107 protein-coding genes (2 of these 107 cut by a window edge) are annotated in these 115,343 nt (G+C 64.4%); 60 read left to right on the plus strand and 47 right to left on the minus strand.

Annotated elements, in window-relative coordinates; translation table 11 throughout:
- The 7 genes in view from ACWW36_RS23425 to ACWW36_RS23455 are tightly spaced (at most 26 nt apart) and all read left to right on the plus strand, a layout consistent with a single transcriptional unit that may run on beyond the window.
- A protein-coding gene (locus ACWW36_RS23425; RefSeq protein WP_456138342.1) for a mycofactocin-coupled SDR family oxidoreductase crosses the window boundary here: on the plus strand, window positions 1–505 show its 3' portion. Its footprint begins 362 nt before the window's first position; only the last 505 of its 867 coding nucleotides appear in the window; its start codon lies off the left edge, out of view; it ends in the stop codon at window positions 503–505.
- A gap of 2 nt (window positions 506–507) precedes the next feature.
- Complete coding sequence (locus ACWW36_RS23430) at window positions 508–828, plus strand: hypothetical protein (RefSeq protein ID WP_456138343.1); 321 nt, start codon at window positions 508–510, stop codon at window positions 826–828.
- Window positions 829–854: 26 nt separating this feature from the next.
- On the plus strand, window positions 855–1,805 hold the full coding sequence (locus ACWW36_RS23435; protein WP_456142596.1) for a thiamine pyrophosphate-dependent dehydrogenase E1 component subunit alpha: 951 nt from the start codon (window positions 855–857) through the stop codon (window positions 1,803–1,805).
- 11 nt (window positions 1,806–1,816) lie between these two features.
- Complete coding sequence (locus ACWW36_RS23440; protein WP_456138344.1) at window positions 1,817–2,815, plus strand: alpha-ketoacid dehydrogenase subunit beta; 999 nt, start codon at window positions 1,817–1,819, stop codon at window positions 2,813–2,815.
- Complete coding sequence (locus tag ACWW36_RS23445) at window positions 2,808–3,044, plus strand: biotin/lipoyl-containing protein (RefSeq protein WP_456138345.1); 237 nt, start codon at window positions 2,808–2,810, stop codon at window positions 3,042–3,044. The genes ACWW36_RS23440 and ACWW36_RS23445 overlap by 8 nt, the downstream gene beginning before the upstream one ends.
- Before the next feature lie 8 nt (window positions 3,045–3,052).
- On the plus strand, window positions 3,053–3,919 hold the full coding sequence (locus tag ACWW36_RS23450) for an enoyl-CoA hydratase-related protein (RefSeq protein ID WP_456138346.1): 867 nt from the start codon (window positions 3,053–3,055) through the stop codon (window positions 3,917–3,919).
- 7 nt (window positions 3,920–3,926) lie between these two features.
- On the plus strand, window positions 3,927–5,441 hold the full coding sequence (locus ACWW36_RS23455) for an acyl-CoA synthetase (RefSeq protein ID WP_456138347.1): 1,515 nt from the start codon (window positions 3,927–3,929) through the stop codon (window positions 5,439–5,441).
- Between the two features lie 68 nt (window positions 5,442–5,509).
- On the opposite strand, the gene fadD1 is transcribed toward ACWW36_RS23455, so the two are convergent.
- Window positions 5,510–7,090: a fatty-acid--CoA ligase FadD1 gene (fadD1, locus tag ACWW36_RS23460; RefSeq protein WP_456138348.1), complete on the minus strand. Its 1,581-nt coding sequence runs from the start codon at window positions 7,088–7,090 to the stop codon at window positions 5,510–5,512.
- A 36-nt stretch (window positions 7,091–7,126) separates the two neighbouring features.
- Here fadD1 and ACWW36_RS23465 point away from each other — a divergent pair, with 36 nt between their 5' ends.
- Window positions 7,127–8,191: an amidohydrolase family protein gene (locus tag ACWW36_RS23465; protein ID WP_456138349.1), complete on the plus strand. Its 1,065-nt coding sequence runs from the start codon at window positions 7,127–7,129 to the stop codon at window positions 8,189–8,191.
- Here the strand turns inward: ACWW36_RS23465 and ACWW36_RS23470 are convergent.
- Both ACWW36_RS23470 and ACWW36_RS23475 read right to left on the minus strand, forming a co-directional pair.
- A complete protein-coding gene (locus ACWW36_RS23470; protein ID WP_456138350.1) occupies window positions 8,184–9,341 on the minus strand; it encodes a Zn-dependent alcohol dehydrogenase in 1,158 nt (385 codons plus the stop codon). The genes ACWW36_RS23465 and ACWW36_RS23470 overlap by 8 nt on opposite strands.
- On the minus strand, window positions 9,338–10,546 hold the full coding sequence (locus tag ACWW36_RS23475; protein ID WP_456138351.1) for a cytochrome P450: 1,209 nt from the start codon (window positions 10,544–10,546) through the stop codon (window positions 9,338–9,340). Before ACWW36_RS23475 ends, ACWW36_RS23470 begins: the two co-directional genes overlap by 4 nt.
- A gap of 88 nt (window positions 10,547–10,634) precedes the next feature.
- Here ACWW36_RS23475 and ACWW36_RS23480 point away from each other — a divergent pair, with 88 nt between their 5' ends.
- Genes ACWW36_RS23480 through ACWW36_RS23500 form a run of 5 tightly spaced genes read left to right on the plus strand, consistent with a single transcriptional unit; the run spans window position 10,635 to window position 14,031 of the window.
- Window positions 10,635–10,994: a Rieske (2Fe-2S) protein gene (locus ACWW36_RS23480; RefSeq protein ID WP_456138352.1), complete on the plus strand. Its 360-nt coding sequence runs from the start codon at window positions 10,635–10,637 to the stop codon at window positions 10,992–10,994.
- A complete protein-coding gene (locus tag ACWW36_RS23485; protein ID WP_456138353.1) occupies window positions 10,991–12,043 on the plus strand; it encodes an amidohydrolase family protein in 1,053 nt (350 codons plus the stop codon). The genes ACWW36_RS23480 and ACWW36_RS23485 overlap by 4 nt, the downstream gene beginning before the upstream one ends.
- Window positions 12,040–13,197: an amidohydrolase family protein gene (locus ACWW36_RS23490; protein WP_456138354.1), complete on the plus strand. Its 1,158-nt coding sequence runs from the start codon at window positions 12,040–12,042 to the stop codon at window positions 13,195–13,197. Before ACWW36_RS23485 ends, ACWW36_RS23490 begins: the two co-directional genes overlap by 4 nt.
- Window positions 13,175–13,600, plus strand: coding sequence for a nuclear transport factor 2 family protein (locus ACWW36_RS23495; RefSeq protein ID WP_456138355.1), 426 nt, complete (start codon window positions 13,175–13,177; stop codon window positions 13,598–13,600). The genes ACWW36_RS23490 and ACWW36_RS23495 overlap by 23 nt, the downstream gene beginning before the upstream one ends.
- On the plus strand, window positions 13,600–14,031 hold the full coding sequence (locus tag ACWW36_RS23500; RefSeq protein ID WP_456138356.1) for a Zn-ribbon domain-containing OB-fold protein: 432 nt from the start codon (window positions 13,600–13,602) through the stop codon (window positions 14,029–14,031). The genes ACWW36_RS23495 and ACWW36_RS23500 overlap by 1 nt, the downstream gene beginning before the upstream one ends.
- On the opposite strand, the gene ACWW36_RS23505 is transcribed toward ACWW36_RS23500, so the two are convergent.
- Window positions 14,028–14,750, minus strand: coding sequence for an SDR family oxidoreductase (locus ACWW36_RS23505; RefSeq protein WP_456138357.1), 723 nt, complete (start codon window positions 14,748–14,750; stop codon window positions 14,028–14,030). The two genes, ACWW36_RS23500 and ACWW36_RS23505, sit on opposite strands and share 4 nt — an antisense overlap.
- A gap of 10 nt (window positions 14,751–14,760) precedes the next feature.
- The gene (locus ACWW36_RS23510) at window positions 14,761–15,570 is read right to left on the minus strand and encodes a FadR/GntR family transcriptional regulator (RefSeq protein ID WP_456138358.1); all 810 of its coding nucleotides are present in this window, start codon (window positions 15,568–15,570) and stop codon (window positions 14,761–14,763) included.
- An 82-nt stretch (window positions 15,571–15,652) separates the two neighbouring features.
- Here ACWW36_RS23510 and ACWW36_RS23515 point away from each other — a divergent pair, with 82 nt between their 5' ends.
- Entirely contained in the window at window positions 15,653–17,935 is a 2,283-nt protein-coding gene (locus ACWW36_RS23515) for a CoA transferase (protein ID WP_456138359.1), read from the plus strand.
- A 35-nt stretch (window positions 17,936–17,970) separates the two neighbouring features.
- On the opposite strand, the gene ACWW36_RS23520 is transcribed toward ACWW36_RS23515, so the two are convergent.
- The gene (locus tag ACWW36_RS23520; protein ID WP_456138360.1) at window positions 17,971–19,209 is read right to left on the minus strand and encodes a cytochrome P450; all 1,239 of its coding nucleotides are present in this window, start codon (window positions 19,207–19,209) and stop codon (window positions 17,971–17,973) included.
- A 105-nt stretch (window positions 19,210–19,314) separates the two neighbouring features.
- On the opposite strand from ACWW36_RS23520, the gene ACWW36_RS23525 reads away from it, so the two are divergent.
- Genes ACWW36_RS23525 through ACWW36_RS23545 form a run of 5 tightly spaced genes read left to right on the plus strand, consistent with a single transcriptional unit; the run spans window position 19,315 to window position 23,353 of the window.
- Entirely contained in the window at window positions 19,315–20,430 is a 1,116-nt protein-coding gene (locus ACWW36_RS23525) for an aromatic ring-hydroxylating oxygenase subunit alpha (RefSeq protein ID WP_456138361.1), read from the plus strand.
- Window positions 20,430–21,992 (plus strand): AMP-binding protein, encoded by a 1,563-nt coding sequence (locus tag ACWW36_RS23530; RefSeq protein ID WP_456138362.1) that lies wholly within the window; start codon window positions 20,430–20,432, stop codon window positions 21,990–21,992. The genes ACWW36_RS23525 and ACWW36_RS23530 overlap by 1 nt, the downstream gene beginning before the upstream one ends.
- Before the next feature lie 13 nt (window positions 21,993–22,005).
- Window positions 22,006–22,419, plus strand: a complete 414-nt coding sequence (locus tag ACWW36_RS23535; RefSeq protein ID WP_456138363.1) for a nuclear transport factor 2 family protein — start codon at window positions 22,006–22,008, stop codon at window positions 22,417–22,419.
- 47 nt (window positions 22,420–22,466) lie between these two features.
- Window positions 22,467–22,940 (plus strand): MaoC family dehydratase, encoded by a 474-nt coding sequence (locus ACWW36_RS23540; RefSeq protein ID WP_456142597.1) that lies wholly within the window; start codon window positions 22,467–22,469, stop codon window positions 22,938–22,940.
- On the plus strand, window positions 22,937–23,353 hold the full coding sequence (locus ACWW36_RS23545) for a MaoC/PaaZ C-terminal domain-containing protein (RefSeq protein ID WP_456138364.1): 417 nt from the start codon (window positions 22,937–22,939) through the stop codon (window positions 23,351–23,353). Before ACWW36_RS23540 ends, ACWW36_RS23545 begins: the two co-directional genes overlap by 4 nt.
- Window positions 23,354–23,486: 133 nt before the next feature.
- Here ACWW36_RS23545 and ACWW36_RS23550 read toward each other — a convergent pair whose 3' ends face one another.
- Both ACWW36_RS23550 and ACWW36_RS23555 read right to left on the minus strand, forming a co-directional pair.
- A complete protein-coding gene (locus tag ACWW36_RS23550) occupies window positions 23,487–24,944 on the minus strand; it encodes an aldehyde dehydrogenase (protein WP_456138365.1) in 1,458 nt (485 codons plus the stop codon).
- Window positions 24,941–25,903: a Rieske 2Fe-2S domain-containing protein gene (locus ACWW36_RS23555; RefSeq protein WP_456138366.1), complete on the minus strand. Its 963-nt coding sequence runs from the start codon at window positions 25,901–25,903 to the stop codon at window positions 24,941–24,943. Before ACWW36_RS23555 ends, ACWW36_RS23550 begins: the two co-directional genes overlap by 4 nt.
- A 72-nt stretch (window positions 25,904–25,975) precedes the next feature.
- Between ACWW36_RS23555 and ACWW36_RS23560 the strand changes: the two genes are divergently transcribed.
- Window positions 25,976–27,151 (plus strand): lipocalin-like domain-containing protein, encoded by a 1,176-nt coding sequence (locus tag ACWW36_RS23560; RefSeq protein ID WP_456138367.1) that lies wholly within the window; start codon window positions 25,976–25,978, stop codon window positions 27,149–27,151.
- Here the strand turns inward: ACWW36_RS23560 and ACWW36_RS23565 are convergent.
- A complete protein-coding gene (locus tag ACWW36_RS23565; RefSeq protein WP_456138368.1) occupies window positions 27,092–28,267 on the minus strand; it encodes an aromatic ring-hydroxylating oxygenase subunit alpha in 1,176 nt (391 codons plus the stop codon). The genes ACWW36_RS23560 and ACWW36_RS23565 overlap by 60 nt on opposite strands.
- Window positions 28,268–28,396: 129 nt before the next feature.
- Between ACWW36_RS23565 and ACWW36_RS23570 the strand changes: the two genes are divergently transcribed.
- Both ACWW36_RS23570 and ACWW36_RS23575 read left to right on the plus strand, forming a co-directional pair.
- Entirely contained in the window at window positions 28,397–29,392 is a 996-nt protein-coding gene (locus ACWW36_RS23570; RefSeq protein WP_456138369.1) for an esterase family protein, read from the plus strand.
- Entirely contained in the window at window positions 29,389–29,844 is a 456-nt protein-coding gene (locus ACWW36_RS23575; RefSeq protein ID WP_456138370.1) for an SRPBCC family protein, read from the plus strand. The genes ACWW36_RS23570 and ACWW36_RS23575 overlap by 4 nt, the downstream gene beginning before the upstream one ends.
- Before the next feature lie 5 nt (window positions 29,845–29,849).
- Here the strand turns inward: ACWW36_RS23575 and ACWW36_RS23580 are convergent, their stop codons facing one another.
- On the minus strand, window positions 29,850–30,230 hold the full coding sequence (locus ACWW36_RS23580) for a hypothetical protein (RefSeq protein WP_456138371.1): 381 nt from the start codon (window positions 30,228–30,230) through the stop codon (window positions 29,850–29,852).
- A 106-nt stretch (window positions 30,231–30,336) separates the two neighbouring features.
- On the opposite strand from ACWW36_RS23580, the gene ACWW36_RS23585 reads away from it, so the two are divergent.
- The 5 genes from ACWW36_RS23585 (at window position 30,337) to ACWW36_RS23605 (ending at window position 32,861) form a co-directional block, all read left to right on the plus strand.
- Window positions 30,337–31,137, plus strand: a complete 801-nt coding sequence (locus ACWW36_RS23585; RefSeq protein WP_456138372.1) for a nuclear transport factor 2 family protein — start codon at window positions 30,337–30,339, stop codon at window positions 31,135–31,137.
- Between the two features lie 52 nt (window positions 31,138–31,189).
- Window positions 31,190–31,621, plus strand: a complete 432-nt coding sequence (locus ACWW36_RS23590; protein WP_456138373.1) for a hypothetical protein — start codon at window positions 31,190–31,192, stop codon at window positions 31,619–31,621.
- Window positions 31,622–31,630: 9 nt separating this feature from the next.
- Window positions 31,631–31,813: a hypothetical protein gene (locus ACWW36_RS23595; RefSeq protein WP_456138374.1), complete on the plus strand. Its 183-nt coding sequence runs from the start codon at window positions 31,631–31,633 to the stop codon at window positions 31,811–31,813.
- Window positions 31,814–31,882: 69 nt separating this feature from the next.
- The gene (locus ACWW36_RS23600) at window positions 31,883–32,449 is read left to right on the plus strand and encodes a hypothetical protein (protein WP_456138375.1); all 567 of its coding nucleotides are present in this window, start codon (window positions 31,883–31,885) and stop codon (window positions 32,447–32,449) included.
- A 46-nt stretch (window positions 32,450–32,495) separates the two neighbouring features.
- Window positions 32,496–32,861, plus strand: coding sequence for a DUF732 domain-containing protein (locus ACWW36_RS23605; RefSeq protein ID WP_456138376.1), 366 nt, complete (start codon window positions 32,496–32,498; stop codon window positions 32,859–32,861).
- Here ACWW36_RS23605 and ACWW36_RS23610 read toward each other — a convergent pair.
- On the minus strand, window positions 32,829–33,629 hold the full coding sequence (locus ACWW36_RS23610) for an SGNH/GDSL hydrolase family protein (protein ID WP_456138377.1): 801 nt from the start codon (window positions 33,627–33,629) through the stop codon (window positions 32,829–32,831). The two genes, ACWW36_RS23605 and ACWW36_RS23610, sit on opposite strands and share 33 nt — an antisense overlap.
- A gap of 98 nt (window positions 33,630–33,727) precedes the next feature.
- Here ACWW36_RS23610 and ACWW36_RS23615 point away from each other — a divergent pair, with 98 nt between their 5' ends.
- Genes ACWW36_RS23615 through ACWW36_RS23630 form a run of 4 tightly spaced genes read left to right on the plus strand, consistent with a single transcriptional unit; the run spans window position 33,728 to window position 38,347 of the window.
- Window positions 33,728–34,192, plus strand: a complete 465-nt coding sequence (locus ACWW36_RS23615; protein ID WP_456138378.1) for an FxsA family protein — start codon at window positions 33,728–33,730, stop codon at window positions 34,190–34,192.
- Window positions 34,193–35,791: an amidohydrolase gene (locus ACWW36_RS23620; protein WP_456138379.1), complete on the plus strand. Its 1,599-nt coding sequence runs from the start codon at window positions 34,193–34,195 to the stop codon at window positions 35,789–35,791.
- The gene (gene lnt, locus ACWW36_RS23625; protein ID WP_456138380.1) at window positions 35,784–37,556 is read left to right on the plus strand and encodes an apolipoprotein N-acyltransferase; all 1,773 of its coding nucleotides are present in this window, start codon (window positions 35,784–35,786) and stop codon (window positions 37,554–37,556) included. Before ACWW36_RS23620 ends, lnt begins: the two co-directional genes overlap by 8 nt.
- Window positions 37,553–38,347 (plus strand): polyprenol monophosphomannose synthase, encoded by a 795-nt coding sequence (locus ACWW36_RS23630; protein ID WP_456138381.1) that lies wholly within the window; start codon window positions 37,553–37,555, stop codon window positions 38,345–38,347. Before lnt ends, ACWW36_RS23630 begins: the two co-directional genes overlap by 4 nt.
- A 14-nt stretch (window positions 38,348–38,361) precedes the next feature.
- Here ACWW36_RS23630 and ACWW36_RS23635 read toward each other — a convergent pair whose 3' ends face one another.
- A complete protein-coding gene (locus ACWW36_RS23635) occupies window positions 38,362–38,700 on the minus strand; it encodes an RNA polymerase-binding protein RbpA (RefSeq protein WP_325333140.1) in 339 nt (112 codons plus the stop codon).
- Between the two features lie 123 nt (window positions 38,701–38,823).
- On the opposite strand from ACWW36_RS23635, the gene ACWW36_RS23640 reads away from it, so the two are divergent.
- From ACWW36_RS23640 to ACWW36_RS23670, 7 genes are all read left to right on the plus strand, one after another.
- A complete protein-coding gene (locus ACWW36_RS23640) occupies window positions 38,824–39,153 on the plus strand; it encodes a hypothetical protein (protein WP_456138382.1) in 330 nt (109 codons plus the stop codon).
- Between the two features lie 83 nt (window positions 39,154–39,236).
- Complete coding sequence (locus tag ACWW36_RS23645) at window positions 39,237–40,478, plus strand: alpha/beta fold hydrolase (RefSeq protein ID WP_456138383.1); 1,242 nt, start codon at window positions 39,237–39,239, stop codon at window positions 40,476–40,478.
- Window positions 40,479–40,571: 93 nt separating this feature from the next.
- Window positions 40,572–41,282 carry a hypothetical protein gene (locus ACWW36_RS23650; protein WP_456138384.1) on the plus strand — a complete coding sequence of 237 codons (711 nt, stop codon included), beginning with the start codon at window positions 40,572–40,574 and terminating at the stop codon, window positions 41,280–41,282.
- 121 nt (window positions 41,283–41,403) lie between these two features.
- Window positions 41,404–42,495, plus strand: coding sequence for an LLM class flavin-dependent oxidoreductase (locus ACWW36_RS23655; protein ID WP_456138385.1), 1,092 nt, complete (start codon window positions 41,404–41,406; stop codon window positions 42,493–42,495).
- An 88-nt stretch (window positions 42,496–42,583) separates the two neighbouring features.
- Window positions 42,584–43,156, plus strand: coding sequence for a hypothetical protein (locus ACWW36_RS23660; RefSeq protein WP_456138386.1), 573 nt, complete (start codon window positions 42,584–42,586; stop codon window positions 43,154–43,156).
- A gap of 19 nt (window positions 43,157–43,175) precedes the next feature.
- Window positions 43,176–43,562: an ArsR/SmtB family transcription factor gene (locus ACWW36_RS23665; protein WP_456138387.1), complete on the plus strand. Its 387-nt coding sequence runs from the start codon at window positions 43,176–43,178 to the stop codon at window positions 43,560–43,562.
- A complete protein-coding gene (locus tag ACWW36_RS23670; protein WP_456138388.1) occupies window positions 43,562–44,515 on the plus strand; it encodes a cation diffusion facilitator family transporter in 954 nt (317 codons plus the stop codon). The genes ACWW36_RS23665 and ACWW36_RS23670 overlap by 1 nt, the downstream gene beginning before the upstream one ends.
- Here the strand turns inward: ACWW36_RS23670 and ACWW36_RS23675 are convergent.
- On the minus strand, window positions 44,505–45,185 hold the full coding sequence (locus ACWW36_RS23675; RefSeq protein WP_456138389.1) for a hypothetical protein: 681 nt from the start codon (window positions 45,183–45,185) through the stop codon (window positions 44,505–44,507). The two genes, ACWW36_RS23670 and ACWW36_RS23675, sit on opposite strands and share 11 nt — an antisense overlap.
- A 76-nt stretch (window positions 45,186–45,261) precedes the next feature.
- Between ACWW36_RS23675 and ACWW36_RS23680 the strand changes: the two genes are divergently transcribed.
- The 3 genes from ACWW36_RS23680 (at window position 45,262) to ACWW36_RS23690 (ending at window position 49,615) form a co-directional block, all read left to right on the plus strand.
- Complete coding sequence (locus tag ACWW36_RS23680; protein ID WP_456138390.1) at window positions 45,262–46,770, plus strand: carboxylesterase/lipase family protein; 1,509 nt, start codon at window positions 45,262–45,264, stop codon at window positions 46,768–46,770.
- Window positions 46,767–48,737, plus strand: a complete 1,971-nt coding sequence (locus ACWW36_RS23685) for a DUF7064 domain-containing protein (protein ID WP_456138391.1) — start codon at window positions 46,767–46,769, stop codon at window positions 48,735–48,737. The genes ACWW36_RS23680 and ACWW36_RS23685 overlap by 4 nt, the downstream gene beginning before the upstream one ends.
- Before the next feature lie 74 nt (window positions 48,738–48,811).
- Complete coding sequence (locus tag ACWW36_RS23690; RefSeq protein ID WP_456138392.1) at window positions 48,812–49,615, plus strand: SDR family NAD(P)-dependent oxidoreductase; 804 nt, start codon at window positions 48,812–48,814, stop codon at window positions 49,613–49,615.
- Window positions 49,616–49,618: 3 nt separating this feature from the next.
- Here ACWW36_RS23690 and ACWW36_RS23695 read toward each other — a convergent pair whose 3' ends face one another.
- Complete coding sequence (locus tag ACWW36_RS23695) at window positions 49,619–50,503, minus strand: SCO6745 family protein (protein WP_456138393.1); 885 nt, start codon at window positions 50,501–50,503, stop codon at window positions 49,619–49,621.
- Between the two features lie 15 nt (window positions 50,504–50,518).
- Window positions 50,519–51,235, minus strand: coding sequence for a FadR/GntR family transcriptional regulator (locus ACWW36_RS23700; protein ID WP_456138394.1), 717 nt, complete (start codon window positions 51,233–51,235; stop codon window positions 50,519–50,521).
- 123 nt (window positions 51,236–51,358) lie between these two features.
- Here ACWW36_RS23700 and ACWW36_RS23705 point away from each other — a divergent pair, with 123 nt between their 5' ends.
- On the plus strand, window positions 51,359–51,874 hold the full coding sequence (locus tag ACWW36_RS23705) for a gluconokinase (RefSeq protein WP_456138395.1): 516 nt from the start codon (window positions 51,359–51,361) through the stop codon (window positions 51,872–51,874).
- Window positions 51,871–53,340, plus strand: coding sequence for a GntP family permease (locus ACWW36_RS23710; protein WP_456138396.1), 1,470 nt, complete (start codon window positions 51,871–51,873; stop codon window positions 53,338–53,340). Before ACWW36_RS23705 ends, ACWW36_RS23710 begins: the two co-directional genes overlap by 4 nt.
- 10 nt (window positions 53,341–53,350) lie before the next feature.
- Here ACWW36_RS23710 and ACWW36_RS23715 read toward each other — a convergent pair whose 3' ends face one another.
- From ACWW36_RS23715 to ACWW36_RS23730, 4 genes are all read right to left on the minus strand, one after another.
- Window positions 53,351–53,842, minus strand: a complete 492-nt coding sequence (locus tag ACWW36_RS23715) for an RDD family protein (protein ID WP_456138397.1) — start codon at window positions 53,840–53,842, stop codon at window positions 53,351–53,353.
- A gap of 86 nt (window positions 53,843–53,928) precedes the next feature.
- Window positions 53,929–54,783, minus strand: coding sequence for a DoxX family protein (locus tag ACWW36_RS23720; RefSeq protein WP_456138398.1), 855 nt, complete (start codon window positions 54,781–54,783; stop codon window positions 53,929–53,931).
- Window positions 54,784–54,819: 36 nt separating this feature from the next.
- The gene (locus ACWW36_RS23725; RefSeq protein WP_456138399.1) at window positions 54,820–55,329 is read right to left on the minus strand and encodes a DUF6328 family protein; all 510 of its coding nucleotides are present in this window, start codon (window positions 55,327–55,329) and stop codon (window positions 54,820–54,822) included.
- A 49-nt stretch (window positions 55,330–55,378) separates the two neighbouring features.
- The gene (locus ACWW36_RS23730) at window positions 55,379–55,927 is read right to left on the minus strand and encodes a dihydrofolate reductase family protein (protein ID WP_456138400.1); all 549 of its coding nucleotides are present in this window, start codon (window positions 55,925–55,927) and stop codon (window positions 55,379–55,381) included.
- A 53-nt stretch (window positions 55,928–55,980) separates the two neighbouring features.
- Between ACWW36_RS23730 and xylB the strand changes: the two genes are divergently transcribed.
- The 3 genes from xylB (at window position 55,981) to ACWW36_RS23745 (ending at window position 58,365) form a co-directional block, all read left to right on the plus strand.
- The gene (gene xylB / locus ACWW36_RS23735) at window positions 55,981–57,378 is read left to right on the plus strand and encodes a xylulokinase (protein ID WP_456138401.1); all 1,398 of its coding nucleotides are present in this window, start codon (window positions 55,981–55,983) and stop codon (window positions 57,376–57,378) included.
- Window positions 57,375–58,067, plus strand: coding sequence for an MBL fold metallo-hydrolase (locus tag ACWW36_RS23740; protein ID WP_456138402.1), 693 nt, complete (start codon window positions 57,375–57,377; stop codon window positions 58,065–58,067). The genes xylB and ACWW36_RS23740 overlap by 4 nt, the downstream gene beginning before the upstream one ends.
- A 67-nt stretch (window positions 58,068–58,134) precedes the next feature.
- On the plus strand, window positions 58,135–58,365 hold the full coding sequence (locus ACWW36_RS23745; protein WP_456138403.1) for a DUF6400 family protein: 231 nt from the start codon (window positions 58,135–58,137) through the stop codon (window positions 58,363–58,365).
- 201 nt (window positions 58,366–58,566) lie between these two features.
- Here the strand turns inward: ACWW36_RS23745 and ACWW36_RS23750 are convergent, their stop codons facing one another.
- The 6 genes from ACWW36_RS23750 to ACWW36_RS23775 all read right to left on the minus strand — a co-directional run bounded on the left by ACWW36_RS23750 (window position 58,567) and on the right by ACWW36_RS23775 (window position 62,023).
- Window positions 58,567–58,953: a hypothetical protein gene (locus ACWW36_RS23750; protein WP_456138404.1), complete on the minus strand. Its 387-nt coding sequence runs from the start codon at window positions 58,951–58,953 to the stop codon at window positions 58,567–58,569.
- Window positions 58,950–59,882: a metallophosphoesterase family protein gene (locus ACWW36_RS23755; protein WP_456138405.1), complete on the minus strand. Its 933-nt coding sequence runs from the start codon at window positions 59,880–59,882 to the stop codon at window positions 58,950–58,952. The genes ACWW36_RS23750 and ACWW36_RS23755 overlap by 4 nt, the downstream gene beginning before the upstream one ends.
- A complete protein-coding gene (locus ACWW36_RS23760; protein WP_456138406.1) occupies window positions 59,879–60,337 on the minus strand; it encodes a cupredoxin domain-containing protein in 459 nt (152 codons plus the stop codon). The genes ACWW36_RS23755 and ACWW36_RS23760 overlap by 4 nt, the downstream gene beginning before the upstream one ends.
- 22 nt (window positions 60,338–60,359) lie before the next feature.
- Window positions 60,360–60,878, minus strand: a complete 519-nt coding sequence (locus ACWW36_RS23765) for an RNA polymerase sigma factor (protein ID WP_456138407.1) — start codon at window positions 60,876–60,878, stop codon at window positions 60,360–60,362.
- Between the two features lie 78 nt (window positions 60,879–60,956).
- Entirely contained in the window at window positions 60,957–61,268 is a 312-nt protein-coding gene (locus tag ACWW36_RS23770) for a hypothetical protein (RefSeq protein WP_456138408.1), read from the minus strand.
- A gap of 158 nt (window positions 61,269–61,426) precedes the next feature.
- Entirely contained in the window at window positions 61,427–62,023 is a 597-nt protein-coding gene (locus ACWW36_RS23775; RefSeq protein ID WP_456138409.1) for a TetR/AcrR family transcriptional regulator, read from the minus strand.
- A 126-nt stretch (window positions 62,024–62,149) separates the two neighbouring features.
- Between ACWW36_RS23775 and ACWW36_RS23780 the strand changes: the two genes are divergently transcribed.
- From ACWW36_RS23780 to ACWW36_RS23795, 4 genes are all read left to right on the plus strand, one after another.
- The gene (locus ACWW36_RS23780; RefSeq protein WP_456138410.1) at window positions 62,150–62,884 is read left to right on the plus strand and encodes an SDR family NAD(P)-dependent oxidoreductase; all 735 of its coding nucleotides are present in this window, start codon (window positions 62,150–62,152) and stop codon (window positions 62,882–62,884) included.
- A 211-nt stretch (window positions 62,885–63,095) separates the two neighbouring features.
- Complete coding sequence (locus ACWW36_RS23785; RefSeq protein ID WP_456138411.1) at window positions 63,096–63,518, plus strand: nuclear transport factor 2 family protein; 423 nt, start codon at window positions 63,096–63,098, stop codon at window positions 63,516–63,518.
- A gap of 187 nt (window positions 63,519–63,705) precedes the next feature.
- On the plus strand, window positions 63,706–64,332 hold the full coding sequence (locus ACWW36_RS23790) for an NADPH-dependent F420 reductase (protein ID WP_456138412.1): 627 nt from the start codon (window positions 63,706–63,708) through the stop codon (window positions 64,330–64,332).
- A 1,178-nt stretch (window positions 64,333–65,510) separates the two neighbouring features.
- Window positions 65,511–66,026 carry an XRE family transcriptional regulator gene (locus ACWW36_RS23795; protein ID WP_456138413.1) on the plus strand — a complete coding sequence of 172 codons (516 nt, stop codon included), beginning with the start codon at window positions 65,511–65,513 and terminating at the stop codon, window positions 66,024–66,026.
- A gap of 129 nt (window positions 66,027–66,155) precedes the next feature.
- Here ACWW36_RS23795 and ACWW36_RS23800 read toward each other — a convergent pair whose 3' ends face one another.
- From ACWW36_RS23800 to ACWW36_RS23815, 4 genes are all read right to left on the minus strand, one after another.
- Complete coding sequence (locus ACWW36_RS23800) at window positions 66,156–68,147, minus strand: ArnT family glycosyltransferase (protein WP_456138414.1); 1,992 nt, start codon at window positions 68,145–68,147, stop codon at window positions 66,156–66,158.
- A 47-nt stretch (window positions 68,148–68,194) separates the two neighbouring features.
- A complete protein-coding gene (locus ACWW36_RS23805; protein WP_456138415.1) occupies window positions 68,195–69,454 on the minus strand; it encodes a glycosyltransferase in 1,260 nt (419 codons plus the stop codon).
- A 240-nt stretch (window positions 69,455–69,694) separates the two neighbouring features.
- Window positions 69,695–69,898, minus strand: coding sequence for a hypothetical protein (locus ACWW36_RS23810; RefSeq protein ID WP_456138416.1), 204 nt, complete (start codon window positions 69,896–69,898; stop codon window positions 69,695–69,697).
- 551 nt (window positions 69,899–70,449) lie between these two features.
- Window positions 70,450–70,674 (minus strand): hypothetical protein, encoded by a 225-nt coding sequence (locus ACWW36_RS23815; protein ID WP_456138417.1) that lies wholly within the window; start codon window positions 70,672–70,674, stop codon window positions 70,450–70,452.
- Between the two features lie 301 nt (window positions 70,675–70,975).
- On the opposite strand from ACWW36_RS23815, the gene ACWW36_RS23820 reads away from it, so the two are divergent.
- Window positions 70,976–71,365 carry an SDR family NAD(P)-dependent oxidoreductase gene (locus tag ACWW36_RS23820; RefSeq protein WP_456138418.1) on the plus strand — a complete coding sequence of 130 codons (390 nt, stop codon included), beginning with the start codon at window positions 70,976–70,978 and terminating at the stop codon, window positions 71,363–71,365.
- Between the two features lie 414 nt (window positions 71,366–71,779).
- On the opposite strand, the gene ACWW36_RS23825 is transcribed toward ACWW36_RS23820, so the two are convergent.
- Window positions 71,780–73,387, minus strand: coding sequence for a sensor histidine kinase (locus tag ACWW36_RS23825; protein ID WP_456138419.1), 1,608 nt, complete (start codon window positions 73,385–73,387; stop codon window positions 71,780–71,782).
- Window positions 73,388–73,640: 253 nt separating this feature from the next.
- Between ACWW36_RS23825 and ACWW36_RS23830 the strand changes: the two genes are divergently transcribed.
- Window positions 73,641–74,342 (plus strand): response regulator transcription factor, encoded by a 702-nt coding sequence (locus ACWW36_RS23830; RefSeq protein WP_456142598.1) that lies wholly within the window; start codon window positions 73,641–73,643, stop codon window positions 74,340–74,342.
- Window positions 74,343–74,430: 88 nt separating this feature from the next.
- On the opposite strand, the gene ACWW36_RS23835 is transcribed toward ACWW36_RS23830, so the two are convergent.
- Together ACWW36_RS23835 and ACWW36_RS23840 are read right to left on the minus strand one after the other, a co-directional pair.
- Window positions 74,431–75,138 (minus strand): response regulator transcription factor, encoded by a 708-nt coding sequence (locus ACWW36_RS23835; RefSeq protein ID WP_456142599.1) that lies wholly within the window; start codon window positions 75,136–75,138, stop codon window positions 74,431–74,433.
- A gap of 282 nt (window positions 75,139–75,420) precedes the next feature.
- Window positions 75,421–76,080 (minus strand): DedA family protein, encoded by a 660-nt coding sequence (locus ACWW36_RS23840; RefSeq protein ID WP_456142600.1) that lies wholly within the window; start codon window positions 76,078–76,080, stop codon window positions 75,421–75,423.
- A gap of 249 nt (window positions 76,081–76,329) precedes the next feature.
- Here ACWW36_RS23840 and ACWW36_RS23845 point away from each other — a divergent pair, with 249 nt between their 5' ends.
- Entirely contained in the window at window positions 76,330–77,817 is a 1,488-nt protein-coding gene (locus tag ACWW36_RS23845) for a glycoside hydrolase family 27 protein (protein ID WP_456138420.1), read from the plus strand.
- Window positions 77,818–78,136: 319 nt separating this feature from the next.
- Here ACWW36_RS23845 and ACWW36_RS23850 read toward each other — a convergent pair whose 3' ends face one another.
- Both ACWW36_RS23850 and ACWW36_RS23855 read right to left on the minus strand, forming a co-directional pair.
- Window positions 78,137–78,787 carry an MspA family porin gene (locus ACWW36_RS23850; RefSeq protein ID WP_456142601.1) on the minus strand — a complete coding sequence of 217 codons (651 nt, stop codon included), beginning with the start codon at window positions 78,785–78,787 and terminating at the stop codon, window positions 78,137–78,139.
- A 2,250-nt stretch (window positions 78,788–81,037) separates the two neighbouring features.
- Window positions 81,038–81,865 carry a hypothetical protein gene (locus tag ACWW36_RS23855; RefSeq protein WP_456138421.1) on the minus strand — a complete coding sequence of 276 codons (828 nt, stop codon included), beginning with the start codon at window positions 81,863–81,865 and terminating at the stop codon, window positions 81,038–81,040.
- Window positions 81,866–82,885: 1,020 nt separating this feature from the next.
- Here ACWW36_RS23855 and ACWW36_RS23860 point away from each other — a divergent pair.
- Complete coding sequence (locus ACWW36_RS23860; RefSeq protein WP_456142602.1) at window positions 82,886–83,170, plus strand: septum formation family protein; 285 nt, start codon at window positions 82,886–82,888, stop codon at window positions 83,168–83,170.
- A 194-nt stretch (window positions 83,171–83,364) separates the two neighbouring features.
- Here the strand turns inward: ACWW36_RS23860 and pe are convergent, their stop codons facing one another.
- The 4 genes from pe to ACWW36_RS23880 all read right to left on the minus strand — a co-directional run bounded on the left by pe (window position 83,365) and on the right by ACWW36_RS23880 (window position 90,966).
- On the minus strand, window positions 83,365–84,504 hold the full coding sequence (gene pe, locus ACWW36_RS23865) for an acyltransferase PE (protein ID WP_456138422.1): 1,140 nt from the start codon (window positions 84,502–84,504) through the stop codon (window positions 83,365–83,367).
- Window positions 84,505–84,570: 66 nt separating this feature from the next.
- Window positions 84,571–86,307: an AMP-binding protein gene (locus tag ACWW36_RS23870; protein WP_456138423.1), complete on the minus strand. Its 1,737-nt coding sequence runs from the start codon at window positions 86,305–86,307 to the stop codon at window positions 84,571–84,573.
- Between the two features lie 162 nt (window positions 86,308–86,469).
- Entirely contained in the window at window positions 86,470–89,466 is a 2,997-nt protein-coding gene (locus tag ACWW36_RS23875; protein WP_456138424.1) for an MMPL/RND family transporter, read from the minus strand.
- Between the two features lie 78 nt (window positions 89,467–89,544).
- Window positions 89,545–90,966, minus strand: a complete 1,422-nt coding sequence (locus tag ACWW36_RS23880) for a condensation domain-containing protein (protein WP_456142603.1) — start codon at window positions 90,964–90,966, stop codon at window positions 89,545–89,547.
- A gap of 225 nt (window positions 90,967–91,191) precedes the next feature.
- Here ACWW36_RS23880 and ACWW36_RS23885 point away from each other — a divergent pair, with 225 nt between their 5' ends.
- Window positions 91,192–102,222 carry a type I polyketide synthase gene (locus ACWW36_RS23885; protein WP_456138425.1) on the plus strand — a complete coding sequence of 3,677 codons (11,031 nt, stop codon included), beginning with the start codon at window positions 91,192–91,194 and terminating at the stop codon, window positions 102,220–102,222.
- Here the strand turns inward: ACWW36_RS23885 and ACWW36_RS23890 are convergent.
- A complete protein-coding gene (locus ACWW36_RS23890) occupies window positions 102,193–102,846 on the minus strand; it encodes a GAP family protein (protein ID WP_456138426.1) in 654 nt (217 codons plus the stop codon). The genes ACWW36_RS23885 and ACWW36_RS23890 overlap by 30 nt on opposite strands.
- A 133-nt stretch (window positions 102,847–102,979) precedes the next feature.
- On the opposite strand from ACWW36_RS23890, the gene ACWW36_RS23895 reads away from it, so the two are divergent.
- Entirely contained in the window at window positions 102,980–104,296 is a 1,317-nt protein-coding gene (locus ACWW36_RS23895; RefSeq protein WP_456138427.1) for an MFS transporter, read from the plus strand.
- Window positions 104,297–104,301: 5 nt separating this feature from the next.
- Here ACWW36_RS23895 and ACWW36_RS23900 read toward each other — a convergent pair whose 3' ends face one another.
- Entirely contained in the window at window positions 104,302–104,478 is a 177-nt protein-coding gene (locus ACWW36_RS23900) for a hypothetical protein (RefSeq protein ID WP_456138428.1), read from the minus strand.
- Window positions 104,479–104,783: 305 nt separating this feature from the next.
- Window positions 104,784–105,698: a LysR family transcriptional regulator gene (locus ACWW36_RS23905; RefSeq protein ID WP_456138429.1), complete on the minus strand. Its 915-nt coding sequence runs from the start codon at window positions 105,696–105,698 to the stop codon at window positions 104,784–104,786.
- Between the two features lie 87 nt (window positions 105,699–105,785).
- Here ACWW36_RS23905 and ACWW36_RS23910 point away from each other — a divergent pair, with 87 nt between their 5' ends.
- Complete coding sequence (locus ACWW36_RS23910; protein WP_456142604.1) at window positions 105,786–106,646, plus strand: EamA family transporter; 861 nt, start codon at window positions 105,786–105,788, stop codon at window positions 106,644–106,646.
- Between the two features lie 15 nt (window positions 106,647–106,661).
- The gene (locus ACWW36_RS23915; protein ID WP_456138430.1) at window positions 106,662–107,015 is read left to right on the plus strand and encodes a hypothetical protein; all 354 of its coding nucleotides are present in this window, start codon (window positions 106,662–106,664) and stop codon (window positions 107,013–107,015) included.
- A gap of 4 nt (window positions 107,016–107,019) precedes the next feature.
- On the opposite strand, the gene ACWW36_RS23920 is transcribed toward ACWW36_RS23915, so the two are convergent.
- The 4 genes from ACWW36_RS23920 to ACWW36_RS23935 are packed head-to-tail and all read right to left on the minus strand — an operon-like array spanning window position 107,020 to window position 111,168.
- Window positions 107,020–107,877, minus strand: a complete 858-nt coding sequence (locus tag ACWW36_RS23920; RefSeq protein ID WP_456138431.1) for an ABC transporter permease — start codon at window positions 107,875–107,877, stop codon at window positions 107,020–107,022.
- Entirely contained in the window at window positions 107,874–108,749 is an 876-nt protein-coding gene (locus tag ACWW36_RS23925) for an ABC transporter permease (RefSeq protein WP_456138432.1), read from the minus strand. Before ACWW36_RS23925 ends, ACWW36_RS23920 begins: the two co-directional genes overlap by 4 nt.
- A 4-nt stretch (window positions 108,750–108,753) precedes the next feature.
- Window positions 108,754–109,941 (minus strand): polyamine ABC transporter substrate-binding protein, encoded by a 1,188-nt coding sequence (locus ACWW36_RS23930; protein WP_456138433.1) that lies wholly within the window; start codon window positions 109,939–109,941, stop codon window positions 108,754–108,756.
- Between the two features lie 54 nt (window positions 109,942–109,995).
- Window positions 109,996–111,168 (minus strand): ABC transporter ATP-binding protein, encoded by a 1,173-nt coding sequence (locus tag ACWW36_RS23935; RefSeq protein ID WP_456138434.1) that lies wholly within the window; start codon window positions 111,166–111,168, stop codon window positions 109,996–109,998.
- Window positions 111,169–111,482: 314 nt separating this feature from the next.
- On the opposite strand from ACWW36_RS23935, the gene ACWW36_RS23940 reads away from it, so the two are divergent.
- Window positions 111,483–111,911, plus strand: coding sequence for a type II toxin-antitoxin system Rv0910 family toxin (locus ACWW36_RS23940; protein WP_456138435.1), 429 nt, complete (start codon window positions 111,483–111,485; stop codon window positions 111,909–111,911).
- On the opposite strand, the gene ACWW36_RS23945 is transcribed toward ACWW36_RS23940, so the two are convergent.
- Together ACWW36_RS23945 and ACWW36_RS23950 are read right to left on the minus strand one after the other, a co-directional pair.
- Window positions 111,908–113,341 carry an MFS transporter gene (locus ACWW36_RS23945; protein WP_456142605.1) on the minus strand — a complete coding sequence of 478 codons (1,434 nt, stop codon included), beginning with the start codon at window positions 113,339–113,341 and terminating at the stop codon, window positions 111,908–111,910. The genes ACWW36_RS23940 and ACWW36_RS23945 overlap by 4 nt on opposite strands.
- 69 nt (window positions 113,342–113,410) lie before the next feature.
- Window positions 113,411–114,541, minus strand: coding sequence for a DmpA family aminopeptidase (locus ACWW36_RS23950; protein WP_456142606.1), 1,131 nt, complete (start codon window positions 114,539–114,541; stop codon window positions 113,411–113,413).
- A 43-nt stretch (window positions 114,542–114,584) separates the two neighbouring features.
- Here ACWW36_RS23950 and ACWW36_RS23955 point away from each other — a divergent pair, with 43 nt between their 5' ends.
- A protein-coding gene (locus ACWW36_RS23955; RefSeq protein WP_456138436.1) for a purine-cytosine permease family protein crosses the window boundary here: on the plus strand, window positions 114,585–115,343 show its 5' portion. 618 nt of this gene lie beyond the right edge of the window; the window shows 759 of its 1,377 coding nt (coding positions 1–759); its start codon is at window positions 114,585–114,587; its stop codon lies beyond the right edge, outside the window.

Genomic DNA, 115,343 nt, shown 5'->3' on the forward strand with positions numbered 1-115,343 from the left:
CGACGTCGACCTGGTGGGCGTGATGAACCTGATCCACGCGAGCATGAAGCACCTGCACGCCGGCGCGTCGATCATCGCTACGGGGTCGGTGGCCGCGTTCATGGCGACGGCGGTCAACACCAGCGGAATGGACGGCGGCCCGGGCGGTGCGGGCTACGCCTTCGCCAAACAGGTTGTCGCACACTATGTCAACGATCTGGCGCGCACCCTGGCTCCCGAGCAGATCCGGGTGAATGCGGTCCACCCGACGAATGTCAACACCGACATGCTGCACAGTCCGCCGATGTATCGCGCATTTCGGCCGGACCTGCAGAACCCGACGCGCGAGGACGCCGAAGCTGTCTTCCCGGTGATTCAGGGGATGCCGATTCCGTACGTCGAACCCGAGGACATCAGCGAAGCCGTGCTGTTCCTCGCAAGCGACGCCGCACGCTACGTCACCGGCCAACAGCTGCGTGTCGACGCCGGTGGCTTCCTGAAGATCAAGCCGTGGGCGGGGGTGTAAGGATGCCCAAAGGGATCATGTACGTCGAGACGATGCCCGTGTCGCCGGACAAGGAAGCCGAGTACCACAAGTGGTACAACGACACGCATTTGGCACAGATCGTTTCGGTGGACGGGATCGTGTCCGCCCGCCGCTTCGAGCCGGTCGACGGCAACGGTCCGTTCATCGCGATCTACGAGCTTGACTGCGACGACCTCGACGCGGCCGTGCAGCAGCTGGGGGAGCTCGGCGCGAGCGGCAAGATGACGGGGCTGGAAAACCTTGCCATGGAACCGAAGCCGATTCCGCGCGTCTATCGCGAGATCGGTTCGTACGAATCGTGACACCGTCAGCCGAGACCCAGCGGCACATGTATGCGCTGATGGTATTGATGAAGGCGGCCGACGATCGGTTGTCCAAGGGCATCAGCACCGGCGAGTTCATGTGCGTGTACTGGCCGTCGCGCGGCCAGGAGGCGATCGCCGCGGCCATGGGGGTCTCGCTGCGCGATGATGACCAGCTGGTGACGACGTACCGCGGTCTACACGATTTGATCGGCAAAGGCGTTCCGCTAGAAGAGATCTACGGCGAGATGATGGGCCGCACGGTGGGGGCGAGCCGCGGCAAGGGCGGCACCATGCACATCGCCAAACCCGACAAAGGCGTGATGCTCTCGACGGGCATCGTCGGCGCCGGACCACCGGTAGCCGTCGGGCTCGCGATGGCGGCCAAACGCAAGGGCCTCGACCGCGTCACGGTTGTCAGCTTCGGCGACGGCGCGACGAACACCGGCTCGTTCCACGAGGCGGCGAACATGGCTGCGCTGTGGGATCTACCCGTTGTCTTCATGTGCCAGAACAACATGTACGCCGAGATGACACCAACGACGGACACGATGAAGCTCGAGCACGTCGCTGGCCGTGCTGCCGGTTACGGCATGCCTGGCGTGCGCGTCGACGGCAACGATCCACTGGCCGTCGCGGCGGCGCTGGACGAGGCGTTGACCCGGGCACGCCGTGGCGACGGTCCGACCTTCATCGAATGCGTGACGTTCCGCTTCCGCGGTCATTACTTCGGTGACCGCATGCCCTACATCCCGAAAGAGCAACTGGCAGACGCGATGGCCGCTGACCCCGTGCCTCGCTTCCGACGGCAGCTCATCGACACCGGCATGTGCACCGACGATGAGCTGAACAGGATCGACGAAGGTGCGCTCATCTCGGTTCAGGATTCACTGAACGCGGTCCTCAGTGCCGAGCCGCCGTCGATCGACGAGCTCGACCGAGACGTTTACGCGACCCCGATCTCCTACCCGGTCTGAGAGCGACGCACATGAACGAGAAAGAGATGTCGATGCGCGAGGCCCTGAACCTCGCGCTCGACCAGGCGATGGAGGCCGACGACCGCGTCTTCTTACTCGGTGAGGACATCGCCGCCCCGGGCGCCTCCGGCCCAACCGCAGGCCTGTCGACGAAATACGGTCACGACCGCGTGCTGGACACCCCGATCTCCGAGGCGGCCATCGTCGGCGCGGCCATCGGTGCAGCCATCGACGGTCTGCTGCCCGTCGCCGAGATCATGATCATGGACTTCATCGGGATCGCGGCCGACCAGCTGATCAACAACGCGGCCAAGCTGCGGTTCATGACCGCGGGGCGAACGACGGCACCGATCACCGTGCGCACCCAGGTGTACGGCGGGCTCGCCACCGGCGCAACGCATTCCCAGACTCTCGAGGCGTGGTTCATGCACATCCCCGGGATGAAGGTGATCGTCCCGTCGACCCCGCGCGACGGCAAGGGCTTGCTGACGTCGGCGATCTTCGATCCGGATCCCTGCCTGTTCGTCGAAACGATCCGGCTGCAGGGCCAAAAGGGTTTGGTTCCAATCGATCCCGGCTTTGCGATCCCGCTCGGTCAGGCCGACGTCAAACGGCCGGGCACCGACGTCACGCTGATCAGTTACGGGCGCAGTGTGATCGACGCGCTAACCGCCGCGGCGATCCTGGACGAGCAGGGGGTGAGCGCCGAGGTCGTCGACCTACGCACACTCGTGCCACTCGACGTCGACACCATGGTCGAGTCCGTCCGGCGTACCCGACGGGCAGTGGTGGTGCATGACGCCGTCCAATTCGCCGGTCCCGGAGCCGAAATCGTCGCCACCCTGCAAACGGAACTGTTCAGTGAACTGGCAGCACCTATCGAGCGCGTTGGGGCGCGGTTCGTCCCGACGCCCGCCGCACCCGCACTCGAGGCGCAGGTCTACCCGTCGCCGCCACGCATCGTCGCGGCCGCCCAACGGACGCTCGAAAAGGCGGGCGCCCGTGGGTGACTTCCTCATTCGCATCCCGCGGGTCTCGGTGGCCGTATCCGAAGCCGAACTCGTCGAGTTGCTCGTGGCCGACGGCCAGCACGTCGAGGAGGGCACTCCGATCTACGTCATCGCAACGGAGAAGGTGGAACAGGAGATCGAGGCCGGTGCGTCGGGCACCGTCCAATGGACCGGCGAAGTCGGCACCACATACGACATCGGCGTCGAAATCGGCGTCATCAAGTCATAGGAGAGGGAATGGATCTCAACGAGACCCGCGAACGGATCATCTACGAAAAGAACGGTCCCATCGCCAAGATCACGCTCAACTGGCCCGAGAAGGCGAACGCCCAGGACCAGAAACTCGCCGAGGAGGTCGACGCGGCGCTTCTCGATGCAGACCGCGACTACGACATCAAGGTGCTGGTGTTGAAGGCCAACGGCAAGGGTTTCTGCTCGGGTCATGCCATCGGCAACAACGCCACCGACTATCCGGCATTCGTGGAGAACGCCATGGTCACGGGTCACCCGTGGAAGGCGCAGTCCGATCTGTTCGTCAAACCGACACTGAACCTGTGGGAATTCTCCAAGCCCACCATCGCGCAGGTCCACGGCTACTGCGTGGGCGGCGGCACGCACATGGGCCTGACCACCGACATCGTCATCGCCGCCGAGGACGCCTACTTCTCCTACCCGCCGCTGCAGGGGTTCGGTATGCCGTCGGGTGAATGTTCCATCGAGCCTTGGGTGTTCATGAACTGGCGCCGTGCCGCCTACTACCTGTTCACCGCCGAGGTCATCGACGCCAAGAGGGCGCTGGAAGTCGGGTTGGTCAACGAGGTGGTCAAGCGCGAGGAACTCGACGCGCGCGTCGACGCGATCGCACGCCATATCGCCCAGGCCCCGTTGACGACGCTGATGCTTACAAAGGCCAATCTCAAGCGGGCGTGGGAGCTGATGGGCATGCGGGTGCACTGGCAGAGCTCCAACGACCTCGTCGCGCTCGCGTCGATCAGTAAGGATGTGCAAGAGCTGATTCAGCGGGTGTTCAAGGACAAGCTCCTGCCGTCCCAGATGGCGCAACGGCAAGCGGCGGCGTCGACGGACGGCGCCGCAGCCACCTAGGTCAGCCGTGAATATAGCCGACCACGCGGTCAGGGCCGCGCGATCCCCGGCATTGATCGTGCCCGACGGCGACACAATCTCGTACGGCGAGATGTACGCCAGGAGCCAACGGGTAGCCGCCCTGCTGCATGAGGCCGGTCTCCGCCGCGGCGACGGTGTTGCACTGGTGCTGCCGAACCGCCCCGAATTCTTGGAAATCACTTGGGGCTGCCAGCTTTCCGGGCTCTACTACAGCGCGATCAACACCCACTTCACGCCGGACGAGGTGGCTTACGTCATCGACGACTCTGAAGCCAAGGCGGTGTTCCTCGACGCGTCGATGAACACCGCGCAGGCAGGCGCGGACGTCTGCATCACTGTGGGAGGCAGCCGACCGGGGTGGCTGTCGTATCACGAGGCGGTGGCCCGCGCCGGCGAGGCGCCGCCGATTTCGGACGGGACCGAGATGCTCTATTCGTCCGGCACCACAGGCAAACCGAAGGCGGTGCGCAGGCCACTGCCGGAGGACGGCAACGGATCGTGGGGGCAAAAGGTGTTGGAGTACACCCTGACTCACCGCTACGGAATGACCCCATCGAGTGTGTACCTGTCGCCCGCACCGCTGTATCACGCGGCCGGGGTCAACTACACCATGGCGGTTCACCGCGTTGGTGCGGCGGCCATCCTGATGCGCAAGTTCGACGCCGAAGCAGTGCTGCGTCTGATTCAGACGTATCGCGTCACACATGCGCAGTTCGTGCCGACGATGTTCGTGCGGATGCTGAAGTTGCCGGAATCGGTTCGTCGTTCGTATGACGTTTCAAGTCTTCAGTGCGTGATCCACGCCGCTGCTCCGTGCCCGGTCGACGTCAAGCATCGGATGATGGATTGGTTCGGCCCGATAATCCACGAGTATTACGGCGGCACAGAAGGTTTCGCGGGCACAACCATCGACCCGCAGGAATGGCTGGCTCATCCTGGTTCGGTCGGCAAGCCATTCACTGCCGTGCACGTGGTCGGCGAGGACGGATCGGAGCTTGGAGTCGGCGAGTCGGGGAAGTTGTACTTCGAAGGCGGACCCGAATTCGAGTACTTCAAAGATCCCGCCAAAACCGCGTCGGTGTCCAATGAACAGGGTTGGCGATCGCTGGGAGACATGGGATACGTCGACGCCGACGGCTATCTGTACCTGACCGACAGGTCGACGTTCACGATCGTCTCCGGTGGCGTGAACATCTACCCGCAGGAGGCGGAAAACCTCCTGATCATGCATCCCAAACTTGTCGACGCCGCGGTGTTCGGGGTCCCGAACGACGAGTTCGGCGAAGAAGTCAAGGGCGTCGTGCAGCCCGCGCCCGGCGTGGAGCCCGGCGCCGACCTGGCGGCGGAGCTCATCGAGTACTGCCGATCGCACTTGGCCACCTATAAGTGCCCGCGCTCAATCGATTTCGATGCCCAGTTGCCGCGAGATCCGAACGGCAAGCTCTACAAGCGGCGCATCCGCGAACGCTACTGGCAAGGACGGGCATCACGCATCGTGTAACTGCCGCGCGAACGTTCCGTACCGCTCGACTTTTCGGCGGATTTTCGACCGGTAAGGAACGTTCGCCGCTAAGCCGCGCGGTCGTAGCGGGTGCCCCTCGGCTCCCGCACCCACAACTCGCCGTCGCCGGCGGTCGGACCCTGCGCCGCCAGTTCGCGTTTGAGGACCTTGTGCGTCGCGGTGGTCGGCAGGTCCGTGGTGATGCGGACGTAGCGAGGCCACGCCTTCGGCGACAGATCGGACTGCGCGGCGAGGAACGATTCGAAGCCCTCGGGATCCAGCTTCGATCCTTCGTTCAGCACCACAGCGGCCATGATCTGGTCGCCGACGTTCTCGTCGGGCACCGCATAGACGGCGACTCGGTTGATGTCGGGCAGGCGGACGAGGATCCGTTCGATCGGGGCCGCCGCGAGGTTCTCGCCGTCGACACGCATCCAGTCGGCGGTGCGGCCGGCCAGGTAGATCCAGCCGTCGGCGTCGCGATAGGCCAGGTCGCCAGACCAGTACATGCCGTGGCGCATGCGTTCGGCGGTCGCCTCTTCGCCCTTGTAATAACCGGTGAAGAAACCGGTTCCCGAAGTGTTGACCAGCTCGCCGACGGCCTCATCGGCGTTGATCAAAGCGCCCTCAGCGTCGAAGCGGGCCACCGGACACTCAGTGATGGTGTCCGGGTTGTAGATCGCGACGCCCGGAAAACCTTTGCCCAGAGAGCCTTTCGGAGTTCCAGGCTCGCGGGTGATGATGACGGCGTTCTCGCTGGAGCCGAAACCATCCCACACCAGCGTGTCGAACCGGCGCTCGAATTCCTCGATGTCGCGGTCGCTTGCCTCGTTTCCGAACGCGACGCGCAGCGGGTTGTCGGCGTCGTCTGGCCTTTCGGGTGTCGCCAGGATGTACGCCAGGGGCTTGCCGACGTAGTTCATGTAGGTGGCGCCGTAGCGGCGGATGTCGTCCAGGAACCGCGACGCCGAGAACTTGGCGGGGGCCATCGCCGCACCCGTCGCGGTCGCCACCCCCCAGCCCGCCACCAGCGCATTCGAATGGAACAGCGGCATCGACAGGTAGCAGGTGTCGTCGGCGGTGACATCGAACTTCTGCACGAGATTGGCGCCCGACATCAACACCATGAAGTGCGACACCTTGACCGCTTTCGGATCACCGCTGGTGCCGGAGGTGAAGATCAGCATGTAGGGATCCAGCGGCTCGACCTCACGGTAGGGCACCAACTCGCCCGCGGATTCCACGAGGCGCGCCCACTCTTCGGTGGAGGTGTCGAGTATCCGAACGCCTGGCAGGTCGAGGCCGTCCAGCAGCGGCCGGTGCTCCTCATCGGTCACCACGATCTGGCAGTCGGCCCTGCGCACATCGGCGGCCAGCGCCGCGCCCCGCCGCGTGGTGTTGAGCCCGCAGAGCACATAGCCGCCGAGACCGGCCGCCGCCATCTGATTGAGGAACTCAGGTGTATTGCCCAGCAGGACGCCGACATGGATGGGCCGGTCCCGGTCCACGAGCGCCAGCAGTCCAGCAGCGCGGGCCGACGCGTCGCGAAGGTGCTCACGCCACGTCCATTGCCGGTCGCCGTACTTCACCGCAACGGCGTCGGACGTTGCGTGTTCGCGAAGCAATTGCTGGATCGTGTCGCTCGGCATCCTGCTATTTTTAGCAAACAGTCAGTGAGGTGATGTATGCGGATCATCGATGCCGACGGACACGTCGCCGAGGGAGCGTCGCTCGCCGTCGAAGCGATGCAGCGCTGGCCCGAACACATCACGCCGCGCGCCGACGGGCGGGCCTTGGTTATCGAGGGCCGTAACTATCCCGAAGCCGACGGTCCAGGCGCCGGCTGCCCTCGCGAGCACGGCCTGTCCACCGCGAAGGACATCCACTATGCGTCCGCCGAGGGCGTGCTCGGTGATGCCGACCGCGATCACATCGACACCATGGTGCTGTATCCGAGCCTCGGTCTGTGCGCGCCGACGCTTGAAGATCCGGAATTCGCCGCGGGTTTTGCGCGGCTGTACAACCAGTGGATCGCGGACTACTGCGCGGACTCGAACGGCCGGTTGCGCGGTATTGCGGTGGTCCCGATCGAGCACGGTGACGTCGCGATCGACGTCATGCGCGAGGCCAAGGGCCTCGGGCTGGTGGCCACCCATATCCCGCCGGCGTTGAAGTCGCGCAACCTCGACCACCCCGATCTCGACGCGTTCTACGCCGCCGCCGTCGAACTCGACATGCCGCTCGGCATTCACGGCGCACCCGGCATGCATCTTCCGAAGGTGGGCGTCGACCGCTTCACCAATTACATTCAGGTGCACTGCATCAGCTTCCCGTTCGACCAGATGACCGCGATGACGGCGATGATCTCCGGTGGTGTGTTCGACCGGCATCCCGGTTTACGCGTCGCATTCCTTGAGGCGGGCGTGGGCTGGGTGCCGTTTTTCATCGACCGGCTGCACGAGCACTTCGAGAAGCGCGGCGACTGGATCGAGAACGGCTGGAAACGCGATCCGCAAGAATATCTTGCAGCCGGAAACATCTGGACAACCTGTGAGCCGGAGGAGCCCATCCTTCCAGGTGTCATCGACGTCCTCGGCGACGACTTCATCATGTTCGCCAGCGACTACCCGCACTGGGACGGCGAATGGCCCGAGAGCACAAGACATCTGCGTACCCGCCCGGATATCAGCGAAGGAACACGCGAGAAGATCGCCGCCCGCAACGCGCAGCGTTTCTACGCGCTCAACTGAGCGCGAAGTCGATGACGCCGCGGATGAGCTTTCCGTCGATCAGGTCGTCGTAAGCGGCGTTGATGTCGTCGAGCCGGTAGCGCTTCGTGATCATCTCGTCGAGCTGCAGCTGCCCTGACTGGTATAGCCGCGCCAGCCGTGCGATGTCCGCCCCCGGATTACACGACCCGAACACGGTCCCGACGAGGTTCTTGTTCCACAGGATGAAATCCTGCAGCGCGATCTTGACGGATCGCGTTGTCTGCGGGGTCATTCCGGTGAGCACGCAGGTGCCGCCCTTGCGGGTCATCTTCAGATACGAGTTGACGTCATCGCCCTCGATCAGCGACGGGGCGACGATGACGCTGTCGGCCATTACACCGTAGGTGAGGTCACGGACGAGGTCGGTGGCGTCGGAGATGGTGGCGACGCTGTGGGTCGCGCCGAACGTCAGCGCCGCCTTCTGCTTGAACTCGACTGGATCGACCGCGATGATCTGTGCCGCGCCGTTGATCCGTGCGCCCTGAATCGCGGCTGTGCCGATCCCGCCCGCACCGACCACCACGACCGTGTCGCCACCACGGACGTTGGCCCGGTTCACCGCTGACCCGTAACCGGTCGGGATGGCGCACGACAGCAAGGCGCTCGGCAGAAGCGGTAGGTGCGGCTCGATCTTCACGATTGAGTGTTGCGACACCACAGTGTGTTTCGCGAATGCACCCACTTTGGAGAGGTGCCCCAACGGCGTGCCGTCGGCAGTGTGATGGCGGAACGTCTGATCGGTCGGCATACCCGGCGCCATCGTCGCAGCGCCCTCGTCGCAGAGGTATTCCATGCCGGACGCGCACCAGCGGCAGTGCCCGCACACCGCGACGAACGACATCACGACGTGGTCGCCGACCGCGAAATCGGTGACCCCATCGCCGATCTCGGCAACGGTGCCTGAGCCTTCGTGACCGCCGATCATTGGAAACATCGGTATCAGGCCGTACTGCCGGGCGATCTCGTTGGAGACCGACATGTCGCCCTTGAGGACGTGGTCGTCCGAGTGGCACAGGCCCGCTGCGGCCATCTCGACGAGAACCTCGCCCGCGCGTGGCGGGTCGAGCTCGAAGTCTTCGACCGACCACGGCCCGCCGACATCGTGCAGGATCGCGGCGCGGCTTCTCATGCGACGGGACGGAAGGTCACGGGAAGGTGCTTCGGCGAACGGAACGGCATGCCAGTGATCTTGGTGTCGTCATCGGCCACCAACTGCAGGTCGGTGACGCGATCGAAAAGACTGGTCAGCATCGCCCGCGTTTCCACCCTGGCGAGGTGCATGCCGAGGCAGCTGTGAATGCCGCCCGCGAACGAGATGTGTGCGCGGCGCGGTCGGTGGATGTCGAACACCTCGGGGTCGGTCCAACGCGATTCGTCGCGATTGGCCGCACCCATACACAGGTTGACCTGAGCGCCCGCGGGGATCGTGATGCCGTGCATCTCGACATCGCGGGTGGTGTTGCGAGCCACCAACACCAGCGGCGTCTCGTATCGAATCCCTTCCTCGATCGCGGCCGGAATGAGGTCGCGGTCGCGCTGAACCGCCTCGAGTTGGCCGGGATGCGTGAGGAGAAGCGCCAGCAGGTTTCCCGAGGAGCGATATGTGGTCTCGAGCCCGGCGGGCAGTAACAGCCGCAGGAAAGAGATGATCGCCTCGTCGGTGAGTTTCTCGCCGTCGATCTCGGCCGAGACGAGGTCGCCGATGACGTCATCGGTCATCTTGCTGCGGCGCTGGTCCACCTGTTCCTGAAAGTAGGTGCCCAGTTCCACCGATGCCGTCAGTCCGGCCTCGATGTCCTCGGTGATCGAGATCAGCTGCAGCGACAGCCGTCGGAACATTTCCAGGTCTTCCTGCGGCAGGCCGAGCAGAGCGGCGGTGACGCGGGTGGGGAATTCGAACGTCACCGCCTTGACCAGGTCGGCCTCGCCGTCATCTTTGAACTCGTCGACCAGTTGGTCGCAGATCGGGTCGATCACCTCGGGTTCCCACTGGGTGAGCGCGCTCTGCCGGAAGGCTTTCGCCACCAGGCTGCGGTGGTCGTGATGCTGTTTGCCGTGCATGCCGAGGATCGTCGGCCCGAAGACCAGGCCAATCGTGTTGTTGTACATCTCCGAGCCGAATACCTCGTCCTCACGGAAGGCCGCGAAGACGCTCTCGAAGTCGAACAACGTCCAGTTTTCGGAGTTCTTGAGCTCCGGTGGCATCAGGTCGCTCTCCATGAGCGTGCCGCGCCACACCGGCGCGGTCTTGCGCATGTACGCGAAGTAGGGGTACGGATCGCTGGTCAAATCGGGCGCGTTCGATTGGTCGTGCGCATCGGTGCTGATCGTCACCTGTGCCTCCCGGGCAGCCAGCGTCTGGCGACTCTATCGCCCTATCTTTACTATTTTAGGTATTCTAGGTCAAGGAAACCGAAGGGACATGATGCAGCGTCGACCGGTGTGTGCAATCGAGGATCTGCCTCCCGGAAGCATGAAGCTGGTAGAGGCGGGCAAGTTCGGCGTGGGCGTCTACAACGTCGACGGCTCGCTGTATGCGATCGCGAACTACTGCTCGCACGAGGGTGCTCCACTGTGCGCCGGGTACGTCGTCGGCACCAATGAATTCGCTCCCGACATGCCGGATCAGCTGCGCCGTGTCCGCGAAGGTCGGATCGCGCGCTGCCCGTGGCACAACTGGGAATTCGATATCACAACCGGGGTGAACCTCGCCGATCCGCGAAAGCGGGTGCGCACCTACGAGGTTGACGTTCTAGACGGGCAGGTGTACCTGACCGCATGACCGTCATCGACGCGAACGTCCAGCCGTATTTCCGCTACAACGCCGAAATTCGGAAATACCTGTCTGCGGCGCACAAGCTGCGGTCGATCCCCGATGTCGAGCAGCAGTGGTACCAGGCCCCAGGCGGGGATTACCGTCAGGATCTCTACGGCGACGGCTACCCGGGCTCCGACCCGGACACCGTGGCAGAGCATCTGTTCACCGACGGTGGAGTCGACTACGCGGTGCTCAACCCACTGACCCGCGGCAATATCGCCGACTACCTGCTCAACAGCCGGATCTGCGCGGCGGTGAACGACTGGCTGTTGGACCGCTGGCTCGAGCCCGATTCGACGGGCCGGTTCCTTGGCACGATCCGCGTCAACCCCGAAGATGTGAAGGGCGCGGTCGCAGAGATCGAGCGGCTCGCGGACCATCCGAAGATGGTGCAGGTCGGCGTCCCGCTGCAGTCGCGTGAGCCGTACGGGAAGCCGGTGTTCGAGCCGATATGGGAGGCGGCGGCGGCCCACGGTCTGCCGGTCGCGGTGCACATCAACGGCGGCAACGGTGTAGATCACGCGCCGACGTTCGCGGGTCACGCCTATACATATCCGGGATATGCGGCGTTCATGCCGCTGAACTCGTTCGTGCACCTGGCCACGCTGATCATCGAGGGCACCTTCGGGCGGCTTCCCGCCTTGCGGTTCGTGTTCGCCGACGGTGGCTACGACATCCTCACGCCGTTGATATGGCGGCTGGACACCTTCTGGATGTCGATGCGCGACCAAACCCCTTGGGTAGACCGCTATCCCAGTGAATACCTGCGCGACCACGTACGGTTCTGCTCGTCGGCGTTCGACGGGCCGACCGACCCGGGCCAGGCCGAACGGTGGCTGGATTTCACCGACAAGGCCGATCTGCTGATGTACGGGTCGAGTTATCCACACTGGTCGACGTCCTCGCCCGACGATGTGGCCGCAGGCCTGAATGACGTACAGCGAGAAAAAGTCTTGTGGGGCAACGCAAGTGAGCTCTACGGCGTAACGGCAACCGAAGGAAGCCTCGCATGACCACTGTAGAAGAACGCACCACCGGCTCCCTGGCGCAGGACATCGCAGTGACGATCGTCGACACCGACGTCCACCCGCTGCCGGTATCGGCCGAGGTGCTGAAGTCATATGCACCGGCGGAATGGAAGGACAAGCTCTGGCCCACGGGGAATGCCGTCTCGCCGGTGCCGCACTTCTACGACACCCCAGACTCCTATAAGACGATGTCTCTTCGGGTCGACGCCGCGCCGCCCAGCGGGGGAGTGGCAGGCAGCGATCCGGACTTCGCGGCCAAGCAGCTGCTGGTCGACGCCGGGGTGAGCATCGCCATGCTGGAACCGATGTGCGACGCACAACTACCGCACGCCGAACACGTGCTCAAGGCCACGCACAACGACTGGCTGGCCGACGTGTGGCTTGGCGATAACAACTGGCATGGACGCTGGCGCGGCGCGATCAGTATCACAGCGCAGGATCCCCACGCCGCGGCCAGGGAGGTCGAGCGTTGGGCGTCACACCCGTACATGGCCGAAGTGTTGATGACACCGCAGACCCGCGGAATCCCGTTTGGCAGCCCGCATTTCGATCCGATTTACCAAGCAGCTGCGCGCAACGGCCTTCCGGTCGCCACGCACTTGATGGGCCAGACGCCTTTCGAGCTGATCCCGATCTACCCGGTGGGCAACCCCGCGCATTGGCACGACTTCTTCGCGTCGTGGCCGCTGCTGTACGTGTCGCATTTGATGAGCCTGGTGTTCGACGGCGCATTCGATCGGCATCCGGACCTGCGAGTCGTGTTCGTCGAGGGCGGTTTCACGTGGGCGATGCCGGTGATGTGGCGGATGGACCGGATCTGGGAGCAGCGCAAGGGCGATCTGCCCCATGTGCGTCGCAAGCCGTCGGAGTATGTCCGCGAACACGTGCGGTTCACCACGCAGCCACTCGAGGACGTCAACGTCGGGATGTACCGGGAATACCTGGAGATGATGGATCTCGGTGACTGCCTGATGTTCTCGACGGATTACCCGCACTGGAGTTACGACTCGCCCGAATGGGCGATCAGGCGGTTCCCGGCTGATCAGCGCGAGCGGATCATGCGGGGTAACGCCACCGCCTTGTACGGCCTGCCGTCGACGGTCAAGGCGCTGCCCGGTGAACAACCAGCCACCGCCTGACGTGTCGGACTTGGTCCGGGATTACGACAAGTGTTGGTCGAGCCTGGATTTCGTCGGGTTGGCCGACCTTTGGGAGCGCGACGGTCCGCAGCCGATTTATCTCGGCGACGAATACGCGGCGCCATTGATCGGCAACGACGAACTCGATCGGCATTGGGCCCGGATTGCGAGCCGAGTAAAGACGGCGACGATGTCGTCGACGCTGCACACGCTCGACGCAATCGACGATACGGTCGTGCGCGCGGTGCTGTTGAGTCGGTGGCGCCTCAGCGGCCGCGAGTCGGACTTCGAGCACACCGGGACGAGTTGGATCACATGGCTGCTGATTCGCCGTGGCGAGGGGTACCGGATCGTCCACCACATGGAGTCACAGGTCTACCTGACCGATAACGAAGGGCAGTAATGGATCTCAACGTGCGTCCCGTGCCGATTCCCGACCCGACCACCCAATTCTTCTGGGACTACGCCAAACAAGGCAAGCTCGCGGTCCAGGGCTTCGAGGGCAGCGACATCCGGCAACATCCGCCGAGCCCGGTGCCGGAGGTGCCGGGTGGTCCAGGCGACGAAGTCGGCGACCCCATCGCCGTGGAGGTCAGCGGCCGCGGGACGTTGTACGCGTTCACGGTCTTACACCAGCCGTTTCATCCTGGTTTCGTCGATGCCGTGCCGATGATCATCGGCCTCACCGAGCTCGACGATGCGCCAGGTGTGAAGATCTTGACGAACATCGTCGAAGCGGATCCGGACGAATTGCGTTGCGGGCTTCCGATGGAGGTGGTGTTCGAACAACGAGAAGAGTTCGCGCTGCCGCAGTTTCGGCCCCGCAAGGGCTAGTGAGTACGCTTCGGTACCCGGCGCTCCGCCTCGAGCGGCACGACCGGTTGACGCGCCGCGGGTCCACGGGTTATCGCATGCAGCCTGATCTCCGGCACGTCTACCGACGGGTCGACCGTGTCCAACCATGCAACGGCCTCAGCGACATCGGCGGCGCGGATCGCATACATCTCGAATGGCACGTCCTGCAGCATGTCGGTCTCGACGGGGCCCGGCGTGACTATGTGCACGTTGATGCCGTCGCGGTCGACTTCTTGAGCCAACGAACCCGCGAACGCATTCATGCCGGCCTTCGACGCGGAGTAGGCCGTCCTGGCCATCATCGGCTCGTGGGCGGCAGATGACGAGATGAAGATGAAGCGCGAACCCACCGTCATTTTCGGCAGCGCTGCCGACGTGACGACGAAACACGAGTCCAGGTTCGCCGACATCGTCGCCCGCCACTGCTCGAAAGTCTGCTTGCGCGCATAGGTTCCGCCGAGCGTGCCCGCCGCGTGCACGACCAGATCGATCGTCTGCGCCGCCTCCACCGCCGGTGCGAACTTCTCCGGTTCGCTCGCGTCGGCGACGACATAACGAGCGCCCATCTCCTGGGCGGCCGCACGCAAAGGTTCTTCCCGGCGTGCGGTGAGGATGACGTCGTATCCCAGTTCGACCAGCTTGCGCCCGCAGGCTTTTCCGATGCCGCCGCTACCGCCGGTGATCAAGGCCGTTCGCACGCCGTACCTTTCAGCGTTGGCGTCGCGCCAGGGCTTGCGGCGAGAGCGCCACGATGCGTCGTTCGGGATCCTCGGCAAGGAAGAAGCTTTGGGTGTCGGCGAGATGACGTGCCGACAGCTTGCGCGCGCGCTCGGCATCGCCGGCTTCGATCGCGTCGGCGATCTTCGTGTGGACAGCTAGTGCGATGCGGCGCTTGCTTATCGACGGATACTCGCCCTTGGCGGCGGTCTCGTCGGCCCACCATTGCAGGTGACTGCTCCACAGCGTCTCCAGGCTGCCGACCACCGCGATCATGGTGTGGTTACCGCATCCGCGCACGATTTCATCGTGGAACTGACCACCGATTTCGGTGAAACGCGCGCCGTCCTCGATGTGTTCGGCCATGGCCTCATTGAGCTCTTTGAGCTTGGGGACCAACGTATCGCCGCGGGCGGGGTGCTTGGCGGCCAGGGCCGCGCACATCGGGTCGAGTTCCTGCAGCGCGGTGCCGAGATCGGCGAGGGGCACGTAATCGCTTTGCAGCAACAGCCCGAGCATGTAGGCGGCGCTGGCCTTCGCAGGCGCATGCACAACGGCACCACCGCGGTTCCCGCGGCGCACCGACACCAAGCCTTCGGTCTCGAGAATTCGCAACGCTTCCCGCAACGACACCAGGCTGACGTTGAATTGGTCGACGAGCACCTCTTGGCGCGGCAGCAGATCGCCGTCGGACAGCTCACCGTCGATGATCTGCCGCCGAAGCTCGTCGGCCACAATCTCGGCCGTGCGCCGCGCGGACAGCCGACGGCGGGCCTCAGGACCAATTCCCAGTGTTGTCATGTCTTAGCAATATTAACAGCGATAGCGCTCCCAGCAGTGGGCTAACGGCCGCTATCCATCAAAAGTAACTAAGATGATAAAGATGGCCCCGACTCCGCTGGTGGATCTGCGCGTCGTCGAGATCAGCGATCGGATCGCCGGCGCATACTGCGGCAAGCTATTCGTCGACGCCGGTGCCGACGTGGTGATGGTGGAGCCAGTAACCGGAGACCCGTTACGCCGCTTCACCGTGACCGGCGCGGAGCCGGCAGACGGCGCCGACGCGCCGTTGTTCAGCTATCTCAATGCCGGAAAGCGCAGCCGGACAACCTTTTCCGAAGATCTGCTGACCCGTGCCGACGTGGTGATCGTGACGGGCACGCGGGCATCGACCAACGCACGCGGCATCGACCCTCAGCGGCTGCTCGACATCGCTCCGCAGTGCGTGGTGCTCACGCTCTCCGACTTCGGTTGGACCGGTCCGTGGTCAGAACGCCCAGCAACGGAGTTCACCTTGCAGGCGTGGTCGGGATTGACGGGCTTTCGCGGCGACCCTGCCGGACCGCCGATCTCGATCGGCGGCGAACTGGGGGAGTACATGGGCGGCGCATTCGCGGCCTACGGGGCGCTGGCCCTGCGTCGCCGCGTGCGTCATGGCGGTCAAGGCGGACATCTCGACATGTCGATGCTCGAGGCGATCACTCTGATGCAAAGCAGCGAATGGCTGCACTCTCAGCTGCTTCAGGTGCCTCCGGTCAAGCGCTCTGTCGAGGTGCCGTCCATCGAGCCGGCGAAGGACGGCTACGTGGGCATCAGCATGGTGACCGGACAACAGTGGCTGGACTTCGCCGCGATGGTGGACTGCCCGGAATTCACCGAGATTCCCGACTTGCGCTTCCAGATCGGCCGATGGGACTACCGCGACTGGATACGGGAGCGGATCGACCCCTGGATGCGTGAACGCACCGTCGACGAGATCGTCGAACTCGGCCAGCTGTTCCGGTTGCCGATCGCCCCCCTTGGCAACGGTTCGACCATCCCGCACATGGATCACATGCTGGAGCGCGGCGTGTACGTCGACAACCCAGCCGGGTTCCGCCAGCCCCGCCCTCCTTGGCTGATGTCCGCCGCCGCCCCTGCACCCGTTCGACGGGCGCCTACTCTGGGCAGTGCCGACCAGTTTAACTGGGCGCCAAGGGATCACACGGAGCCCAGGCCGACGCGCGAACTGCCTTTGGCCGGCGTGCGGATCATCGACCTGACCGCGTTCTGGGCCGGGCCGGCGGCGACGCATTCGCTGGCGGCTTTCGGGGCCGACGTGATCAAGATCGAATCCATCCAGCGCCCCGACGGCATCCGCTACTCCGGCGGCATGCGCAGCGACGTCGACGACTGGTGGGAGTACGGCTGGGTCTTCCACGCGATGAACACCAACAAGCGTTCGGTGACATTGGATCTGGCATCCGAGGACGGCATCCGGCTGTTCAAGAACCTGGTACGTCAGGCGGACGCGGTGATCGAGAACTTCTCGCCGCGGGTGATGGATCAATTCGGGCTGAGCGGCGACGTGCTGCTCGAGCTCAATCCCGAGCTCGTGGCGGTGCGGATGCCGGCGTTCGGATTGACGGGGCCCTGGCGCGACCGCGTCGGCTTCGCACCGACGATGGAGCAGATAGCTGGCCTGGCCTGGGTGACCGGCCTCCCCGACGGGCTTCCGATCGCGCCACGCGGTGCCTGCGATCCGCTGGCAGGCGTGCACGCGGCGTTCGCGCTCTTGGCCGCGTTGGAATTCTCCGAACGCACGGGTCACGGTCAACTCGTCGAAGTGCCGATGATCGAGACGGTGCTGAATGTCACCGCCATCCAGACAATCGAATTCGAGGTGTTCGGAGAGATCATCTCGCGGCGGGGCAACCGCGGCCACAGCTCGGCGATGCAGGACCTCTATCAGTGCGCGGGCGACGACGACTGGATCGCAGTGAGCGTCGGCACCGACGAGCAGCGGCGCGCCGTGGCGGACTTGATCGGCCAAGCCCGGCTCGACGAATGGCTGCGCGCGCAGAATGTCGACACGGCAGTGGAAAAGCTTGCCCGCGGCGGTATTCCGGCCGCCGCTGTCGTGTCGCCGTCGCTGGTGACCGAGAATCCACAGCTGGACCGTCGCGGGTTCTTCGAACGCCTAGAGCATCCGCGCACCGGACCGGGCCTGTACCCCACGCCGCCCTTCGCCCGGCTCGGCGGCACCGATAAATGGTTGTTCCGCACCCCGCCCACCCTGGGGGAGCACAACGCCGAGGTTCTCATCGGGCTGTGCGGGCTGACAGACGCCGATCTCGAGCGACTCGCCGAACAGGGCGTCATCGGCACCCGTCCGAAGGGTTTGTGAGGGATTCAGCGCGGAGCCGCATCGGCGGCGACATTTCACCGAGGCGTCAGCGAAATCGCCATCTCGTCGAAGATCGACATATTGTTCGTCAGGTTCGGATAAGTGACCTTCGGCGCGCCCAGGCTGATGTCATCGGCACGGCAAAGCAATTCGTCGAGCACCGCACGAATCTCGGCGCGCGCCAGCATCGCTCCAAGGCAATGATGCGGCCCGCCGCCGCCGAACGTTACGTGCGGGTTCTCGGTTCGGCCGATGTCGAACACAAAGGGGTCGTCGAAAACGTCCTCGTCGCGATTGGCCGAGCGCAACATCGACACGACGCGCTCACCTTTCGGGATGATCACGTCGTCCATCTCGACGTCGACCTTGGTGGTGCGCGTCCAAAACGCAACGGGCGTCGACCAGCGCAACACCTCTTCGACCGCACTCGGCCGGATCGCCTCGTCGGCGCGGTATCGCTCGATCTGCTGTGGGTTGGCAACGAAGGCCTGAAGCCCGGCGGCCAGAGCGTTCTTGGTGGTGTCGCTGCCGGCGAAGGTCAACACATAGAAGAAGATCTCGAGCTCATTGGCGGGCAGCGACAGCTGCTCCCCGTTCTCGTCGGTCACGACGGCGGTGGCCAGCGTGCTCCAGATGTCGTCGACGGGGTTGCGCCGTTTCTCGGCGGTGAGTTCGAACGCATAGGAGAAGACCTTGCCGAACATCTCGAGCTGGTCCTGTTCGGTCAGCTGTGACTCCGGCGAATTGGCGCTCAAGATGCGGTCAAGCGTGTCGAAGACCTCGGGCCGGTCCTCGTCGGGTATGCCGATGATGTCGCCAATGACGCTCATCGGCAGTACGTCGGCGACGTCGCCGATCCAGTCGCCGCCGCCCGCCTCGAGCAGCCGGTCGATCATGGCCGTGGCGCGGGCGCGAATACTGTCCTCGAGCTTGCCGATCGCGCGCGGGGTGAACGCGTGGGACATCACCCTGCGCCGCTTGATCAGATCCGGCGGATCCATGTGGATGATGGTCGGGAAGGACGTCATCACGTCGATCTGCTGGATGAGCGGACCGTCGACGGCGGTGAACGAATCCGTGTCTCGGTGAATGCGTTGGGCATGCCGATGCTTGGTCGTCATCCAGAAGTCGCGCTTGACGGTCTTGGCGACACCATCGGTCAGCTCGTGATGAAAGATCGGCCGGTCTCGGCGCAGCTCGGTGAACAGGTCGTCGGGAAAACCGTTCCGCCACAACGTGAAATCGGACAAATCGACCGGTGTTGTGGTGGGCATGCCCCGTCCTCACTTAGCTGACCTTGACCTAGAATGCCTAAAATAGTAAAAATAGGCAACAGGCAGGTTCCGCGAACCGCCTATTTCCGTGCGGATGGAGAAGCTATGACGGACTCGGATTCTGGTTCGGCCCTCGATCCGTCGGAGCGCGAGTTCGGGCCCAGCGGCATCAGCCTGTCCAAATATCGATTCCCGACGGGCTGGTTCATCGTCGGCTTCGCCTCGGACCTGGCTGCCGGCCAGGTGAAGCGCGCCCACTACTTCGGCGAAGAACTGGTGATGTTCCGTACCGCGTCCGGGCAGATCCACGTCCTCGATGCGTACTGCCAGCACCTCGGGGCCAACATGGGGGTCGGCGGCACCGTCGAGGGCGAACACATCGTCTGCCCGTGGCACGGCTGGCACTGGAACGGTGACGGCACCAATGCGCTGATCCCGTACAGCAAGATCGGTTGTAAGCAGAACGTTCGTGTCCGCACCTATCCCACCGCGGAGTGGTACGGCTTCATCCTGGTGTGGCATGAGCGCCACGGCCGCGCACCCTATTGGGAGCCGCCTGTGCTGCCCGAGCTCGAAACCGATGAGTACTACCCGCTGCACCCGCACACCCGGATGGTGAACCGGGTCAAGGTGCATGCGCAGATGATCATCGAGAACGCCGCCGACCCGTACCACGTGCAGTACGTACACAAGGCCGCCAACCCCGCGAACACCGCCTCGTTCGACGTCAGCGGATACCACCTTCACGCGACCGTCAACGCGAATTTCGGTGGGGGACGGGCGAAGACATGGCTGACGCCCAACGGTCCCGTCGATGCCAAGATCATCTACGACAACTACTCACTTGGGCTGGGTATTGTGCGCTTCCCGTCCGACCTGGTGGCCACCGTCCAGGTCACCGGTCAGACGCCGGTGGACGAGGACTACACCGACTACTTCTACACGCAGGCCTCGATCCGCGAGCCCGGTGACGCCGGCGACAAGCCGACCGGTCGTGCGGCGAAGTTCCTGCAGTTGCAGCAGGAAGTGATCAAGCAGGACTTTTTCACCTGGGAGAACATGAAATACCTGGAGAAGCCGAATCTTGCGCCGGAGGAGGCGCACGACTACGCCGCACTGCGCAGATGGGCGCACCGCTTCTACCCAGGTGCCGAGCCGTCACCAGACGATTTCGGGTACACCGTCGACGGTGCGCCCGACCCCGCGGCAGCGAGAGTGTGATGCCAGCCGGCGGTCTGACCGTTTCGGCGGTACTCGATCGCCGCGCCGACGAGTTCGGCGACCGCGTGATGATGTCGATCGCCGGTACTCCGGTGACGTTCGCACAGATGCGCGACCGGTCTTGCGCTGCGGCCAACGTGCTTGCCGGGCTTGGAGTCCAGCAGGGCGATACGGTCGCGCTCTTCACTGGGACGTGTCCAGAATGGGTGTACTTCTGGCTCGGCGCAGCACGCATCGGTGCTGTCACGGCGGCGGTGAACGCCGCGAGCAAGGGTGAATTCTTGTCGCATGCGCTGCGGCTGTCCCGCGCCAAGGTGGTCATTACCGACCGCGAACGCCATCCTCGACTGGATGAGGTGTCCGACAGCGTCATGACGCTGAGGTCAACTCTGGTTCAGGGTGATTCGCTCGCGCAGCGGCTACAGAATGCGTCCAGTGAGCCACCTCAAGGCCAACCGAGCGGGCCTGACGACGTCGGCGCGTTGTTCTTCACATCGGGAACGACGGGACCGTCCAAAGCGGTCGCCACCACATGGCCGTACCTGTTCAACGCGGCGAGAACCGTCGCGGCAGCATGGGAATTCGGTGAGGGCGATGTGCTGTGGACTGCGATGCCGCTGTTTCATCTCAGCGCGGCGCCGACGGTGCTGGTGCCGCTGTTGACCGGTGGCACCAGTGTGCTGGCGTCAGGCTTTCACCCGGCACAGGTGTGGGACGAGATACGCGATTGCGGTGCAGTCGGTTTCGCGGGTGCGGGCGCCATGGTGTCGATGCTCATGAATCTGCCCGCCGATCCACGTGATGCCGACGTGCCATTGCGGTTTCTGTCGGCGGCGCCGATCGCGGCAGACGTCTACCGCGACATCGAACGGCGGTATCGCTGCCGCGTCGTGACGATGTACGGGATGACCGAAGCGTTCCCCATCGCGTACAAGGCACTCTCCGATGAGGGCGTGCCGGGCACATCGGGACGGGTCAACCCGGCGTTCGACGTGCGCATCCTCGATGCTGCCGGAAATCCGTTGGGGACAGGGGAGATTGGTGAGATCGCCTGTCGGTCGCGGGCCACACATGTGATGAGCGACGGGTATGTGTCGTCCGTATCCGACGGGCCGGGGCTGCGCGTCGATCCGCATCCGGAATGGTTCCGCACCGGCGACCTCGGCGTGCTGGACGAGGACCAGAACCTGACCTTCGTGGATCGGGTCAAAGATTCGCTGCGCAGGCGCGGTGAGAACGTGTCGTCGGTCGAGGTCGAGGCGACGGTGATGCGGCATCCCGCTGTACTGGAGGCCGCCGCGGTCGGCATTCCCAGCGAGCTGGGCGAGGATGACATCCTCGTGGTTGTCACGCTGCGGCCGGGTGCCACGGTCGACTACGTCGAATTGTTGGACATCTGTTCGGAGCGGATGCCGTACTTCTGCGTGCCTCGGTATCTGGAGGTGCTCGACGAAATCCCCAAGAACGTCGTCGGCCGCATACGAAAAGACTTGCTGCGCAGCAGGGGACTGGGGGCGGGCGCATGGGACCGGGAAGCACACGGCTACGTGGTGAGTCGGTAGAGGGAGAGCACAGATGAGCATGACCTACCAACAGCAATACGTGCTGGACGGATTGGCGGGCCGCGCAGCCATTCTCAACCTGGATGCGCGATTCAACAGGCTGTACTCCTCTGGCGATCTCGCCGGCTGGATCGCCACCTTCCGCCACGCGGGAGCGAGGTTCGTGCGGGCAGGGGAGACGTATTCCGATTTGGCCGCGGCCTTCGATGGCGGCAACGGTCAGCGGCTCGTGACGGTCGACCATGAGATCACTGTCGACGGCGTCGACGCGACCCAACAATGTGTGGCATTGCTGTTCCGCAACAACGTTCTACAAGCCACCGGCACCTACCAGGATCGCCTCATCTATGAACGCGGTGGTTGGTATTTCACGTCGCGTGAACTCGAATGGGATCTCGTCACGCGTGAGAGTGCGCTGCCGGTGTGAGTATCGGCTACGAATACGTCTTCGGCACATACGAGGACGCGCTTCGCATGGTCGGAGCGCGAACGGAACCCAGGTTCGCAGGCACGGCAGTAAGTGGTTCCCGCATCCAGCATTTCGCCGCGATGGTGCGAGACCCGAACCCGGCGTACTGGGATCCGGACTTCGCACAGCAGATGTGGGGTGGCCTCGTTGCGCCACCGGCACTGCTGACCGGCCTGCTGATGCCGCCGCCGTGGGTGCCCACCGGTGAGCGGCCAACCGCGTCGATCGCGATACGCGTTCCACTGCCAGGAACCGCGATCATCAACGCGTCCAACGACGCCGAGTTTCTGACACCGATCCTGGAGGGAGACCGCCTCAGCATCGTCGAGGAAGTGGCGTCGGTGTCGCCGTCGAAGACGACACGGCTGGGCGTCGGCCATTTCATCGAGACACTCGAGACCTACTACCGCGGCGACGGCACAGCCGTGGCCACCATTCGAAACTCGTTGTTCCGCTACACCCCGGCCGGCGACTCATGACATGGGACGAGATCATCGTGCCCGCCGACCTACCCGAGGTGGTCGACGAAATCAGTTATCAACGGGTAGTGATGAACTCGGCCACTACGTGGGATTACGTTCCGTGGCACTATGACCCGGTCTACGCGACGACGCACGGGCATCCGACGATCTTCGTTAACACCATGCATGTGGCCGGATTCGTCGACCGGATCGCCACCGGCTGGGCCGGCCCGCAGAGCAGGGTGGTGCGCCGCAAGGTAACGCTGGCCGGCTCGATTTATGCGGGGGATTCGATGGTCGGCCGGGGACGTGTGGTGGCCAAGCGATGTGAAGGCACGCGCCACTTCGTCGACCTCGAAATCACGGTGTCGAATCAGCGCGACGAATTATGCTGTCCCGCAGAGGTCACGCTCGAATTGCCGGCAGGCTAGCGCCGCGCGGACCCGTCTCGAAGCCGCAGTTCTCGCGGAAAAGCGCGAGTAGCCAACGCAATAACTGCAGTCTCGGCGCTCGTTTCGTGCACCTGCACCGCATTCACTGCAGCAGAACTTCCGCTTCAGGTCACTAGCCCAGCTCCGGCAGCTTGCCGGCACTGACCGTCGACTGCAGCTCGACGTATTCCGACAACCCCTCGGTCCCGAATTCGCGCCCGATGCCGGATTGCTTGAACCCCCCGAACGGGCAGCTGGTGTCGAGCGTGTACATGTTGATGCCGTAGGTGCCCGCGCGTATTTCGGATGCGATCTGCAAACCATGGGCGACGTCTGCCGTCCACACCGAGCCCGCCAGCCCGTACTCGCTGTCATTGGCGATGCGCACGGCTTCGCGTTCATCGGAGTACTTGATCACGGTCAGCACCGGACCGAAGATCTCCTCACGTGCGATCTTCATCTGGTTCGTCGCGTCGGTGAACAGCGTCGGCGTAACGTACCAGCCGCGGTCATACGGTTTATCGGTGCCGCCCAGCACAATTCGTGCGCCCTCGTCGACGCCGGCCTGGATGTAGCCCTGGACGCGGTGCTGCTGCCGTTGTGCGACAAGCGGTCCGACGTCGGTCTTCTCGTCGGCAGGGTCACCGACCTGCAATCCCGACATCATGTCGGCGAGCGCGTCGACGACCTCGTCGTGCCTGCGCTCGCTGACCAGGATTCGGGTCTGTGCCACACACGCCTGACCGTTGTTCATCAGGCTCGACATCTTCAGATTCTTGACGGTGTGGTCGATGTCCGCGTCGTCGAGAATGATCGCGGCCGACTTCCCGCCAAGCTCCAGGCTCACCCGCTTCAGCTGCTCACCGCACAGCGCGGCGATGTGGCGGCCGGTCGCCGACGATCCGGTGAACGAGATCTTGTCGACGCCGGGATGCCGAACCAGAGCCTCGCCGGTCTCGCGTCCGCCGGGAATGATCGACACCACGCCTTCGGGTAGGTCGATTTCAGCGAGCATCTCGGCCAACCACATAGCGTCCAAAGGTGTTTCGGGAGCCGGTTTGACCACGACCGTGCAGCCGGCGATCAGTGCCGGGATCAGCTTCGGCATGATCAGAAACTGCGGGACGTTCCACGGGACGATCGCACCGACGACGCCGACGGGGGCGCGACGGACGTGGACCTCGCCGAACAGGCCCGGTCGTCGCTCCGCCCACGGGAATTCTCGCGCCGTCGCCATGATCAAATGCATCTGGGCCACCGCGCCCGTGGCCTGGCCCAGCCTGCTGAAGCTTTTCGGTGAACCCATTTCGGCCGTGATGAGGTCGGCCATCTCGTCGGTCTGGCTGGTGTAGACCGCGGCGAGCTTCTCGATCTTTTCGATCCGCTCCGCCACGCTCAGCCGTGGCCACGGCCCTTCGTCGAACGCCAACCTGGCGGCTTCGACCGCCTTGTCGACGTCGTCGGGCGTTGCCTCAGGCGTTTCCCCGATGGGCTCTTCGGTGTGCGGCGAGATGACCGACAGCCGCCGGTCGCTCGCGGGCGCCTGCCAGCGGCCGCCGATGTAAAGCTCGTCGTAGGCAAGGGATCTCATGTCAACGCCTCCTCGTAGGACTGCCGTGCCCAAGCTCGAAATTCACTGATCGCACCCTCGCCGCGGGCCAGTTGCGGCCGCTCGCGATAGATCTTGTTCTCCCAGATCGGAATGTCCTGTTCGATCTGCTTGCAGAAATCACGCGCGAAGCCCAAACCCATCCGCGACATCTCACCGCTTTCCGCATCGATCTGGACGAAGAATGTGTAACGCGCGTCGACGGATTCGCCGTCGATCGGCGTCACGGTCAGAAGCGTGCATGAGCGGCCCAGCCCCCGGTGACGCACAACGTCGAGGCCCATGCCGTACAGCTCCGAGTCGACTGCGCCCGACACCGGTCCGCGCGGAGTCTGAAAGCTGACTTCCGCGACCGCTTTCAGGCGGTAGCCGTCGACATCGAGGTCCAGGTCGCCGAATCCCGAGACGCCGTGCACGGTCGCGAAATGCGCTATATCTACTGTGTTTTCGAACACCTCCTGCGGGTGCGAACGAAATGTCCACCGCGCATGTTCGGGGGCATAGAACTCGAACGCTGCGTCGTCGCTCTCCGGGATCTTCGGCAGCTCCCACTCCGGTTCAGCTGTCTGTTCCGAATACCAGACGAAGATGACACCGGCGCGCTCGACCGTCGGCCACGCCCGAAGCCGCGCGGTGCGGTTGACGGTCTTGGCGTAGGGGATCTCCACATTGGTGCCCGCGCCGTCGAACCGCCAGCCGTGAAAGGGACACACGATGCAGTCGTCCGTGACCGTCCCGCCGACGGCGATATCGGCCCCCAGGTGGGGGCAGTATGCGTCGAGCACATACGGCGTGCCGGAGCTGCCGCGGTAGCAGATCAACCGCCTGCCGAAGTAGTGCAGGCCGACAACCTGACCGGCGTCGACATCGCGGCTGTAGGCGACCTGGAACCAACCCTTGGGGTACGGCGCGAACGGAAATCGCTTACCGATGTCATCCATCACGGCGTCACCGCCCGTCCATACCGCTAAAGTTGCTATTGCTGTAAACATAGCAAAAAAGGCAGGTGCCCCGTGCGCGACCCGCAATCCGCCGACTGGCGTGCGTATCCCTTCAATCTGGTGCCCGGCGACCCACATTTCCGCTTTCCGGCCGCCGAGGGAAACCACCCCGACTGCGAGTCCGACACGTGGTTCATCGCGGGGGAGCTGACCGCTGACAGCGGCCGGCGCTTCGCCTTTTTGACGATCTTCAACAAGAACCGTCCTGGACAATCCATCGTCGCCGACTTCTACACCTTCGCGCTGTTCGACCTCGACAGCGGCGAGTACGCGACCTACACGGATTACGACATGCCTCCGGCGAACATGAAGCCTGGTGCTCGCCCGAAGTTGTCCACCGCCGACGGCCACCTCGACCTGTCCTATGACAGCAGTGCCGGGAGCGCGTCGTGGCGGGCCTGCCGCGACCAGCACGGCGAGTTGGTGCCCTACACGTACGACGTCAGCCTCGCTGGTACCGACCAAGCCGGCGACGCAATGCGACTGGATCTGCGTGTAGGGCCATCGCGCCCACCTGTTCCATTGGGTGCGGCGAAATTCAACGGGAAGATCGCCTGCTTCGGACAGGACGACACGTACTCCTACTTTCAGACGCGGATGACGATGACCGGCACCTTGCGCTGGGGTTCGGTGGAGCAGTCGGTCACGGGGAGCGCCGGACACGTGGACCGGCAGTGGTTCCCGCTTGTCGCCAACGGCGGAGGGACATCCGGCGATGTCAGGGCACGTGCTCACGAATGGCGCACGATCAACCTCGACAACGGAGTCGACCTGAGCATCTGGCGTCAGTTCGACCGAACGAATCACAATGCATTGCAACCATTTTCCGGCGCTACGACGAGCTCGTCGGCAGGCGATCCCGAGTACGCCGACGACATCGAGGTGACGATCACCAGCTATGTGCGCTGGCCGGAATCGGTGAGTCCGCTTGTGCCGCCGTCGTCCGCGGTCAGATACATGCCCGACCGACACCGCCTCACCTCACGCGAACTCGACCTCGACCTGACGGGCGAACCCTTGGTAGCCGCTCCGGCACATGCCCTGCCGATCGAATACATGGAAGGCCCGTATCGGTACCACGGCACGATGAGGGGAGAGCCGGTCAGCGGATTTGCGTTCTATGAGCGCTCACTGGCGCTGTATCGGGATTGGGAGCTCGCTGAGATCGCCGAGACCCAGCGCTTGTGACCATGTTTCGTGGCGATGCCGCAGGCCCGGCTCGTTGCGGCCGAACACCAGCTGCTCACGCACGCCCGCCTCGAGATTGGCCTGCAGACGCTGCACCAACGCGTAATCCTCGTCCCGCACGGTGGCGTGCGCATAGTCGAAGACCGCCGCTGCACCGGCTGCCACCGACTCGTCGGACAGGTCCAACGGAGTCGAGTTCTGGTGCACGGTGATCGACCGCCCCGGCACGTCCGCGGGGTAGACGCGGAACAGTTCGCCGTTCGCGATCGTCGCTGACAGCACGATGTTCGGGAACAGCGCATAGATCACCACCATGTTGTGCAGCGGATCCCACTGTTCTTCGGGGACGTCCTCGAGGTCCAGAATCCCGTTGAGCGGGAACACAAGCCGATGGTGCAGGCCGAACGAATCGAACACCGTGCAGTTGCTGCGAGCGATGGTTGCGAAGGTAGCCTTGTGGACCGTCGCGAAGTGGTAGTTCTCGGCGAACGTGTCGATTGCGAGCTTCCAGTTGATCGGGCAGTCCAGCACTTTCTCGCCAAGAGGCGCCCAGCGCCCGATGCCCCAAGAATCCAACTCGCCGGCCAGCGGTCCCAGGAATGCGGGGATGTCAAGCACCCCGTTGCGGTCAAGGGATATCCAGAGAAACCCCGCGCATTCCACAGCGGGCAGCTCCGTCAGCCGCGCTGGGCCAGAACGTGTTTCGGGAAAACCTTCCTTGCCGGGAACACCGACCAGGTTGCCCTCGAGGTCGTACGTCCACGAGTGGTAGGGACAGGCCAGCCGCCGCGCGCTGCCGCACCCCTCGGTGATCTGGGACTGGCGGTGCAGGCACACATTGTCGAACGCCCGCACGCTGCCATCGGAGACTCGGGTCAACAGGACCGAGCGTCCCATCACCGTCTTGGTGCAGTACGTCCCGGCGCCTGGCAGTTCGGAGGCATAACCGACGAGCTGCGGACTGGCCATCAGCAACGCCTTGTCCTGCGCAAGGCGCTCGGCCGAGGTGTACGTGTCCGCCGCGACCGTGTACTCCGATGGAGTCAGGTCAGTTGTCTTGTCCCGGGCCAGTTTCACCGCGCGGCGGGTGAGGTCGATGAGCTGGTCACGATCCATTGCCCCATTGTTGCTGTTTTAATAATGATTGTCACGGGGCGCGGAAAATCCCCTGGTGAGGGTTTTTCATCGCGTATCGTCCGCAAAAGCCGGGTCGGGGCTAGTAGCAACGACTATGGAGGGGCAGCGATGAGCATCGTTGAGGGCAAATCAGGCGGCTGGACAAGGCGATTGGCGGTCACGGTGACGGCCGCCGCGATGCTGCCCGGCCTCGTCGGCGTCGCGGGCGGATCCGCCACGGCAGGGGCCTTTTCAAGCCCCAGCCTTCCCGTCGAGCAGCTCGAGGTGCCATCGACGGCGATGAACCGCACCGTTCGCGTCGAGTTCATGAGCGGCGGCCCCAACACACATGCGCTGTACCTCCTCGACAGCATGGAGGCCGGCGACGATTTCAACGGCTGGGATATCAACACCCAGGCGTTCGATTGGTACAACGGGTCCGGACTGTCGGTCGTCATGCCCGTCGGCGGTAAGTCGAGCTTCTACAGCGACTGGTACGGCCCTGCGGTCGGCAACAGCGGGACCTACACCTACAAGTGGGAAACCTTCCTCACCCAGGAACTCCCTGCCTGGCTCGCGGCCAACAAGAACATTCAGGCCACCGGCAACGCCGTCGTCGGCTTCTCGATGGGTGGTTCCTCCGCGCTGATCCTGGCCGCGTTCCACCCGCAGCAGTTCGTCTACGCCGGCTCCTTGTCGGGCTTCCTGAATCTGTCGGCGGATCCCGGCCAGGTGGGTATCGCGATGATGTGGAACGGCGGTTTCAGTCGCGAGGCGATGTGGGGTCCGCCGGGTGACCCCGCCTGGGCCCGCAACGATCCCACTGTTCAGGCCGGCAGGCTGGCGGCCAACGGCACCCGCCTGTGGATCTACTGCGGCAGCGGCACACCGACCGATCCGGCTTTGGCCAGCCCGGACGCACCTATCGGCGGCCTCGGTTTCCTGGAGGGCATGGCGATCGACTCCAACCATGTGTTTGCCGACGCGTATGTCGGCGCGGGCGGGAACAACGCGGTGTTCAACTTCCCGGACGGCATTCATGCCTGGGGCTACTCGGGCCAGCAGCTGCAACAGATGAAGCCTGACATCCAACGCGTACTGGGCGCTATGCCGGTCGCGCAGTGAGCTGGTGGACGGTCTGCGCCGAGCGAACGCTCGCCGAGGACATTCCGGCGCCGCCCGGCGACGTTCGCGATTTCTATGTCGACTTGAACAACATCAAACACGTACATCCGCTCGTGGTGGCGGTGAAGGAGACGGGCCGGCACGGCACTACGGACGGGTACGTGCAGACCTATCGCGTCAGCGATCGAATACCCTTGGGGCGCTTCACCTTACCAATCAGCTATGTCGCACGACTGCGTGTTCCTGCCGACGGTGACGTGGTGGCCGACGCGCACCAGTTTCCGCGGGTGCGGCTGCACACGACCGTGACGTTCGACAAGATCCCCGAAGGCACGCGACTCATTGAGCGGTTAACGATCCAAGCGCCTCGGCCCTTGGCGGGGACGACCACGCGCGAGGCGGTCAAGGCGCATGCCGCAATGCTCGCCGGTATCCGGCGGTATTTCGAATAGCGCGGCTATTCCGACGCGTCCAGCACGCTGACCGCGATGCCGTACGGCAGGAACCGCACCTTACGCGTCGCGTCGGTGTTGTTCTTGTTCGCACGAAGCGCATCCAGTTCGTTCGGGTACACCTGCTCGATGTGGGCACCACCGTCGTCGTCAACCGTGTAGATGGCCCAAACGCCGTCGCCGGTCTCGCCCGTCGTCTCCGGCTCATTCCTGCTGCGTGAATATCGAGCGAAATCGTCGAACATCCTCGCCCAGCCCGCCCGCTCACCGGACGTGGTGATGAATCGGCCGATTCCGTCGAACGCGTCGCGCAGACCCTCACCGGCCTCGCGGACGATGCGGTCGAACTCCTCGGGATCAATCCCGAAAGGGCCGTTGCTGCTCATGGCGATTCCTCCTCGCGCCCTGCACCGCTGCATTGCGGTAATCACAGTGTGCCCTCGCGCGGCGAAGTAGTCGACTGCACCGAACCAAGGGTGGTAGGCAACCCTTATGGCCTTCACACGCGCGGACATCCTGGCGGCCGCCGAGCGGTCTGCACAGGCATCTGGGGCACACGACCGGGACGGGTGGATCGGCCTGTTCACGCCGAATGCCAGGGTGGAGGACCCCGTCGGATCCGTGCCGCACAAAGGAACCGCCGCCATCACGCGTTTCTACGACACCTTCATCGGTCCACGCGACATCACCTTCCATCGAGACGTCGACATCGTGGTAGGCCCCACGGTGATCCGCGACCTCGAACTCGAGGTGCGGATGGCCTCGACGTTGACCCTGCGGATTCCCATCTACATCCGCTACGACATTCAAGACGACGACAGCGAGCTGAAAATTGCTCGCCTGTATGCCTTTTGGGAGCTGCCTGCGATGGTCGGGCAATTTCTACGTGGCGGCGTACGAGCCGTCCCTGCCGGCGCGCAACTGTCGAAGGGGCTGCTGACGAACCAGGGCCTCACCGGCGCCGTCGGTTTTCTCGCCGGCTTCCGCGGCATCGGATCCACGGGGAAGCGGCGCTTCACCGAATTCCTTGGCGACGCGCGCGCGGGCAATGAAGTCGCGTTATGGCGGCGACTTGGCAAAGGAGCGCGCATCACGGCCGGTGACGACGCTCCGATGAGCGCAGCAGATCTCCTGGAACATCTCGCCGGTGCGCGTTGGCACAAGGTGATCGCCGCGGGCCCGCACCTGGTCGTCGGCGTGGATCGCGAGGAACACCGCGATGTCCTGCTCGCCGATGCCACTGCAAACCCGTTCGCCATCAACAGGATTCGCTATTTCAGCGAACACGATTGATCGATCAGCCACCTTAGGTTTCGCAGAACGCGAGTCGGGCAACCCGGCGGATATGCAACACATCGACTCACGCAAGCTCGCGGTCGCGGGAGTGCTGGTCACCGCCGTGCTGGCGGCCTGTCTGGCACTGCCCGCCGCCGATCAGATAAGCACCATCGAAGGGACCTGGCTGGCCGCGGCCATCCTGTGCCTCCCCACGGCGGCACTGCTCGCCGCGACCGGCTACCGCCACTACGGAGTGGCCCGCAGCGTGGGCGTGGCCGTCGCGGTCACGCTGGTGACCGGCCTCATCACCTGGGTCGTTGCCATCTTCACCGTTGCCTCGGCGATGAGCGGATCCACGATCGGTCCCGTGATGGGCATCCTCCTGTTGGCTGCACCGGCGTTGTCGGTGATCATCCTCGGGCTGCTGGCGCTCCGCTTTGCGCCGTCTCGCCCAGCCGCGGCCGCCGACCGTCCGTTTGAGCACGCCACCAGCGGGTAAACCGACGCCATGACTCCGCGCAACGATGGCGACGCCACCGAATACGACGCCGACGAGGACAAAAACGTGGCTGGTTCCCGCGCGGGCAAAGTCGGCGAGGACGACGGCACCTACGTCGGCCGCACATCCTCCGACGACGCCATCGACGCCGGAGAAACCGGCGCGGAGGCGCGCAGCCAGCGGAGCGGATAGCCGGGGCGTCTGGCCGGTTCGGCCGCGTTACCCCTGTTGGGTGTGCGGACGTGAGACGGTAACAACACCATGGACGCCGACGACTACTACATGACCTACGAACAATTCGGCCGCAGATTCTTCGAGATCGCCGTGACCGAGCAGCGTGTGGGCGCCGCGATCGGCGAGATCGCCGGTGAAGCCTTCGAGATGGGGCCGATGGGTCAAGGGCCGGGCAAGATCGCCAAGGTCACCGCGAAAGTCCGGATCCAAGACCCGCGGGTGACACGGCAACTCGGCGATACGATCACCTTCGCGATCCGGATTCCGCTGGAGATCGACATGGTCGTCGATCTGCGGATCGACAAGCCGAAGTTCATGGTCTTCGGCGAGATCGCGCTGCGAGCGACGGCCCGCGCCGCCGACCCGCTGCTGCTCATTCTGGACGTCGAAAAACCGCGGCCGTCCGACATCGCAATCCATGTCACGTCACAGTCGCTGCGGGCCGAGGTCGTCCGGGTCATCGGCGGGATCGACGCCGAGATCAAGCGGTTCATCGCCGCGCACGTCTCCGGCGAAATAGACAGCCCCGCGTCGCAGAAGGCGAAGATCATCGATGTCGCCGATCGCCTTGACGCCGCGTGGACGGGCGTCTGAGGTGCACGTTTAGCTGGCCTGGATGTCGGGGCCGTACGATTCAGCGATGCACCGCAAACATGCCATCGCCCTCGCGGCCTCCGCCGGGCTGATCGCCGGATCTGCGGTGCTGGCCGCCCCGGCCCAGGCCGACTCGACCGAAGACGCGTTCATCGCCGCGCTGTCGGACTCCGGCGTCGGCGTCGCGGATCCGGCCAACGCCGCCGCGCTCGGACAACAGGTCTGCCCGATGCTGGCCGACCCCGGCCAGACCGTTGCCGACGTCGCGGGCAAGGTCGCCGACGCCGGTGGCATGTCGCTGGGGCCCGCGACCATGTTCACGGGCATTGCGATATCGATGTTCTGCCCTGCGGCGGTGTCGTCGATCGCGAACGGCAACTCACCGATTCCGCTGTCGATCCTCGGTTTCTAGCGCTGGCAGGCCCTCGAGCTGCGGCCGGCGGGCGACCCGTCCGTCGCCACTGGAGCGGCCCCTCGCGTGGCGCCAGAGCCACGGCATGAGCATGTTCTGCGTCCACAGCACCTGCGAGTACGCGCGCGACCTCAGCGACGGCTGCGTGCTCCGGCCGCCGGCGTGAGCCCAATCATGGCTGCTCCCAGGCAATCCCAGGGCCTCGGCGGCCGCGGCCGCGAACAAGATGTGACCTTTCGTCGATCCGTGTACGCGATCGGCGCTCCACGTATCCGGTTCGGTCATCGACGGTGCGTTGTAGAGGTCGACGAGCGCGAACCCGTGCCGGTTGGCGGCAGCCCTGATGGTGGCGTTGATCCTCAGTACGCGTGACGCGAGCACCCGGCCGATGGGCAGGATGCGGGCCAAATCGGGAAAGGTCGTGGTGACCACCGTCGCGCCCGTCTGAGCCAACCTTGCGTGCAGGTCCTCGAGATCGGCGAGCGCGCCATCGAAATGCGGCCCGGGGCGCGTCACATCGTTCATCCCGATGCAGACCGTGACCAGGTCGGGTTGCATCGTCAGCGCCTCGGGTAGCTGTTCGTCGAGCGCCTCACGGATCCGCTTGCCGCGCACGGCCAGATTCGCATACCTCAGCCCCGGGTAAAGCGCATCGATGGCAGTCGCAAGCCGGTCCGCGAATCCGATGAGGTCACCCAAGTCGTCGACGTCCCAGAGTCCCTCGGTCTGGCTGTCACCGATCGCGACATACCGCGAGAAGCCCGCCACATGCGCGACTCTAGCGGCGGAGGGCTTCTTCCACCTGTGACGCTCCGGCGTTCGCCGCCGGCATGGAACCCCCGAGGCCCGCGAAGCGTTGGCAGGACATGGCGATGCGGTTGTTCTTGATCTACGCGGTGATCGAGCTGGCGGTGATCGTCGCGCTCGCGTCGACAATCGGATTCGGCTGGACGGTCCTGCTGCTGCTCGCGACGTTCGTTCTTGGGCTCGCACTGGCCGGATCGCAGGTCAAAAGCCATATTCGGCGCCTGCAATCCGGGTTGACCGCGCGAACAGTGCAAGGGGCGGCCACCGACAGCGTGCTGGTCGCGCTGGGCACCGTTCTCGTCGTCATTCCTGGCTTGGCCAGCTCGCTCCTCGGTGCACTCTTGCTGCTGCCACCGACCCGTGCCGTCGCCCGCCCGGTGGTAACCGCGATGGCCGCCCGGCGGATGCCGCTGGTCACCGTCGGCACCTCGCGCTACACCGCCGGGCACGGTGAGTACATTGACGGCGAGATCATCGACGTCGTCGACGTCGAACCGCCAGCCGTGGAGCGCAAACCCGAGTAAGTGACGACCCTTCTGCTCAACGGGCGAGTGCACAGCCCGGCGATGCCCGACGCCACTGCCATGGCAGTTCGCGACGGCGTCGTGGCGTGGCTCGGCAGTGACGACGTCGGCCGGGCCCAGTTTCCCGACGCCGAGGTCGTCGACCTCGACGGCGGTTTCGTCGCTCCCGCATTCGTCGACAGTCATGTCCACGTCACCGCCACTGGTCTGACGCTCGTCGGACTCGACCTTCGCGCAGCCACCTCGCTGCATCACTGTCTTGACCTGATCGACGACTACGCCCGCGCATATCCCAACGGCCCGATCTGGGGACACGGCTGGGATGAATCGGGTTGGCCTGAGCGTGCGGCCCCAAGCACCGACGATCTCGACCGCGTGGTCGGTGACCGGCCTGCCTACCTCGCCCGCGTGGACGTGCACTCGGCGGCGGCGTCGACAGCGCTGCGCCGACTGGCGCCACAGCTCGCAGATGCCAGGGGATTCGCCGGCCAGCAGCCGCTGACCAGCGACGCCCATCACCTGGTGCGCCGGGCAGCGCGAGACCAGTTGACCCCAGAGCAACGCCGCCACGCGCGATTGGCCGCGCTCGACGCCGCGGCGGCGCTCGGCATCGTCGCCGTGCACGAGTGCGCCGGTCCCGAGATCGGCGGCATCGACGACTGGCACGAACTTCGCGACACCGATCACGGCGTCGAGGTCGTCGGCTACTGGGGTGAACAGGTCGGTTCCGCCGAACAGGCGCTCGAGTTGATCGCCCGCACCGGTGCCCGCGGCCTGGCCGGCGACCTGTTCGTCGACGGCGCTTTGGGCTCGCACACCGCGTTGCTGCATCAGCCGTATGTAGATGCGCCCGATTGCTCACCTGAATGGACTGGCAACCGCTATCTCGACCCCGACGAAATCTCGGCCCACCTGCATGCCTGCACCGAGGCTGGCATCGCGGCCGGATTCCATGTCATCGGGGATGCCGCTGTCACCGACGTGGTCGATGCCCTCGAAGAAGTCGTCGGCCGGTTCGGAGCACCAGCCGTGGCGCGGTGCGGGCATCGGCTCGAGCACCTCGAGATGATCACCGAAGAGCAGGCCCACCAACTCGGATCGTGGGGTGTGTGCGCCAGCGTGCAGCCCAATTTCGATGCGTTGTGGGGCGGCGAGGACGGCATGTATGCCCAGCGCCTCGGCGTCGACAGAAGCCGGCGGCTCAACCCGTTCGCGCTGTTAGCATCCCAAGGCGTGCCCCTCGCGTTCGGCTCCGACAGCCCGGTCACGGGGCTGAATCCCTGGGCGACAGTGCGCGCCGCGACACGGCATCACACCCCCGGTAGCGCCGTGTCCGCTCGGGCCGCGTTCGCGGCAGCGACCCGCGGTGCCTGGCGCGCCGGAGGAATTCGCGACGGCATCACCGGCACCTTGGTTCCCGGCGCACCGGCGTCGTATGCCGTCTGGGAGGCCGACGACTTCGAAGTGAGCGCTCCCGCCGATGCGGTGCAGCGATGGTCGACCGACCAGCGATCGCGCGTGCCGGCCCTTCCGCGACTCGACGACCGCTTGCCGCGCTGCCGGCAGACGGTTCATCGGGGTGCCGTCCTTTATGGCTAAGTCCGGCCGCCGGCGCGAATGGGCCCGGGTGACCGACGACACGGACATCATTCCCGCCGTCGTCGACGACGAGGAAAAAGCCGAACCGTCCGATACGGACGAGGAGCAGCCCATCGAGTCCATCGAGACCGAGGCGCCGTCGCGGCTCAAACGGTTCGGGCAGGCGGTGGTGGACCGGCTGCCCCAGCTGAGCGTCGCGATCGTCGCCGGGATGGCGCTGTGTGCGAGCTTCCCGCCGTTCGGCTGGTGGTATCTGGCGTTTGTGTCGTTCGCCTTGCTCGCGTGGCTGCTGACCCGTGAATCCACCACGTATGCAGGCGGATTCGGGTACGGATTCTTGTTCGGGCTGGCGTTCTATCTGCCGCTGTTGCCGTGGATCAGCGGCTTGGTCGGCGCATTTCCCTGGTTCATGCTGGCCGTGGTCCAGGCGGTGTTCCCCGGCATGTTCGGGTTGTCGGCCGTCGCGGTTCGAAGACTACGCGGGTGGCCGCTATGGTTCGCCGGGCTTTGGGCGGCACTGGAGTGGGCAAAGTCGACAGTGCCTTTCGGTGGATTTCCTTGGGGCGTGGTGGGTTTCAGCCAAACCGATGGTCCGCTGCTGGCGCTCGCCCAGTTCGGCGGCGCGCCCCTGCTGTCTTTCGCCGTGGTGCTGATCGGATTCAGTTTGACGGCAATCGTTCTCGAGGTCGTGCAGCTGTGGCGCCACGAGCAGAACAGCCACAACGCAGCACCGCCGGCAGTCATGATGCCCGGCATCTGCATCAGCGTCGTGCTGCTGACGACGGCCTTGGCATGGCCGCACGTCCGCCAATCGGGCGTCGGCGCGGGAGACGACCCGGGTGTCACAGTGGCCGCCGTGCAGGGCAACGTGCCGAGGCTCGGGCTCGAGTTCAACGCCCAGCGCCGGGCAGTGCTCGACAACCACGTCCGGGAGACCGCGCAGCTCGCCGACGACGTGCGGGCAGGCCGCGCGCCGCAGCCGATGTTCGTGATCTGGCCGGAGAACTCGTCGGACATCGACCCGATCGCCAACGCCGACGCCGCCAGGGAGATCGCGTCAGCCGCCGCGACCATCAACGCGCCGATCCTGGTAGGCGGTGTGCTCGCCGCACCCGGCTACACCCGCGACAACCCGGTGTCGACGAACACGGTGATCGTCTGGAATCCCGGGACGGGTCCTGCCGACCGCCACGACAAGCGGATCGTGCAGCCGTTCGGCGAGTACCTGCCCTGGCGCGGCTTCTTTTCTCATCTGTCGTCCTATGCCGACCGCGCCGGCTACTTCCAGCCGGGCAACGGGCCCGGGGTGGTGCACGCGGCAGGAGTGCCCATCGGGGTGACGACCTGCTGGGAAGTGATCTTCGACCGTGCCGCCCGTGAATCGGTGCGCAACGGCGCTCAGCTGCTTGCCGTGCCGTCCAACAACGCGACATTCAACGAGGCCATGAGTGAGCAACAGCTGGCGTTCGCCCGGCTGCGCGCGGTCGAGCACGACCGATACGTCGTGGTCGCCGGGACCACCGGCATCAGTGCGGTGATCGCGCCCGACGGCCGCGAGCTGGCCAGGACCGCGTTCTTCGAGCCCGCGTATCTCGACCACCAGGTGCGGCTAAAGACGCAGCTCACGCCCGCAACGCGATGGGGTCCGATAGTCCAGGCGCTTCTCGTCGCCATCGGCGCTGGCGCTGTGATCGCCGCAATACTGCACAATGGGAGTTTCGTGCGTCGGCGCGGCCGACGCGACGCCGACAAAGGAGACACATGAGCGTCCCGAGGGGCGGAGCCGAGCGACCGGGGGAAAACGGAGCTCAGCGCCCCAGTGAGCGCACTTTGGTCATCATCCCCACGTTCAACGAGCGGGAGAACCTGCCGTTGATCGTCGGACGCGTCCACCAGGCTCGTCCGGATGTGCACGTATTGATCGTCGACGACGGCAGCCCCGACGGCACCGGCGACCTCGCCGACGAGCTGGCCCTGGCCGATCCGGACCGGATCCACGTCATGCACCGCACCAGCAAGGACGGCCTGGGAGCGGCCTACCTCGCCGGCTTCGCTTGGGGGCTGGGACGCGAATATTCAGTGCTGGTCGAGATGGATGCCGACGGCAGCCATCCGCCCGAACAGTTGCACCGGCTGCTTGACGCTGTCGACGGCGGCGCGGACCTGGCCATCGGTTCGCGCTACGTGCCCGGCGGCGAAGTGCGTAACTGGCCCAAGCGCCGGCTGGTGCTGTCCCGCACGGCGAACGGCTATTCGCGAATCTTGCTCGGCGTCAACGTGCACGACATCACGGCGGGCTACCGCGCCTATCGTCGCGAAGTGCTGGAAAAGATCGACCTCGCCGCGGTGGATTCGAAGGGCTACTGCTTCCAGATCGACCTGACCTGGCGTTCGATCAACAACGGATTCGTCGTTGTCGAGGTACCGATCACGTTCACCGAACGTGAGCTTGGTCAGTCGAAGATGAGCGGCTCCAACATCCGCGAGGCCCTGTTCAAGGTCGCGGAATGGGGCATCCGCGGGCGCCTTGATCGCGCCCGCGGCGTCGTACGTTAAGCGCTAGCTTTTAGTCAGCTGCCGCGGCGGCGGGTCTTGATGATGTCGAGCCGTTCCTTGAGCAGTTCCTCGAGTTCCTCCACCGAGCGGCGCTCCAGCAGCATGTCCCAGTGGGTGCGCGGCGGCTTGACCTTCTTCGGCTCCGGCGCGTCGCCTTCGATCAGCGTGCCTTCCATGCCATTGCGGCACAGCCAGGTGTGGGGAATCTCCGCATCGTCGGCGAACGGGACGTCGAACTCCTCACCGTTGTCGGTGCGGTACCGGGCGACCTGACGCGGCGCCAAGTCATGGTTGCGGTCGGTCTCGTAGCTCACGGCTCCGAGGCGACTGCCCCTCAAGACACGATCAGCCATCGTCAACAACTCCTCTAGTCACAATTTTGTCCGGATCCTCAACGCAGCAACACGGCGCGCAGTTCCCGACTCGACGGTCCATGATACCGGGAATCGCGGGGGCGGCGGTTTACAGTCAGCTCCGTGGCACGTCGTCTCCGTCCTCAGCCCTGTCGATGGTGTGGCCGTGAAGTGGCTGATGCCGGGCTCGGCCGGCGGCGGCAGTACTGCAAACAATCCTGTCGCCAGCGCGCCTACGAACAACGCGCAATGGTCAAGGGCACCTCGCTCGCGCCCGACGCTGTGGTACTGACCGCCGAAGAGGCAGCAGAACTGTCCGACCGTGTCTACCAGGTCAGATGCGCAGCCGAAGACGTGACGATCGCGGTCGACGAAGGCGCTGACGCGGTAGAACTCAAGCAGCTGTGCGACGAGCTGATGCGCGCCGCGAAGGCGGCCGACGGCTGGCGGTAGCCGCGACTTCTTTGCTGCGGTGAACATCACCGGGCGGACACCCGTTTTACGATTGCCAAACGACAAACCCAGATGGGAATGCGGTGTCCGTATCACCTCCAGAATCCACCACGGCCGGTGGCCGAACCGGCGTGTGGCGCTTCGACGATTTCGTCCTCGACACGCACCGCTACGAACTGCGCTGTGGCGATGAGGTGATCCGCGTCGAGCCGCAGGTTTTCGACGTGCTCACCCAACTGATCAGCAACCACGACCGGTTCGTCTCCAAGGAGGAGCTGTTCGATTCCGTATGGGGCGGTCGATTTGTGGGTGAGGCCGCGTTGACCAGCCGGATCAAGGCCGCTCGTCGGGCGCTGCGCGACGACGGGGAATCGCAGCGCTACATCAGGACGGTGCGCGGCCGCGGATACCAATTCGTCGGCACGATCCTCGTCGACCCTGCCGCGGCGCCCACACCGCCTCCCGTCGTGGAGCCGGAGCCGCCACGCCAGCACATCGCCTTCTGCCGCGCCTCCGACGGCGTTCGCCTGGCCTACGCGGTGGTGGGGGACGGGCCGCCGCTGGTTCGAGCGGCCAACTGGATGACCCATCTGGGCTACGACATCGAAAGCCCGGTATGGAAGCACTGGGTCCGCGACCTTTCGCTCAATTACCAATTCATTCGCTACGACGAGCGCGGCTGCGGTCTATCTGATTGGGAGGCAACAGATTTCACATTCGACGACTGGGTTGCCGACCTCGAATCGGTAGTCGAGGCGCTCGGCCTTGACCGTTTCCCGTTGCTGGGCGTTTCGCAGGGCGGGGCCGTCGCGGTTGCATACGCGGCGCGGCATCCCGAACGAGTGAGCAAGCTGGTGCTGTGCGGCGCGTACGCACGCGGTCGGGCCGTTCGGGCCGTCGGGGATGACGAAAAGCGCGCTGCTGCATTGGATCTCGAGCTCGCCCGGGTCGGATGGGGCCGAGACGATCCGGCGTTCCGACAGGTCTTCGCCGCGCAGTTCCAGCCCGACGGCACGCGCGCCGACTGGGCGGCGTTCGATCAACTGCAGCGGCGGACCACGTCTAGTGAGAATGCGGTGCGCTTCCTCGAGGAGTTCGGCCGCATCGACGTACGCGACGCGGCCCGCGAGGTGTCATGCCCGACGCTGATCATGCATTCTCGCGACGACCACCGCGTCCCCATGCGCTTCGGCGAGGAACTCGCCGCCCTGATACCGGATTCCCGGCTGGTCGCACTGTCCAGTAACAACCACTTGCTGACCGCGACTGAGCCCGCATGGCAGGTGTTCCGCTCGGAGCTCGACGCCTTCTTGGGGCAGAACTGATCGCGAGATAGTCATCGCGGATGGCCCCTTTTCTCCATGCAATCTCCACACATTCTTCATGTGCGCCTGCCTGCGGCGATCCATGCTGATGACATGAAAAAGCACTTCCGCACCCTGCTGGTGAGCGTCAGCGCGCTCATCGCCCTGGGCACACTGTCAGCTTGCTCCGGCGGAAAGACCACCGAGGCAACCCCCACATCTGAGGCGGTCACCACGCCACCGGCGACCGCAACTCCTTTCCCGCCGTCGGCCAGATACGTCGCCGACATGAAGGCCGCCGACGGCAAGACGATGTCGATCGGCATCTCCGTCGACGGCACATCGATAGCCGCCTATGCCTGCAACGGCACCGACGACGAAGCGTGGTTCTTCGGAAACCAGACCGACGGCAAGATCGACATCAAGTCGCGCTTCCGCGACACCCTCAGCGCACACTTCACCGGCAACGATGTGCAGGGCGACCTGACCATGAACGGAGTCGGCTACAAGTTCACCGCCGCGCCCGTGTCAGGCGTGGCCGGCATGTACACCGCGGAGAGCAACGGTGTGCGCGCCTCGTGGGTGGTTCGTGAAGACGGATCGGCGATCGGTGTGCAGTTCAACGGCGGCATCAGCGGCCGCGACTTCGAACAGGCCGAGTTGCAGCAGCTCAAGGATGACCAGTTCCGCGCACAGATACGCAGCAAGCGACAGCTTCAGCAGGCCAGCCAGATCACCTTCCTGCAGAACAAGAGCGCAAACTCGACGATAAACGGCCGGCAGGTGACGCCGACGCTCGTCACCGGAACCTTCCGGCTGTCCTAAACCGCTGTCGCCCAACGGCCCTGACGGTGTGAACGATCGCACCGGCGGGGCCGGTCGGCTTTGCATCACGCAGAATCAAACCCTTCAACGGCCACATGCGGGCGACTAGCGTCGTCTCACCGTGCCTGCGAAATTCTTCTGGTTCCTGCCGACCAACGGCGACAGCCGCTCGATCGTCGGAGCGTCGCACGCGTCGTCGCATCACACATTGCCTTCCAACTACCGCGCACCGAGCCGCCGGTACCTGGCCGAGGTGGCACGCGCCGCCGACCGGCTGGGCTACGAGGGCGTGCTGACACCGACCGGAACCTGGTGCGAGGACGCGTGGTTGACCGCGTCGGCGCTGCTGGCCGAGACCGAGAAGCTGAAGTTTCTGGTCGCGTTCCGGCCCGGCCTGGTGCCGCCGACGCTCGCTGCGCAGCAGACCGCGACGCTTCAGCGGTTTTCAGAGGGCCGCGTGCTGCTCAACATCGTCAGTGGAGGGGACGACCTCGAACAGCGCCGGTTCGGCGACTGGCTCAGCCACGACGAGCGCTATGCCCGCACCGGGGAGTTCCTGCATATCGTGAACTCGGTCTGGACGCAGGAATCGGTCGACTTCACCGGTCACTACTACACGGTGTCCGACGCGCGGGTATCCGAACCGCCGGATCCCTTGCCGCAGATCTACTTCGGCGGTTCGTCGCCTGCTGCGCTGCCGATCGCCGCGCAGCATGTCGACGTGTACCTGACGTGGGGCGAGCCTCCGCACGCCGCGGCGGCCAAGATCGAGCAGGTGCGCAAGCTCGCCGAAGAGCGCGGGCGCAGTGTGCGATTCGGCATTCGATTGCACACGATCAGCCGGGACACGTCGGCGGCCGCGTGGGCCGTCGCCGACGAGCTGCTGGCCGACCTGACGCCTGATCAGATCGCTAAAGCCACTGCGCTGCATGCTAATTCGGAATCCGAAGGGCAGCGGCGGATGACGGCTCTGCACGGCGGCCGAGTAGACCAGCTCGAGATCTACCCCAACCTGTGGGCCGGTGTCGGGCTGGTCCGCGGCGGAGCAGGCACTGCATTGGTCGGCAGCCACGAGGAAGTCGCGAACCTGATCTACGAATACCACTCAGTGGGTTTCGACGAGTTCATCCTCTCGGGCTACCCGCACCTGGAGGAGGCGTACTGGTTCGCCGAAGGGGTACTACCGCTGCTGAAGCAAAAGGGTGTCGCCTAGCGGCGGTGTCCAAACTGCGGACAGATCGCGTTACTGCGCTGAATGGCGATCTCCCCGCAGTTTCGCGGGCTGACTGTCAAGCTGAGGTGTGGACCAATGGTTCGTACGCAGCCCGTTCATCGGCTTCGCGCCGTGGATCGTCTACTGGGTCGTCGCCGACGGTCCGAGCACCTGGATGTTCGGTGCGCTGTGCGCGGTGATCTCCGCGTTGATCCTCGGGGTGTCGGCAGGATGGGGCGGGCCACGGCTGCTCGACATCGTCACGATCGCCTTCTTCATCACGGTGACCGTCGTCGGAGTGGTCGTCGGCGCCCACGACCGCGACTGGATGGACAGCTATGCCACTACGCTGTCGGCCGGTGTGCTCGCCGCAATGTCGTTGGTGTCGTTGGCTTTTGTGCCGTTCACCGAGCAGTACGGGCCTGAGCAGGCTGCGCGCGAGGAGTGGGAGGCGGTCGCCTTTCGGCGCACCAACCGGGTACTGACCCTGATGTGGGCGCTGGTGTTCGCACTCATCGCGGTGCTGGGCTATATCGCTGTGCAGGCGCCGGCCACCACGGATTGGACCAAAGCGGTGATACCAGTGGTGGTGATCGTCGGCGCGCTCGGGATGACGCAGATCTATCCGGCCAAGGCGCGGGAGAACGCACGCCCGCAGTGAGAAGCGCTATTATCTGCGTATGAATGCAGATAAGCAGGTCTGCGCGCGCCGACTGGCCGACGAACAGGCTGACCTGGTCGTCGAGGTGTTTCGGATGCTCGCGGACTCGACCCGCGTCCAGCTGCTGTGGGCGATGGGCGACCGCGAGATGTCGGTCAACGATCTCGCCACACGAGTCGGCAAACCGGCGCCCTCGGTGTCACAACACCTCGCCAAACTGCGGATGGCGCGCCTTGTGCGCACCCGACGCGAAGGTACCCAGGTGTTCTACCGGCTCGAGAACGACCACGTCCGCCAGCTCGTCACCGACGCGGTGTACAACGCCGAGCATGCGGCCGGTGGCGTTCCTCCGCACCACCTGCAGGACGCGGAGCTGCGGGTGCTTCACGAACAGGGGACAGGCTGATGGGCTCAGGTCATATTTCGTGGCTCGGCCACGGTGGCCACAGCCACGACCACGCCAACAGCGTCGACGACGCGCTGCGAGACAGCGCCGCCGGAATCCGGGCGGTCAAGATCAGCCTGGTGGTGCTGGGCATCACCGCTGTTGCGCAGTTGGCGATCGTCGCGTGGTCGGGCTCGGTTGCACTGTTCGCCGACACCGTGCACAACTTCTCCGACGCGTTGACGGCGGTGCCACTGTGGATCGCTTTCTCGATGAGCCGCCGCGCGGCGACGCGTCGCTATCCCTATGGTTTTGGCCGGGTCGAGGATCTTGCCGGACTGTTCGTCGTTACGGCGATCGCGATCTCGGCGGTGGTGGCTGCGGTCCAGGCGGTCCGTCGCCTGATCGATCCGGTACCGCTGCAACACGTCGGCTGGGTCGCCGCCGCCGGCGTCGTCGGATTCCTTGGTAACGAAGTGGTGGCGCTGTATCGCATCCGCGTCGGTGACCGCATCGGATCGGCTGCATTGCGAGCCGACGGAATGCACGCGCGCGCAGACGGTTTGACATCGCTGGCCGTGGTGGCCGGTGCCGTGGGCGCCGCGATGGGCTTTCCTGCCGCCGACCCGCTCTTCGGTCTGCTGATCGCGGCGGCCATCGGTGTCGTGCTCGTGTTCGCCGCGCGCGACGTGTTCGGAAGGCTCATCGACCGCATCGATCCCGAACTGGTCGACACTGCCGCCACGGTCTTGGCGGACCGGCCGGGTGTTCGTGCGGTGCGACGGGTCAGGATGCGCTGGGCTGGTCACCGGCTCGAAGCGGACGCCGAGCTCGACGTCGACCCATCACTGAGTCTCGTCGACGCGCACAGGGTTGCGCACGGTGCGGAACACGAACTGGCGCACGCTATTCCGAAGCTTGGTTCAGTGATCGTGCATGCCTATCCGGCGCACGACACCGCGTTCAGCAGCTGAACATCTCGCCAATCTGCGGCGGGGCAGTGGCCGGTTTGAGACACCCGAAGGGCTCCACGCCGGCGTCGCTGAGTCGCACAGCCGACTGATGGGCGTAGTTCACACAGAACAGGCCCTTGGGGTCGCTGCGGCAGCGGTAGTCGCCGAAGGCCAGTGACTGGCCGTAGGGCAGCTGGGCGCCGGTGCCCGCGGTAAACCGGCCAGGATCGCCGTGCACGGAGCCGACTGCGACGCTCGTGCCGTCGAAGTCCACCCACCCGCCCTTCCACTCGCCGTACGCATCGGACGGCCGTGGGGGTGGATTCACGAGATCGACAAGGCACGCCAGCGCGCCTCCGCTGTGCTTGGTGTCGGTCATGCAGTCGGACTTGCCCGACGGAGTGGTGAATGCGACGTCGTCGCCAAGCTGTGTGGAGTCGCCGTCGCGAGTGGCGACGTGGAAGGTGGCCGGATCGGCCGATGAGCCGGCTTCGATCCACGCCACCACGGCGCCGATCTGGGCGCCGGCTTCCGGCGGTTGAGCCGGAACCGTCGAGTTCGTCGATGGCGTGGAGCGCGCCGTGCTCGGAAGCGGCGACAGTGCGGGTCCCGAGTGTTGGGCGTCGCCGCCCACAGACTGTGAACACCCTGCCACCAGCACAGATGCCGCGATCACCGCAACCATTCGCATATCGGCAAGGCTAGCGGCCCGACACACGATCGCTGGCCAGGCGCGGCGGCGGCGGCTTGTTAGATACCGTCGGTATATGCACGAACACACCGTCCGCGCGACCATCGCGTCCGGCATTGTCGAGGGGTTCACCCGCGACGGCGTGAACCGCTGGCGGTCGATTCCGTACGCCCACCCGCCGGTGGGCCCGCTGCGGCTGCGCGCCCCTCAGCCCGCAGAGGCGTGGCCCGGCGTACGGTACTGCCACGGCGTCGGCTACTGCGCCCCGCAACAGCGCAAGTACACGATCCTCGCGCCCGGCAAGTACCAGCCGATGAGCGAAGACTGCCTGACGCTCAACGTCGTCACACCCGAGTCGCCGACCAGGCAGGCGCTGCCGGTGATGGTCTTCATCCATGGCGGCGGGTACATCCTTGGCAGCTCGGCGACACCGATCTATGACGGTGCAGCGTTGGCGCGCAGGGGCTGTGTGTACGTATCGGTGAACTACCGGCTCGGCGCGTTGGGTTGCCTGGACCTGTCGTCGCTGTCGAACCGCAACATCACCATCGACGACAACCTCTACCTGCGCGACCTCGTGATGGCGCTGCGGTGGGTCCGCGACAACATCGCGGTGTTCGGCGGCGACCCACACAATGTGACGATTTTCGGCGAAAGCGCGGGCGCGCACGCCGTCGCGACGTTGCTTGCGGTACCCGCCGCCAAAGGCCTCTTCGCCCAAGCGATTTGCGAGAGCCCAGCCAGCGGCATGGTTCGCACGCCGGAGGTTGCGGAAGAGTACGCGGCTAAGTTCGCCTCGCTGCTCGGCGCCCGCGTCGACGACGGCGCCCATGCGATCATGACGGCTCGGCCCGCCGAATTGGTCGAGGCGTTCGACCAACTGATCATTCACGGACAGCGCGACATGCTCGGCGCCTTCGCCGCCGGTCCGACGTCCGGCACCGACTATCTGCCTCTCGATCCCGTGCTTGCGATGAGCAGCGGCAAGGCGCACCGGGTTCCGCTGATCGTCGGCACAAACGCTGAAGAGGGAAGGCTTTTCACCCGCTTTCTGAAGCTGCTACCGATGACCGAGCCGATGATCGAACGATTGCTGGCTGAGGCGGAACCCACGGAGCGCGAACGTATTACGGCTGCATACCCGAACTACCCGCATCCCGACGCATGCATCCAACTGGGCGGCGATTTCGCCTTCGGTTCGGCTGTCTGGCAGATCGCCGAAGCCCACAGCCAGCACGCGCCAACCTATCTCTACCGGTACGACTACGCGCCGCGCATGCTGCAGTGGTCAGGCTTGGGCGCGACGCACGCCACCGAATTGTTCGCGGTGTTCGACGTGTACCGCACCAAGTTCGGCCGGCTGCTGACGGCGGCCGCCGATCGCCGTTCGGCCCTGCGGGTCAGCAACGACGTGCAAAGGCGGTGGCGAGAGTTCAGCCGCACCGGAGTGCCAGGAACCGGATGGCCCGCGTATACGCACGATGATCGACCAGTGATGGTTTTCGACCGGCATCCCCGCGTCGAATTCGACCCGCACTCCGCCCGCCGCCAGGCGTGGCAGGGCTTTTCGCTGGCCGCGCAGTGACTGACATCGTCGAACGGCCCTCGGATCTGACGGCCGCGTGGCTCACCACAGCCCTGGATACACCCGTCGCCGGCTTTGAGTTCGTGCGCATCGGCACCGGCCAGATGAGCGAGTGCTACCGAGTCGCACTGACATACCCGGATGCGACGACCGGCCCGTCCTCGGTGGTCCTCAAGGTCGCCGCGACCGACCCAAGCAGCCGTCAGACCGGCCTCGCACTCGGCCTATACGAGCGAGAAGTCCGCTTCTACACCGAGATAGCGCCCGGCCTTGGCGGTCCTGTCGCACCCTGCTACCACGCCGCATACGACGCTGACACCGGGGCGTTTCACCTACTGCTGGGAGATGCCGCACCAGCGGTCGTCGGCGACGAAATTCACGGCGCCACACCCGAACAGGCGATTCTGGCGCTGACCGAACTCGGCAACCTGCACGCACCGTTGCTCGGTGACACGACCGTCGCCCAGGCAGACTGGCTCAACCGCGAGTCGCCGATGAACCAGGCGCTCATCGGTCAGTTGTATGCGGGCTTCTCGGAGCGCTACGCCGATCGGATCGCCCCTCAACATCGTGCGGTGTGCGAACGGTTGGTGGCCAGCTTCGACGGCTATCTCGCCGCCGAAGCCCAACGCCTGCACGGACTTGTGCACGGCGACTATCGCTTGGACAACATGCTTTTCGGCCAGGACGGCGCCGAACGCCGGCTCACAGTGGTCGACTGGCAGACCGTGACGTGGGGCCCGGCGATGACGGACATCGCGTACTTCCTCGGCTGCGCGCTGCCGAATGATCAGCGCCGCGACCACTACGACGCTCTGCTGCGGGCATACCACGACGGCCTCGGAGCCCCCTCACCGATCAGCCTCGACGAGGTCCGCGAGGATGTGCGGCGGGCGAGCTTCTTCGGCGTGATGATGGCGATCGTGTCGTCGATGCTCGTTGCCCGCACCGACCGTGGCGACGAGATGTTCATGGTCATGCTGGAGCGCCACTGTCAGCACGTGCTTGACACGAACGCACTTGACGTACTGCCCGAACCCGTTGTGCCGCAGCCTCTTACACCTCATAGCGTCGACGAAGGCCGTCACAAGGCAACCGACGAACCGTTGTGGAATGAGAGCTGGTATTTCGACTTTGCCGACCCGCGGCACGACGTCGGTGGGTGGATTCGGCTCGGCCTGTATCCGAATCAACGGATCGCATGGATCAACGCGCTTGTCTGCGGGCCTGGCATACCCACGATCGCCGTCAACGACTTCGAAGCCGGAGTCCCCGAGGAGTTGACCGCGATCCGCGCCGACGGCATCGAACTCGCCCTCTCCGCAACGGAACCGCTGCAGACGTATCGAGTCACGTTGCGCGGACGCGGACAGGCATATGACGATCCGGCCGCGCTGCTGCGCGGGGAGTCGGGCCGGGCCGTCGAGGTCACCATGGATCTCGTGTGGACGACGGCAGGCACGCCGTATCAGTACCGGATCACGCCGCGCTACGAAATACCGTGCAGCGTGTCGGGCAGCATCGCTGTCAACGGACGCGAATTCGAACTGCACGAGGCTGCGGGTCAGCGGGACCATTCGTGGGGTGTGCGTGACTGGTGGGCCATGGATTGGGTCTGGAGTGCCCTTCACCTCGACGACGGCACCCATCTGCACGGCGTCGACATCCGCATCCCCGGAGCCCCTGCGATCGGCGTCGGCTACATCCAGTCTCCGAGCCGGCCGTTGGTCGAATTGCAGTCCGTTGTCGCACGGGAAACCTTTGCCGACAACGGTTTACCACTAACTACGACGCTCAATCTCGGTGAGCTCACCGCCACCGTGGACATCCGCGGGCACGCGCCGGTGTTGCTCACGTCGAGCGACGGGCGCGTCAGTCACTTTCCGCGCGCATGGGCTCTAGTGACAACCGGTGACGGCCGAACCGGTGTCGGCTGGGTGGAATGGAACCGCAACCAGCACCCATGACCCATCGCGCCTGCGCTCTGCAAACATGCATATGAATTTGTCCACCTACCGAGCGACAAGGACGGTCCTCGCTGATGCGGATCATCGTCACCGGAGCAAACAGCGGGGTCGGACGGGCGACCGCTGCCGCGCTGGCCAAGAGCGGCCACAACGTGGTCATCGCCTGCCGAAACGTCGAGAAGGCCCGGTTGGCCGCCGCCGAGATGGAAGGCAACGTCGAGATCGCCCAGCTCGACCTCGCCGACCTGGCCAGTGTGCGCACATTCGCCGAATCGGTCGAAACCGTTGACGTGTTGGTGAACAACGCCGGCGTGATGGGTCTGCCACTGACGCGCACCGCCGACGGATTCGAAGCACACATGGGCGTAAATCACCTCGGCCACTTCGCCTTGACGTGTCTGCTCGCCGAGAAGATCAAGGACCGCGTGATCTCGGTGGCAAGCGTGATGTACCACTTCGCCCGCATCCATCTCGACGACCTGAATTGGCACACTCGCCGGTACGCGGCCACGTCGGCCTACGCGGAATCCAAGCTGGCGAACTTACTTTTCATACACGAGCTGACCGTCCGCGGTGTCCGGGCCTACGCATCGGATCCAGGCATGACCGACACAGGCATCACCAGAAGCATCGCCGACGGACTGCCTGTCGGCGAGCGAAATCCCGTGTGGCGCATCTTGCAAAGCCCTGAGCAGGGCGCGCGGGCAAGCATCCAGGCGGTGACCGCCGATCTGCCGAGCGGCACGTATCTCGCGCCGCGTTTCAACCAGTGGGGCAAACCGAAGGTGACGAAACTGCGGACAAAGGGACGTGACCCGATCATGGGCCGCCGTCTATGGGCTGCCTCTGCCGAGCTGACGGGTTGCGACTGGCCCTAGACGCTAGGACAGATGCGCGCTGTCGTCATCTAGGTCGTGGCGGCTCAGGCCCATCGGCGTCGCGGCCGGTACGTCGGCGGCGGCGATCACCTTGCGGGTGATCGGCGTGAGGGTCCGGAACAACGTCTCCACTTCGCCGTCGTCGAGCCCATCGAGTGCCGACAACGCAAGCTCGTCGGTGGTGTCTTCGATGCGTTGCTTGAGGTCGCGGCCCGCATCGGTCAGTTCGCCGTCCGCGTCGAGCAGCCCGCGGCGGCCCAACCGCTCGTGATAGTGGCGCCATGAGTCTTCGTCGTAGTCGCGGCTGCGCATGATCAATTCCTTGGGCACCCGGCCCGCGGCAGCGTGCAGCACGTTGGACTCGCGGCCCGACACCGAGTGGGTGACCAGCACGGCCACATGCCCGTCACCCCGCTGTTCGCGCAGCAGCGTGACCGCGTGCCACAGGCGGCCCAGCGGTTCGCCGGGCCACTCCAACGCGAGATTGGCCGCAAAGAGCGGTCGCCCGTCGAGGGGAGCGCTGCGGGCTGCCTTTTCGGCAAGATCGGCAGCGACTTTGGCGTCGTCATCCGTCACGCCATAGCGGCGCAGCGCCGCCACCGCCGACTCCTCGCGGACGCGTAGTGCGTCAGCGGGCGAGGCGACTTGCCACGCCGCCGACAACGCCTTGGCGACGCGCTCGGGCGTGAAGTTGTAGAACGCGGCGGTCACCACTTCGCTCGGCACGATGCCGAACGGCGCCGAACGCGCGGCGAAGTAACCCATCCAGAATCCACGGAAGCCCAGTTCGTCGAGGGCGGACCTCGCTTCCGGCGCGAAGTAGGTGACCGCGTGCACCGGCTCGAAACGATCGAAGAAGCGGCGCGCAAGCGAAGGTTGTCGGCCCACCTTCGTAGTCAACCATTACGAGCCGGCGTCGAATTCCTCAGCCACCGCCGATGTCGCCTCGTCGATGATCGCGCGCATCGCGCGCTCTGCGGCCACCTCGTCACGCATCCGGATCGCGCGCGCCACTTGGTCGTGCAGTTCGATGGCCGCGGGGTTCGGTGTCGCGGGCATCATGCCGTGATGAGTGCGGCCGGTCAGCACTTCGGCGACGACACCGTTGAGCGCGCGGAACATCTCGTTGCCGCTGGCCTCTAGCAACGTCTGATGAAAGACTTTGTCGGCCAACAGATATGCATCGAGATCACCGGAGCGGCCGTGCATCACCATGTCCGAAACGGCGGCCGCCATGATTCGGCACTGATGCGTGTCGGCACGCCGCGCGGCCAGCGCCGCCGCGGCCGGCTCGAAACCCCGTCGCAACTCCGACAGTGAGACCAGCTGCGCGGCGCGGTCGCCCGCTTCGAGCCGCCAGCGAATGAGCCGGGGATCGAAGACATTCCATTTCTGGGACGGCTGGATGGTGATGCCAACCCTGCGGCGCGACTCGACCATGCCCATCGATTCCAGTACGCGAACGGCCTCGCGAGACACGCTTCGCGATACGCCGTTGCCCGCGCACACCCCGTCGAGCGTGATCACCTGCCCGGCCGGGTACTCGCCGGACACGATGGCGCAGCCCAGCGCATCGACAAGATTGCCGTGCAGAGCTCCGACGTTTGACGGCGATGCCATGCATACATCTTGTCATAGCTTTGCTGACGTTACTAAAACCATATGATTTCGCGTCACGGTTGCAATAGTATGACCATTAGGGCATGCTGTGTGACGCCAAGCACAACTGGGTAGGTGGAGGAGATGGCGTCACCAATCGTCGTCATGGGGGTCTCTGGCTCCGGCAAGTCGACCGTCGGCGCGGCGCTTGCGCAGCGGTTGCGGGTACCGTTCGCCGACGCGGACGACTTCCATCCACCGGCCAACATCGCCAAGATGACTGCCGGTCATGCGCTCGACGACGACGACCGCTATCCGTGGCTCGAAGCGATCGGTGAATGGCTCGCAGACCACTCCGCCGGCGGCGTGATGAGCTGTTCCGCCCTCAAGCGCAAATACCGCGACCAATTGCGCAGCCACTGTCCCGATGTCGAATTCCTTCATCTGTCGGGCACACCGGAGGTCATCGGCAAGCGGCAGGCCAGTCGCCCAGGGCATTTCATGCCGGCGTCACTGCTCGCCTCTCAATTCCAGACGCTTGAACCGCTGGACGCCGACGAACGCGGCACCGCCATCGATGTCGACCAGGACATCGATTCCATCGTCGACGACTACGTCTCGTTATCCACTACGCGCACAACCGAACAGGAGAACCGATGACTCCAGCACTGACCATTCTGGCGGCCGACACCAAGCTGATTGAACCGGTCGCTGGCGGCTGGCAGCTGATACTTGCGGCGCTTGCCGGTATCGCGCTGATCGTCGTGCTGATCACGATCGCCAAGCTGCATCCGTTCCTCGCATTGATTTTCGGCGCCATCACCGTTGGCATTGTTGCGGGACAGAACCCGGGGGATGTCCTCGACTCGTTCGGCAAGGGATTCGGCGACACCGCAGCAAGCGTCGGCATTCTGATCGCCCTCGGTGCGATGTTCGCCAAACTACTCGCGGATTCGGGAGGTGCCGACGAGATCGTCGACACCATCGTCGGCCGCGCATCGCCGCGGGCGCTGCCGTGGGCAATGGCGTTGGTAGGTGCCATCATCGGCCTGCCGATGTTCTTCGAGATCGGCCTCGTGCTGTTGATGCCGGTCATCTATCTGGTGGCAAAGCGTTCGCAGCTGTCGCTCATCACCGTCGGAATCCCAGCGCTGGCCGGGCTTTCCGCGATGCACGGGCTGGTGCCTCCGCACCCAGGGCCGTTGACCGCGATCAGTCTGCTGCACGCCGACCTCGGCGTCACGCTGGCGTTGGGTGTGGCCGTCGCGATCCCGACTGTGATTGTTGCCGGGCCATTGTTCGGCCGGCTGGCCGGACGTTGGGTAGTCCTCGACGTGCCGGACCGGTTCGATGCCGACGACTTCGCCAGGAACGGCGGTGGCTCAGTGGTTACTGCGGCGGACGTCGCCGAGGGGGAGAGGACAGCGACTCAAACCGCCACACGCGTTGAGCGCCAACGTCCCAGCTTCGGGATGACGATGTTCTCGGTTCTGCTGCCCGTCGGTCTGATGATGGGCAAGGCGCTGGCCGACATCTTCATCGACGACAAGGGCAACCTGCTGCGCCAAACCTTCGACATTCTCGGCCGTCCGCTCATAGCGCTGTTGATCGCGGTCGTGGTCGGCATCTTCACACTGGGCCGCGGCGCGGCGATGACGCGCGATCAGATCGTCAAATGCCTTGAGACGTCGCTGCCTCCGGTCGCCGGAATCATTCTGATCGTCGCCGCCGGCGGCGGATTCAAGCAGGTGCTAGTGGACACCGGCATCGGCACGATGCTCGCGGACTGGGCAAAGGGCACGGGTATCTCGGTGCTCCTGCTGGCGTGGGTGCTGGCCGTATTGATCCGGCTCGCAACGGGTTCCGCGACGGTGGCCACCATTACCGCATCGTCGCTGATGCTGGGTCTGGTCGAAGGCATGAGCACCGGTCAGGTGTCGCTGGTCGTGCTCGCGGTCGGCGCCGGCTCGCTGTTCTTCTCCCACGTCAACGACGCCGGCTTCTGGCTCGTGAAGGAGTACTTCGGCATGACGGTGGGTCAGACCATCAAGTCATGGTCGATCATGGAGACGGTGCTGTCGGTGACCGGCCTGATTCTGGTGTTGTTGCTCGGAATCGTGATATGACGCCCGAGCGTTAGCCCTTGACGACCTGGGTGCCGCCCGCCAGCTCGTCGTGCTTGCCCTGCTTCGTCGGGCTGCTGTTGATGGTCACCGCGATGACGATGACGGCAGCAAGGGTCAGCAGGCCGCCGACGAACGGGATGATGTTGAGCAACGTCCACGAATTGCGGATGGCGGACTGCTGAACGTCGGGCTTGGGCGCGCCGGCAGGACCATGCACGCTCAGGCCCAACAGCTTCTTGCCCGGCGTCCAACCTTGGGTGGACTCGAAAGCCAGGAAGTACACGAACATCAGCAGGCCGGAGAACAGCCCGGTAACCCAATAGTTCGTCAGCGAACCGATCGCCAACGCGATCGCGAATGCGACGACGTTGACGATGATGCCGTCGATCAGTCGGGCCAGAAACCGCATGCCCAAGTCGCCGGGCACCTGACCTCCTGGCGGCCGATACGCGCCGGCTTCTCCGTATTGCCCGGGCTGAGGTTCGTAATCGCCGGATGTCATCGAATCTCCTGACCGCTGTGGATGGTGCACGCAAATCTACCGCTCACCACGGCAGTGCTGAGCGGTTTGGTGCGGTCTGATTCCTGTCAGCTCCAGCGGCGCCGACGCTGCTTGACCTGGGTACGCGCGGACTCGGCGAGCTCGGGGGCACGTTCCCGCGCCACGTCGGCCCATTCGGCACCGCGATCACGAGCGACCTCGGCCCATTCCGCGCTACGTCCGCGAGCGACTTCTGCCAACTCCGCCCCGCGTTCACGTGCCGCCTCTGCAAGAACAGGTGCCCGTTCGCGAGCGACCTCCGCCAGTTCGACACCCCGCTCACGAGCGACATGAGCGAGTTCAGCACCGCGCTCGCCGGCGACATGAGCCAGTTCGCGGCCGCGTTCCGCACCGATCTGCAGACCCTGGCTGACCTTCTCGGCCAGCGCGCTATCGGCGAGTGCGCCACCCGTGGCGGCTCCGACCGGCAGCGCGGCGGTCACGGCCTCGGACACCTTGTGGGCGGCCCGTCGACCACGCCAGCCCAGCGACGGTTTGCCCTCGGTGTCGACCGCGGCGATGATCAGGCCGCCGATGAGGCTCACGTCGGTGATGAAAGCGCGTCGCTCATCGGCCTTGCGTGCGGGGTCGGTTTCGCTCCAGAACGTGTGCCCGCCAAGGCTGCCCGGCACCACGCTGAGCGCCAGCGCGGCAGACGCCAAGCGGGGAAGCTTGCCAGTCGCGAGCAGAAGCCCACCGCCAATCTGCACCGCGGCGTTGATGCGCGCGACGGTCTCGGCGTTGGTTGGGACGTTCGTACCGACAGGATCCGGTAACTTGCTGAGGCCCTCGAGTGTGGGGCGGGCCGCATCCGCGGCGGGTTTGGGGCTGCGCAGAGCATCGACACCGCGGCTGATGAAAACCGCTGACAACATCGGGCGCGCGATTCGTCGGATCAACATGGGCGAGGGGTTCCCCGGCTTACGGGGGCGCAAACCCTAGTAGCGGTTGTCGGTGTCGCTGCGTCCCAGCAGCGGCATGAAGTACCAGAAGGCCGCGAGCGCTACCAGAGTGCAGCCACCGGCGATCCAGGCGCCGGTCCTGCCGATGACCGTGTCGAAGATGACGACGGCGACGCCGCCGAGCGCGATGCCGAGCAGCACCGTTCCGACAATCGCATAGCTGTGCGCCGCCGATACCAGCGTGTTCATTCGGTGCCGACGGAAGAGCAGTCGGTGCATACTGACCGGCGCCACCAGCAACACCGTGGCGCCGATGGAGCACCCCACCGTGACGAGGTAGACCGTGCGCATGGTGGCATCCAGCTGACTGAATCGCTGTTGGAACGGCAACGTCAGCAGGAACCCGGTAAGCAATTGGACACCGGTCTGCGCGACGCGCAACTCTTGCAGCAAGCTCGACCAATTTCGGTCCAGCCGTTGCGCTTCGGTTTCATCGCGGTCCTTGTCCCACTTTTGGTGGGCCTCCGGATGCTCGATGTCCTTCACGCCGCAATTCTGACAGCCGCGCCGACCGCCATGGGGCGATCAGCGCCAATCAGGCTGCATAGCGCAACAGCGTGACACCGCTCCGGAAAGACTTCGCCGGTTCGGCCAAGGCCAGTCGCGGAATCACGGTGGAGTCGGGGAACAGACGCCGGCCGCGGCCCTGGACGGCCGGATAGACGAACAACCGATATTCATCGACCACGTCCGCGGCGATCAGCGCGTGCACCAACGTGATGCTGCCGGTCACCACGATGTCCTTACCCGGTTGCGCCTTCAGCGCCGTGACGTGTTCGACGGGATCACCGGCGAGCACCGTCGAGTTCTGCCACTGCGGATCGCTCATCGTCGACGACACCACGTACTTGGCGACCTTATTGAGGTAGTCCGTCACGCCGGTCGAATCGTCGGTCTGCTTGGGCCAGTAACCGCGGAAGTCGTCGAAGGTCTGGCGTCCGAGCAGCAGCGCATCGGACTGGCCGTCTTGGCGATGCGATTCCTCGAGCAGGTCCGGGTCCTGAAGCTGAGGATCAAACCAGTCGTCGAGCATCTCGATGGCCCCGTCGAGCGTGATGTTTTCGGTTATCACGAGTTTTCGCATACAAGTAATGACATCAAGCGACCGCCGAAGTCATCGGGAGTAACTTCGCAGGCGTGGCACTCGTTGCGGGAATCGACTCGTCCACCCAGTCCTGCAAGGTCGTGGTCTGCGAGGCCGATACCGGCGAGATCGTGCGCTCGGCGTCATCGCCGCACCCCGACGGTACCGAGATCGATCCGCAGCTGTGGTGGTCGGCCATGCAGTCAAGCATCAACGCCGCCGGGGGTCTCGATGACGTCGCCGCGGTGGCTGTCGGCGCACAGCAGCACGGCATGGTATGCCTCGACGACGGCGGCCACGTGGTTCGAAATGCGTTGCTCTGGAACGACACCCGCTCCGGCGCCGCAGCGGCCGAGCTGGTTTCGGAGCTGGGAGGGCCCGACGAGTGGGCTAAGCGGATCGGGGTGGTGCCGGTCCCGGCCATCACGGCAACGAAGTTGCGTTGGCTCGCCGATCATGAACCGGCGCATGCGGATGCGACAACGGCGGTGTGCCTGCCGCACGATTGGCTGACATGGCGGCTGACCGGCTCCACAGACGTCGGCAGCCTGCGCACCGACCGCAGTGATGCCAGCGGAACCGGATACTTCTCCTCGGAGACCAACAACTATCAGCCCGACCTGCTCGAGCTGGCGATGCGGGGGAGGCGGCCTGTCCTCCCGGCGGTGCTGGGGCCGAACGAAAAGGCCGGGCAGACGTCGGCGGGCGCTGTGCTCGGCCCCGGTGCAGGCGACAACGCGGCGGCGGCGCTCGGGTTGGGTGCCGGCCCGGGTGACTGCGTCGTATCTCTCGGGACATCGGGTGTCGTGAGCGCCGTGGGGGCGGTCTCACCGCACGACGCGGAAGGAATCGTCGCCGGATTCGCCGACGCCACCGGCCGGCAGCTGCCGCTCGTGTGCACGCTGAACGGAGCGCCCGTACTGGCCGCGGTCGCGACGATGCTCGGTGTCGACTTCGAAGAATTGGACCGCCTGGCGTTGGGAGCGCCCTGCGGCGCAGAAGGACTGACGCTGGTGCCCTACTTCGAGGGCGAACGGTCACCGAACCTTCCCGCCGCGGCCGGTGCATTACACGGCGTGACAACGCGAAACTTGTCCTCTGCCAACGTGGCTCGCGCGGCCGTCGAGGGCCTGCTCGCGTCGATGGCGTACTGCATCGAAAAGATTTCCGCGCAGGGCGTCGATGTGCGGCGCATCATTCTGGTGGGCGGGGGAGCCCGATCAGAAGCCGTGCGACGCATCGCGCCCGCGATCTTCGGTGCGCAGGTGGACGTGCCGACACCCGCCGAGTACGTCGCGCTCGGCGCGGCCAGGCAGGCGGCGTGGGCACTGTCGCAACAGCACTCGCCGCCGCCGTGGTCATTTGGCGTGACGGCGTCATACACCGCGGAACCCACGCCGCAGGTCCTCGACCAGTACCGCGCGGCGGCGCCACTGACGTTGGGGCAGTGAACTTTACGTGGGAGCCGCTGGGGGACGGCATTTTTCGGAGCCGTTTGCCGTTTCTCGACGTGACGGTCGGCGCGGTGTGTGGAGATGCCGGGGTGTTGTTGATCGACACAGGCGCCACATTGACAGACGCGGAGGCCATCGCTCGGGACGTGCGGGACATGACCGGCCGCAGAGTCAGCCATATCCTGTTGACGCACAATCACTTCGATCACGTACTCGGATCGTCGGTGTTTCAGGCGCCCATCTACTGCGCGCCGCAGGTTGCAGAGACGATAACGGGACGTACCGACCATCTGCGGGCCGATGCGCTGCGCCACGGCGCCGACTCCGGCGAAGTGGACCGTACGATCGCCGCGCTGCGTACACCCGAGCACCGAGTGCTATCCGCCGTCATCGATGTCGGTGGCCGTACCGTCTCGATCAGCCACCCCGGACGCGGCCACACCGACCACGACTTGATCGCCGTCGTCGCCGACTCAGACCCCACGGTCGTGTTCTGTGGGGATCTTGTAGAGGAGTCGGGAGATCCGTGCATCGAGGCCGACTCCGACCTTCAAGCGTGGCCGGCGACGCTGGACCGCGTCGTCGAGGCCGCAGGAGAAAATGCGGTGTTCGTGCCTGGCCACGGCGCGGTCGTCGACGCGTCGTTCGTGCGTCGGCAGCAGGCCTGGTTACGCCGGCGGTTGTGACGAATTTCAACTACTCAGCGTGACGTAGGTCATTGCCTAGGCTAACGACCTTTCGGAAGATGTCGCGATGGCCGACCTCGAATTCGCGTACGACCTGACGCTGGACGAAGCGCGCAGACGCAGCGCCGTCCTCCGTGCGATCGGCGACGACTGGGATCCGATCGCGGTGCTGGCAGAGGAGGAAAAGGCCTACGACATGTTGTACTCGGGCCTCGACCCCGAACAGCAGCTCGTTTACGACCAACTCGTCAGGGCGGGTGTGCTTCCGGATCGGACGGTGAATCGTGTTGCCGATTGACCCGACGGCAGATCCCGGTCGTCGCGCCTGGCTTCCGTGCCCGTCGTGCAACCCTGATGCCGGCTGCGGCGACTGCCGGGGCGCCACGAACTGCGACTTGCATTGGCAGTACCTCCTTAGCAATGAAGGCACGCTGGTTCATTTGCAGTGCTCCGTCTGCGGCAATCTCTGGTCAACCGACACTCGCAAACGCGGCGTCGCCTAAGCGCTTCGGGAGACAGGCCCTCGGCGCCGGACGAACGGCACCGCCATAGCCGCAACGAGCACGACAGTAAGAACTTCGGCGACGACACTGAGCATCGCGTACGGCGATGGCTCCCAACCGGTTTCGGTGAAACCGAAGAGGCCGACAGTCCGCGACAGTGCGAATGCGACGAGCGAGCCAAGCGCCCCTGCCGCGGCCGCCAGGCGCAGCCAGGCCGGTCCGCCCGCCATGATCAACACGGCGAGTGCGCAGAAGGCGCTGCCCTGCAGCAGAAATGCCGGCCCGACCGTCGGAATGTCGCGGTAGCCGTTGACATAGAGGTACGCATGCACGAGACCGCTGACCGCCACCGATGCGCCGACAGCGAGGTTCATCATCTTCATGTCAGCCTCTGGTCTTTCAGTGCGAGCGCCTGCTGGCCCTTGGTGTAACTGACTTCGCGGATGCCAAGCGCATCGCGCAGCTTGCCGGCGGGCAACGTCACCGGCTTCGGCGCAGGGCCCTGACCCGGTGCGGGCAGCGGGTAAGCGGTGGTGGTGCCGCTGTAGAACGTCACGTTGCCCTCGGTCTTGGAGAACAGCTGGTGGACGTGGCCGTTGAGGCACGTCACCGACGAGAACCGCTTCAGATAGCTCAGCGCCTGGGCAGCGTCGTCGGTGCCCCATCCCCAGTCCGGATACATGGCGAACAACGGAATGTGGCTGAACACGATGATCGGGGTGTCGCTGGACAGAGCCGCCACGTCTTTCTCGACGAACTCGAGCTGGTCGCTTCCCAGATGCCCGAGCTTCTGCAGGTTCAGCGTGTTTACCAGCCCGATGACGTGAACACCGGCGATGTCGAAGCTGTACCAGCCGTCGCCGCGGGTGCCCGCGCCGAACGCTTGCCGATACTTCTGGCCCGCGTCGTCCGTCGAGTCATGCTCGCCGGGCACGGTGAACACGTGCGGCGTGTTCAGCTCACCCAACATGTGCTTGACCTGATCAAACTGCTCCGGCGTGGCCAGGTGAGTCAGATCGCCGGTGTGGATCACGAAATCGGGTGTGTAGCCAAGGCCGTTGATCTGACCGATGGCATGGTTGAACGTGTCGGTCACATTGGTGTTCGCCGGGCCTTTGAATCCGATGTGGCTGTCGCTGATCTGCGCGAACCGCAACGTCGGTGTTGCCGGTTTGGCGGAGTCGGCCGACCCCGCAACCTGTGAGATCACCTCGCCACCGGCCACAGTCAACACGACAGCCGCGCCGAACCAGGCGCCGTGGCGCATCAGCTGGCGTCGGGTCATCCCGCCTGGATCCTGCTCAGTACTCATTTGGTCACCACCACAGTGCCGGTCATGAACGGATGGATCGAGCAGACGTAGTCGTAAGAGCCCGGCGTCATGAATGTAAAGCTGTAGGTGCCGTTGGTGTCCATTCCCGGCGAGTGGAAAGAGCCGTCCTTGCCGGCCACGGTGTGCGGCTCCTCGTCCTTGTTGGTCCAGGTGACCGTCGCGCCGACAGGGACGGTCAGCGTCGCCGGGTTGAATTTGAAATCGCTGATGCTGACTGCGGTTCCGCCTTGAGGTGCGGGGCTGTCGGCGCCCGTCGCGGGTGCCGATGCGGGCGGCGACTGCATGCTGGGCATGGCAGGCATGCCGGACATGCCTGGTGTCATGCCCGACTGGAATGTGATTGATGCCGGGCTAGGAGGGGCGTCGGACGCGTGGCTGGAGCAGGCCGCGGTCAGCAGGATGCCTGCAGCGGCGAGCGGCAATAGAACCTTCACGCCATAGAGATAGGCGGACCGGTTACAGCCCGGGGTCGTTGAGCGCGGCGGCCCGTCGCAACGCCCGGTGCTGCAATACCTTCGCGTTGGCAAGGCTGATGCCCATCTCAGTCGCCGAGTCCTTGATCGAACGCCCTTGCAAGAAGCGGAGCTCCAGAATGCGTCGGTAGTTGGCCGGCAGCACTGCGAGCACTGCATGAACTTCTCGCGACGCCGCAGTAGTCACTTGCTCCGTGTTGTCCGCGCGGTCTGGAATTTCGTCCAGCGACGTCACCGCGCACCTCATGCCGTAGCGCCAGTGCGCAGCGAGAACCGTGCGCGTGGTCGCGCGCAGATAACCGCGGACCTCCGCGATCGTCGCCGTCATGCGCAATCGTCTAAGCGCTGTCGAGAACACCTCTGCGGTCAGGTCTTCGGCGTCGGGTCGATTGCCGACGCGGGCGAATACCATGCGGTACACCCAGACGGCGTTGTCTGCATATACCGCTTCCCAATCCGGGTAGTGGTCTTCGCGGTCGGTCGTCGCGCGTATGCGCGCCATACGTTGCGCCTCAGCCGGGCGCGGCTGATCTGGTGACGGCCAGACGATGAAACCGACTGAGAGACACTGGTGTTACGATCATCCGCCGCGGCATGATATGTCGACGTAGACCGTGTCGAATTGGGTGGGGTCGACCTTCGCCCCCGATGAATCGATGTTGGAGTTGTTGAGTCCCTCGACCCCGAGGACCTTGCACGAAGATAGCGGGTAGACCGACGCGCCGTTCAGCACGACGTTGAAGCCCTTGGCCTGCAGCGCATTTACCGTGTCTTGCGCATTGCCGAAGTTGGAGAAACCCGAGGGAGCCGCCACAGCCGCAGGAAGCAACGCCAGGGGTGAGACCGCGAGCACGCCGAGACTGGCAACCTTCACGATGACGGTCTTCAACACCGAACCTCCTCTGTACGTTGGCCGTTGGTTGGTCACTACAAAGAGGTACGGGCGAGGGTTACAGAGGATGCAAAACCCAAGAAGGGCTGCCAGTGGAGACGGTCGTCGACGCGCGGTACAACCTTCACGGCGCGGGCATGCAGCACCGTCCCGGTTGGCTAGTTCCCGCCTGCGTCGGGCGCTGCCGCTGCCGTGGGGATGGCGTTGTCGATGAGCACGACTGCGATGGCGGCGGCGGTGGCGAAGGTTTCGGTGTTGAGGACTCGGTTGCGGGCGGAAGCGCCATCCAAGAGCAGCGCCAGTTGTTCGCCGAGCTGTTCGGGGTTGGTGGCGCCGGCCTCGCGCGCAGTTTCGGTGAGCCGTGCGGCAAATGCCTTCTTGTAGTCGGCGGCGTGTACGCGCGCCGGGTGGCCCGGGTCGTGGATTTCGACGGCCGCCGCGATGAACGGGCACAGAGGCGCGTGAATGTCGAAAGCGGCGAGGAGCCGTTCGCGGGGTGTGAGGTCGGTGCGGTTAAACACCTCGGGCAGGATGTCGGGATCGAATCGGCGTAGGTGTTCGGCGATCAGCTCATCCTTGCCGGTGAAGTGCTGGTAGAAGGTGCGCTTGGACACCCGGGCCACCGCGCAGAGCTGGTCCAGGCCGGTGCTGTTGATGCCTTGATCGCGGAACAGTTGTTGGGAAGCGCCCAGGATGCGCTCTCGTGCGCCCCTGCCGCGGCGCAGGCCTCGCGGCCCCTTCTCCAACTCCGTCATGCACCCAGGGTAGCCCAGTTTGGTACGGATCGGTGTACATAGCTTGCACTATCCGCGGCCATTCACTACGTTAAGTAATCAGATCGGTGTACATAACATCGACGCTTTCCGATAAAGGGAGTAATCGTGGGAAAACTCGATGGCAAGGTCGCAGTGATTACGGGCGGAACAAGTGGCATGGCGCTGGCCGGTGCCAAGTTGTTCGTTGACGAAGGCGCTCACGTCTTCATCTCGGGCCGGCGGAAGGACGCGCTGGACCAGGCCGTCGAACAGATCGGCCGCAATGTGACTGGCGTGCAGGGCGATTCGGCCGACCTCGACGATCTGGACCGTTTGTTTGACACGGTCAAGCAGGAAAAGGGCGCGATCGACGTGTTATGGGCAAGCGCCGGGGTTGGCAAGCAGGGCCGGCTCGGTGAGATCACCGAGGAGGACTTCCATGACGCCTTCTGGCTGAACGCGCGCGGCACGCTGTTCACGGTCCAGAAGGCACTACCGCTGTTCAACGATGGCGGCTCGATCTTCATGACCGGGTCAAACGCATCGCTGCGGGGCTACCCCAATTGGAGCGTGTACGCAGGAAGCAAGGCCGTGTTACCCGCCTACGCACGGGTGTGGGTGTCAGAGTTGAGGGACAGGAAGATCCGGGTGAACGTGCTGACCCCCGGCCAGGTCGCCTCGCCGATGTTGGACGAAGTGATGGACGCGGAGGCGAAGGCGCAGTTCGAGTCCGTGATCCCGCGGCGAGAGATGGGCCGCCCCGAGGAGATCGCGTCGGCCGCGTTGTTCCTCGCCTCGGATGACTCGAGCTATGTCAACGGTATGGAGCTGGTGGTCGACGGCGGCACCACGGTGATCTAGTGCGCGACTGCGGGATGGACGATCGACAAAGACGTCATGGCACCGCACCGTGGCCACCAGCGCAGCAGAGCTCCGGCTGTCCTATCTTCGGAATCCGTTGTGGCCATCCACTATTCGGGTCTTCGTTCGGTCGCGCCTCTGGGGCGAGTCCCCCGGACCGCACCGATCAGGGTTCACACACCACGAGCAAGAAGCACACAAAGGAGTAGCCATGACCACCTTCGCCCCACACCGCGACACCGTGGAGTCCTTCGTCGACAGCATGCACGGCGGCGCAGACCAAGACGCCCTTGCCGCCATCCTCGCCGAGGACGTGGTGATGTACAGCCCGCTCGGCGATGAGCCACTCACCGGCCGCGAGGCAGTCGTGGAAGCCATGCGTGGGATCGGCGGAGCGGCCGACCTCACCTACAAGGAGGTCCTCAGCGGTACGACGCACCACGCCGCGTACTTCCGGCTGCAGATCGAAGACACCGTGGTCGACGGGATGGACTACATCCTGCTCGACGCGGACGGCAAGATCGCCGAGGTGACCATATGGTGGCGCCCGCTGCCATCCGCCGTCCAGATGCAGCGGCACCTTGCGGGTGCACTTGGCATGCAGCCCTGGGAACTCCGCACCGACACGGAGTAACGGTGAAGCCCGATCCCCAGGCGGGCAAGTAGTTACCGCACCGGACGGGCCGCTGTCGCCGACACCTCCGGTCGGCCATTTCAGGCCGAACCCGGCCAAACCCCAACGTCACCCGCCCAGGCGGCCACCGGCCCAAGGGGACGAACGAGACAAAGCGGAAGATCGAGACCGCGGAAGAGAGCACACCATGAACAGCATCAGCATCATCGGCACCGGGAACATGGCCCACGCCATCGGAGCGCTGGCGGTAGCCGGCGGCAACACCGTCGAGATCATCGGCCGCGACCAGTCCAAGTCCACTGAACTCGCCACGGCTCTCGGCGGCGGCGCCGGGACGGGAGAGTTCGGCGCCGCGCCGGCCGGCGACATCGTGATCGTGGCCCTGAGGTACGCCGATGTCGTGCCGGTCGTCACCCAGTACGGAAACGCGCTGGCGGGCAAGGTCATCGTCGACATCAGCAACCCCTTCAATGCCGAGGCCGACGGGCTGGCCATCCCCGATGACACCTCGATCGCACAGCAGGTCGCCAAGGCGGCCCCGGCCGGCGCCAGCGTGGTGAAGGCCTTCAACACCGTCTTCGGTCATGTCCTGAAGGAGGGTCGGACGCTGGATGTGTTCTTCGCTGGCGACGATGCGCAGGCCAAGGCACACGTGTCGGAGTTCATCGCGAGCCTCGGGCTGCGCCCGCTGGACGTCGGCGACTTGAAGATGGCGCACTGGCTGGAAGGAACCGGTCTGATCCTCATGGGTCTCGCCCGTCACGGGGTGGGCCAATGGGATATCGCTATCGGCGCCACCGAATTTGATGGCTGAGCCGCACCGCGCTAGTCCAAGCCGTGAACGTATGGGGACGCTGTGCACCCTCGAATCGTGATGAGTCGCTGAAAGGTGTTGGTATGTCCGATGTCAACGTGGGCTGAGAACCGTCTGCGGGCAGAGGAGCCAGGCGATGTAGTCGGCGGTGATGAGCTCGACGTCGCCGAGGTTGCGCAGCGGGCCGCGCCGCAATGGTGAATCGGCGCGAATGCATTCGTTCTTGTAGAACTACGGTTGCAGGCCTACCGGGGAAGCCCGAAGGGAAATCTGTTGAAGCTGATCGAGGTCGAACCGGCTTAGAAAGCGTCACGCGGTAATCGCTTTGGAGCGTTTGCCGCGTCGGCGCGCTCGTCAACTGGCAAGTTTTTGGCCTTGCGAGCTGAATTACTTTGTCCGTCAAAATACTTCACGGCGACGACGCCGCACGCCTATCTGATGGCGTGAAACGTATACCTGTTACCTAGGCCGGCTACAGCCGCCACTTACCTGCGGGACCGAGAATCACGCTGTCAAGTTGTATCTGTTCTATTGAAACTCCTGACGGAGGTACTGTGAATATCTTTGGTCGACGACCTTCCCGCTCTGCCATCGCAGGTGCTACCGCAATGGGTTTCACACTCATGTCGATGGCAACGTTCAGCACATACCAGGCCCGGGCCGACACGTGCTACAACGGCGTGCTTCCCGGCAATCCATACGTTGCGAACTGTTCCTTGCCGCAACATCAGAGCGGCATTCGCGGCTCGGCTCCGGACGCGCAAGCGATCATCGCTTGCAGGAACCAACCCGGATGCCTCTCCTGGTACGTAAACAACCCGCACTAAAGGCATTACCGCATCGTCGACGGGATCCCAAGGCCACGGCAGACAATCCGGTGACTGCGAGTTTGGCCTCTTACTTTGAGCAAAGGCTCCTCACAGCGCGCACCACAGTTCTGGTGATAGAAGGAGACGGGTGCGAACGAGGCGTCCGACCGATGCAAACGACTAGTCGGGCCGCGAGACTGGGGAGCCTGTTGTACGAAACGGTTGTCTGCCTTGATGGTCGTCGCCGATCGGTCGAATTGCTCACCAGTTTGCGAACTAGTCGCCCCCCCAAGGGGCCCACCTATTGCGGGAGCGGCGTTCTGGACGTGGGATGGCGTCGAATCACGGGTGGACGTATCGGGAGGTCGGGTGGCGTTGAATACCACAGCACGGCGAGCGCAGCCGGCGGCGGCCCTTCAGGAGGTCCGCAAATCTCAACACCATGTCCTCGAGGATCGACCGATCGAGCACTGGCCTACCAGTGCTATCCGCGCCGCCCTGATGAATGCAACGTCCGACGTAATGCGGCGCGTCACAACAGCTGTCAACCGCGACCCGTATGGCCGCACAGCACATCAGGTTGAAGAGATAGTGCGGTCTGCAGATGCGGCGGAACCAGTTACAGCTATTGCTGCGGTTCTCGCGGATGCCCGTGCGCGCCTTGAAGCCGCCGAGCGATCCGAGGTCACGCACGTTGTGCACGTATTGCTGAAGCGCTCACGATTGAGCGAGCATGAATTCGCCAAGCGCATAGGAGTATCCGCTGGGGAGCTCAGTGCATTTCTTGACAATGAAACATGCCCCTCCGCCGTCCTGATGGTACGCATGAAGAGAGTCGCCGACCGATTCTCCAAGGCCGGAGCGCAGCGCCGGACGCAGCCGTAAGTCGCCCGATGCCGCAGCCGGGCTAGGCCGCAACGATTCAGGTCTTCCTGAATTGGCGCCTGCACGTACACATTTGTAGACGGCACCACAGCATGTTTGACCGCAAGCCGAGGCCGAACCGTGGCTGCCTCAGTTAGCCGTCGTCGGTTTGGTCAGGTCGTAGAGGGTGATGCCGTCGATTTCCGTTGGGATGTAGTGCTGTTTGACCCAGGCGGCAATACGGTCGCTCTCGGCCTTGCCAGCGCCGTTGGGTGTTGCGGGCAGATCGCCGGAATCGGCGGCTGGGAAGCCGCGATGAGGCGACTGGATGTAATAGTGGATCCGACCCTGCGTGACGTAGCGCTGGAACTGCTCGAGCGTGGGCGACGGATCGAAGCCGAAACCGCCCAACGGCATCACGGGATCATCAGTGGCGAGTTGATATCCGGCAGCGTCGGTGGCCCCGTTGGTCGCGGCGATCCACGTGTAGGCATTGGCGTTCTGCATCAGGACAGCCGCGACACGGCCCGACACCTCGGTCTGTTCCATCGGCGGCGTGCCGGGCATAGACGCGCCGCTGGCGGACTTGGTCGACGTCCAAGTGGCACCCGGTGGACTGGGGAACCTGTCGCGGTCCAGTGACGGGCCGGCGGTGACAATGCTGCCGGTGTGGCTGCTCGCAACAGTTTGTATGCAGTAGGAGAGCGGACCAGCTAGGGCGGCGGCGGCCGCCAGGGCCGCAGCCCATACAGCGATGTCGCGGGAGCGCGCCGCGGCGGCGGGCAGGACGAAGGCGATGAGCAGTCCTGCGGTGGCGGCGCCGCCGATACCCAGGATGATCCATCGTAGCCACGGAACGAAATCGGTTGTGCGCCCTAAGAGTATCCACGCCCAGGCGGCAGTCAGGGCAGTCGTGGAGGATAGGGTGATCGCTGGCCAGGTGGCGCCGCGGAGGCGCCATAACTGCGTCGTTCCGATGCCGACCAGGGCGGCTATGGCTGGGGCTAAGGCCACCGTGTAGTAGTCGTGGAAAATCCCGGACATGAAGCTGAACACCACGCCAGTGCCGAGCAGCCAGCCGCCCCACACGAGATATTGGGCACGTTGCGCATCGGTGCGTGGTGCGCGCGCACACAGCAGCAACCCAACGACGAGGAAGATCAACGCCGCGGGGAGCAGCCATGAGATTTGGCCCCCCGACTCGCCGGTGAACAGGCGGCCGATTCCGGAATGACCGAACGGCATGGCGGGGCCGCTCATCGCATTTGGGTCCGTGGCGGGAGGTCCGGATGGGCCGTTTCCCTGGCCGGTGAGTCGACCGAGTCCGTTGTAGCCGAACGTCAGGTCGAGGAAGCTGTTGTTCGTCGATCCGCCGACGTACGGCCGCTGATCGGCCGGCGTGAGCTCGACAAGTGCCACCCACCAACCCGCCGCGGCGATCATTACCGCCAGCCCGCCCAGCAGCTGAACCAACCGAGCGCGCAGCCGCGGTGGCCCGGCGATCAAGTAGGTCAACGCTAGACCCGGCATGACGAGTAGGGCTTGCAGTTGTTTGGTGAGAAACCCCAGCCCCAGAAGCGCCCCGCACAGCAGAATCCAGCGAGAGTGGCCGGTATCGGCGGCGCGAAGCAGCGCCCAGACCGTGGCGATCATCACGAAGACCAATAGCGCGTCAGGGTTGTTGTAGCGAAACATCAAGGTAGCCACCGGTGTCAGGGCCAGCACAGCACCGGCGATCAGGCCGGCGGTGGGCCCAAAATCCCTCTTGACGACGACGTACAGCAGCGCTACGGACAGCACACCGAGCAGCGCCTGCGGGAGTTGGATGGACCATGTGTTGACCCCAAACACGCGGGCAGAGATTTCCATCGCCCACAGCGATGCCGGAGGCTTGTCGACGGTGATCGAGTTGGCGGCGTCAGAGGATCCGAATAGGAACGCTTTCCAGTTCTTCGTACCGGCCTGCACCGCCGCCGAGTAGAAGGCGTTGGCCCATCCATTGCGGCTCAACCCGATGGTCCAGAATGCGGCCGTGGCAATCAGCAGACCCGCCAGCGCCCAGTGTGCCCAGCTGGGGTCGTCCGTGCGTCTTCCCTGTGCGGGTGGGCGGTCAACCAGTGTGGCTGCTGAGTCGGCGAGCATCGACCATCCTCTCGATGGCAAGGTTCGGTTTGTTGTGCAGTACTGGGTTACGTGTGGTCGGGGTGGAACACCCAACCGCGCAGCAGGGTGAAGCGCAGCGCGCTGGCGGTGAGGTTGGCGGTGATCAAGACGGCCAGTTCCAGCCAGCGGGAAGTGGAAATAAGGTTCGCGTGTAAGGCGCCAAGGCTGCCGCTGCTCAGAGCGAGCGCCAGGGCGAATACCAGCAGGGCTTCGCCGTGGTGGCGGGCGGTGAGGGCGCGCCCGCGGACGCCGAATGTGAAGCGACGGTTTGCCGCGGTGTTGACGATGGCGGTGGTCAGCAGGGCGATCAGGTTGGCCCATTGCGCGCCCACCGCGGCGGACAGCGCGCTGAAGATGCTCAGGTAGGCTAGGGTGGACGCGCCGCCGATGGCGCCGAAGCGCGCGACTTGCCGCATCAGATTGCTCGGCGGCGCAGCGCGGACGCAGCCGAGTTGGTCGGCGATCTGACACACCGGGATGGCGCCGGTGGCAAAGCCTTTCAAGAGTCGCGCGACGCCTTTGAGATCGGCGGTGGCCGTTGCGACGATGTCGACCCGGCTATCTGGGTCATCGACCCAGTCGACGGGAACTTCGTGGATCCGCAGCCCAGTACGCTCGGCTAGCACCAGCAGTTCGGTGTCGAAAAACCAGCCAGTGTCGACGACGTGGGGCAGCAGCGGCAGCGCCACATCGGCGCGAATGGCCTTGAATCCACACTGGGCGTCGGAAAATCTCGCGGCGAGTGTGGATCTGAGGATCAAGTTGTAGCAGCGCGAAATGATTTCGCGTCTTGGCCCGCGCACCACCCGCGCCGAGCGCGCGAGGCGGGTACCGATGGCGAGGTCGGAGTGCCCAGAGATCAACGGGGCCACCAAGGGTTGCAGCGCAGCCAGATCGGTGGACAGGTCGACGTCCATGTAGGCCAGCACTGGCGAATCCGATGTTGACCACACCGCGTGTAGGGCGCGGCCGCGGCCCTTTTGGTGCAACCGCGTCACGCGGACCCCAGCTAGTTCGGCTGCCAACTTGGCGGCGATGGACGCAGTATCGTCAGTGCTCGCATTGTCGGCAATGGTGATGCGGGCCGAATAAGGAAGGGAATCCGAGAGATAACGATGCAGCCTGCGCACAGAGGCGGTCAACGCGGCCTGCTCGTTATACACCGGCACCACCACGTCGAGCACCGGAACGTCGCGCTCACGTGCTATTGCTACCGCGTTAGGCCGCGCCGAAATACGCACCGCAGCAGCGAAATCGAATGACGGTGCGGCCAAAGTGTCGGTCATGGAAACATCGTCGAGCCATGATGTGGGTAGAGCGTTGGGTCACATTATGCAAGAACTGTGAATCACAGCGGATATCCGACGTTGGCGGAGCCGGTCTTCTTCACCTCGGCGGCAGAATTCAGCGGCGCCCGGCGGCCAGCGAGCAGTGTGAACGCGGTGAAAATGGCGACGGCGCGGCGCGCAACTGGATGCGCACCGCGCCGTCTGGATTATGGTCGGCGTGGCCCTACTTGCCGGCCGTTACCGCGGTGGCGGCGGTGGCGGCGGAGGCGGAGGCGGGCAAGGAACCCCCGGTACGGGCACGCATTGTCCTGGCGGCGGTGGCGGCGGAGGTGGCGCGGCATTGGCAACACCGACACCGAATAGTCCGGTGGTCAATCCAAGTCCGGTGAACAAGACTGCGGCCCCGACCAGCTTGCGCCGGCGTGCGGTTGAATCCGGCACTGATGCTCCTTTCGTAGTGAATCATGCTGTACTGCAACGACTCTAATCGACTTGACCGGCATTCAGACGTCCGGCAGCTGTGATGAGAGTAAGCGTCGCACAGCCTTCATATGAGGCAGCTATGAGGATCAAATGATGTGGCGCGCCTCTTCGACTGCCAACGCGATGAGCGCTACCCTGCGCTGTCGCCCACGGCGTGGAGTCAGCGCCGCGAAAGTGCGGCGCGCAGGCGTCGGGGGGCACACCCGCACGCCGCACACCCCGAGAGATGGAGGCGAACGCGTAGACCCTGCATCCATCAAGGCGCATTGAAAATACCGGCTTGAGCTGAGCCTGACCTGTCCGGCGGTTAAGTAATTGCTGTGCGCGGGTGGGCAAGCCTCATCATGTGCGTCGCGCAACCACATTGCGCCGACATCCCTTTGCGCGATCGACGCGAATCGACAGCTGTCCCGTTGACGAGATGCGGCGCGTGCTGCGCCGAACGCGCCGCACCTCATTAGCCGACCACGTCCGGTGGCATGGCCGCGGTCAGACTGGGGGAGAGGCAGTTACCGCCAAGGACCAGGAGCGCCGGGCGGAGGTGGCGGGACAGCGGGTCCAGGAGGGCAGGGTTGAAACGGGAGGCATAGCGCGGGATTCGGTCCGGGGCCGGGCGGCGGCGGAGGGGGAGGCGGTGCGGCGTTGGCCACGGCGCCACCGAAGCCCAGCGCCGACAGCGCCAGGCAGCTGCACAGCGCGACACCGCCGAGAAGTCGACGTTGATCGATTTGCATAGTGATTTCCTTTCGGGTGGTGCGGTGCCGTTCGACACCGCTTGCACACCAGAAACATTGGTCACCGCGGGTAACATCCGCACCACAGCGCCATCACGGTTCGCCCACTATGAGCAGGATAGGAATGGGCTATGATCTGACTCGGAAATCGTTGGTATACAGAGAGTTTCGCTATCGCGCGCCACCCGCGCTGGATGAGGTCATAGCGGAGGCATAGGCAGCTCCCATCGGGCAGCGGTTCACTTCATTCCATGGCGAAAATCAAAACCATCGGTCGGCGCCCCCAGGTGGTGACGACGTAGTGCTGATCACCTACGCCGACTGCGATGCCGGCTACTGGCGCGCTCGGGAGCTGCTGAACAGCGGCTGCCGCGTAGTCGTCACCGCCCGCCACGTCTCATCCTTGACGCAAATTCTGCTGGGGGAGAGGTGTTCCCAGTTGATGGCCGTGGCCGCCGATATCGAGGACCCGACTCAACGTAGTCGGCTTGTGGAGCGCGCACGGGCCCGCTTGGGTCGCCTCACCTGGGTGGTGGATGGGCGTAGCGGAGCGCTAACGGCTTTGCGCGACAACGAAGGTGAAGTTTCCCGGCGTCGGCCGCGACCAAACGGAACGCGCATGGTGGCGCAGGCAGCGTGTGATCCCAAAACCACTGATAAATCTCATATCTCGTCCCTAGCGAGCGGATAAGGGAAGCCCACGTTGGCGACTTACCGTTGTGGGTGTCACTGTCGTGTACCGCAATCAAGGGAGGAAACTGGTGACGAACTCAAAATCGAGAACCCGCGCAATCGTGGGGTCGGCGGCGTTGTGTGGGGGGATGGCGTTGGCGGCCGCCGGGTTTGGCGCTGGAGACGCCAACGCGTTCCCGTTGCCACCGCCGGGCCCCGGGGGACCCGGGCCTGGACCGGGTCTATGTCTGCCGCTATTGCCGTGCGGCGGGCCGCCGCCTCCTCCAATGCTGGGTCCTGGTCCTGCGCCAGGCCCGGGCCTGCTGGGATTGCCTCTGCCACTGCTGTGAGCGTTGCAACGCAGCGGCATTGAGGTCGGTGCGCCACACGCCCGCGATATGCCGGGTGTTATGAAGTCACTGGGGCCTACTCGTCACGACTCGTTGACGGGTAGGCGCCTCTGATCTTGGGCCAAGGCCGTGACCGGTGTGGGTGCGCTGGTGGGCAGGGTGACTGTGAACGAGGTGGCACCCAGTCCGCTGTGCACGTCGATAGTGCCGTCGTGGGCCTTGACGACGGCGGCGACGATCGCAAGTCCCAGCCCCGTGCTGCCGCCGCGGCGCGATCGCGATGTATCGCCGCGCACAAACCGTCCGAAAATTTCGGGTTGACGTTCGGCGGGGATGCCGGGACCGTCGTCGCTGACGGTGATGGCAGCCTGACCATCGTCGTCGTTGCAGCCCAGCCAGGTAGTGACCGTGGTCCCGGGCGGCGTGTGCACGCGCGCATTAGACAGTAGATTGGCCAGCACTTGATGCAGCCGGGCGCCGTCGCCGTTCACGATGACCGGCTCGTCGGGGACGTTGAGCTCCCAGTGATGGTCGGGTCCGGCGACGTGGGCGTCGCTAACGGCGTCAACGGCGAGTTGTGACAGGTCGACGGGCTCGTGGTCCAACGGACGTCCGGCATCGAGACGGGCCAGCAGCAGCATGTCTTCCACAAGGCGCGACATCCGCTTGGCCTCGGAGTCAATGCGGCCCACTGCGTGGACGACGGCGGCCGGGATTTCGTGGTGGTGGCGTTGGGCAAGCTCGGTGTAGCCGCGAATGGCGGCTAGCGGCGTGCGTAGCTCGTGGCTGGCGTCGGCGACGAACTGGCGCACTTGAGTCTCGCTGGCATGGCGCAAGGCGACTGCGTCAGTGATGCGTTGCAACATTCGGTTGAGCGCCCCTCCGAGCTGGCCGACTTCGGTATAGCGCGTCTCGGAGTCGACCGACACGATGGGCGTCGGCAGCTTCATCTCGCCGTGGTCGAGGTCGGAGTCTGCGACGCGTTGCGCCGTTGAGGCCACCGCCGATAACGGCGCCAATTGGCGGCGGATGATGAGGATGTCTGCGACGACCGCGGCGGCCAACGCTGTGGCGACGATGACAGCGAGAGTGCCCAGCACGGACAGCATGGTTTGGTCAACTACGGTGGTCGGAAGTCCGGTCAGGATGGTGATGTCGCCGGGAGCCGGGGTCGTGACAACGCGGTAGGCGCCCAGTTCGTCGATGTCGATGCTCACAGGATCGATATAGGCCGCGTGCTCCAGTTGCCGATAGGCGTCGGGGCTCAGTTGCTCCCGTGCGCCAGTGCCCGTGATGACCGCCGCTTCGAGCACCTCGCCCCCAGACAGGACCGCACCGATGGTGCCGCTGGACTGGCCGGGCGCATCGAGGAAGTTTGGTCCGGGTCCAGAACCGAACGGGCGCGTGCCGTCGGGCAACGGGGGTGGGGGGCCTATCGCGAACAGCAGCGAAGAGCGCCAACCCGCGTCGCGCACCTGATCGTCGAGTTGGTCCATCAAGTAGCGGTGTAGCGCTGTGAGCGTGCCGGCACCGATGCCCGCACACACCAGGGACAGCAGCGCCAGCTGGGCCGTCAACAGCCGGGTGCGCAGCGACCACGTCCGGCGATGGCGCAGCCGCCACCACAGGCTCCGATGATGTCTACTGTCTGGGGTGAACGACGTGGCGCCGGACGTCCGCACCGCCGTCATATCCAGAGCCCGCATATCGAAGGCAACAGGCGAAACGGGACGTACACCGAGCGATCATCGCGGTCACATGTAGGCTCGCGCTGTGGTGAATGTAGACGCCACCTTTGAAGATTCGCGTGACTGATGCATTCATAGATTCCGCAAAGCCGTACCACAGCGCTCACCTATGTCGGTTCCGCATGATTGCGCCATGCTTTCCGCCGCGCCTTCGGAACCATCTGCTGCATCAGCGCGCCCAGTCATTGGCGCTGCGCTGCGGCGCGCCGATGGCACCCCGGTGAAAATACTCGTCGTCGACAGCGAACGCATGGTCGCCGAGATGGTTTCGATGACACTGCGCTGCGAAGGCGCAGAAGTCGCTACAGCCGGTGATGCCGTGACGGCCGTCGCGGCCGCCCGCCGGTATCGTCCCGATGTGGCGATCGTTGACCCAAGGCTGCCCGACGCCGACGGAATGGAGCTGCTGCAGTTACTGCGCGACCAGCAGCCGGGCCTGTTGTCGTTGCCGCTGCTTACGTCGGCTGACGGTGAACCTGATCGCAAAGTCCGATTCGCCGCAGGCGATCGCTGGCTAGCCAAACCGTTCAGCCTTGACGACGTGCTGTCGCGGGTACGGACGATGTTGCGCCGTGCTGGTGTCGAACTGCATTACAACAGCGCCGTGATGACCGTGGGCGACCTGGTGCTCAACGAGGACAGTCGCGAAGTGTTTCGAGATGGCAACTATATTCAGTTGTCCCACAACGAATTTGAACTGCTGCGATACTTTGTGCGCAACGCCCACCGCGTTGTGACCAAACAGCAGATCCTCGGACGGGTTTGGCCCTATGATTACTCCGGGCGTTCCAACGTGGTGGAATTGTATGTGTCCTATCTCCGCAAGAAGATCGATCACGAGCGCAGCCCGATGATTCATACACTTCGCCGCACCGGCTACATCTTCAAGGCCGCCTAGTCCGTTGGTTAGGCGGGCACGGTGGAACCTCCCGAGTCTGCCGATATCATCTAAGAGTAGACTCAATTATGTTGCCTGACATCACTTCTCATCGACTAGCGGGTTTGAGCACATATCCCGACCCGCGCAGTGTGTGGATCATCGGCTCGCGGCCGGAGTCGATCTTCTTCCGCAGATAGGAGACGTAGAGTTCGACGATGTTGGAGCGTCCGCCGAAATCGTAGTCCCACACTCGATCCAGGATTTGGGTCTTGCTGACCACGCGGCGGGCATTGCGCATCATGAACCTCAGCACCTCGAATTCAGTGGCTGTGAGGTTGATCGGATCACCGCCGCGGGTGACCTCGTGGCTGTCTTCGTCGAGCATGAGGTCGCCAACGACAATCTTCGACGCGTCGTTGCCGACGGTCACGCCGGTGCGGCGCAACAGCGCCCGCAACCTCAGGACCAACTCTTCGAGACTGAACGGCTTGGTGACGTAGTCGTCCCCGCCGGCGCTGAGACCGGCAATGCGGTCCTCCACCGAGTCCTTGGCGGTCAGCAGTAGCAGCGGCAGACCGGGCTGGTGATCACGCAGTTGCTCCAGCACCTGTAACCCGCTCATGTCGGGCAGCATGATATCCAAAACGACTACGTCGGGCGGATTTTCGCGAGCTTGTTTGATCGCGCTCGCGCCGTCGGCGGCGGTCGTCACCGCCCAACCTTCATAGCGCAATGTCATCGACACCATCTCGGCCAACACCGGCTCATCATCGACGACCAGTGCGCGGATGGGCTTACCGTCGGCGCGGCGCATGACAATGCGCTCGGGCCAAGGCGCCTCGGTGATGGGCGGTTCTTCATCCTGTGGTGCAATCACCGCCCGATTGTGGCGGGCCGAGTTGAGCACCAACTGTGCAGGCACTATGGCGAGGTTATGAGTCGGCTGCACGGCGCCGATGCCATGTGACACCTTCCTACGACTTATCGACGTTGGCGTCGTAGCCGTTACAGTCGTCGGCAATGCCTGGGGATCGGCCTCAGCTTCGCAGCGCCATCGGACAGCCGCTCACGCGGTCGGCCGCCATGGGCACTCGGATCATCGCGGACGAGCGCCCTCTACGGAGACGTGGCGCCCGATCACCGTCGTTTTTCGTTCCGCCGGTGAGGCGGCCGCGTCTCCGCGTCGACCCATCATTCGCCTCACGATCAGATGTGCAACACGGGCGACTAGCAATACGGTCATCACCACAGGCAGCGTCATCACCAAATGCATTCCGCCATAGTGCACACCGAGCACCATCACCGTGCTCCACAGCGTGGCGGCGGCCACCGCGGAACCGACGAACCGACCGAAGGGCGCATCAGTCCCGCCGATGATGGCGGGTACGAATCCACGGCCGGGGGGCACCCAACGCTGCAGCACCACAGCGCCAAGAGCGCCGCGGCGCCGGACGGTCTGGGCCGCAGTGGTCACCCTGCCGCGAAATCGGTGCACACCACGCGCATTGAGCAGTCGTGTGCCAAACCGTCGTCCCACCCAGTAGCTGAGAACGTCGCCCGCCAGCGCGGAACCCATCGCAACTACCAGCAACATCACCACCGACGTACCACTACCACAGCTCAACAGCACCGCGGCAAACAGGAAGGGCTCAGCCGGGAACACAAACGATGCCATCGGCAACGACGAGGCGATGATGAGCGCAACCAGCACCGCGTACATGGTTGGTCCGGCGGGCAAGGCGGGCAGGTGGGTCATCACGTCCACAGACACTTGCCTCGACAGGATTTCCGTTGGGAGAGAAGCATTATCACGGAAATGAGGATGCCTCACCGAACTGTGCGCGGACTTGGTAGAGATTAGTGTGCGGCTTTGCGTCAGTCTCCCCAATGCGTGCACCGCTCCCACTTCCACCACACCTGCCGAGCGACCTGTCCGATTGGACATCGACCTGGGGGCATACCTGTGTTTCATATGCGTCGCTTAGCGCCCTGACAGGCTCGGCCAATGCTCGTCAGCGATGCTCGCATATGCCCATTCCCCCTTGGTTCGATGCTGGAAAAATCTGTTGTGCAGTGTGATTCACACTCACTAGCCCCGGACGGGAGAAGCGTGATATCGCGACTCGTGCGAATGATGTTGTGTATCAGTGTTATAACTGCGGCGCCGGCATGTGTTGCGCGTCCGGAGCAGACCGCTGCACAGCCCCTGGTACTACCAATGGGCTGGAATTCGTGGAACTCCGGGATGGCCTTGAATGAACGGTCGGTCAAGGAAACCATTGATGCGATGGCGCGATCGGGACTGCGGGATGCCGGTTACCGTTACGTCAATCTCGATGCGGGATGGGCCGCATCGACGCGCGGGACTGGCGGCGAGTTGCGGGCCGATCCAGACCGATTTCCCCATGGCATGGCCGAGTTAGCGCGTTACGCACACGAGCGCGGTCTGTCCTTCGGTTTGTATGCCAGCCCGTACAACCAGACGTGCGGGCAGGATCCGCGCACGGCAAGCCTTGGTCACGAGGCCGTCGACGCCGCTACCTTTGCGGCATGGGGGGTGGATTTTCTCAAGTACGACTGGTGTCGCCCGGATGCCAGCCATGCCGAGCAAGTGCGGGTGTTTACCGCCATGCGCGACGCGTTGCGGGCTTCCGGCCGGCCGATCCTCTATAGCATCAATCCCAACAGTTCCAACGAACTCACCGCCGGATCGGTCCACGACTGGTCAGGCATCGCCGACCTGGTGCGCACCGGCGCCGACTTGGTTCCACTGTGGCGAAACGTATTGCCGCCGCTCGGTGTGAACGATCCCCTCGCGACGGGCATGTTCTCCGGAGTCCCCGATCAGTTCGTGGCTGCGACGGCACGCCCTGCGGGTGAGGGATACGTGGCTGATCCCGACATGCTGGTAGTCGGCGTGACGTGGGACGAATTCTTCACGAAACACATGGCGACCCTGCGTGATTCGTTGGCTAACCGCGATCTCTCGCCTGCGCTGGGCGCCGATACTGGGCCGCTGTTGAGCCTGCCAGTCGATGCGATGCGCTGGATCGCCACTGCACAGCCCGGCTTGACCGAGATGGAACAACGCAGCCACTTCTCCTTGTGGGCGATGTTGGCTGCGCCGCTGATCGCCGGTAACGATCTGCGGTCGATGTCACCAATCACCCGTGAAATCTTGACCAACCGCGACGTCATCGCCGTCGACCAGGACCCCCTGCTCGCCCGGGCGACGGCCTCGCGGCGCGATGGCCGGGTCTGGGTTAAACCGCTGGCCGACGGTGCGGCCGCGGTGGCCCTGTTCAATCCGGCAGGTGTACCAGCACGTATCCGGACCTCGGCGCGGGAGGCAGGTCTGCCGCCCGCGTCGTGCTACCGCGTGCGCGACCTCTGGACCAAGACGTCGGCTACTACGAAAGATGAGATCAACGCGAGCGATGTCGCCCCTCACGAAGTGATCATGTTGCGAATCACGCCCAACTGCAGCGGCTGAACAACGGGTAGGTCCTGGCGCCTCGTGGCTGAGTCGGCACCGCCGACCTATCGGCCTGTCCGCACAAGGCTTTCGGGCTGAGGTGAGCCCTGGACTACTGGCTTTATCGCTAGTCCGTGGCGGTCAGTTGTCTTACTTGATGGCGGATAACCTTGCCGCGCCGAGCCTTTACGAGTCTCCTTGCGGTGAATCGCGTCGGTGCCACGTCGAGGAGAGGTGCGACACCCGACCGGGAGAACGGAAGGTCGGGTGCCGCACCTCGGATATGGCCAAGCAGTAAGTTGTCAACGATGCTGCCAGGCCACGACTGGGGCAGCCGCTAGTTCATGTTCCAGGGCTCGCCGTAGGTGGTGACGCTGTCACCGGCCTTGGAGATCAGGCGCGCGAACGGACGCAGCAGCACACCACCGGCCGCACCGGTCACCGTGCCGTGCGCGTTGGACACCGCCACCTTGCCGTGCGGACCCGAAACGTCCACCGAGAAGGTCGCCACTTCCTGAATACCGGGGCCGTTACCCAGGTCGGCGCTGATCGACACACCCGGGAACAGGTTCGGCGTGATGACCGAACCCAGCGGGGCGAACCCGTTACCCAACGGCTCCGGCGCGATCGACGCGTCGTCGAGCAGGATGTTCGGCGTGGTGTAGCTGAAGTTGATGCCCACACCCAGCGACCACGGGAAGCCGATCTGATAGCCGAGTTCCAGAGTGCCCTCAAACTTGTCGGCACCCGGGCCGGCCACGTTGTACACCGCGCTGCCCGAGTGGAACCACTCGCGAGTCAGCCGGTTGCGGTCCAAGGGGAACACACCATTGAGGAAGGTGTCCCACTGCTGGATCGTCAGCGTCCGGTCCTGACCATCAACCAGACTCAGTTCGTTGTCCAGACCTGCGTGCGAGGTGCTGGTACTGAGACCCGACAGTAGCCCTACGGCAAACAGCACGGATAGCCCGCGAGCGATGATATTCACATTCCTCCTAGCATTCTTGGGCACCGAACCGACTGGGTAACTGAGAATGGCAACAATGCCATGGAGGGGCACGGCGCCGAAGTCGACCAGCGCAGCGGTTTTTATTGCAACCATCTCAGCTGCCGTTAATCCGTCCCTTATTTATGACTCGCCGAACATATCCGTACCGCATCTACTCGGCAACGGATTCAGACGCGGAGCCTGCCCCCGCTTCGAGCCGTTGCCAGCACTCGGCTCGTTTTGCCACTCGGCCGACAGCTGGATTAGGCGAGTATCGCCAAACACTGCACTGCCATGGCTTTTAACAGGGATGATGCCTGTTCGCCGACCAATTCGAGGCGTCCCGGGCCCACGATCAAGCCGCGGCGTTATGACCGCTCCAGTTTGCCTGAATACGGCCCTTTGTCGCTTGGACGACCACACGCGTCGGATGGATGTGATGAGGATCACATCAATATGTGTCTCGATGAAATCGCGTTACGGATTGCGATTTCGTCTGCCGCAAGGAATTACATTGGTCAGCCACAGCCCGCTTATAGGTCAATGCTATATGGCGCACAGGACACACCAAAGTGACACATAGCGATTCTTAAAAGACAAACAATCTACATCGCGTACGCGCCCGTATGCCTCCTCGACTAGCAAATCAGGACGTATTGAGGTGCTGCCCTCAACCAGCGGTCCGGTTACCCAAGCATCGGACGCGCTGAGCCGACGGGTGACGGCTGCGATCAGGCAATGCCGGCGCTTCCCGCCAAGCATGAGAAGGGTTGGGCGACAACGCCCCAGGCCCTCTCAGTGGGAAGAACCCCAGGAGGCCATCACGACGACCATCGTCCACAGCAAATTCCCATATACGAGAACTCGAGACGATTCGACGGGACCAAGATTCGAGATCACTGACCTGACAAGAGACGAATCACTATTAATTCGACAACTTAGTCCCTGCTGTGACTGTCGACACCACAGGACTGCGGCAGGTAGGCACTCGACACAGGACGCCAACCCCCCGTGCGACTATCGACCTCGGAAGTCTCGCCATCCGCCTCCACGACGCCTGATCACCTCGAGTAGCGCACCCGTCACCTCCCGCCCGGATGTCACAGGGATTCACCAAATTGCATGAGCCGCCATCGCGTGACCCGGGCCGCCGCGCCCTGCAACGAGCCCCTGGCGTGGCGCAACCCTCTTCATAAGCCTTTGAACTGGGATATATCCAACCAAGACCGGAGCGGCAGACCAGAGAGAACCCGTTGCGCGCGGGTACGTCCGTCGAGCAGGAGTAAGCCGGCCAGTAGTGACGAAGCCACCTGGTTGCCATTGGCACAAGGGGTGATGCACCCAGCCTGCCGCCGCCGGGATAGATCGTCGACGGGGACCTTTGAACATTGACGGACGCCGATATCGTGACCACCCGCCGGTCGCACACACAGCAACCAACGCGCATTTGTTGTGATTATTAAAAGCAATTCATAGCGGGTCACCAGCGTCTATATAGCGCACTCACAACTTCAACTAATTGCAAGCTTTCCTGTCGTATTCCGTGAGATTAGAAGCTATCGTCGTGTCCTCCAGGGCAAACTCCCTTTAAAGGAAGAGAGAAGACACTATGCAACAGTCGACGCGCCGCGCCGCTCTGCGGCCGGCGGTTGTGATCGGGGCGGTGTTGTATGCAATCGTCGGCTTCGGCACGGGTATCGCTGCCGCCGAGCCGTTTCCGCCGTGTCCGTTCGGGGTTCCGTGCGGCCCCGGCCCCGGACCGGAGCTACCGCCGCCGGGCCCCGGTCCCGGTTTACCTCCGCCGGATCTTGGGCCGATGGGCCCCGGGCCGATGGGACCCGGGCCGGTTGGACCTGGGCCCATGGGACCCGGGCCGGTTGGACCTGGGCCGATGGAACCCGGGCCAGGGATGCCTCCGCCGCCCGGCGGACCCGCACCGTGCGGACCGTTGGTTCCCTGTCCGCTCTAAGCCGACGTGTCGTGTTCCGGCCGGTAGTCCTTGCGGGCCGGCCACGGCGCCGGTTTGACAATCGATGGCCGGTAGTTCACGCGTAGGTGCATGACTGGGCCATTGCCGTCGACAGGCTGGGAGTTTCGAGTCCCCACCATCGTCGCCATCGGCGGCGGCGGCGTCTACAAGATCCTGACCACTCGCCGCGAACAGCGATCGAAACTTTCGCTCCGGCATTGCCTTCGGGTATGGCTTGGTCTGGAGACGGAGGCGGCCAAAGGTGCCCGCGCTCGCGTCGATCAATCGATCGTGAGGGCTTGGCGCTGTCGGGGGGTCAGCTCATCGCGAAGCTTCGACAAGGTTCGGCGGGGCGGGAGAAACTGAGCGAACCGATGGTAGGGGGTAATGCTCGAATAGACGAAAGTCATTGAGTAGCGCTCCATTACAGTTGGCTTGCTGATGCGGTGTAGAAGGCGACAGGTGTCGGCGTACACCGCGGACAGCCGGGGCCCCGTCACTTGCTGCCATTCCGAAGCGGGGACAACACGATTCATCACCGCATCCGAGAGACAACCGTTCCGATAGTTCAGCTCACGAACCGCCAGATCAGTCTGCGCGCGGTTGAGGTATTCAAACGGCCCGCACGCCTCGTCGACATCGTTGAGGTAGACGATGACTTTGAGCATGTGGCGGTCTTCGACGTCCAAATGCCATTTCCGGATCACCTCGAAAGTTGCTCCCTGGGGCCGTTCCCTTTTGATTTCGATGCCCAAGTAGCGCACCGGAAGCCCGAGGTACACCTCAGCCAGATCCAGGTTCTCCGCCGCAAGTCCCCATTTGAATACGGTCAAGTCGGCAGCAAGTTCGTTCGGCGAGACTCGCACGCACGATTGTGTGGTGCCCCTGTCCTGCAGAAGGTCGACGAATCGATCGGCGGCGGCAACGACCTCGTCAGGCGGGCATATCGTTCGGATTGCGACAGATTCCCGGCGCAACTCCTGGGCGATATCAAACCGGTCAAGCGGTACCCACGGAATCTCGTCGAGGTGGCGCATGCGGCGGAGCCAATAGTGCGCATCCGCCCACTGCTTGATCACAGGAACCTGCACGAGCGTGCGCTTCGCCATGCCCCACCTGTAGGCCACCGCTTCACGCACTCGGGCGCCCCCGTAAAGGCCCACACATTCCCCGTTCGTCACCAATGGTAATTTCTGGATTTCATCAATTTCTAGCTCTGAATTCGAGCGGTGATCGAGCGATAGCAAGCAGCCTTGACCTCGCACTTTAAGTGCGCGGAGCCAATCCGAATGGCAGGGGGCATTCGGATTGGCATCCGCCGCAGTCGACGCTACAGCCCGTGAGCCAGATTCGGTGATCTGCGGCGGCGTTCATAACAATTGCATAGGCAATTTATAATTAGTACCAATGGTTTGAACGAGGCGATATTTGGTAATCAAGCCGAGCCGGTACGCAGCTCACTGATGCCGAAAGGCAACCCTTGATGATGTGCCACAAATGCATGGCCCTGCGTGAATTGCGATGGTTATCTGTCGGTAGCGAAGTGTCGGATGTGTTGTCATTCCTGGCAACGGCGATGTGCCTGGGGCTTGACCGGTCTGGCGATGTCGTTTGCGTCGGATTGCGCTACGGGCGTTTCTTGGCGGGCCACGGGTCAGTGGCGTCCGTCGCCCGATCACACGGGCGACCCATGGACGCAGCGCATCGGCTTGCCCTAGGCGTCGCGCACGATCCAGGCGATTACTTCGTCAGTTCGGACAGGTTGAACATGAACAGGAAGATGACGGCGGGGGCGGCGGCATGGTCGTCGGGCGGCCTGGTCGGATTTAGAATCTGTCACCGTCGGTCTCCTGTCAGTGCTCGTGACTGACCGCGGTGACCGGCTAATCCTCAGCGGTGCTGCAGCGCAATTCCAGGCGGGAATCCATGAGACATTCGCTAGTGGCCTTCGTCGGCGTAATCGCCGCCACCTGTCTGACCGACTGCCACAGCGTTCCGCTGCTAACACACGGCGTGGCCGGATCAGCGCCGACGGAGTCGCCGAACGGCGATGGACGCTCGCCGGCGGCCTACTTCAAAGTCGGTGACTGCCTCAAGGACTCGCCGCAAAGCGGGGCACGAACGCGACGATCGTCGACTGCGCGAAACCGCACCTCGCCGAGGTCTATGCGGTACTCCCACTGCCTGACGGCAACTTCCCAGAAGGGGTCGACGCCAATACCTCGAAGCAGAAGTGTGGCGCGGTAGCTCGCACCTTCGTCACACCCGAAGAGGGCCTCGATCCGTCCATGCGCACCCTCGTCAAGTTCCCCGACCAAGCGTCCTGGGGTATGGGCGACCGGTCGATCACCTGCTTCTTGGCGTTCAACACCGCCCGAACGGGAGCATTCGGCGCCGGGCGCTGGACCAAGTAGTTCCAGCGTTCGGCGTCCAGTTGTGCATTGAGCTCGCTGATCTGGGACCGCAGGGCTTCATTTTCGTGCTGGAGATCGTCAATCTCGTCTCGCAGCGTTCCCGCGTTTGCGAATTCGACTTCGGCACATAACTATTCGCGCAGAGCATGTCGAAGTTCGGCGACCTCGGTGCGTGGCACGGGCGCGGGCTCAGGTCATGGCTGCTGATGATTCAACACGTACTGGGCACCGGCGAGGAGCTGCGAAATGGGATCGGCGCCGCCGCCGAAGGCGGCTTGAGTGGCCGGTGCCGTGACGGCCGCGGGGTCGTAGCCGTTAACCGGATCTACCGTAATCGGAGCGGTCAACGGATTGTCGTTTCGTGAATACCCCGCGTCCACGTAAGGCTTGAGAACCCCGTCAAGCTGATTGAGCGTGTCTTCCGGCACCCCAAGATATTTGAAGGGCAAGACCAGGGGGAGGTGCTGCTCCGGAATCAGATACGTCGTCGTCTTCGCACCCCTGGAGTTGACGGTCGTCCTGATGTTCTGCGGCGGCACCATACTCGGGTTGGTGAACGCCACCGCGGTGTGCCCGGTCGCGAGGCCCACCACCGCGTTCAGCAGGGACATCCAGTTGTCGTTCCTGTCCGGCCAGTCGGCGATGCTGTCGTATGCAGAGACGAATTGGTGGGTGTCGTATTGACTCTCTACCGGGGCCGGCATGCGGAAGTCGAGTGCGGGAACGACGCTGCCGACGGGAAACATCTGGGTCAGGAAACTCTCACCGAACGCGTGACGGGCAAGTGGGTCGCCGTACGTGGCGAAGCTCAACTGATCTGGCGGCGGGGCGGTCGGATCGTTCGCCAGCTTCGCCTGCACGGCGTCGAGCACCATCGCCCCTTCTGACAGGCCGATCGTGGTGCCGGGACCACCGCTGCGAATCGCCGCTTCCAGGTTGCCCTCACCCTCGTCGACCGATTCGCCGATGCTGGGGCCGTCGATACCCACGCCTGGAAAGGAGTCGTCCAGCCGGCCGATTCCCGGAAACATCCGCTCCAGAACGTGTCCCTGAACCTGACCAGCGGGGTAGTCGACGATCTGCCGGTCCAACCCGGGAAACCAATCCGCGCCCGTGCGCTTGATGTATTCGTCATAGGGAATACCCAGAACGTGCGCGCCCCCCAGCGCGTATCCCCGCCCCGGCGTCCCCATCGGAGGTGGCCCGTTGTCCGGTGCCCCGTGGTCCGGTGTCCAGCCGTCTTGCGCATCATCGGCTGTCGCGGTGCCGACGCCGAAACATCCTGCGGCACCTACGGTTAACAGTGCAGTGGCCGATGCGAACAGTCTTCGCATTTCACTCCCGCCCACTCGACTACGCGTCTGCACTGAGCCAGACCTTACTCCGCCCACCTGGTGAGCTCAGGCGTCCAACCGAACGAATTCGTCCTGCAGATACTTCTCGGCGCAGGCGGCACGCCGGATCTTGCCGCTCGTCGTGGTGGGAATCGAGCCAGGCGCTACCAGAACGAGATCCCCGACACTCAGGCCGTGCGCAGTGGATATCGCGGACGTGACATCGCTCTTGATCTCGTTGAGCTCGCTTGGCTTCTTGAGTTCGATGACGGTGACCAGCTTCTCGGTACTGTCGACCGGAACCGAGATGGCCGCGACCCGACCACGTGTGATCTCTTGGACCGTCGCCTCGATGTCCTCGGGATGGTGATTACGGCCCCGGATGATCAGCAGGTCCTTGATGCGGCCGACAATGAACAACTCGTCCTCGGAAATGAAGCCCAGGTCGCCGGTTCGAAGCCACGGCCCATCCGGCGTGCCGGGCGAGGGGTCGACGAGTGTTGCACCGAAGCAGCGCTGCTCCTCCGGCGGCCTGCTCCAGTAGCCGATCGCGACATTGTCGCCATGCACCCAGATCTCGCCGACAACGTCCTGGGAACATTGCCGGTTTGTGTCGACGTCTACGACCCGCACCACAGGTGACTGCGGCAGTTTGTATCTCACCAAGGCTGAGCCGGTTCCGGCTGCACACCGCCGGGCGCGGCCCGCCGACAATTCGTCGACATCGAAATGGACAGCCTGCAACGAATCACTCCAGGTGCCGGCTGCCACGAAGACGGTCGCCTCAGCCAGGCCGTATGAAGGACGCAGCATGTGGTCCCGAAAATTGAAGTGAGCAAACCGATCTGCGAAGCGTTCCAGTGTGGCCGGCTCGACACGTTCGGCGCCGTTGATGATGCCCAACACCCCACCGAGGTCGAGGCCGGCAAGGTCACGGTCGGTGGTTTTTCGGGCGGCCAGCTCAAAAGCGAAATTGGGCGCCGCCGAGAAAGCATGAGGGTTCTCCGCCAACGCCCGTATCCATCTGGCCGGCTTTTCCAAGAAGGCAACCGGGCTCGTCAACACGCCGGGATGGCCGCTGAGGATGGGCGCGCAGATGCCCAGCACCAAACCCATGTCGTGGTAGAAGGGCAACCACGACACGAACGTTGCGTCGGTTGAGGATTCGAGGCGCACACCCGCGAAGAAGATGCGCATCACCTGCTCGAAATTCGCCTGGAGGTTGCGGTGCGAAATCATGACCCCGGTTGGCAGCCGGGTCGAACCCGAGCTGTACTGCAGGTACGCAGTGCCGGGATACTCAGCTGTCGAAAGGCCGGATTCGCCAGCCGGGGACATGGGGCCGTCCAGATTCATCGAATCGATCTCGACGATCTTCGGCGCAGTGTCCACACGTGACTGATCGACGTAGTCGCCGACCTCTTCGGCGGCTGCGGATGTGGTGAGGACAATCGAGGGCTTCGTATCGGTAAAAACCGCACCCACTCGGTCATGACTCGAGCCGCGATGGGGCAGCGGGAGCGGCACCGCGACGAGCCCAGCCTGCATGGATCCCAGGAAGGCCGCGATGTAATCCAGACCCTGCGGGGCCAGGATCACTGCCCTGTCGCCGACCGATGCATGATGGCCGAGCTCGCGTGCCACATTCAATGTTCGGCGGGATAGCTGCGACCACGTGAGACTCTCGGAAACACCTGCCGAGTCGTGGTCGTAATCGGTGAATGTGAATGCTGTGTCGCCGGGGCGCAGGCTGGCACGTCCGTGCAGCATCGAGAGAAGAGATGACTGGGGTGCAGGCGTCACGTCACGTCCGTACTAACTCGTCGAATCCGTCGGCTCGAAGACCGTGCACCGCGAAACATCCTGGGAAGCTGGCAGTTAACCGCACTGGAAGTCCTACTCCTGACCGCTCGGCTCGTTTTGTAGTTTCACATACATCACGTGTGCTTGTTGACTCGCCCGCCGCTAGGCGTGTTCGGCTGGTGACCGTGACGCTGACCGTGTGCCCAGTCGTGACGGCCACCAGTTCGCCCGCCCGACCAGCGCAGCGATGGCGGGCACCGTGATGGTGCGCACCACGAAGGTGTCCAGCAGAATTCCCACACCAATCACGAAGCCGCCCTGGACCACGGTGGCGATGCTGGAGAACAAGAGACCGCCCACAGACGCGGCAAAAATCAGACCCGCCGCAGTGATCACACCGCCCGTCGAACTCAAGGTACGAATGATGCCGTAACGCATGCTGTGCGGAGACTCGTCGCGCATTCGCGACACCAACAGCATGTTGTAGTCGGCGCCCACTGCGACCAGCACCACGAAGGCCAACGGTGGCACGCTCCAATGCAACTGCTGACCGAGAATCAATTGGAACGTCAGAACGCCGATACCGATCGCCGCAAAGTACGAGATGACCACGGAGCCAACCAGATAGAGCGGTGCGACGATCGCGCGCAAGAGCGCCATCAGGATCAGCAGGACGACGACCAGGGTCACGACGATGATGAAACGGATGTCGTGCTCGTAATAGTCGCGCGTATCTCGCAGCGCGGCGGGGAATCCGCCCATCGATATCTTGGCGTCCGCCAGTTGGGTATTCGGTTGGGCGCTACGAGCTGTGTCACCGATTGCGTTGACCTGATCCATCGCTTCGACGCTGAACGGATTGAGTGTGGTTTGCACCAGATACCGTGCCGAATGTCCATCGGGCGAGATGAATATCTTCGCGGCCGCCTTGAACTCGTCGAGCTGGAGAATTTGGGCCGGAAGGTTGAACCCCGCCATCGACGGATCTGCCGCGTCATTTCGCATCGCCAACAGGAACGCGGCTGCCTCATCGAGTCCGGCGCCCATCTGCTTGACTTGGCCGACGAGTTGGTCCACTCCGCCGGCCACTTCCTGGCTCCCGTCTGCCAAGCGGTTGGCGCCCTGCCTGACCTGGGTCAGGCCCGCCTGCAGACCCCCAGGTCGATCGAGACCCATGGAGCGCACCGCCGAACTGAAGTTCAACAGCGCATCATTGAGTTGTTTCACCGTTGCGTTGAGAGTCTGTCGGTCCCCGAACCCCTGGAGTTGTCCGGCCAGAGTGTTGATCTGGTCGAGGCGTCCGTCGTCACGCGCGGCAACCAGTTTCTGAAACTGGATGCGGGTATCGCTGCACGACGGGTTGGCGTCGCAGACCGCGTTGCCGTTTAGCGCCGCCAGCACCGGACCCACCCAGGCGAACATGTCCTTGACGGTCGTGAAGTTCACGCCCATCGCATTGCCCAGCGCATTGATGCTCTGCACGAGCTTGGCAGCGGTTTCGACGTCCTTGACCAACTTGTCTCCGCCCGCTTGGGTTCGCATCGACGAGAACGCATCGATCAGACGCTGCATGCTGGGAGCGATTTGGTTGATTTGAGCGCGCACATCACCGAGGCTGGCGGCCAGCGTATTGGCCCCATTCGTCAGTCGGTTGAGATCCTTGGTGCTGTCACCGATCACGGCCGAGCCGGCGGCCATCCGATCACCGACAATGCCCGCTTGGTAGGTGGCTCTGAACTCCTTCGGCACAACTCCGGTGGGTCTGGTGATGCCGCTGACAAGACCGATGTTCGGCAGTTGGCTGACCCGCTGTGCCATCTGCTCCAGGTCTGCGAGCGCTTGCGGTGTGCGCAAGTCGCGCGGTGACTGAACGAGGATGTATTCGGGCACGGCCTGACTGATGGGGAAGTGGCGTTCGAGCGCGGCGTACCCGATCGAACTCTGCGCCGATGGCCCGAGGGCCTTGCGATCGTCGTAGTTGTAGCGCACCAAGCTCGCACAGCTGGCGAGAATGAGCAGGACAAGCACGCTGGCAACGAGATGGGCCTTCGGTCGCCGGACGATGCGTATCCCTGAACGTCTCCAAAACCGGGTGGTGAGCTCGCGCCGCGGCTTGACCCAGCCGCGTGGCCCAGCTAGCACCAGGATGGCCGGCAGCAGCGTGATCGCGGCAAGGAATGCCACCCCGACCCCGATCGCGCACGCCACACCGATCGTGGAGAACACGCCCATCTTGGCGAAGCTGATCCCGAGAAACGTGACTCCCACCGTGGCGGCGGATGCAGTGATCACCTTGCCGACCGAGATCAACGCACGCTTCACCGCTTCGTCGAAATTGGCGCCTTGGCGCAGATAGTCGTGATAGCGGCTGATCAGAAAGACCGCATAATCGGTCCCGGCGCCGGCGATCATCGCGCTCAGAATGATCACGGACTGGTTTGAAACGCCCAATCCGAAGAGTTGGGAGACCCCCGCAACCACGCCCTGGGCCGTCAACAGGGACATCCCGATCGCTACCAATGGCAGGAGCATGGTGACCGGGTTGCGATACACCAACAGCAGAACGAGAAGCACCAGGACGGCGATCGCAATCTCGATGGGCGTGCGGTCGTGTTCGCCCGCGACGGTGAGGTCGGCGACGGTGGCCGCGGGTCCGGTGACGTGCACAGCAAGTGGGCCGCCGGCGACTGCGTTGTGCTTCACGATGTCGGCAACTCGGTTGTAGGACTCGTACGCACGTGGCGTGCCCAACTCGCCGGCGAGGCCGACCGGCAGCACCCAGGTCGTCTTGTCCTTGCTCGTCAAGAACGGGCGCAATTGAGGCGTGGTGATGAAGTCCTGAATCATCACCACATCTGTCACGTCGTCGCGCAGCGCGTCGACCACCTTGCGGTAGGTGGCTTCGTCGCCGGGCTTGAGGCCGGCGTCGTTGATGAAGGCAACGACGAGAAGGTCGTCCGAACCCGATTCGTGAAACGCTTCGGTCATCTGCCGAGCGGTGACGTTCGACGGCGCGTCGCTTGGCAGAACGGCGAGCGGATGGCTCTGGGCCATCTCGTTCAGGCTCGGGAATGCCAGCGGAAGGGCGATCGCAATCGCGACCCAAGCGCCTATCACCGCCCAGGGCCACCGCAGCACAAGATCGGCTAGCCGTCGCATGTTGTCCTCACCATCGCCAGGAAATTGCGCAATCGCGGCATAGCCCCGGAAGGGTCATTGCCATCGAATTGCTCCACGCTATGCGACGCGTCCCCAGTGCCCGCTGTCAGCGACCCGTACGCACACCGACTTCATCGCTTCCATGTAGCGGGTGACAGATTTCTCGGCAACGGGGTTGTCGGGATGCATGATCGCCATGACGGTGCCCTCCCCGTACCGGAATATGTAGATCGTCAATTGGTATGAGAACCGGCCGTCAGGGTAGATGCCGATATTGTTCGCAAGGCCCATGTCGGCGGCCGCGAGGATGGCGTTGAGCGGCGCAGCGCCACCGTGGAAGAAGTTCGATACCGGAAAGTTCGGCTGTGGCCAGTTCAACCACGGCGCCAACTCCAATACGCGGTAGTACGGCACTCTGGCCATGTCCAGGCCCGAATCGAAAGAGGCTTGCGCTGCCCATGCGGCATCGCTGAAAGAGGTCGCCGCAATCGGGACGGTGATGGGGATCAAGCCGGTAAACCAACCCTGCGTCATGAAATTGTCGCCAGCGGTGCGCGAGTCCCTCGGCGTGAGCCCGTAATAGGTGAGAGCACCGGTGAACTCGTGCTCCACCAAGCCGAGGCAGGCGAACAGGCCGCCGACGAAGCGCGCGCCGGCCGCCGTGCAGGCCGATTCGAATCGCTCCGTCTGTTGTGGGCTCATCAGCAGTAGGGAGGTCATGTCGCTGCTTGTCGACTCGTTCGGGTTACCCAGGGGAAGCGGGAACTCCGGAAAGCCATCGCTGTTGTTCTCGGCGAAGTCGATCCATGCGCGTACCTCCGGCGAATCCACCGTCAAGGCTGACGCGTACTCGCGCTCGCGGACACAGAAATCGTCGAAGCTACCCGCGTCGGGAAGCGCCAGCGCCTGACCGCCTCCGCTCAATGCCGAATACATTCCGTTGGCTTCCAACATGGTTGTGCCGATCAACGTCGCATCCCCATGCACGTGATCCATGGCGGCAAAGAACGTGAAGTGGCTTTCGTTCTGGATTATCCCGAAAGTGAAGGAGCCCCACTCCAGCGGATTCGGTATCGCCACGACGTGATCGCGTATTTCGTCGACCGTCATGTGGCCCCGCGCGATCGGCACGAACTCAATGTCGGCCGGATCTTCAATGGCGCGCCGTACGAACTGTCCATCGCCCGTCCGTTCGAACCAACTGCGGAACGTGTCGTGCCGACGTAGGTATGCGTTGACGGCGTGATCCATCGCAGAAACATCACACTGGCCGGCCACGTCACAGCTGGCGATGATTTGCCGGGAGAAGTTCAGTCCCGCGGATGTCCGATCATAGTAGTTGCGAAGGTGTTGGCTCTGCATGTAGCTGATCGGCACCGAACTGACCGGCGCTCGTCGCGCCGTATCGGAGGCCGCGGCAGTCGGATGCCAAGAGGTGACCGAGCCCGGATTCAACGACCATTCATCAAGTGCGCCAATAGTTATCTTCCCGATGCGCAAAACATCGTCCTCCCAGCTTGGCCCGGCCACGAGATCCGGCATCACACGTCGCGGATCAACATACCTTTGGTTCAATCGCCGTCACCCAGTGCGGACGAAGCTCGGACGACGGCGCCACGCACGCCGCAGTGGCGCATGCAATAGTTGCTATCGAAAGTAGACCTTCACCGCTACAGATGTCGCCCAGAGTGTAATTCTGACCGCCGACGCGAGGAGGACAACCGTATGGGATCCGCCGAAGATCCGACCGAGCCAGCACCGGCTTTTGCGATCATCGGCTACGCGGCGCGGTTCCCGGGTGCCGCGGATACGGACGAGTTCTGGGATGTGCTGCGCGAGGGCCGCGACGCGATCTCGGAGGTGCCTGCGGACCGCTGGGATGTCGATGAATTCTTCGATCCGGAACCCGGTGTGCCCGGCAAGGTTGTCACCCGTCGTGCGGGTTTCGTCGATGACGTGACGGGGTTCGACGCGCCGTTCTTCGGGATGTCGACGCGCGAGGTCAGGTTGATGGACCCGCAGCATCGGCTCTTGCTGGAGATGGCGTGGCGCGCAGTGGAGCATTCCGGCACCGCGCCAACGGCTTTGGCTGGCACAAATACCGGGGTGTTCGTGGGTTTGGCCACCCACGACTACCTGGGAATGGCTTCTGACGAGCTGACTTACCCCGAGATCGAGGCCTACATGGCCATCGGGACATCCAGTGCCGCAGCGGCGGGACGGATCAGCTATCGGTTGGGGCTGCAGGGTCCCGCGATCGCCGTCGACACGGCGTGCAGCTCGTCGCTGGTGGCAATCCATCAGGCGTGCCAAGCACTGCGCCTAGCCGAATGTGACCTTGCGCTGGCCGGCGGTGCGAACGTCCTGCTCACACCGGCGACGATGATCACGTTTTCCAGTGCGCAGATGCTCGCGCCCGACGGCCGGTGCAAAACGTTCGACGCGGCCGCCGACGGCTACGTGCGGGGCGAGGGCTGCGGTGTGATCGTCATCAAGCGACTCGAGGACGCGATTCGCGACGGTGACCGTATTCGTGCCGTGATCCGCGGCAGCGCGGTCAACCAGGATGGCGCGTCGGGGGGATTGACGGTGCCGAATGGCGTTGCCCAGCAACGGGTTATCGCCGACGCATTGAAGAGCGCAGGCCTCGAACCCAGCGACATCGGATACCTGGAAGCACACGGCACCGGGACATCGCTTGGCGACCCGATCGAGGCCCAGGCCGCAGGTGCGGCGCTCGGCGCCGGACGCGAACCCAGCCGGCCGCTGTTGATCGGCTCGGCGAAGACGAACATCGGACACCTGGAAGCGGCCGCGGGGATCGCGGGCGTCATCAAGGTGATCCTGTCGCTCGAGCACGAAACCTTGCCGAAGCACCTCCACTTCGAGAACCCGTCGCCGCACATCCCCTGGGACCGGCTTGCAGTGGAGGTGGTGAAGGAAACCATCCCGTGGGAGCGCACCGCTCGGCCGCGCATCGCGGGTGTCAGCTCGTTCGGGTTCGCCGGGACAAACGCTCACGTCATCCTCTCCGAAGCTCCCGTGGAAGCACCGGCACCAGGACCGGTCGAGCAGCCGAGGGACCGGTTCAGCGTTCTTCCGCTCTCAGCGCGGACGCCCACTGCGTTGGCGCAGGTCGCCGATCAATACCGCAGCTGGTTGAGCGCGCACCCAGAGGCCACCTTGGCGGACGTGTGCTTCACCGCCGGCGCCGGGCGAGCACACCTGGAGCACCGGGCCGCATTGGTGGTCAATTCGAGAGAATCCGCCATCGAACTACTCGGCGCACTCGCGGACGACCGCCCCGCACCCGGTTTGGTTCGCGGAGAATGCCATGACACACCCAAGACGGCGTGGCTGTTCACAGGTCAAGGCAGCCAGTACCCCGGCATGGCCCGGGAGTTGTTCGACACCGAACCGGTGTTCGCCGAGACGCTGAGTCGTTGCGCGGCAGCGGTATCTGATGTCCTCGAAACGCCTTTGCTGGACGTCATTTTCGATGTTGACAGCCCAGACGCCGATGAGACGCTGCGGCAGACCTCCTACGCGCAGCCCGCCTTGTTCGCGGTGGAGATGGGCTTGGCCCGCCTCTGGCAGTCGTGGGGCTTCGAGCCAGACGTGGTGCTAGGCCACAGTGTCGGACAATATTCGGCGGCCTGCGTCGCCGGCGTGTTCAGCCTGGAGGACGGCGCGCTGCTGATGGCCGAGCGCGGTCGCCTCTTCGGCAGTTTGCCTGCGGGCGGCCGGATGGTCGCGGTGTTCGCCGCCGCCGAGCGTGTCGAGAGCCTCACCGACGAGTTCCCCACGTTGTCGGTCGCCGCCTACAACGGCGGTAACACCGTATTGTCCGGACCCGCAAAGGATCTGGAGAAAGCGACGGCGGAATTGGCGGCCGCCGGTGTCCGGTGCGACTGGCTCGACACCAGCCATGCATTCCACTCGGCGCTGCTGGACCCGATTCTCGATCAATTCGAGTCGTATGCGCAGCAGTTCACTTTCAATGCGCCACGACGGATTCTGATTGACAACCGTACCGGCGCCGCACTCGGCAGGAGCGTGAAGCTCGACGGCGCCTATTGGCGCCGGCACGCTCGCCAGCCTGTGGAATTCGCCAAGAGCGTACGCACCCTCGCCGATCTGAATTGCAAACTCTTGCTGGAGATCGGCCCCCGTCCGGTGCTCACCGCCGCAGCCCTCGGGGCATGGCCCGACCCGGCCAACGCACCGCGGGCGATCGCGTCTCTGCGCCGAAATACCGCCGACCACCAACAGATCACCGAAGCCGTTGCCGACGCGTACGTCTTGGGCCACCTGCCGGACTTCCACGCATTCCGGCGCGCGAACGCGCGAAAGCTCGACTTGCCCACGTATCCGTTCGAGCATCGCCAGTACTGGTTCAGCGATAGCCGGGAACAGGTGAACCACCAACAGCAGCTTGGCGGACCGCGGACCGAAGCCGTCCGTCTTCTCGAGGAGGGCCGGCTCGAAGAACTCGCGACCCTCCTCGACGGTGCGAACAGCGACCGCCAGACCCTGCAGGTGTTGACCAAGCTTGCGGCACAACACAATCAACAACGAACAACGCAGTCGATCGCGGACGACCGCTACGAGATCCGCTGGGAGAAATCCACTGTTCCCGTCTCCAGCGCCGACGACCGCGAGCAAACCACCTGGCTTCTCATTGGTGATGAATCTCCAGCCGTTCAGTCGTTGGTCGACGAGCTGACCGCACGAGGTCACCGGCACCGGATCCTCGGGCTGCCGGTGTCCGACGCGGACGAGGAAAAGCTCGCAGACGCGTTGCGCGCAGCGGCGGTGGATGATTCGACGCTACGTATCGTCAACGTCGCGGCCCTCGACTCCGAGACCACACCCTCGATGCGGTCACTCTTGCGGATGCAACACCGTATCTTGGGTGGAACTCGGCGGCTCTTCCGCGCCGCGATCGACGCCGAACTGCACCGACCCATCTGGGTCGTGACCCGTCGCGCACAACGAGTCACCGACGTGGACACCGTCGCGCCGGATCAGAGTTGCCTGTGGGGGTTCGGTCGTGCCGCGTCACTGGAGCTTCCGCAGGTGTGGGGCGGCCTGGCAGACCTCTCAGAAGGCGGGGAGAACCCAGCCGACGAATGGTCGCGGCTCGTCAACTGGATCACGACGCCGCACGACCCGGCCATCAGGGAAGACCAAATCGCGCTGCGAGATCAAGCGGTCTACGTTCCCCGGCTGGTTCGGCGGGCTGAGCAGCCAAACGGTACACCGCTGGAACTGCGCCGCGACGCAACGTATTTGGTTACCGGTGGCCTCGGTTCCATAGGCCTGGAGATCGCCGGATACCTAGCCGCGCACGGCGCCAATCATCTGGTGCTCACCAGCCGACGCGCGCCAGGTGAGCCCACGCAGCAGCGCATTGACGCACTAAGCGAACAGCACGGCTGCGAAGTCCGGGTCATTGCCGCCGATGTCGCGGATGCGCACGACGTCGCACGCCTATTGACCATCGTGCAGGCCGAGCTACCGCCCTTAGCCGGCATCGTCCATGCTGCAGGCGAGATCGGTACCACTGCGCTGAGTAATCTGGACGATAGCGAAGTAGATCGTGTGTTCGCCGGAAAAGTCTGGGGTGCTTGGCATTTGAGCGAGGCGGCCGCTGACCTGAAGCTGGACTTCTTCCTCAGCACCTCGTCGATCGCCTCGGTATGGGGCGGCTTCGGTCAGACCGCCTACGGCGCGGCGAACGCGTTTCTCGACGGGCTGGCCTGGCGCCTGCGCGAGCAGGGCATCTCTGGGTTCAGCGTCAACTTCGGTCCCTGGTCGGGGGGCATGGCCGATGCGGAGTCTCGTGCGCGACTGGATAAGCGGGGGGTCCGGACCTTGTCACCCGCCGATGCCCTGGCGGGTCTGGCCGACGTCATGGCGGCTCCATCGGCGCAGGGCGTCGTGGCTCGGATCGACTGGGCTCGCTTCCTGCCGGTCTACCAACAAACGGGCAGGCGGGCATTCCTGGCGGAGGTGGAGCGCGAGGTGCCTAGCCAGCTGACGGGGGTGGCGCCGTCCGCAACTCTCCCCGGCAAGACCCAGCTCGTCGAGCGGCTCACGAATGCTCCGGTGCAGCAGCGTAAGAAACTTCTGACCGATTACCTGCTCGACGCGGTGGCAGAGGTGACGCGCGTAGATGCCGCGGAGATCCGCGAGGACGCGGGTTTCTTTGACCTCGGCATGGATTCGCTGATGGCCGTTGAATTGCGGCGCCGCATCGAACAAGGAGTGGGCCGCGAGATTCCAGTCACCCTGGTGATGGATCACCCCCGTCTGTCCGACGCGGCCGAATACCTGCTGGGCGAGGTGCTCGGGCTCAGCGAGGAATCCTCCGTCACCTCAGCGCCGTCAATGGTGACGACGCGCACGGACGAACCGATCGCGATCGTCGCGGTGTCGTGCCGTTTCCCCGGCGCGCCCGACCCGGAAGCTTTTTGGGAGGTGCTTTCCGGCGGTGTCGATGCGATCCGGGAAGTCCCGGAGGACCGCTTCGACATCGACGAGTTCTATGACCCGGATCCAGAGACTCCGGGCAAGACCTACACGCGCTTCGGCGGATTCCTCGACGGAATCGACGGATTCGATCCCGAATTCTTCGGCATCTCGCCGCGCGAGGCCGTGTGGATCGAACCGCAGCAGCGGCTGATGCTCGAAACGGCATGGGAGGGTATCGAAAGGGCCGGCCACTCGCCAGAGGCGCTGCGCGGCAGTCGAACCGGCATCTTCTTGGGGGTGGGCGCCAACGAGTACGCCCATCTGTTGTCCTCAGAATCGATCGACAAAATCGAGCCCTACTTCATCACCGGCAACGCGCTCAACGCCATTTCCGGTCGTGTTGCGTTCGCGCTGGGACTCGAAGGGCCAGCAGTCGCGGTCGATACGGCATGCAGCTCAGCGTTGGTGGCTGTCCATCAGGCCTGCCAGGCGTTGCACTCCGGTGACTGCGACTTGGCGTTGGCCGGCGGTGTGAATGTCTTGCTGAGTCCGGTGACAGTGATTGCCGCCTCCCGCGCACGGATGCTTTCCCCTGTCGGGCGATGCAAGACCTTCGACGCCTCCGCCGACGGCTACGTGCGGGGTGAAGGCTGCGGAATTCTCGTGCTCAAGAGGCTGAGCGATGCGGTACGTGATGGAGATCGGGTCTGCGCGGTCATTTCCAGCAGCGCGGTAAACCAGGACGGCGCGTCCAGTGGTCTGACGGTGCCCAATGGTGGTGCACAGCAACGGCTTATCGGGACCGCGCTGGCTCGCGCCGGTCTGGCGGGCGGGGACGTCGACTACCTCGAGGCGCACGGGACCGGCACCCCGCTGGGTGACCCGATCGAGGTGCAGGCGGCCGCCGCTGCCTACGGTGCCTCGCGTGACGCGGACCGGCCGTTGCTGATGGGATCGGTGAAGACCAACATCGGTCACCTCGAGTCGGCATCCGGGGTAGCAGGCCTGATCAAAGTCGTGTTGTCGCTGCAACACGAAATGCTGCCGCAGAGCCTGCATTTCGAGAAGCCGTCGCCGCACATCCAGTGGGACTCGCTGCCGGTGCGGGTCGTGGACAAGGCGATTCCGTGGCGGGCAAACGGTAGGCCGCGGCGCGCCGGCGTGAGTTCCTTCGGGTTCACCGGCACGAACGCGCATGTGCTGATCGAGGAGGCCCCGCCGCAACCGGCGACCGCGGGAGACGCGGCGGCTTCAGAGTCGTCGGAGTCCGACACTCACGTGCAGCCTCTCAATGTGCTGGCGTTGTCCGCACGATCACCAGAAGCACTGGTGGCGTTGGCGCGGCGCTATGAGGCCTGGTTGAACGCCCATCCGGATATCGACCTCGCCGACGTATGTCTCACTGCCGGGACGGGCCGTTCGCATTTCGAGCATCGCGCAGCGCTGGTCGTCGATTCGGTCGAGGGCGCGCGCATGGGCCTGGCCGAGCTTGCCGAAAACCGCACGCGACCCGGTGTCGTACGTGGCGAGCACACCAACCGGCCGACGACGGCGTGGTTGTTCACCGGGCAGGGCAGCCAGTATCCGGGGATGGCGCGTGAGTTGTTCGACACTGAGCCGGTTTTCGCCGAAACCGTGACACGTTGCGCGGACGCGGTCGATGGCATACTGCCGCATCCGTTGCTGGAGGTGCTGTTCGCCACCGATCGCGAAACCGGCGGCGCGGCCGGAGAAAGGTTGCGGCACACGTCGTTTGCGCAGCCAGCGCTTTTCGCCGTCGAGATGGGCCTGGCCCGGCTGTGGAAGTCGTGGGGCATCGAGCCCGACGTGGTGCTGGGGCACAGCGTGGGCCAGTACGCAGCGGCATGTGTGGCTGGAGTGTTCGACCTCGAGGACGGCGCACGGCTGATGGCAGAACGCGGCCGGATGTTCGGCAGCCTGCCCGAAGGTGGGCGAATGGTGGCGGTGTTCGCCGACGCCAAGCACGTCGAGACGGTCGCCGAGAGATTCTCTCGGGTGTCGGTCGCTGCTTACAACGGGCCCAACACCGTGCTCTCGGGTCCGGGTGAGGATCTGGAGCAGATCGTCGCCATTTTCAGTGACGAGGGGATCCGCTGCACATGGCTGGAGACCAGCCATGCTTTCCACTCGGAGTTGCTGGATCCGGTGCTCGATGAGTTCGAGTTTTACGCAGCGGGTTTGCACTTCGCCGTGCCAACGCTGCCGCTGGTCTGCAACCGCACCGGCGCGGTGCTCACAGCCCAAACCCCGATCGACGCGCAATACTGGCGGCGGCATTCCCGCCAGCCGGTGCAATTCGCCGAAAGTGTGCGCACCGTGGCGGCGCTGGGATGCTCGGTGTTGATGGAGGTCGGTCCGCAACCGGTGCTGACCGGGGCTGCGGTGCAGGTTTGGCCGGAGCACCTGGCCGCACCGCGGGCGATCGTGTCGCTGCGTAAGGGCGTTGGCGACAAGCGCCAGATCGCCGACGCATTGGCCTCGGCCTACGTCGGCGGTCTCCGGCCCAATTTCGCTGCGCTGCACCATCAGCCCGGTCGCAGAGTCGAACTGCCCACCTATCCTTTTCAGCGCCGCCGCTTCTGGCCCAAGACGTCCGGCATCACGGTCGACGGTGCCGCTGTATCGGGAATTCTGGGTAGTGCGAAAGATCTCGCGTCTGGTGACTCCGTCTACACGAGCAGGTTGTCCGTCAAATCGCAGCCGTGGCTGTCCGATCACGTCATCTACGGCACGGTCGTCGTTCCCGGGGCGACATATGCGGCGATGGCGCTGGCCGCAGTTGGTTCGCCGGCGCGGGTGAAAGATGTCGTCTTCTATGAACCGATCATCCTGCCCGAGAAGAGTTCTCGCGAGGTGCAGCTGACGTTGCATCCGCTGGAAACCGACGGTGAGTGGAGTTTCCAGGTGCACAGTCGCCCGTACGGTGAACGTGGCGCCGAGTGGTCGTTGAACGCCGATGGCACCGTCCTCACCGGTGCCGACGCCGAGCCGGTATCCGAGAACGCCGAGCCGGTCGACGAGGCAATCGAGCGGCTGAACCGGATGCGTCCGCAGGAGTTGTTCGAGACGTTCGCCGACTTGGAGCTGGCATGGGGGCCCACCTGGTCCGGTTCCCTGAAATCGCTGTGGCTTGGCGAGGGGGAGGCGATCGGCGACATCGTCGTCGGCGCAGAACTCGCCGAACAACTCGGAAGCGAGCCGATGCACCCGGTGCTGATGGATCTGTGCACCGGAGTCGCCTTCCCCGCGTTCCCAGCACTTCTCGCGGCCGAACAAGGCGTGAACGATCTGTTCCTGCCGTTGCGGTACGGGCAGGTCACGCTGCGGGAGCGGATGCCGAGGAGGTTCTATTGCCGTGCAAGGTGGCACAGCAGCGGCCTCGACAGCGAAACCCAAGTCTTCGATCTCGATTTCGTCGATCGGGACGGCCGCAGCCTAGGTGGGATTCGCGAGTTCACTGTCAAGCGCGCGCCACGTGAGGCATTGTTGCGCGGGCTCGGCGGCGATGCGACCCGTTTGCTCTATACCGTTGGCTGGCACGAGGTGCCGCCCCCGGCCACGGAAAACGGCGCCGCAATTGCGAACGGCACCTGGCTGATTGCCAATTTCGATGGATTGGCTGACGAGGTGCCTGGCTGCATCCCGTTCGACCAGGCCGCCGATCCGGAACTCTTGGGGCAGCTGTTAGCACAGGCACACGAGCGCGGTCTGGGTTTCTCCGGGGTCGTCTGGCGTGCCGCAGCCCCCAGCGCACGCGAGTCGAGCGCCGACGTCGCCGAGCGACTCGAAACCGAGATTGCCCACCTTCTGAGCGCCGTGCATACCGTGCAACGCGGAGAGGTGAAACTGCCTGGCGGACTGTGGATAGTCACCGAGCACGCGGTGGCATGCGAATCCGGCGAGCCGGTCGATCCGGTGCAGGCGGCGCTGTGGGGCTTCGGGCGCACCACGATCAACGAGGAACCGGCGCTGCGCTGCAAACTGGTCGATTGCGACGGATCCGAGGAGGCTGTGAACGCACTCGCCGCCCTGTTGGCCACGCCGGTCGACGAACCGGAACTTGCGCTGCGGCAAGGAAAGCTGCTGGCATCACGGTTACTTCCATGGGCGCGCAGCGGTCATCTCACGGTGCCGCGCTCGACCGATTACGTCCTGGCGCCCACCGAACGCGGCGCAATCGACAACCTGCGTCTGACCGAGACGGATGTGCCGCCGCCGGACGAGGGCTATGTGCAGGTGCGGGTGGAAGCTGCGGGCCTCAACTTCCGGGATGTGCTCAACGTCCTCGGCCTCTACCCCGGCGATCCCGGACCGATCGGCGGCGACTTCGCAGGCACCGTCACCCAATTGGGTAGCGGCGTTACTGGACTCGAGGTCGGCCAGCGCGTCTACGGCTTTATGCAGGGCGCATTCTCCAGTCGGTTCAACGTGCCGGCTCATTTGGTGGCGCCGGTGCCCGAAGGGCTGAGCTCGGTGGCGGCGGCCACCATTCCTGCTGCGGCGCTGACGGCCCGGCTCGCGTTCGACTGGGCGCAGTTGCAGCCCGGTGATCGCGTGCTCATTCACGCCGCCAGCGGCGGCGTCGGGCTGGCCGCGATCCAGATGGCACAGCAGCATGGCGCCGTCGTCTTTGCGACCGCCAGCACCTACAAGCGCGCGACGCTGCGCAAGATGGGTGTGAAATACGTCTATGACTCACGCACAACGGATTTCGCTGACGAAATCCTTGCTGACACCGACGGCGTCGGAGTCGACGTGGTGCTCAACAGCCTCACGAACGAGGGGTTCCTCGAAGCGACCGTGCGGGCCACCGCCCAGAATGGTCGTTTCGCCGAGATCGCCAAGCGAGACATCTGGACGCATGAGCAGATGGCGGCGGTCCGTCCCGACATCGCCTACGAGATCGTCGCGTTGGACGTCACCACCCTCCAGAACCCCGAGCACATCAAGCGATTGCTGACCGAAGTGTCGGACGGGATGGCCAGCGGACAGTGGACACCACTGCCCGCTGAGATCTACCCGATTACCGAGGCGAGGGCCGCGTTCCGTCGGATGCAGCAGGCGCGGCACATCGGAAAGATCGTGTTGCAAATACCGAATCCGCTGCAGCCACGCGGAGATCGGAGCTATTTGATCACCGGCGGACTCGGTGCGATCGGCCTGCACACCGCGTCGTATCTGGCGCAACTCGGAGCCGGCGACATCGTGTTGACCAGCAGGCGCGCGCCCGATGCGGACGCGCAGCGGGTGATCGACGAGATCACCGAGCGGTACAAGTGCCGCATCCACACCTTCGGGGCCGACGTCGGTGACGAGTCCGAAGTTGCGAAGCTGCTGGAACGAATCCGCGCGGAGTTGCCCCCGCTGGCCGGAGTGGTACATCTCGCCGGTGTGCTTGACGATGCGTTGCTGTCACAGCAGAGCCTGGAGCGATTCCGAACAGCGTTGGCGCCCAAAGCGTTCGGTGTCCGCCACTTGGACTGCTTGACGAGGGACGATGATCTGGACTTCTTCATCGTGTCCTCCTCGGTGTCCAGCGTGTTCGGTTCACCCGGTCAGGCGAACTACGCGACTGCCAATGCGATGCTCGACGGCCTGGTCGCGCAGAGAAGGGCACACGGCTTGCCGGCTACGGGCGTCAACTTCGGCCCCTGGGCGCAGGGAGGCATGGCCTCTTCGGAGGCAGCACGAAACAATCTCAGCGCGCAGGGCCTGGTGCCACTGGAGCCCTCGGCTGCACTGAGTGCACTCGCCGAGGCTGTCGCGAACGGAACCGGGCAGGCAACCGTTCTCAAAGCCAACTGGCAGCGTGCCGCGAAGTTGTTGGGGGCTGCTCGGCCAACGATTCTCGACCACGTGTTGCCGAGTTCGTCCGGGGAGGCGACCGGCGACAGTGAGTTGCTCCGGCAACTGCAGGAAATACCGGTGCCGCAGCGCGCCGGATTCGTGACCGAATTCCTCCAGCGCGAGGTGCAGAACTTCCTGCGACTCGCGCAACCGCCCGCGGCAACCAGTCGGTTCCTGGACCTGGGTACGGATTCACTGATGGCGATCGAACTCCGTAACCGGTTACACAGTCAGTTCGGTGGCGCGTTCACGATCAATGCGACCGCGGTATTCGACTATCCGACCATCGGGGGGCTCGCCGAGTATCTCGTGAGTCAGCTGCCCGACGCGGAACCAGAATCGGGCGAGGTGGAATCTGTCCCTGCGCCCGAGCCCACACAATCACAGTCCCGCGATCCCAACCACGAGTAGAAGGCAACCCACGGCCGCCAGCAGTGCGGCGACCTCGAGGCGGCGGCGCGCCTGAATCCAGTTGTGCAGCGCGGCCATCAGTGCCCGCGTTCTGTCCGGGGCCACCACATATGCAAGGAGCGGAACCTCCACGAGCGCGAACGCCACGACATGGAACATCAGCAGTGCACCGACCTGCGTTGCGGCCGCCGCACCCGACGCCATGATCACGGCCAACACCGCAAGGTAATCGACAGACGGCAGCGCGATGCCGAGCCCGGCAACTCCGGCCACCCACAGGGACCGGCCGTTCATCAGCCGTCGCGCCCCTGACGCCAGCCTTGCCGAGCCTGCACTGGCGCGGCGTGACTGGATCCTCGCGGCTAGAACAACCGCGGCGAGCAGGGCCAGCCCGCCAATCACGATCTGCACGTGGGGCAGCGTGAAATGCGTTGAACTCGACAACACGGGCCGCAAGACGAACAGCACCGCCAACCCGACCGACGTTCCCATGACAAAGCCGCCGCACAGGAACGCGAGCAACTGCAACTTGGGTTGTGGCCGGTTCAGCAACAGCACGGTCATGCCGACGCGGAATGGTTCCAGGCTGATCGCCACGGCCATCACCAGGATGGTCATCCACATGGAAACTGGCGCCTGCCCTAGGAGTCCAACCGCGCGAACGCGGTCTCGACCGGCTGGGGCATGCGCGCCAGGTTACCGCTGTGTGCCCGTCGTCAATTCAGCGGCGGGCCCGGTCTGTATAGGGTGGGCGATCGTGAGCGATCCGCGGCCGCAGGCGCATGCTCAGCGGCCGCAGGTGCTGGCCTGGGCGCTGTGGGATTTCGGCGCGACGGGCGTCAACGCGATCGTCGTGACATTCGTGTTCTCGGTCTACCTCACCAGCAGCGTCGGTCAAGACCTGCCGGGGGAGACCAGCCCTGCCAGTTGGTTGGGGCGTGCGCTCGCGCTCGCGGGTTTAGTTGTCGCGTTGTTGGCGCCGGTGACCGGCGTCTGGGTCGACGCTCCGTGGCGGCGCCGCCGTGTGCTCGCCGCGCTGACGGGCGCGGTGGTGGTGATGACGGCGGCCATGAGCCTGATCCGTGACGACTACCGCTACTTGCTGCCCGGTCTGGTGTTGCTGGCGTGCACCGCAGCATGCAATGACTTGGCGACCGTGCCGTACAACGCGATGTTGCGACAGGTCTCGACACATTCGAGCCCGGGCCGGATATCCGGATTCGGTTTAGCCATGGGCTTTCTCGGTAGTGTCGCACTACTGCTGATCGTCTACTTCGGCTTCATCTCCGAAACCGGCGACGCGCATGGGCTGCTGCACCTACCTGGCGCCGACGGCGAGAATGTCCGCGCGGCTGTCCTGCTGGCCGCCGTGTGGTTCGCCGTGTTCGCGCTGCCGGTGTTCGTCGCGGTGCCTGCGCCCGAAGCCGGGCAGCGCCAGAAGGCGGTGGGGTTCTTCGGCGCGTATCGCAATCTGTGGTCAGAGATCACCAGCGAATGGCGGCGCGACCGCAATGTCGTGTACTACCTACTTGCGAGCGCGGTCTTCCGGGACGGGCTCACGGGGGTGGTGACGTTCGGCGCGGTGCTGGGCGTCAAGGTGTACGGCATCTCGGCGGCGGACGTCTTGTTGTTCGGCGTAGCCGCCAGCGTGATCGCGGCCGTCGGCGCGATCATCGGGGGACTGCTGGATGACCGGCTGGGTTCCAAACACGTCATCGTCGGCTCTTTGATCGCGATGGTCATCGTCGGGATCACGCTGATGGTCTTGTCTGGGGCGACGGCGTTCTGGGTGTGCGGGCTGCTGCTTGGCCTGTTCATCGGGCCGACCCAGGCGTCGGCGCGCACCCTGATGCTGCGCATGTCCGCCGAGGGCAAGGAGGGGGTGACCTTCGGCCTGTTCACCACGACCGGTCGCGCGGTATCTTTCCTTGCGCCGTGGCTGTTTTCGGCGTTCATCGACCTGTTCGACAGCGACCGTGCCGGCATGGGTGGCCTGTGTGTCGTTTTGGCGGCCGGTCTTGCGGCGATGCTCATGGTGCGAGCACCGGGACGGTCATTGGCAACTGCGGCCTGACTCTGTCAATCGACGTCGCCGCGGCGAACTTCGACATGGAACTGTTTGGGTCCCCACACCGTATTGAGCGCGAAGTGGACCCTTTTGGGTTGGCCGAGCATTGTTGTGGCGACGACCGTGCCAACCGAGCCGGCCGGCACTTCCGGCACATTCATGTCGGCGATCATCCGGCGAGCCGTCACCTTGTCACCCTGTTGATACCGTCGCAAACCTTCCTCCTCGTGAAGCCGACGGGTCTGGACCTCCTCAAGAGCGGAGCACTGAACATTTTCTTCGCGAGTCATGTTCAGACGCAACCCATTTGATCGGAGTTCGCGGAACGAACGCACTGCGAGTTGGCGAATGTGCATTGGTTTGCCGTCATCTGCCGAATTCGACTGTGAGGTAATGGTTCTACTGATCCATCCCGAGGCTTGACTGTGCGGGCTCTAGACCTGGCAATCGATCAACGGCATCACCCGCGCTGTGCAATCTCAAGAGACGCGCCTCAGGGAACCGGCCTCGGCCACTGTGGGAGGGGAAGTTCGGTTCCAGAAGGTGGACGCATCCGGTCCAACACCGTGCGCAGCGGAGGCCAGGTGGCTCGGCCTCGGCGGGTCACCGCGTAGGCGGTCAGAACGGGATTGGCGTCAGCAAGGGGGAGTACCTTCACGCCGCGATCGGTTTGCCGGCCGATTGGAAGCAAGCCGACGCCATAACCGGCCACGATCAGTTCCTCGACCAGGTCGAGGCTGTCGATCTGGTGGGCGATTTTCGGCATGAAACCTGCCATCGCTGCAAGAGTTCGCACCGCGTCCTCGTCAGCTGTGTTGCGGGAGTTCACAATCCACGTGTGATCAGCGAAATCCGCGAAGGTGGCATGTGTGAATTCGGTGTCGACCGGCACTCCTAGGCCCCACGCGACGCGCCACAGCGGCACCGTCTCCAGCACCGGACTGACCGACGCCGGAGCCAGGTTGTAGTCGTACGTCAGCGCCAGATCCAAGTCGTCGTCGGTCAACAACGCGAACGCCTCGATCGGTTCGAACTCGCTGATCACGAACTCGACCTTGGGGTATTTCTCGGCGAGGTCGGCGATGATCGGCAGCAGCGAGACGCGGATCCCGGTGGCGAAGCCGCCGACGCGCACCGTGCCGGCAGGCTCAGCGTCGGGGTCAAGGTCGAGACGCGCGCTCTCAACGGCCGCGAGGATCGTGACGGCATGGTCGGCCAGGCGCTGCCCCGCCGGTGTCAGTCGCACCCGCCGGCCCTCGGGTTCGATCAGTTGCGCGCCGGTTTCCTTTGCCAGAGCGGCAATCTGCTGTGACACGGTCGACGTGGTCAGGTGGTGGGTTTCGGCGACGGCCCGCATCGAGCCGAGCCGGGAGAGCGACAGCAGCAACTGAAGGCGTCGAGTGTCCACGCGGGCAATTGTTCATGATTTTCAAACGGTATGTCCACAAAAATCACGTGGACGCGAACAGTCGCGGTGCCGTTCAATGCAGGAGTGATGAGCCAAGCCCGCACCGGCGCCCTGATGGCAATGGGCTCGATGCTGTGCGTCCAGGTCGGTCTCGCGATCGCCGTGTCGCTGATCGACCGCATCGGCGTCGAGGGCGCGGCGTGGATTCGCCTCGCGTGGGCCGGCGTGCTGATGCTCGTCATCGTCCGGCCTCGCGTAGCCGCATTTACCTGGGCCACCTTCCGCGTGTGTGTGGTGCTCGGTGTGGTCACGGCGCTCATCACCTTGATGTTCATGGCCGCGGTTGACCGGATCCCGCTCGGCACCGCCAGCGCACTGGAATTCCTGGGGCCCCTCGGCGTCGCCGTCGCGCACGGCAAGGGCCGACACCGTCTCATGTGGCCCGGATTGGCGGCCGCCGGCGTCGTCCTCCTGACTCAGCCGTGGGCAGGCGCCGTCGACGCCATCGGGGTGATGTATGCGCTCGGTTCGGCTGTCTGCTGGGCCGGCTACATCCTGCTCACCCAACAAGCGGGGGATCAGGTCACCGGCATCAATGCACTTGCGGTGTCAATGCCTGTCGCGGGATTTGTCGCCACCATCGCTGTGGGTCCGTGGGTATTGCCCCGACTCACCCCCGAGATCCTGCTGATCGGGCTCGGCCTGGCCATCTTGTTGCCCGTGGTGCCGTTCGCACTCGAGTTGCTCGCCCTGCGGCGGTTGACAACCGCCGCGTTCGGCACGCTCATGGCACTCGAGCCGTCGTTCGCGATGATCGTCGGCTTGGTGATGCTCCACCAGATCCCCGGCCCGGCGGGTGTCGTCGGCATCTGCTTCGTGGTAGCCGGAGGCATCGGTGCAGCTCGCACCGGTGCTCGCTCGTCGCCGGTGCCCGCCGAGGTCGGCTGACATACGCTGGGGTCCATGGCATCTGGAATCTTCGATACGCCCATCGTCGGAATCGTCAACAAGTTGTTCGTCGCCCTCATCGACGCACCCGTCGTGGGACCACTCGTGCGACGCGGCTTGATCAACATTCGCTATGTCGGACGGCGTTCAGGCAAGACGGTCCAGACACCTGTGGGTTACCAACGCTCCGGCGACGGCATCGTCATCAACGTCATGTCGCCTGACAAAAAGACGTGGTGGCGCAACTTCCTCGGCGAAGGCGGCCCAATCACACTGCTAAGGCTCGACGGTCAAGACCGCACGGGCCACGCGATCTCGAGCAGGGACGAGAAGGGCCGCGTCACGGTCGCGGTCCAGCTCGACAAGTAGCCGCTCAGACCTCGATTCGCTTGCGCCGGTACAGCGTTCCGACGCCGAGCAATACCAGGCTGATCACGAGAATCGCCGTGGCCAGCACGTTGATCTGCGGCGGAACGGCCGCCTTCACCGCGGCGTTCACGTACAGCGGATAGGTCACCGTCGACCCGCTCACGAAGTACGTGATGATGAAGTCGTCGAGCGACAGCGCGAACGACAGCATTGCGGCGGCCACTATGCCCGGAACGATCAGCGGCAGCGTTACTTTGAAGAACGTACGCGCCGGGCCTGCGCCGAGGTCCATCGAGGCGTCCTCGAGCGTCCAGTCAAAGCCGCGCACCCGTGCCCGCACCGTCATCGCGATGAAGCTGATCTCGAAGGCGATGTGCGCGATGATGATCGTGGTGTAGCCGGCCGCCCAGCTGAGGTCAAGGAACAAGGTCAGCAGTGCCGCGCCCATCACAACTTCCGGTGCGGTCAGCGGCAGTACCAGGAACGTGTCGACCGCAGTCTGCCCTCGGAATCGCTGTCGCACAAGCGCTATCGCCACCATCGTGCCGAGAACGAGCGCCACCGCGGTGGAAACCGCTGCGACGTTGAGGCTCAGCTTCAACGCGTTGGTCAGCGCCGGGTACTTGAACGGATGGGCCCAGTTGTCGAGCGTGAAACCCTGCCAGGTGTAGTTGAACTTTCCCAGCGGCTTGTTGAACGAGAACAGGATGATCACGAAGATCGGCAGGAATAGGTAAAGCAGTACCAGACCGGCTGCGATCCGCAGCAGCAGATCGCCCCACTTGCGTCCGCCCTTGACGGCCTTCGGCCGGGTCGGCCGTTCGATGACCTCACCGATCACCGGCACACCTTGGGAGGTCATACCAGATCCTCCGTGCCAAGCGCCCGCGTGTACAGCAGCACGCCGACCAGGATGATGGCCATCAGCACCATGCTCAACGCCGCCGCAGCAGGGTAGTCCTTGACCACCAGGAACTGTTTCTGGATCACGTTGCCGATCATCGTCGTTTGCGTGCTGCCCAGATAGTCGGCGTTGATGAAATCACCGACCGCTGGGATGAATACGAGCATGCTGCCCGCCAGCACACCCGGCATCGCGAGCGGCAGGATCACCTTGCCGAAGCTGCGCGGGGCGGTTGAGTACAGGTCCTTCGACGCCTCCAGCAGCCGTGGGTCGATCTTCTCGAGACTGACGTACAGGGGCAGGATCATGAAGATGATCCAGTTGTAGATGAGCCCGCCGATCACCGCCCAACTGGTCGACAACAAGCGCCCCTCGCTCGGCAACAGTCCGACGGCGTTCAGCGCGTCGACCACCCAACCATCGTCGGCCAGAATCGTTTTCCACGCGATCGTGCGGATCAGAAACGTCACGAAGAAGGGCAGGATCACCAATCCGAGGATCAGATTCTTGTATCGCCCTGCCTTGAAGGCGATCACATACGCCAGCGGAAACGCCAACAGCAAGCACACCACCGTGGCCACGATCGCGAACGTGAACGACCGGATGATCTGATCGCGGTAGTGGCTAAACGCGTCAAGGTAGTTCCCGAAGTCCCACGAGAACGTCAGCGTCGGCAAGTACACCGAGCCGCCAGAGGACGACAGCGAGGTGCGTGCCAGCGAGAAGAACGGCACCACGAAAAAGATTCCGAGGTACACCAGGGCCGGCAGGATCATCAGGTACGGAGCGATCTTGCTCCGTCGACGACTGCTGCTGGCGACACCGGCCATCTGATCAGCCGCCGGTGACCGCGGCGTAGGCGTCGTTGTATTGCTTCGTCTGCTCGTCGGTCAGTGCGGGCCAGCCCTTCAGCTTGTCCAGCGTTTCCTTCGGCGGGTTGATCAGCGGGTTGGACGCCAGCTTCGGATCAATCTTGTTGAGCTCGTCGGTCATATCCGACAGCACTGGCACGTACTGAGTGTGGGCCACCAGCTTGGCGTAATTGGCCCGGTCGTAGACGTAGTTGATCCACGCTTCAGCCGCCTTCTGATTCTGCGTGGTGTACGGAATCACCATCGTGTCAACGAAAGTGGTACCCCCCGACGCAGGAACGACGAAGTGCAGGTCCGGATTGTCGGCCTGCAGCTGCACGACGTCACCCGAATACGCTTGCGCGATAGCGACATTGCCGGAAGCCAAGTCGTCGGCATAGTCGTTGCCGGTGAACCGCCGGATCTGGCCCTTGTCCTTCTGCTCCTTGACCAAGTCGATCGCCTTCTGGACGGTCTCCATCGACGAATTCTCGACCGAGTTGCCCTGCGACATCATGATCATGCCGAGCCCGTCCTGGGCGTCGGAGAACAGACTCACCTTGCCCTTGAACGCCGGGTCCCACAGGTCGTCGATCTTGGTGATGTCGCGGCCGGTCGCAGCGCGGTTATAGGCGAGGCCGACCATGCCGGACATGTACGGCGCACTGAACTTCCGCCCGGGATCCACACTCGCCTCGAGAAGATCGGGCCGGATGTTCTTCTTGTTCGGCACACCGGAATCGCTGATGTCATTGAGCCAGCCGAGGCCGTGCAGCCGGACGGCCATAAAGGTCGTGGGCACTGCCAGGTCGGCCCCGATGTCCTGTTTGCGCGACAGCGGTTCCTTCACCTTCGCGAACCATTGCTCGTTGTCGTTGAAGTCTTCCTTGTAATCGACAGTGATGCCCGTCGATTTCTGGAAGTCGGCGACGAAGCCGTCGGCCATGTACAGCGGCCAGTTGGAGATCCGCAGAGTGCCGCTGGCGGGTCCCTCTTGAGTCGATGTGGTGCCGGTGGCCGACTTGTTGTCCGAGCTACACGCGGCCAGGAAGGATCCGCCCATCGCGAGAGCCGCGGCGGCCGCGGCGCCGCCACCGATGAATCGCCGGCGCGAGGTCCTGTTGGTCGCGAGTCGGGCGAGAAGCCGGGGATCAATTTCGTTGGAGGGCATGGCGACTGTGCCTTTCGTGGGTTTCCGAAGGGGGGAACGGATTACGGCCAACGGTTACGAGTCGTCGAGCATCTCCTCGAGGTCCTCGGTGGTGGGTATGTCGGCGGCGGGAAGCACGAGGGAGGCCTCGGGCGCCCAGGAGACGTGTACGTCGTCGCCCGGCCGAAGGAGCGGCAAGTCTTGTTCCGCTCCGATGTGGGCGACGATCGCCGAATCATCGGCGGCGGCCAGCGAAAGTCGCACCACCGGGCCTTGAAAAATCAGGTCTCGCACCGTCGCTCGTACGGTCGCAACGTCACCGGTCGGAGAGTCCATCGAGACGCGCACCCGTTCGGGCCGCACCATCAGGGTGGCGTGGCCGCCGGGCTCGATCGTGGTATCGCCGGGACGAGCCTTCAATGTCGTTCCGAGAACCTCGATTTCGACGAAATCACGGTTGCTTCTGCCGGTCTGCCGCCCGGCCCACAGATTGGCCTGCCCGATGAAGCTGGCGACGAACACCGTCGACGGCCGGTCATAGATCTCGGTCGGGGTGCCGATCTGATCGACGTTGCCTGCGTTCATGACCGCGATGCGGTCGCTCATCGTCAGTGCCTCTTCTTGGTCGTGGGTCACGTAGATGAACGTGATCCCGACCTCGCGCTGGATGCGCTTGAGCTCGAGTTGCATGACCTGGCGCAGCTTGAGGTCCAGGGCGCCGAGTGGTTCGTCCAGCAGCAACGCGCTGGGATAGTTGACGAGCGCACGGGCCAGCGCGACTCGCTGCTGCTGACCACCCGAGAGCTGTGCGGGCTTGCGCTCGGCGAAGTCGGTCAACCGCACGATCTCGAGCAGCTCGTCGACCCGCTTGCGGACCTCGGCCTTGTCCTTCTTCCTGCTGCGGGGTCCGTATGCCACGTTGTCCCACACCGTCATGTGCGGGAAGAGCGCATAGTGCTGGAACACCGTGTTGACGTTGCGCTTGTGCGGCGGTACACGGGACACGTCGGCGCCTTCGAGCCGGATCGCGCCCTCGCTCGGCGTCTCGAACCCGGCGATCATCCGCAGCGTCGTCGTCTTCCCGCAGCCCGACGGGCCCAGCATCGAGAAGAACTCGCCCGACGCGATGGAAAAGTCCGCTTCCGACACCGCGACATAGTCGCCGAAGCGCTTGGTGACATGGTCGATCTCGATGACCGGGCCGCCCTTGGCGCGGGTGGCCCCGTCCTGTCCCGCCGCTTTGTCCACGGCGGTGGTATTTGTGCCGGTCAGGGCGGATCCTCCTTGAGTACAGCCTCGAAGCTGTGGGTAAACAATCGCGGATCGGGCGGTGCTTCGCAAGCGATTCCGCAACGAATTTACATTTGCACAATGGAATCCTTCGTCAGCGGCGTCGAAGACGGGCAGAATCCGCTGGATCAGGCATGATCGCGTACCGCCTGGCCGTCGTTGGCCGGGTGCGGTGTGAGGTGTGCGCTCGTCTAAATCAAGTTTCGCAGCCGGGCGGGCGGCGGTCGGTGAAAACCGTTTACCCGGCCCTCGTCGCCGGGTAGTGCTCTGGCATGGCAAGGGTGGATGTGTCGGTGTCGTCGGATCTCAGCCCGGACCGAGCGTGGAAGCTGGCTTCCGATCTCGGCCGCTTCGACGAATGGTTGACGATCTTCGGTGGCTGGCGCAGCGAGGTCCCGGACGAGATCGAGGTCGGCACCTGCGTCTCGTCGTGCATCAAGGTCAAAGGCTTCCGCAACACCATCCATTGGCGGGTCACTCGCTACGACGAGCCGAAGCTGATCGAACTGGTCGGCCGCGGTCGCCCCGCCATCTGTATCGCGTTGACGTTGTGCGTCAAGGAGGACAACTCCGGCTCCACCTTCCAAGTCATCGCTGACCTCACCGGCGGCCTCCTCAACACCCGGATCGGCAACCTCGTGGCCAAGGTGATCGAGGGCGACGTACGCAGGTCGGTGCAAAACCTCGCCGCGCTTCGTTAACCCCACTCGTGGTTCATGGCACGGGATTCGTAGCGGGCCTCGACTGATTCGATAGCACGGTCGCGTGGTCGTGTGAATGCGATCAGCATCATCGCGACCGCTGCGGTGACCGCGCCGCCGATGAAGATCGCAACGAAGCTGCTCTCCATGGGCACACCGGCGGTGGTCCTGGCCAGCAGGACCGCGACCAGAGCCGCCGCCGTCGAGCTGCCGATTGTGCGCGCAATCGCGTTCATACTCGTGGCCACTCCCGTCTCACCAGCGTCGACCTCTGCGACGACCAGTGCGGGCAAAGCGCCGTAGCCAAGCGCGATATAGGCATTGGCCAGAATGCTTGCCGCGATGATCTGCCAGGGCGCGTCGTGAGCCAGGCCGATGAACAGGAAGCCCGCGATGCCCGCGACCGCGGCGATCATGAGGACCGGTCTGGCGCCGAACCGGTCTATGAAGCGGCCGCTGATCAAGGCCACCAGGAAGCCGGTGATCGCTCCCGGCAGCAGGTAGACGACGCTGGCTTCCAGCACGGTCGCCCCGAAGCCGTATCCGGCTGCGGCGTGGGGGATCTGGACGAATTGCGTCAGGCCCAAGAAGGCGAAGTACAGGCCCATGCCGACGAACACGGTGGCGAGGTTGGTGAGCAGGATTGGCCGCCTGGTAAGCATCGCTGTGGACACGAGCGGCTGCTTCGCCCGTCGCTCCCAGAACCACCAGCCACCGAGGATAACGAGGCCGCAGGCCGCACAGCCCAGCGTCGCCGGGGACGCCCAGCCCCACGACTTGCCCTGCGTGATCGCCAATAACGCCGCCGACAGGCCCGCGGCCAACCCGGCGGCGCCGAGCCAGTCGATGGTCCCTGTCGAGCTGTGCGGCCGCGCTGGCACGACGAATGCCACGATCGCGATCACCACGATGGTGAAGCCCGTCGTCAACCAGAAGACGCGGTGATAGCCGGCGTTGCCGCTCATCAGGAGGCCGACCACGACAAGTCCAGTGCCGCCGCCGAAGCCCAAGGTTCCGGACAGCACAGACATCGCCGAGCCCATCCGGTCCTCTGGCAGCTCCTCGCGCAGGATCGCGATGCCGATCGGGTAGAGCCCAAACGATGCCGCCTGCAGCACACGGGCAAGGATCAGCAGCGCCAACGACGTCGTAGTTGCCGCCAGCAGCGACCCGATGAGCACCACGACGAGAACGACAAGCAGTACGCGCTTCTTGCTGTGCAGGTCGGCCAGCCGACCAATCAATGGTGTTGCCGCTGCCGCGGCCAGCAGATTCGCCGTGACCGCCCAGGTGACCGCCGTCATCGACGCGTGCAGCTGGGTGGCGATGATGCCGAGCACCGGCACCACGGCCGTCTGCAGCACGGCGACGGTCAGCACGACGACGGATAGGCCGGCGACGAGCAGTCGGGGCTGCGCGACGCGGCTCATGTCGGACCGCGTCGCTTCGGTCTCGACCACGGCCCGCTCCGATCGTTAGCTCATCTTCGGTTCTCTCGATTATGTCGTGCGCGCCAAGAGCGCCAACAACCGCTCATGGGGAAGTCGCGGCGAGCGGTGGCCGTCACGGCCGATCATGTCGTCGTTGACGACGAGCGCGTTGAGAACGGCTTCCTCGACCGACTGCACGACGGCGGTGTACAGGTCGTCCATCCGCCCCCAGGGCACAAAGGTGAGTGTCCCGAACTCGTCGTCGCCGACCGGGCCGACGGGAAACGTGCTGGCCAGGCCCGGCGCGTCCGCAGTGGAGAAGGCCAGGAAGATATCACCGGAGAAATGGCTGCCCGCCGTCCCAGTTCGGGCCAGGCCCAACGGAACTCGCCGTGCGAGCGCCTTGCACTGGCCGGGAAGTAGGGGAGCGTCGGTGGCGACGATGGCGATCACCGAGCCGGCACCCGGTGGCGGCCGCAGGCCGAGGTCGACCTCGAACCAATCGGATGCCAGCGGATTGTCGTCGAGCAGCTCGGGGCCGACATGCCTCCCGGCGACGGTCAATTCGGCACGGGAGCCGAAGTTGGCTTGCACAAACGCGGCCACGGTGAACGTCCGACCGCCGTAGCGAACCAGCCGCGACGCGGTGCCGTTACCGCCCTTGTACTCGTAGCAGTTCATTCCGGTTCCGCCGCCGACCGAACCCTCGGAGACCGGACCCGCGGCGGCCGCGTCGAGCGCCGACTCGACATGCTCGGGTCGGACGTGGCCGCCGTTGATGTCGTTGAGGTAGCCGTCCCACGTCTCGGCGCACACCGGAAGCAGCCACTGCCGCGCGAGTAGCGGATTGATCCGATTGACCCAGCCGACCACACCGGTGTGACAGGCGCCGATCGCGTGTGTATTCGACAGCACGATGGGCAAATTGAAGGATCCGGCTTCGTCAATCCATGTGGTTCCGGTCATCTCGCCGTTGCCGTTGAGCGAGTACCAGCCCGCCGCGCACGGCTGCCCGACGGCGCCTCGACCGCGCGGCAGTATCGCCGTGACCCCGGTCCGGACCGAGGTTCCGTCGATCAACGTCGTGACGCCGACCTCGATGCCGTCGACGTCGGTGATCGCGTTGAGCGGCCCCGGTTCACCGGGTAGGGCAATGCCGAGGCCGCGCGCCCGCGGCCTGCCGTCGGCGGTATGGGTCATGGTCACCGGCCAATCCTGCCAACACACGTGGTCGAATGGACGGATGAGCGCATTGACCCAACCGACGTTCGCGGGTCATCAACCCGCCGGCGCCGGGGATCTGTCCGTCGAGACACACGGCATCGCGCCGATCGCTGAGGACCAACGGTACGGATCACCGGCCCGCCTGTTCACGGTGTGGTTCGCGCCGCAGGTCAACATGACCGGCGTCTTCACGGGCACGCTCGCGATCGTGCTCGGATTGGGCTTCTGGCTCGGCCTGGTGGCGATGGTGATCGGGACGGTGCTCGGCTCACTGGTGGTGGGCTACCTGTCGACGTGGGGGCCGCGCACGGGAACAGGGCAACTGCCCAACTCACGGATGGCGTTCGGCGGTGGCGTAGTCGTACCCGGGCTTCTGCAGTGGCTCTCGTCGATCGCATGGGACGCGCTGGTGGGCTTGTTCGGCGGTGAAGCACTGGCGGTGTTGCTCGGCATCCCGTTCTGGATCGCCGTGCTGATCGTGTTGGCCGTGCAGGGCGCGGTCGGATTCTTCGGCTACGAGGTGATCCACCGGCTGCAGGCCGTGCTGACCGTGGTGCTGTTCACCACGTTCGTGGTGTTCGCGGTGAAACTCGTTGGCGGACATGAGATCGTCACGCCGGCGAGTGTGCACGGCGCCGACCTGGCCGGTGCTTTCGTCCTCGAGGTGACCATTGCGTTCAGCCTCGCGGTGTCGTGGGCCAGCTATGCCGCCGACTTCAGCCGTTACCTACCGGCCGACTCCTCGCGGGGTCGCGTATTCGGATTCACATTCGCCGGA

The organism is Mycobacterium sp. MMS18-G62, from assembly GCF_053877835.1.

Coding starts and splice junctions, on each gene's coding strand:
- ACWW36_RS23925 (WP_456138432.1), bottom strand. CDS start 108,749: ATGGCCGGTGTCGCCAGCAGCAGTCGTCGACGGAGCAAGATCGCTCCG.
- ACWW36_RS23470 (WP_456138350.1), bottom strand. CDS start 9,341: ATGAGAAGCCGCGCCGCGATCCTGCACGATGTCGGCGGGCCGTGGTCG.
- ACWW36_RS23885 (WP_456138425.1), top strand. CDS start 91,192: ATGGGATCCGCCGAAGATCCGACCGAGCCAGCACCGGCTTTTGCGATC.
- ACWW36_RS23755 (WP_456138405.1), bottom strand. CDS start 59,882: ATGAGTACTGAGCAGGATCCAGGCGGGATGACCCGACGCCAGCTGATG.
- ACWW36_RS23510 (WP_456138358.1), bottom strand. CDS start 15,570: ATGACAACACTGGGAATTGGTCCTGAGGCCCGCCGTCGGCTGTCCGCG.
- ACWW36_RS23565 (WP_456138368.1), bottom strand. CDS start 28,267: ATGGATCGTGACCAGCTCATCGACCTCACCCGCCGCGCGGTGAAACTG.
- ACWW36_RS23670 (WP_456138388.1), top strand. CDS start 43,562: ATGGGCTCAGGTCATATTTCGTGGCTCGGCCACGGTGGCCACAGCCAC.
- ACWW36_RS23825 (WP_456138419.1), bottom strand. CDS start 73,387: ATGACGGCGGTGCGGACGTCCGGCGCCACGTCGTTCACCCCAGACAGT.
- ACWW36_RS23500 (WP_456138356.1), top strand. CDS start 13,600: ATGGATCTCAACGTGCGTCCCGTGCCGATTCCCGACCCGACCACCCAA.
- ACWW36_RS23525 (WP_456138361.1), top strand. CDS start 19,315: ATGACGGACTCGGATTCTGGTTCGGCCCTCGATCCGTCGGAGCGCGAG.
- ACWW36_RS23775 (WP_456138409.1), bottom strand. CDS start 62,023: ATGACGGAGTTGGAGAAGGGGCCGCGAGGCCTGCGCCGCGGCAGGGGC.
- lnt (WP_456138380.1), top strand. CDS start 35,784: ATGGCTAAGTCCGGCCGCCGGCGCGAATGGGCCCGGGTGACCGACGAC.
- ACWW36_RS23815 (WP_456138417.1), bottom strand. CDS start 70,674: ATGCAAATCGATCAACGTCGACTTCTCGGCGGTGTCGCGCTGTGCAGC.
- ACWW36_RS23875 (WP_456138424.1), bottom strand. CDS start 89,466: ATGCGACGGCTAGCCGATCTTGTGCTGCGGTGGCCCTGGGCGGTGATA.
- ACWW36_RS23430 (WP_456138343.1), top strand. CDS start 508: ATGCCCAAAGGGATCATGTACGTCGAGACGATGCCCGTGTCGCCGGAC.
- ACWW36_RS23600 (WP_456138375.1), top strand. CDS start 31,883: ATGGACGCCGACGACTACTACATGACCTACGAACAATTCGGCCGCAGA.
- ACWW36_RS23555 (WP_456138366.1), bottom strand. CDS start 25,903: ATGGATGACATCGGTAAGCGATTTCCGTTCGCGCCGTACCCCAAGGGT.
- ACWW36_RS23705 (WP_456138395.1), top strand. CDS start 51,359: ATGGCGTCACCAATCGTCGTCATGGGGGTCTCTGGCTCCGGCAAGTCG.
- ACWW36_RS23920 (WP_456138431.1), bottom strand. CDS start 107,877: ATGACCTCCCAAGGTGTGCCGGTGATCGGTGAGGTCATCGAACGGCCG.
- ACWW36_RS23945 (WP_456142605.1), bottom strand. CDS start 113,341: ATGAGCCGCGTCGCGCAGCCCCGACTGCTCGTCGCCGGCCTATCCGTC.
- ACWW36_RS23750 (WP_456138404.1), bottom strand. CDS start 58,953: ATGAAGATGATGAACCTCGCTGTCGGCGCATCGGTGGCGGTCAGCGGT.
- ACWW36_RS23765 (WP_456138407.1), bottom strand. CDS start 60,878: ATGGCGCGCATACGCGCGACGACCGACCGCGAAGACCACTACCCGGAT.
- ACWW36_RS23615 (WP_456138378.1), top strand. CDS start 33,728: ATGGCGATGCGGTTGTTCTTGATCTACGCGGTGATCGAGCTGGCGGTG.
- ACWW36_RS23910 (WP_456142604.1), top strand. CDS start 105,786: ATGAGCCAAGCCCGCACCGGCGCCCTGATGGCAATGGGCTCGATGCTG.
- ACWW36_RS23450 (WP_456138346.1), top strand. CDS start 3,053: ATGGATCTCAACGAGACCCGCGAACGGATCATCTACGAAAAGAACGGT.
- ACWW36_RS23940 (WP_456138435.1), top strand. CDS start 111,483: ATGGCAAGGGTGGATGTGTCGGTGTCGTCGGATCTCAGCCCGGACCGA.
- ACWW36_RS23690 (WP_456138392.1), top strand. CDS start 48,812: ATGCGGATCATCGTCACCGGAGCAAACAGCGGGGTCGGACGGGCGACC.
- ACWW36_RS23595 (WP_456138374.1), top strand. CDS start 31,631: ATGACTCCGCGCAACGATGGCGACGCCACCGAATACGACGCCGACGAG.
- ACWW36_RS23545 (WP_456138364.1), top strand. CDS start 22,937: ATGACATGGGACGAGATCATCGTGCCCGCCGACCTACCCGAGGTGGTC.
- ACWW36_RS23635 (WP_325333140.1), bottom strand. CDS start 38,700: ATGGCTGATCGTGTCTTGAGGGGCAGTCGCCTCGGAGCCGTGAGCTAC.
- ACWW36_RS23535 (WP_456138363.1), top strand. CDS start 22,006: ATGAGCATGACCTACCAACAGCAATACGTGCTGGACGGATTGGCGGGC.
- ACWW36_RS23675 (WP_456138389.1), bottom strand. CDS start 45,185: ATGCGAATGGTTGCGGTGATCGCGGCATCTGTGCTGGTGGCAGGGTGT.
- ACWW36_RS23715 (WP_456138397.1), bottom strand. CDS start 53,842: ATGACATCCGGCGATTACGAACCTCAGCCCGGGCAATACGGAGAAGCC.
- ACWW36_RS23605 (WP_456138376.1), top strand. CDS start 32,496: ATGCACCGCAAACATGCCATCGCCCTCGCGGCCTCCGCCGGGCTGATC.
- ACWW36_RS23855 (WP_456138421.1), bottom strand. CDS start 81,865: ATGGCGAAGCGCACGCTCGTGCAGGTTCCTGTGATCAAGCAGTGGGCG.
- ACWW36_RS23805 (WP_456138415.1), bottom strand. CDS start 69,454: ATGACCGACACTTTGGCCGCACCGTCATTCGATTTCGCTGCTGCGGTG.
- ACWW36_RS23485 (WP_456138353.1), top strand. CDS start 10,991: ATGACCGTCATCGACGCGAACGTCCAGCCGTATTTCCGCTACAACGCC.
- ACWW36_RS23915 (WP_456138430.1), top strand. CDS start 106,662: ATGGCATCTGGAATCTTCGATACGCCCATCGTCGGAATCGTCAACAAG.
- ACWW36_RS23950 (WP_456142606.1), bottom strand. CDS start 114,541: ATGACCCATACCGCCGACGGCAGGCCGCGGGCGCGCGGCCTCGGCATT.
- ACWW36_RS23490 (WP_456138354.1), top strand. CDS start 12,040: ATGACCACTGTAGAAGAACGCACCACCGGCTCCCTGGCGCAGGACATC.
- ACWW36_RS23890 (WP_456138426.1), bottom strand. CDS start 102,846: ATGTGGATGACCATCCTGGTGATGGCCGTGGCGATCAGCCTGGAACCA.
- ACWW36_RS23440 (WP_456138344.1), top strand. CDS start 1,817: ATGAACGAGAAAGAGATGTCGATGCGCGAGGCCCTGAACCTCGCGCTC.
- ACWW36_RS23730 (WP_456138400.1), bottom strand. CDS start 55,927: ATGCGAAAACTCGTGATAACCGAAAACATCACGCTCGACGGGGCCATC.
- ACWW36_RS23435 (WP_456142596.1), top strand. CDS start 855: ATGTATGCGCTGATGGTATTGATGAAGGCGGCCGACGATCGGTTGTCC.
- ACWW36_RS23580 (WP_456138371.1), bottom strand. CDS start 30,230: ATGAGCAGCAACGGCCCTTTCGGGATTGATCCCGAGGAGTTCGACCGC.
- ACWW36_RS23665 (WP_456138387.1), top strand. CDS start 43,176: ATGAATGCAGATAAGCAGGTCTGCGCGCGCCGACTGGCCGACGAACAG.
- ACWW36_RS23840 (WP_456142600.1), bottom strand. CDS start 76,080: ATGACCCACCTGCCCGCCTTGCCCGCCGGACCAACCATGTACGCGGTG.
- ACWW36_RS23585 (WP_456138372.1), top strand. CDS start 30,337: ATGGCCTTCACACGCGCGGACATCCTGGCGGCCGCCGAGCGGTCTGCA.
- ACWW36_RS23700 (WP_456138394.1), bottom strand. CDS start 51,235: ATGGCATCGCCGTCAAACGTCGGAGCTCTGCACGGCAATCTTGTCGAT.
- ACWW36_RS23650 (WP_456138384.1), top strand. CDS start 40,572: ATGAAAAAGCACTTCCGCACCCTGCTGGTGAGCGTCAGCGCGCTCATC.
- ACWW36_RS23680 (WP_456138390.1), top strand. CDS start 45,262: ATGCACGAACACACCGTCCGCGCGACCATCGCGTCCGGCATTGTCGAG.
- ACWW36_RS23550 (WP_456138365.1), bottom strand. CDS start 24,944: ATGAGATCCCTTGCCTACGACGAGCTTTACATCGGCGGCCGCTGGCAG.
- ACWW36_RS23480 (WP_456138352.1), top strand. CDS start 10,635: ATGATGCAGCGTCGACCGGTGTGTGCAATCGAGGATCTGCCTCCCGGA.
- ACWW36_RS23630 (WP_456138381.1), top strand. CDS start 37,553: ATGAGCGTCCCGAGGGGCGGAGCCGAGCGACCGGGGGAAAACGGAGCT.
- ACWW36_RS23540 (WP_456142597.1), top strand. CDS start 22,467: ATGGTCGGAGCGCGAACGGAACCCAGGTTCGCAGGCACGGCAGTAAGT.
- ACWW36_RS23835 (WP_456142599.1), bottom strand. CDS start 75,138: ATGCGCCGCGCCGACGGTAAGCCCATCCGCGCACTGGTCGTCGATGAT.
- ACWW36_RS23790 (WP_456138412.1), top strand. CDS start 63,706: ATGAACAGCATCAGCATCATCGGCACCGGGAACATGGCCCACGCCATC.
- ACWW36_RS23720 (WP_456138398.1), bottom strand. CDS start 54,783: ATGTTGATCCGACGAATCGCGCGCCCGATGTTGTCAGCGGTTTTCATC.
- fadD1 (WP_456138348.1), bottom strand. CDS start 7,090: ATGCCGAGCGACACGATCCAGCAATTGCTTCGCGAACACGCAACGTCC.
- ACWW36_RS23930 (WP_456138433.1), bottom strand. CDS start 109,941: ATGCCCTCCAACGAAATTGATCCCCGGCTTCTCGCCCGACTCGCGACC.
- ACWW36_RS23785 (WP_456138411.1), top strand. CDS start 63,096: ATGACCACCTTCGCCCCACACCGCGACACCGTGGAGTCCTTCGTCGAC.
- ACWW36_RS23530 (WP_456138362.1), top strand. CDS start 20,430: ATGCCAGCCGGCGGTCTGACCGTTTCGGCGGTACTCGATCGCCGCGCC.
- ACWW36_RS23570 (WP_456138369.1), top strand. CDS start 28,397: ATGAGCATCGTTGAGGGCAAATCAGGCGGCTGGACAAGGCGATTGGCG.
- ACWW36_RS23710 (WP_456138396.1), top strand. CDS start 51,871: ATGACTCCAGCACTGACCATTCTGGCGGCCGACACCAAGCTGATTGAA.
- ACWW36_RS23520 (WP_456138360.1), bottom strand. CDS start 19,209: ATGCCCACCACAACACCGGTCGATTTGTCCGATTTCACGTTGTGGCGG.
- ACWW36_RS23845 (WP_456138420.1), top strand. CDS start 76,330: ATGCTCGTCAGCGATGCTCGCATATGCCCATTCCCCCTTGGTTCGATG.
- ACWW36_RS23745 (WP_456138403.1), top strand. CDS start 58,135: ATGGCCGACCTCGAATTCGCGTACGACCTGACGCTGGACGAAGCGCGC.
- ACWW36_RS23800 (WP_456138414.1), bottom strand. CDS start 68,147: ATGCTCGCCGACTCAGCAGCCACACTGGTTGACCGCCCACCCGCACAG.
- ACWW36_RS23515 (WP_456138359.1), top strand. CDS start 15,653: ATGGCCCCGACTCCGCTGGTGGATCTGCGCGTCGTCGAGATCAGCGAT.
- pe (WP_456138422.1), bottom strand. CDS start 84,504: ATGCGAAGACTGTTCGCATCGGCCACTGCACTGTTAACCGTAGGTGCC.
- ACWW36_RS23590 (WP_456138373.1), top strand. CDS start 31,190: ATGCAACACATCGACTCACGCAAGCTCGCGGTCGCGGGAGTGCTGGTC.
- ACWW36_RS23465 (WP_456138349.1), top strand. CDS start 7,127: ATGCGGATCATCGATGCCGACGGACACGTCGCCGAGGGAGCGTCGCTC.